General features: G+C 67.7%; 105 protein-coding genes and 2 riboswitches (2 of these 107 cut by a window edge). Of the genes, 61 read left to right on the top strand and 44 right to left on the bottom strand.

Going from position 1 to position 110,573, the window contains the following annotated elements; all coding sequences use genetic code 11:
- Positions 1-82, top strand: the final stretch of a protein-coding gene (locus QTI05_RS21960) for a hypothetical protein (protein ID WP_286620908.1). 422 nt of this gene lie to the left of the window's left edge; the window shows 82 of its 504 coding nt (coding positions 423-504); its start codon lies off the left edge, out of view; its stop codon occupies positions 80-82.
- 400 nt (positions 83-482) lie between these two features.
- Here QTI05_RS21960 and QTI05_RS21955 read toward each other — a convergent pair whose 3' ends face one another.
- Genes QTI05_RS21955 through QTI05_RS21935 form a run of 5 tightly spaced genes read right to left on the bottom strand, consistent with a single transcriptional unit; the run spans position 483 to position 6,130 of the window.
- Entirely contained in the window at positions 483-1,097 is a 615-nt protein-coding gene (locus QTI05_RS21955) for an HD domain-containing protein (RefSeq protein ID WP_286620906.1), read from the bottom strand.
- A 22-nt stretch (positions 1,098-1,119) separates the two neighbouring features.
- Positions 1,120-2,199: a lytic murein transglycosylase B gene (gene mltB, locus QTI05_RS21950; protein WP_286620905.1), complete on the bottom strand. Its 1,080-nt coding sequence runs from the start codon at positions 2,197-2,199 to the stop codon at positions 1,120-1,122.
- Positions 2,200-2,253: 54 nt separating this feature from the next.
- Positions 2,254-4,236 carry a transglutaminase TgpA family protein gene (locus QTI05_RS21945; RefSeq protein WP_286620903.1) on the bottom strand — a complete coding sequence of 661 codons (1,983 nt, stop codon included), beginning with the start codon at positions 4,234-4,236 and terminating at the stop codon, positions 2,254-2,256.
- Positions 4,230-5,207, bottom strand: a complete 978-nt coding sequence (locus tag QTI05_RS21940) for a DUF58 domain-containing protein (protein ID WP_286620901.1) — start codon at positions 5,205-5,207, stop codon at positions 4,230-4,232. The genes QTI05_RS21945 and QTI05_RS21940 overlap by 7 nt, the downstream gene beginning before the upstream one ends.
- Positions 5,208-5,209: 2 nt before the next feature.
- A complete protein-coding gene (locus tag QTI05_RS21935) occupies positions 5,210-6,130 on the bottom strand; it encodes an AAA family ATPase (protein WP_286620900.1) in 921 nt (306 codons plus the stop codon).
- 75 nt (positions 6,131-6,205) lie between these two features.
- Here QTI05_RS21935 and QTI05_RS21930 point away from each other — a divergent pair, with 75 nt between their 5' ends.
- The 7 genes from QTI05_RS21930 to QTI05_RS21900 all read left to right on the top strand — a co-directional run bounded on the left by QTI05_RS21930 (position 6,206) and on the right by QTI05_RS21900 (position 14,369).
- The gene (locus QTI05_RS21930) at positions 6,206-7,159 is read left to right on the top strand and encodes a histone deacetylase family protein (RefSeq protein ID WP_286620898.1); all 954 of its coding nucleotides are present in this window, start codon (positions 6,206-6,208) and stop codon (positions 7,157-7,159) included.
- The gene (locus QTI05_RS21925) at positions 7,160-8,440 is read left to right on the top strand and encodes a mechanosensitive ion channel family protein (RefSeq protein WP_286620896.1); all 1,281 of its coding nucleotides are present in this window, start codon (positions 7,160-7,162) and stop codon (positions 8,438-8,440) included.
- A gap of 109 nt (positions 8,441-8,549) precedes the next feature.
- Entirely contained in the window at positions 8,550-9,299 is a 750-nt protein-coding gene (locus tag QTI05_RS21920; protein WP_286545200.1) for an electron transfer flavoprotein subunit beta/FixA family protein, read from the top strand.
- An 11-nt stretch (positions 9,300-9,310) separates the two neighbouring features.
- On the top strand, positions 9,311-10,246 hold the full coding sequence (locus QTI05_RS21915; RefSeq protein ID WP_286545199.1) for an electron transfer flavoprotein subunit alpha/FixB family protein: 936 nt from the start codon (positions 9,311-9,313) through the stop codon (positions 10,244-10,246).
- An 82-nt stretch (positions 10,247-10,328) separates the two neighbouring features.
- Positions 10,329-12,149 carry an acyl-CoA dehydrogenase gene (locus tag QTI05_RS21910; protein WP_286620895.1) on the top strand — a complete coding sequence of 607 codons (1,821 nt, stop codon included), beginning with the start codon at positions 10,329-10,331 and terminating at the stop codon, positions 12,147-12,149.
- Positions 12,150-12,245: 96 nt separating this feature from the next.
- Positions 12,246-13,208 (top strand): NAD(P)H-dependent flavin oxidoreductase, encoded by a 963-nt coding sequence (locus tag QTI05_RS21905; RefSeq protein WP_286620894.1) that lies wholly within the window; start codon positions 12,246-12,248, stop codon positions 13,206-13,208.
- A 51-nt stretch (positions 13,209-13,259) separates the two neighbouring features.
- Positions 13,260-14,369 (top strand): acyltransferase family protein, encoded by a 1,110-nt coding sequence (locus tag QTI05_RS21900; protein ID WP_286621135.1) that lies wholly within the window; start codon positions 13,260-13,262, stop codon positions 14,367-14,369.
- Here the strand turns inward: QTI05_RS21900 and QTI05_RS21895 are convergent.
- The gene (locus tag QTI05_RS21895; protein WP_286620893.1) at positions 14,366-15,496 is read right to left on the bottom strand and encodes a glycosyltransferase family 4 protein; all 1,131 of its coding nucleotides are present in this window, start codon (positions 15,494-15,496) and stop codon (positions 14,366-14,368) included. The two genes, QTI05_RS21900 and QTI05_RS21895, sit on opposite strands and share 4 nt — an antisense overlap.
- Before the next feature lie 150 nt (positions 15,497-15,646).
- Here QTI05_RS21895 and cydD point away from each other — a divergent pair, with 150 nt between their 5' ends.
- Genes cydD through cydX form a run of 5 tightly spaced genes read left to right on the top strand, consistent with a single transcriptional unit; the run spans position 15,647 to position 22,002 of the window.
- On the top strand, positions 15,647-17,344 hold the full coding sequence (gene cydD, locus QTI05_RS21890) for a thiol reductant ABC exporter subunit CydD (protein WP_286620891.1): 1,698 nt from the start codon (positions 15,647-15,649) through the stop codon (positions 17,342-17,344).
- Positions 17,341-19,050: an amino acid ABC transporter ATP-binding/permease protein gene (locus tag QTI05_RS21885; RefSeq protein WP_286620890.1), complete on the top strand. Its 1,710-nt coding sequence runs from the start codon at positions 17,341-17,343 to the stop codon at positions 19,048-19,050. Before cydD ends, QTI05_RS21885 begins: the two co-directional genes overlap by 4 nt.
- A gap of 20 nt (positions 19,051-19,070) precedes the next feature.
- A complete protein-coding gene (locus tag QTI05_RS21880) occupies positions 19,071-20,672 on the top strand; it encodes a cytochrome ubiquinol oxidase subunit I (protein ID WP_286620889.1) in 1,602 nt (533 codons plus the stop codon).
- Positions 20,673-20,675: 3 nt separating this feature from the next.
- Positions 20,676-21,830, top strand: coding sequence for a cytochrome d ubiquinol oxidase subunit II (gene cydB, locus QTI05_RS21875; RefSeq protein ID WP_286620888.1), 1,155 nt, complete (start codon positions 20,676-20,678; stop codon positions 21,828-21,830).
- A 22-nt stretch (positions 21,831-21,852) separates the two neighbouring features.
- Positions 21,853-22,002, top strand: coding sequence for a cytochrome bd-I oxidase subunit CydX (gene cydX / locus QTI05_RS21870; RefSeq protein WP_286620887.1), 150 nt, complete (start codon positions 21,853-21,855; stop codon positions 22,000-22,002).
- 104 nt (positions 22,003-22,106) lie between these two features.
- On the opposite strand, the gene QTI05_RS21865 is transcribed toward cydX, so the two are convergent.
- The 3 genes from QTI05_RS21865 to QTI05_RS21855 form a co-directional block, all read right to left on the bottom strand.
- Positions 22,107-22,691 (bottom strand): GbsR/MarR family transcriptional regulator, encoded by a 585-nt coding sequence (locus tag QTI05_RS21865; RefSeq protein ID WP_286545187.1) that lies wholly within the window; start codon positions 22,689-22,691, stop codon positions 22,107-22,109.
- A 71-nt stretch (positions 22,692-22,762) separates the two neighbouring features.
- Positions 22,763-23,185, bottom strand: a complete 423-nt coding sequence (locus QTI05_RS21860; RefSeq protein ID WP_286545185.1) for a cupin domain-containing protein — start codon at positions 23,183-23,185, stop codon at positions 22,763-22,765.
- 88 nt (positions 23,186-23,273) lie between these two features.
- Positions 23,274-23,582, bottom strand: coding sequence for a hypothetical protein (locus tag QTI05_RS21855; protein WP_286620886.1), 309 nt, complete (start codon positions 23,580-23,582; stop codon positions 23,274-23,276).
- A gap of 131 nt (positions 23,583-23,713) precedes the next feature.
- On the opposite strand from QTI05_RS21855, the gene aroC reads away from it, so the two are divergent.
- The 3 genes from aroC (at position 23,714) to QTI05_RS21840 (ending at position 26,729) form a co-directional block, all read left to right on the top strand.
- The gene (aroC, locus tag QTI05_RS21850; RefSeq protein ID WP_286620885.1) at positions 23,714-24,862 is read left to right on the top strand and encodes a chorismate synthase; all 1,149 of its coding nucleotides are present in this window, start codon (positions 23,714-23,716) and stop codon (positions 24,860-24,862) included.
- Positions 24,859-26,070 carry an MFS transporter gene (locus tag QTI05_RS21845; protein WP_286545181.1) on the top strand — a complete coding sequence of 404 codons (1,212 nt, stop codon included), beginning with the start codon at positions 24,859-24,861 and terminating at the stop codon, positions 26,068-26,070. Before aroC ends, QTI05_RS21845 begins: the two co-directional genes overlap by 4 nt.
- Positions 26,071-26,147: 77 nt before the next feature.
- A complete protein-coding gene (locus QTI05_RS21840) occupies positions 26,148-26,729 on the top strand; it encodes a rhomboid family intramembrane serine protease (RefSeq protein WP_444812945.1) in 582 nt (193 codons plus the stop codon).
- An 18-nt stretch (positions 26,730-26,747) separates the two neighbouring features.
- Here the strand turns inward: QTI05_RS21840 and QTI05_RS21835 are convergent, their stop codons facing one another.
- Positions 26,748-27,677, bottom strand: coding sequence for a carbohydrate kinase family protein (locus QTI05_RS21835; RefSeq protein ID WP_286620883.1), 930 nt, complete (start codon positions 27,675-27,677; stop codon positions 26,748-26,750).
- A 159-nt stretch (positions 27,678-27,836) separates the two neighbouring features.
- Between QTI05_RS21835 and QTI05_RS21830 the strand changes: the two genes are divergently transcribed.
- From QTI05_RS21830 to QTI05_RS21810, 5 genes are all read left to right on the top strand, one after another.
- Entirely contained in the window at positions 27,837-28,850 is a 1,014-nt protein-coding gene (locus QTI05_RS21830; RefSeq protein WP_286545176.1) for a sugar ABC transporter substrate-binding protein, read from the top strand.
- A 24-nt stretch (positions 28,851-28,874) separates the two neighbouring features.
- The gene (locus QTI05_RS21825) at positions 28,875-29,834 is read left to right on the top strand and encodes an ABC transporter permease (RefSeq protein WP_286545174.1); all 960 of its coding nucleotides are present in this window, start codon (positions 28,875-28,877) and stop codon (positions 29,832-29,834) included.
- Positions 29,834-30,622 (top strand): ATP-binding cassette domain-containing protein, encoded by a 789-nt coding sequence (locus tag QTI05_RS21820; protein WP_286545172.1) that lies wholly within the window; start codon positions 29,834-29,836, stop codon positions 30,620-30,622. Before QTI05_RS21825 ends, QTI05_RS21820 begins: the two co-directional genes overlap by 1 nt.
- Positions 30,623-30,624: 2 nt before the next feature.
- On the top strand, positions 30,625-31,836 hold the full coding sequence (locus QTI05_RS21815) for an ROK family transcriptional regulator (protein ID WP_286620882.1): 1,212 nt from the start codon (positions 30,625-30,627) through the stop codon (positions 31,834-31,836).
- A 110-nt stretch (positions 31,837-31,946) separates the two neighbouring features.
- Positions 31,947-32,489 (top strand): murein hydrolase activator EnvC family protein, encoded by a 543-nt coding sequence (locus QTI05_RS21810; RefSeq protein ID WP_286657849.1) that lies wholly within the window; start codon positions 31,947-31,949, stop codon positions 32,487-32,489.
- A gap of 15 nt (positions 32,490-32,504) precedes the next feature.
- Here the strand turns inward: QTI05_RS21810 and QTI05_RS21805 are convergent, their stop codons facing one another.
- Complete coding sequence (locus QTI05_RS21805) at positions 32,505-33,290, bottom strand: IclR family transcriptional regulator domain-containing protein (protein WP_286545166.1); 786 nt, start codon at positions 33,288-33,290, stop codon at positions 32,505-32,507.
- A 165-nt stretch (positions 33,291-33,455) separates the two neighbouring features.
- Here QTI05_RS21805 and QTI05_RS21800 point away from each other — a divergent pair, with 165 nt between their 5' ends.
- The 7 genes from QTI05_RS21800 to QTI05_RS21770 all read left to right on the top strand — a co-directional run bounded on the left by QTI05_RS21800 (position 33,456) and on the right by QTI05_RS21770 (position 39,841).
- Complete coding sequence (locus tag QTI05_RS21800; RefSeq protein WP_286545164.1) at positions 33,456-34,376, top strand: shikimate dehydrogenase family protein; 921 nt, start codon at positions 33,456-33,458, stop codon at positions 34,374-34,376.
- A 45-nt stretch (positions 34,377-34,421) separates the two neighbouring features.
- Complete coding sequence (locus QTI05_RS21795) at positions 34,422-35,018, top strand: TRAP transporter small permease (protein WP_286620880.1); 597 nt, start codon at positions 34,422-34,424, stop codon at positions 35,016-35,018.
- Complete coding sequence (locus QTI05_RS21790; RefSeq protein WP_286545161.1) at positions 35,015-36,295, top strand: TRAP transporter large permease subunit; 1,281 nt, start codon at positions 35,015-35,017, stop codon at positions 36,293-36,295. The genes QTI05_RS21795 and QTI05_RS21790 overlap by 4 nt, the downstream gene beginning before the upstream one ends.
- Positions 36,296-36,421: 126 nt before the next feature.
- A complete protein-coding gene (locus tag QTI05_RS21785) occupies positions 36,422-37,432 on the top strand; it encodes a TRAP transporter substrate-binding protein (RefSeq protein ID WP_286545159.1) in 1,011 nt (336 codons plus the stop codon).
- Positions 37,433-37,443: 11 nt separating this feature from the next.
- Complete coding sequence (gene pcaB, locus QTI05_RS21780) at positions 37,444-38,646, top strand: 3-carboxy-cis,cis-muconate cycloisomerase (protein ID WP_286620878.1); 1,203 nt, start codon at positions 37,444-37,446, stop codon at positions 38,644-38,646.
- Entirely contained in the window at positions 38,643-39,077 is a 435-nt protein-coding gene (locus tag QTI05_RS21775) for a carboxymuconolactone decarboxylase family protein (RefSeq protein ID WP_286545157.1), read from the top strand. The genes pcaB and QTI05_RS21775 overlap by 4 nt, the downstream gene beginning before the upstream one ends.
- Entirely contained in the window at positions 39,074-39,841 is a 768-nt protein-coding gene (locus QTI05_RS21770) for an alpha/beta fold hydrolase (protein WP_286620877.1), read from the top strand. The genes QTI05_RS21775 and QTI05_RS21770 overlap by 4 nt, the downstream gene beginning before the upstream one ends.
- A 4-nt stretch (positions 39,842-39,845) precedes the next feature.
- On the opposite strand, the gene QTI05_RS21765 is transcribed toward QTI05_RS21770, so the two are convergent.
- Positions 39,846-41,597, bottom strand: coding sequence for an IlvD/Edd family dehydratase (locus tag QTI05_RS21765; RefSeq protein ID WP_286620875.1), 1,752 nt, complete (start codon positions 41,595-41,597; stop codon positions 39,846-39,848).
- A gap of 65 nt (positions 41,598-41,662) precedes the next feature.
- Between QTI05_RS21765 and QTI05_RS21760 the strand changes: the two genes are divergently transcribed.
- On the top strand, positions 41,663-43,093 hold the full coding sequence (locus tag QTI05_RS21760) for an MFS transporter (protein WP_286620874.1): 1,431 nt from the start codon (positions 41,663-41,665) through the stop codon (positions 43,091-43,093).
- Here QTI05_RS21760 and QTI05_RS21755 read toward each other — a convergent pair.
- Both QTI05_RS21755 and QTI05_RS21750 read right to left on the bottom strand, forming a co-directional pair.
- Positions 43,090-43,641 carry a hypothetical protein gene (locus QTI05_RS21755; RefSeq protein WP_286620873.1) on the bottom strand — a complete coding sequence of 184 codons (552 nt, stop codon included), beginning with the start codon at positions 43,639-43,641 and terminating at the stop codon, positions 43,090-43,092. The two genes, QTI05_RS21760 and QTI05_RS21755, sit on opposite strands and share 4 nt — an antisense overlap.
- 125 nt (positions 43,642-43,766) lie before the next feature.
- Positions 43,767-44,855: a tartrate dehydrogenase gene (locus QTI05_RS21750; RefSeq protein ID WP_286620872.1), complete on the bottom strand. Its 1,089-nt coding sequence runs from the start codon at positions 44,853-44,855 to the stop codon at positions 43,767-43,769.
- A gap of 113 nt (positions 44,856-44,968) precedes the next feature.
- Here QTI05_RS21750 and QTI05_RS21745 point away from each other — a divergent pair, with 113 nt between their 5' ends.
- Positions 44,969-45,898, top strand: a complete 930-nt coding sequence (locus tag QTI05_RS21745; protein ID WP_286545148.1) for a LysR family transcriptional regulator — start codon at positions 44,969-44,971, stop codon at positions 45,896-45,898.
- Positions 45,899-45,906: 8 nt separating this feature from the next.
- Here QTI05_RS21745 and QTI05_RS21740 read toward each other — a convergent pair whose 3' ends face one another.
- Complete coding sequence (locus tag QTI05_RS21740) at positions 45,907-46,884, bottom strand: Bug family tripartite tricarboxylate transporter substrate binding protein (protein WP_286620871.1); 978 nt, start codon at positions 46,882-46,884, stop codon at positions 45,907-45,909.
- Between the two features lie 354 nt (positions 46,885-47,238).
- Between QTI05_RS21740 and QTI05_RS21735 the strand changes: the two genes are divergently transcribed.
- The 5 genes from QTI05_RS21735 to QTI05_RS21715 all read left to right on the top strand — a co-directional run bounded on the left by QTI05_RS21735 (position 47,239) and on the right by QTI05_RS21715 (position 54,161).
- The gene (locus QTI05_RS21735; protein WP_286620869.1) at positions 47,239-49,134 is read left to right on the top strand and encodes a bifunctional sugar phosphate isomerase/epimerase/4-hydroxyphenylpyruvate dioxygenase family protein; all 1,896 of its coding nucleotides are present in this window, start codon (positions 47,239-47,241) and stop codon (positions 49,132-49,134) included.
- A 30-nt stretch (positions 49,135-49,164) separates the two neighbouring features.
- Positions 49,165-50,565 carry an MFS transporter gene (locus tag QTI05_RS21730; RefSeq protein ID WP_286545144.1) on the top strand — a complete coding sequence of 467 codons (1,401 nt, stop codon included), beginning with the start codon at positions 49,165-49,167 and terminating at the stop codon, positions 50,563-50,565.
- 122 nt (positions 50,566-50,687) lie between these two features.
- Complete coding sequence (locus tag QTI05_RS21725; RefSeq protein ID WP_286620868.1) at positions 50,688-51,362, top strand: DsbA family oxidoreductase; 675 nt, start codon at positions 50,688-50,690, stop codon at positions 51,360-51,362.
- 75 nt (positions 51,363-51,437) lie between these two features.
- A complete protein-coding gene (locus QTI05_RS21720; RefSeq protein ID WP_286620866.1) occupies positions 51,438-52,943 on the top strand; it encodes a DUF1800 domain-containing protein in 1,506 nt (501 codons plus the stop codon).
- Between the two features lie 12 nt (positions 52,944-52,955).
- A complete protein-coding gene (locus QTI05_RS21715; RefSeq protein ID WP_286620864.1) occupies positions 52,956-54,161 on the top strand; it encodes a DUF1501 domain-containing protein in 1,206 nt (401 codons plus the stop codon).
- 39 nt (positions 54,162-54,200) lie between these two features.
- On the opposite strand, the gene QTI05_RS21710 is transcribed toward QTI05_RS21715, so the two are convergent.
- Positions 54,201-55,064 carry a LysR family transcriptional regulator gene (locus QTI05_RS21710; protein ID WP_286620862.1) on the bottom strand — a complete coding sequence of 288 codons (864 nt, stop codon included), beginning with the start codon at positions 55,062-55,064 and terminating at the stop codon, positions 54,201-54,203.
- 66 nt (positions 55,065-55,130) lie between these two features.
- Between QTI05_RS21710 and QTI05_RS21705 the strand changes: the two genes are divergently transcribed.
- Both QTI05_RS21705 and QTI05_RS21700 read left to right on the top strand, forming a co-directional pair.
- Positions 55,131-56,339: a YbfB/YjiJ family MFS transporter gene (locus QTI05_RS21705; RefSeq protein WP_286620861.1), complete on the top strand. Its 1,209-nt coding sequence runs from the start codon at positions 55,131-55,133 to the stop codon at positions 56,337-56,339.
- Between the two features lie 13 nt (positions 56,340-56,352).
- A complete protein-coding gene (locus QTI05_RS21700; protein WP_286620859.1) occupies positions 56,353-56,946 on the top strand; it encodes a carboxymuconolactone decarboxylase family protein in 594 nt (197 codons plus the stop codon).
- Here the strand turns inward: QTI05_RS21700 and QTI05_RS21695 are convergent.
- Complete coding sequence (locus QTI05_RS21695; protein WP_286620857.1) at positions 56,943-57,584, bottom strand: TetR/AcrR family transcriptional regulator; 642 nt, start codon at positions 57,582-57,584, stop codon at positions 56,943-56,945. The genes QTI05_RS21700 and QTI05_RS21695 overlap by 4 nt on opposite strands.
- On the opposite strand from QTI05_RS21695, the gene QTI05_RS21690 reads away from it, so the two are divergent.
- Complete coding sequence (locus QTI05_RS21690) at positions 57,583-58,692, top strand: DUF2855 family protein (protein WP_286620855.1); 1,110 nt, start codon at positions 57,583-57,585, stop codon at positions 58,690-58,692. The two genes, QTI05_RS21695 and QTI05_RS21690, sit on opposite strands and share 2 nt — an antisense overlap.
- A gap of 3 nt (positions 58,693-58,695) precedes the next feature.
- Here QTI05_RS21690 and QTI05_RS21685 read toward each other — a convergent pair whose 3' ends face one another.
- The 3 genes from QTI05_RS21685 to ocd are packed head-to-tail and all read right to left on the bottom strand — an operon-like array spanning position 58,696 to position 61,370.
- Positions 58,696-59,325: a flavin reductase family protein gene (locus QTI05_RS21685; RefSeq protein WP_286620853.1), complete on the bottom strand. Its 630-nt coding sequence runs from the start codon at positions 59,323-59,325 to the stop codon at positions 58,696-58,698.
- Between the two features lie 34 nt (positions 59,326-59,359).
- The gene (ctlX, locus tag QTI05_RS21680) at positions 59,360-60,265 is read right to left on the bottom strand and encodes a citrulline utilization hydrolase CtlX (protein WP_286621134.1); all 906 of its coding nucleotides are present in this window, start codon (positions 60,263-60,265) and stop codon (positions 59,360-59,362) included.
- 55 nt (positions 60,266-60,320) lie between these two features.
- The gene (gene ocd / locus QTI05_RS21675; protein ID WP_286620851.1) at positions 60,321-61,370 is read right to left on the bottom strand and encodes an ornithine cyclodeaminase; all 1,050 of its coding nucleotides are present in this window, start codon (positions 61,368-61,370) and stop codon (positions 60,321-60,323) included.
- Positions 61,371-61,490: 120 nt separating this feature from the next.
- Here ocd and QTI05_RS21670 point away from each other — a divergent pair, with 120 nt between their 5' ends.
- The 4 genes from QTI05_RS21670 to QTI05_RS21655 all read left to right on the top strand — a co-directional run bounded on the left by QTI05_RS21670 (position 61,491) and on the right by QTI05_RS21655 (position 64,566).
- Positions 61,491-61,913, top strand: coding sequence for an Lrp/AsnC family transcriptional regulator (locus QTI05_RS21670; RefSeq protein ID WP_286545124.1), 423 nt, complete (start codon positions 61,491-61,493; stop codon positions 61,911-61,913).
- 105 nt (positions 61,914-62,018) lie between these two features.
- Positions 62,019-62,903: a DUF3014 domain-containing protein gene (locus tag QTI05_RS21665; RefSeq protein ID WP_286620849.1), complete on the top strand. Its 885-nt coding sequence runs from the start codon at positions 62,019-62,021 to the stop codon at positions 62,901-62,903.
- Positions 62,904-63,012: 109 nt separating this feature from the next.
- Positions 63,013-63,729 (top strand): Crp/Fnr family transcriptional regulator, encoded by a 717-nt coding sequence (locus tag QTI05_RS21660; protein ID WP_286545120.1) that lies wholly within the window; start codon positions 63,013-63,015, stop codon positions 63,727-63,729.
- Positions 63,730-63,924: 195 nt separating this feature from the next.
- Positions 63,925-64,566, top strand: coding sequence for a Crp/Fnr family transcriptional regulator (locus tag QTI05_RS21655; protein WP_353505964.1), 642 nt, complete (start codon positions 63,925-63,927; stop codon positions 64,564-64,566).
- Here the strand turns inward: QTI05_RS21655 and QTI05_RS21650 are convergent.
- From QTI05_RS21650 to QTI05_RS21625, 6 genes are all read right to left on the bottom strand, one after another.
- Positions 64,545-64,955: a hypothetical protein gene (locus tag QTI05_RS21650; RefSeq protein WP_286545117.1), complete on the bottom strand. Its 411-nt coding sequence runs from the start codon at positions 64,953-64,955 to the stop codon at positions 64,545-64,547. The two genes, QTI05_RS21655 and QTI05_RS21650, sit on opposite strands and share 22 nt — an antisense overlap.
- A 166-nt stretch (positions 64,956-65,121) precedes the next feature.
- A complete protein-coding gene (gcvP, locus tag QTI05_RS21645) occupies positions 65,122-68,019 on the bottom strand; it encodes an aminomethyl-transferring glycine dehydrogenase (RefSeq protein ID WP_286620848.1) in 2,898 nt (965 codons plus the stop codon).
- Between the two features lie 8 nt (positions 68,020-68,027).
- Positions 68,028-68,402 (bottom strand): glycine cleavage system protein GcvH, encoded by a 375-nt coding sequence (gene gcvH, locus QTI05_RS21640; protein WP_286620847.1) that lies wholly within the window; start codon positions 68,400-68,402, stop codon positions 68,028-68,030.
- Between the two features lie 48 nt (positions 68,403-68,450).
- On the bottom strand, positions 68,451-69,620 hold the full coding sequence (gene gcvT, locus QTI05_RS21635; protein WP_286620845.1) for a glycine cleavage system aminomethyltransferase GcvT: 1,170 nt from the start codon (positions 69,618-69,620) through the stop codon (positions 68,451-68,453).
- Positions 69,621-69,666: 46 nt separating this feature from the next.
- Positions 69,667-69,767: riboswitch (glycine riboswitch) on the bottom strand.
- Positions 69,768-69,783: 16 nt separating this feature from the next.
- A riboswitch (glycine riboswitch) is annotated at positions 69,784-69,870 on the bottom strand.
- A gap of 33 nt (positions 69,871-69,903) precedes the next feature.
- On the bottom strand, positions 69,904-70,419 hold the full coding sequence (locus QTI05_RS21630) for a hypothetical protein (protein WP_286620843.1): 516 nt from the start codon (positions 70,417-70,419) through the stop codon (positions 69,904-69,906).
- A 79-nt stretch (positions 70,420-70,498) separates the two neighbouring features.
- Positions 70,499-71,410 (bottom strand): LysR family transcriptional regulator, encoded by a 912-nt coding sequence (locus tag QTI05_RS21625; RefSeq protein WP_286545111.1) that lies wholly within the window; start codon positions 71,408-71,410, stop codon positions 70,499-70,501.
- A 116-nt stretch (positions 71,411-71,526) separates the two neighbouring features.
- Here QTI05_RS21625 and QTI05_RS21620 point away from each other — a divergent pair, with 116 nt between their 5' ends.
- Positions 71,527-73,002, top strand: coding sequence for an amidase (locus tag QTI05_RS21620; RefSeq protein WP_286620841.1), 1,476 nt, complete (start codon positions 71,527-71,529; stop codon positions 73,000-73,002).
- A gap of 57 nt (positions 73,003-73,059) precedes the next feature.
- Positions 73,060-74,043, top strand: coding sequence for a Bug family tripartite tricarboxylate transporter substrate binding protein (locus QTI05_RS21615; RefSeq protein ID WP_286620840.1), 984 nt, complete (start codon positions 73,060-73,062; stop codon positions 74,041-74,043).
- 28 nt (positions 74,044-74,071) lie between these two features.
- Here the strand turns inward: QTI05_RS21615 and QTI05_RS21610 are convergent, their stop codons facing one another.
- The 5 genes from QTI05_RS21610 to QTI05_RS21590 are packed head-to-tail and all read right to left on the bottom strand — an operon-like array spanning position 74,072 to position 79,678.
- Positions 74,072-75,364: a TRAP transporter large permease gene (locus tag QTI05_RS21610; protein WP_286620839.1), complete on the bottom strand. Its 1,293-nt coding sequence runs from the start codon at positions 75,362-75,364 to the stop codon at positions 74,072-74,074.
- 9 nt (positions 75,365-75,373) lie between these two features.
- The gene (locus tag QTI05_RS21605) at positions 75,374-75,886 is read right to left on the bottom strand and encodes a TRAP transporter small permease (protein ID WP_286545105.1); all 513 of its coding nucleotides are present in this window, start codon (positions 75,884-75,886) and stop codon (positions 75,374-75,376) included.
- A gap of 2 nt (positions 75,887-75,888) precedes the next feature.
- A complete protein-coding gene (locus QTI05_RS21600; protein WP_286620838.1) occupies positions 75,889-76,860 on the bottom strand; it encodes a TRAP transporter substrate-binding protein in 972 nt (323 codons plus the stop codon).
- A 55-nt stretch (positions 76,861-76,915) separates the two neighbouring features.
- Positions 76,916-77,926, bottom strand: coding sequence for a D-erythronate dehydrogenase (gene denD, locus QTI05_RS21595; protein ID WP_286620836.1), 1,011 nt, complete (start codon positions 77,924-77,926; stop codon positions 76,916-76,918).
- A 51-nt stretch (positions 77,927-77,977) separates the two neighbouring features.
- Positions 77,978-79,678: an electron transfer flavoprotein-ubiquinone oxidoreductase gene (locus tag QTI05_RS21590; protein ID WP_286620834.1), complete on the bottom strand. Its 1,701-nt coding sequence runs from the start codon at positions 79,676-79,678 to the stop codon at positions 77,978-77,980.
- 131 nt (positions 79,679-79,809) lie between these two features.
- Between QTI05_RS21590 and QTI05_RS21585 the strand changes: the two genes are divergently transcribed.
- On the top strand, positions 79,810-80,232 hold the full coding sequence (locus QTI05_RS21585) for an acyl-CoA thioesterase (RefSeq protein ID WP_286545098.1): 423 nt from the start codon (positions 79,810-79,812) through the stop codon (positions 80,230-80,232).
- On the opposite strand, the gene QTI05_RS21580 is transcribed toward QTI05_RS21585, so the two are convergent.
- Together QTI05_RS21580 and QTI05_RS21575 are read right to left on the bottom strand one after the other, a co-directional pair.
- Complete coding sequence (locus tag QTI05_RS21580) at positions 80,229-81,563, bottom strand: sensor histidine kinase (RefSeq protein WP_286620832.1); 1,335 nt, start codon at positions 81,561-81,563, stop codon at positions 80,229-80,231. The genes QTI05_RS21585 and QTI05_RS21580 overlap by 4 nt on opposite strands.
- Positions 81,560-82,231, bottom strand: coding sequence for a winged helix-turn-helix domain-containing protein (locus QTI05_RS21575; protein ID WP_286545095.1), 672 nt, complete (start codon positions 82,229-82,231; stop codon positions 81,560-81,562). The genes QTI05_RS21580 and QTI05_RS21575 overlap by 4 nt, the downstream gene beginning before the upstream one ends.
- 84 nt (positions 82,232-82,315) lie before the next feature.
- On the opposite strand from QTI05_RS21575, the gene QTI05_RS21570 reads away from it, so the two are divergent.
- Positions 82,316-83,023 (top strand): phosphatase PAP2 family protein, encoded by a 708-nt coding sequence (locus QTI05_RS21570; protein WP_286545093.1) that lies wholly within the window; start codon positions 82,316-82,318, stop codon positions 83,021-83,023.
- A gap of 46 nt (positions 83,024-83,069) precedes the next feature.
- Positions 83,070-84,830, top strand: a complete 1,761-nt coding sequence (locus QTI05_RS21565; RefSeq protein ID WP_286620830.1) for a phosphoethanolamine transferase — start codon at positions 83,070-83,072, stop codon at positions 84,828-84,830.
- Between the two features lie 22 nt (positions 84,831-84,852).
- Here QTI05_RS21565 and QTI05_RS21560 read toward each other — a convergent pair whose 3' ends face one another.
- The 5 genes from QTI05_RS21560 to eat all read right to left on the bottom strand — a co-directional run bounded on the left by QTI05_RS21560 (position 84,853) and on the right by eat (position 90,738).
- On the bottom strand, positions 84,853-85,452 hold the full coding sequence (locus QTI05_RS21560; RefSeq protein ID WP_286620828.1) for a peroxidase-related enzyme: 600 nt from the start codon (positions 85,450-85,452) through the stop codon (positions 84,853-84,855).
- A 52-nt stretch (positions 85,453-85,504) separates the two neighbouring features.
- Positions 85,505-86,785, bottom strand: a complete 1,281-nt coding sequence (locus QTI05_RS21555) for a haloacid dehalogenase-like hydrolase (RefSeq protein ID WP_286620827.1) — start codon at positions 86,783-86,785, stop codon at positions 85,505-85,507.
- A gap of 30 nt (positions 86,786-86,815) precedes the next feature.
- The gene (gene eutC, locus QTI05_RS21550; protein WP_286620825.1) at positions 86,816-87,619 is read right to left on the bottom strand and encodes an ethanolamine ammonia-lyase subunit EutC; all 804 of its coding nucleotides are present in this window, start codon (positions 87,617-87,619) and stop codon (positions 86,816-86,818) included.
- Positions 87,619-89,013 (bottom strand): ethanolamine ammonia-lyase subunit EutB, encoded by a 1,395-nt coding sequence (locus QTI05_RS21545; protein ID WP_286620823.1) that lies wholly within the window; start codon positions 89,011-89,013, stop codon positions 87,619-87,621. Before QTI05_RS21545 ends, eutC begins: the two co-directional genes overlap by 1 nt.
- Before the next feature lie 339 nt (positions 89,014-89,352).
- Positions 89,353-90,738, bottom strand: a complete 1,386-nt coding sequence (gene eat / locus QTI05_RS21540) for an ethanolamine permease (RefSeq protein ID WP_286620821.1) — start codon at positions 90,736-90,738, stop codon at positions 89,353-89,355.
- 153 nt (positions 90,739-90,891) lie between these two features.
- Here eat and QTI05_RS21535 point away from each other — a divergent pair, with 153 nt between their 5' ends.
- Both QTI05_RS21535 and QTI05_RS21530 read left to right on the top strand, forming a co-directional pair.
- Entirely contained in the window at positions 90,892-91,929 is a 1,038-nt protein-coding gene (locus QTI05_RS21535; RefSeq protein WP_286620819.1) for a helix-turn-helix domain-containing protein, read from the top strand.
- 56 nt (positions 91,930-91,985) lie between these two features.
- A complete protein-coding gene (locus tag QTI05_RS21530; RefSeq protein WP_286545079.1) occupies positions 91,986-92,405 on the top strand; it encodes an FKBP-type peptidyl-prolyl cis-trans isomerase in 420 nt (139 codons plus the stop codon).
- A gap of 12 nt (positions 92,406-92,417) precedes the next feature.
- Here the strand turns inward: QTI05_RS21530 and QTI05_RS21525 are convergent, their stop codons facing one another.
- Complete coding sequence (locus QTI05_RS21525; RefSeq protein ID WP_286620818.1) at positions 92,418-92,987, bottom strand: DUF1569 domain-containing protein; 570 nt, start codon at positions 92,985-92,987, stop codon at positions 92,418-92,420.
- A gap of 145 nt (positions 92,988-93,132) precedes the next feature.
- Between QTI05_RS21525 and ada the strand changes: the two genes are divergently transcribed.
- Genes ada through alkB form a run of 3 tightly spaced genes read left to right on the top strand, consistent with a single transcriptional unit; the run spans position 93,133 to position 95,554 of the window.
- Entirely contained in the window at positions 93,133-94,212 is a 1,080-nt protein-coding gene (ada, locus tag QTI05_RS21520) for a bifunctional DNA-binding transcriptional regulator/O6-methylguanine-DNA methyltransferase Ada (protein ID WP_286620816.1), read from the top strand.
- Complete coding sequence (locus QTI05_RS21515) at positions 94,209-94,907, top strand: 2OG-Fe(II) oxygenase (protein ID WP_286620814.1); 699 nt, start codon at positions 94,209-94,211, stop codon at positions 94,905-94,907. Before ada ends, QTI05_RS21515 begins: the two co-directional genes overlap by 4 nt.
- A 5-nt stretch (positions 94,908-94,912) precedes the next feature.
- On the top strand, positions 94,913-95,554 hold the full coding sequence (alkB, locus tag QTI05_RS21510) for a DNA oxidative demethylase AlkB (RefSeq protein WP_286621133.1): 642 nt from the start codon (positions 94,913-94,915) through the stop codon (positions 95,552-95,554).
- Between the two features lie 9 nt (positions 95,555-95,563).
- Here alkB and QTI05_RS21505 read toward each other — a convergent pair whose 3' ends face one another.
- The 3 genes from QTI05_RS21505 to QTI05_RS21495 all read right to left on the bottom strand — a co-directional run bounded on the left by QTI05_RS21505 (position 95,564) and on the right by QTI05_RS21495 (position 98,074).
- The gene (locus QTI05_RS21505) at positions 95,564-95,764 is read right to left on the bottom strand and encodes a hypothetical protein (RefSeq protein ID WP_286545073.1); all 201 of its coding nucleotides are present in this window, start codon (positions 95,762-95,764) and stop codon (positions 95,564-95,566) included.
- Between the two features lie 65 nt (positions 95,765-95,829).
- Complete coding sequence (locus QTI05_RS21500; protein ID WP_286620813.1) at positions 95,830-97,482, bottom strand: alpha/beta fold hydrolase; 1,653 nt, start codon at positions 97,480-97,482, stop codon at positions 95,830-95,832.
- A gap of 19 nt (positions 97,483-97,501) precedes the next feature.
- Positions 97,502-98,074, bottom strand: coding sequence for a LuxR C-terminal-related transcriptional regulator (locus QTI05_RS21495; RefSeq protein ID WP_286620811.1), 573 nt, complete (start codon positions 98,072-98,074; stop codon positions 97,502-97,504).
- Between the two features lie 83 nt (positions 98,075-98,157).
- Between QTI05_RS21495 and QTI05_RS21490 the strand changes: the two genes are divergently transcribed.
- The 3 genes from QTI05_RS21490 to QTI05_RS21480 are packed head-to-tail and all read left to right on the top strand — an operon-like array spanning position 98,158 to position 100,983.
- On the top strand, positions 98,158-98,970 hold the full coding sequence (locus tag QTI05_RS21490; RefSeq protein WP_286621132.1) for a CoA transferase subunit A: 813 nt from the start codon (positions 98,158-98,160) through the stop codon (positions 98,968-98,970).
- Between the two features lies 1 nt (position 98,971).
- The gene (locus QTI05_RS21485) at positions 98,972-99,610 is read left to right on the top strand and encodes a 3-oxoacid CoA-transferase subunit B (protein WP_286620809.1); all 639 of its coding nucleotides are present in this window, start codon (positions 98,972-98,974) and stop codon (positions 99,608-99,610) included.
- The gene (locus QTI05_RS21480) at positions 99,610-100,983 is read left to right on the top strand and encodes a CoA transferase (RefSeq protein ID WP_286620807.1); all 1,374 of its coding nucleotides are present in this window, start codon (positions 99,610-99,612) and stop codon (positions 100,981-100,983) included. The genes QTI05_RS21485 and QTI05_RS21480 overlap by 1 nt, the downstream gene beginning before the upstream one ends.
- Positions 100,984-100,998: 15 nt before the next feature.
- Here QTI05_RS21480 and QTI05_RS21475 read toward each other — a convergent pair whose 3' ends face one another.
- Positions 100,999-101,895 carry a LysR family transcriptional regulator gene (locus QTI05_RS21475; RefSeq protein WP_286545064.1) on the bottom strand — a complete coding sequence of 299 codons (897 nt, stop codon included), beginning with the start codon at positions 101,893-101,895 and terminating at the stop codon, positions 100,999-101,001.
- A 132-nt stretch (positions 101,896-102,027) separates the two neighbouring features.
- Here QTI05_RS21475 and QTI05_RS21470 point away from each other — a divergent pair, with 132 nt between their 5' ends.
- Genes QTI05_RS21470 through mmsB form a run of 4 tightly spaced genes read left to right on the top strand, consistent with a single transcriptional unit; the run spans position 102,028 to position 106,745 of the window.
- A complete protein-coding gene (locus QTI05_RS21470) occupies positions 102,028-103,551 on the top strand; it encodes a CoA-acylating methylmalonate-semialdehyde dehydrogenase (RefSeq protein ID WP_286545062.1) in 1,524 nt (507 codons plus the stop codon).
- A gap of 10 nt (positions 103,552-103,561) precedes the next feature.
- Positions 103,562-104,716, top strand: coding sequence for an acyl-CoA dehydrogenase family protein (locus QTI05_RS21465; RefSeq protein ID WP_286620806.1), 1,155 nt, complete (start codon positions 103,562-103,564; stop codon positions 104,714-104,716).
- Positions 104,713-105,828, top strand: a complete 1,116-nt coding sequence (locus QTI05_RS21460; protein ID WP_286620804.1) for an enoyl-CoA hydratase/isomerase family protein — start codon at positions 104,713-104,715, stop codon at positions 105,826-105,828. The genes QTI05_RS21465 and QTI05_RS21460 overlap by 4 nt, the downstream gene beginning before the upstream one ends.
- Before the next feature lie 32 nt (positions 105,829-105,860).
- Complete coding sequence (mmsB, locus tag QTI05_RS21455; RefSeq protein ID WP_286620802.1) at positions 105,861-106,745, top strand: 3-hydroxyisobutyrate dehydrogenase; 885 nt, start codon at positions 105,861-105,863, stop codon at positions 106,743-106,745.
- 286 nt (positions 106,746-107,031) lie between these two features.
- Here the strand turns inward: mmsB and QTI05_RS21450 are convergent, their stop codons facing one another.
- Positions 107,032-107,934 carry a LysR family transcriptional regulator gene (locus QTI05_RS21450; protein ID WP_286620800.1) on the bottom strand — a complete coding sequence of 301 codons (903 nt, stop codon included), beginning with the start codon at positions 107,932-107,934 and terminating at the stop codon, positions 107,032-107,034.
- Positions 107,935-108,045: 111 nt separating this feature from the next.
- Here QTI05_RS21450 and QTI05_RS21445 point away from each other — a divergent pair, with 111 nt between their 5' ends.
- On the top strand, positions 108,046-108,882 hold the full coding sequence (locus tag QTI05_RS21445) for an SDR family oxidoreductase (RefSeq protein ID WP_286620799.1): 837 nt from the start codon (positions 108,046-108,048) through the stop codon (positions 108,880-108,882).
- A 104-nt stretch (positions 108,883-108,986) separates the two neighbouring features.
- Positions 108,987-110,573, top strand: partial view of a C1 family peptidase gene (locus tag QTI05_RS21440; protein ID WP_286620798.1) — the 5' portion only. Its footprint extends 687 nt past the window's final position; the window shows 1,587 of its 2,274 coding nt (coding positions 1-1,587); its start codon is at positions 108,987-108,989; its stop codon lies off the right edge, out of view.

Raw genomic sequence — 110,573 nt, 5'->3', positions numbered from 1 at the left:
CTCCGACGGGCTGTTGCTCGGTTGGGTGGAAGAAGAGGGCGAGGCACTGCGCACCGGCTGGTGGCGTCTTGTGCCGGCTTGATACGGTCTTGCATTCACAGCGTTCGGCGTTTGATTTGAGCGGTGCGGGATCGGGGCGCTGAGGTTCCGGGGTGGGCTCAGGGCGGCGGGGCACGCTGCTCCGCGAATGTCCCCCGGCCTGCGGCCTCCTCCTTTATTTCGCTGCGCAGCGTGCCCCACCGCCCTGAGCCTGGAAGCGGCGTGACCAATTCGCGCTGAACACCACGAGCGTGCCCTGGCCGATGGTGGTGGGTGGCCCCTGCAGCGAAATAAAGGAGGAGGGCGAAGCCCGGGGGACATTCGCGGAAGGGGCCACCCGCCGCCAGCGGCCTACCCCGAAACGTCAACACGGAGCGCTAGCGCGAGAAGCGACTGCCGGCAAAGGCCAGAGCTCCTTGTCTGAGAGCGCGATCCCGTATGACTCAGCCGATCGCCGCGCGCAGGTTGACGCGGGCCTGGGCTTCGCACGCCGCGCGCAGCCCCGGGGTCAGGTAGAGCGGATCGCGCGCCAGGAAGCGGCCCAGAATCTCGCGCCGGCGCGGTTCGAAAGTCGCGGGTGGGACATGCGCGTACTCGGCGCGGATCTGGCGTTCGTACTCGGCAAAACGCTCGGGCGGCGCACCGAGGATCGACAGGTCGATGTCGACCAGCAACTGCGCGTCGGCATCGACCGGCCCGGCATCGTGGCAGGTCGCCATCACCAGCGCGTGCACCCGCTGCGCGACGACGTTGGATGCACCCGCCCGCTGCAACGCAGCGCGCGCCCAGTCGGCACTGCGGGCCTCGTTGTCGTGGCCCTGCACGTCGTAGATCGCGTCGTGGAACCAGAGCGCGATGGCGACCTCACCGGGCCGCACCGCATGCGCCTGCTCGCGCTCGAAACCGGCAAGGCATTCGCCCAGGTGCTGCAGCGTGTGGTAGTGGCGCTGCGGTTCGGCATAGCGTGCGAGCAACTCGTCCAGCAGCTCCGGCGGCGGATCCAGCTTCAGGGCCGCCCATGGGCCGCGCCAGCAAGTCTCGAAGTCAGAGGGCATCATCGCCGGCGATTCGGTGATTCGGCTATTGCTCCATGGCGGCCTTGACCTCGTGGCCGAGATCCAGCACCGACATGGCGTAGTAGCTGCTCCAGTTGTAGCGCGTGATGACGTAGAAGTTGCGCGTGCCGGCCACGTAGATCGGCGCGTCGGGCCCGTTCTGCAGCTCGATCAGCGCCAGCAGGCCGGGATACTTGAGCGCCTCGCCCTCGAGCACGGCACCGGCGGCTACAAAGCTGTCGGCGCTGAAGCTCGGCAGGATGTCGGGCGCCATCAGCACCGGCATGTTGAGCCGCGCCGTGTCGAAGCGCACCGGGAAGATCGAAGGCATGCCCGGCTGCCAGCCGAAACCCTTGAAGTAGTTGGCCACCGAGCCGATCACGTCGGCCGGGCTGTTCACCAGGTCGACCTTGCCGTCGCCGTCGTAGTCGATTGCGTACTTGGCGATGCTGCTCGGCATGAACTGCGGCATGCCCATCGCGCCGGCATAGCTGCCGAGCGGCACCATCGGGTCTTCGGCGGTGCGGCTCTCGGTGCTCAGAAAACTCTCGAGCTCGCCGCGAAAGAAAGCGCGCCGCTCGGCCGCGCGCGGGTGTTCCTGCGGGAAGTCGAACGAGAGCGTGGCCAGCGCGTCGATCACGCGGAAGCTGCCCATGTTGCGGCCGTAGATGGTCTCCACGCCGATGATGCCGACGACGATTTCGGCCGGCACGCCGAACTCGGCCTCGGCGCGGGCCAGCGTGTCGGCGTTGGCACGCCAGAAGCGCACTCCGGCTGCGATGCGCACCGGGTCGATGAAGCGGCTGCGGTAGACGTTCCAGTTTTTCGGCGATCCCTTCGGCCCTGGCAGCATGAGGCGCGGCACATTCGACAGCAGGCGCGCACCGCCGATAGTGGCGCGGACCCAGTCGCGGTCGAGGTTGCGGCGCGACGCCACGTCATCGGCGAAGCGCATCGCGTCGTCGCGCGTCGCATACGGCACGCCGCCACGCACCGCAGTCGCTCGCTTTTCAGAAGCTTTCTGGGCTGAAGCCCCTATGGGATAGGCGCAGAAAGCCATCAAGGCGACGGCGGCAGGGAGGGCGTGGGAGAGAAGACGTCGCATGGTGGAGGATTGTGCCGGCCCGCCGGCGGCCTTCGGACGCCGTCACCGTTGGTTTCAATGCGGCCAGGCCAGCCGGCGGAATTCGGTGCGCAGCCGCGACAACGCAGCGCCCGGCGTCCTGGCATAGCGTTGCGCTTCAAGCCGCAGCAGCCAGTCGTGTACCGGCTGGCCGGCCGCGCCGAAGCGCTCATTGACGTGCTGTGCCATCCGGCGTGGCGGCGCGGCGTCGGGCAGGTCGAGCCCTGCCTTGCGGAGGCGCCTGCGGGCCTGGCCCAGCAATCGCAGCCAGGGGTCGTGCTGGCTGCGCTCCCACAGCGTCCAGCCGGCGCCACCGATGCTCACGACCACCAGCAGCCAGATCAGCACGGTCGCCAGATCCTGCAGGCTTGGCGCGTCGAAGCCGAGGTTCTTCAGCAGGTTGAGCTGGCGGCTTTGGGTGTAGCTGAGCACCCACTGGTTCCAGCCGTTGTTCACGGCCTCCCACACGGCACGCATGTTCTGCGCGAGCGTCGGGCTCATGGTGCCGATCGCGCCGGCGAAAAAGCCGGGTTGCGGCGCCAGCCGGTTGAACGCACCGACGCGGCCCGGAGACACCGCACCGGTCGGGTCGACGCGCACCCAGCCCGTGCCTTCCTGCCAGATCTCGGCCCAGGCGTGCGCGTCGCTTTGGCGCAGCACCCAGAAGCCGTCGACTCCATTGATCTCGCCGCCCTGGTAGCCGGTGACGATGCGCGCGGGAATGTCGAGCGCGCGCATCAGCACCACGAACGACGAGGCGATGTGCTCGCAGAACCCTTCCTTGCGGTCGAACCAGAACTCGTCGGCCGTGTCGTTGCCGAAGACGCCGGGGTCGAGCGTGTAGGCATAGCCGCCGGTGCGCAGGCGCTGCAGCGCGGCCTGCACGAAGGCCGGCGTGTCGGCGCCGGGCAGGTCGTTGCGCATCTGCGCGGCAAGTGCGACGGTGCGGGGGTTGGAACCCGGCGGCAGGTTCAGGTAGGTCTGCAGGCCGGCCGTTCGGCGCTCCGGGCCGCTGCGGAACTGCGTGTAGCTCTCGGCGCTGTAGCGCAGCAGGTCGTTGATGGGCCGGTTCACGAACCACTGCAGATCCGGCGCGCTGAAGGTTTCGTAGCCGGGCACCTTCGGTGCGTCTTTCGCGGCATCGAGGGTGAGCAGCCACGGCTTGTTGCTCGCTTCGAGCGTGACCTGGTAGCGCAGCGGTGCGCCTTCGACGCGAAGGTTGGCCGGCACCGATCCGCGCGCCCAGGGCTCCAGCGCACTCCACTCGCGGCCATCGAAGCGGGCCAGCACCGGCCCCCGGAAATACAGTTCGCGCTGCGGTGGCGGCGGACCCTCGAACCGGATGCGGGCCGCAATGCTGTCGTCGAGCGCCAGCTGGGCGATGCTGCCGACCTTCATCGTGCCCGACAGTCCGCTGCGCCCGGCCATCGCATCGCCCGGCGTGCCCCACAGCGGCGCGAGCCGTGGGAACAGCATGAACAGCACCAGCATGATCGGCGCGCCCAGCAGCGCCATCCAGCCGGCCGTGCGTGCCGCCTGCAACAGCGGCGGCCGGCCCACCGGCATGTGGGCGTTGACCAGGGCGGTCAGCAGGCCCAGCAGCGCCAGCAGCATTGCCAACGCGGTCAGCAGCGACTGCGAGTAGAAAAAATTGGTGAGCATCGCGAAGAAGCCCAGAAAGAAGATCACGAACGCGTCGCGTCGCGCACGCAGTTCCAGCGTCTTGAGCGCGAGCAGCACCACCACCATGGTCACGCCGGCATCGCGGCCGAGCAGGGTGCGGTGCGTGGCGAAGGTGGCGGCCAGCGTCACGGCCAGCAGGGCGGCGCGCCACCACCGGCCCGGCAGCGGCTTGGCCTGCACCGCGAGGCTGCCGCGCCAGACCAGCACGATGGCGGTGAGGGCGCTGCACCAGAGCGGCAGGTTGCCGACCTGCGGCAGCACGATGAGTGCGATCACCACCAGCAGGAACAGCGTGTCTCTGGCGTCTCTGGGGAGCGAGGCGAGTTGCTTCAGCATGTCGCCAGCACCTCCAGGCAGCGCCTGCGATGTGCCTCGCCTTGCGCCGGTTTCACTTGCAGGGCACCGACACGCAAGCCGTAGTCCACGCCGAGCCGATCCGCCATCAGCACCCAGGCGCACAGCCGCGACAGCCGGGCTTCGAGTTCCGGCAAGCCCGCTGCCTGCGCATCGAGCCAGAGTTCCTGGCGCTGGGCCTGCTGCGTGTCGCGGCTCACCAGTTCGCTCGAGCCGGTCGCCTGTGCGCGCGCCGCCTTCTTCCAGACCACCAGCTTGAGCGGATCTCCGCGCCGGTAAGCCCGCACGCCGTCATACTCGCCCGCGATCTGCGATGCGGCCATGGCGGAAGAGGCTTGTCCGGCCAGCGGCTCGCCCGGTGGCAGCGGCGGCGGATGCGGTTCCGGCGAGGGGTACACCAGCACCCTGGCCGCGGGCCGCCAGACCGTCCACACGCGGAAGGTGCCGAGCGGAAAACGCGTCTCGGCCGTCAGCGCCGGCACGGCATGCAGGCCCCGGGTCGAAGGCTTGAAGGCAACCTCGACCGTTTCGCTGCCCTCGGCCGGCACGTCGGCCCAAGCCCATTGCCCGCTGCCGCGCACGCTGAGCCCGATGCCATAGCGCACGCCGCGCCGCGCGTTGTGCAGCACCACGCGAAAGACGGCTGCAGTGCCCGCGTACTGCGCATCGGGCGCTATCAGGTGCATGGCCAGTCCGCGCAGCGTGCCGTGGCACACGTGCATGCCGACGGCGACGCTGCCGGCCAAGAGGAAGGTCAGCAGATAGCCCAGGTTGAGCTGATAGTTGATGGAGGCGATCAGCAGCACCAGCAGCGTGGCGCCCAGCATCCAGCCGGCGCGCGTCGGCACGATGTAGACGTTGCGCTGCGTGAGTTCGATGGTGTCCGACGGCGGCCGGCGCGACAGGAACCAGCCGTCGATGCGACTGCGCAGGGCCGCAAGGGGGTGAGCCATTGCTACGGTAGCGGCACGGCTGCGATCATCGCGCGCACCTGCTCGACGGCGCCGCGGCCTGCATCGCCCACCGGCGTCATGCGGTGCGCCACGGTTTGCGGCAGCACTGCCTGCACATCGTCAGGCGCCACGTAGTCGCGATTGGCCAGCAGCGCCTGCGCCTTGGCAGCGCGCAGCACCGCGATGCCGGCGCGCGGCGACAAGCCCTGCAGGAACCAGCGGCCATTGCGTGTGGCAGCCACCAGATCCTGCACATAGTTGAGCAGCGGGTCGGCCGCATGCACCTGCTGCACGCGCTGCTGCAATGCGGTCAGTTCGCCGGCGGTCAGCAAGGCGGGCAGGGTGGCCAGCATCTCGCGCCGGTCGGCGCCGGCCAGCAGTTCGCGTTCGGCCGCGCGATCCGGGTAGCCGAGCGAAATGCGCATCAGGAAGCGATCCAGCTGCGATTCGGGCAGCGCGAAGGTGCCGAGCTGGTCGTGCGGGTTCTGCGTGGCAATCACGAAGAACGGCGTGGGCAGCGGCCGTGTTTCGCCTTCCACCGTGACCTGTTTTTCTTCCATCGCTTCGAGCAGCGCGCTCTGGGTCTTCGGGCTGGCGCGGTTGATTTCGTCGGCCAGCAGCACCTGCGCAAAGATCGGTCCGGGGTGGAACACGAAGGCCTGCTGGGCGCGGTCGTAGATGGCCACGCCCGAGAGGTCACCCGGCATCAGGTCGGCGGTGAACTGCACCCGGGAGAACTGCAGCCCGAAAGTATGCGAGAGCGCATGGGCGAGGGTGGTCTTGCCGACCCCCGGCACATCCTCGATCAGCAGGTGGCCGCCGGCCAGAAGACAGGCCACGCAGTCGCGCACCTGGGCCTCTTTGCCCACGATCACCGTGTTAAGCTGACCAAGCAAACTGGCGAGCTTCGCTGCGACGTCCATTTTTGTATCCATATGCAAACAATACCGTAAGGCCCACGGCCCTTGGCCGTATAAGGTCGGCGCGCGACAAGAGACATGGCCAAAACCGGGTATCTGACACACCGCGATTTCTGGAAGCATCACATGGGTGCAGGCCATCCGGAATGCCCGGAGCGGCTTGACGCGATCGAGGACAGATTGCTGATGACGGGCGTGAGCGATGCGCTCGAGCGCATCGATGTGCCGCTCGCCACGTTGCAGCAGATCACCCTGGCGCACAGCGTCGAACACCTCGAGCACCTTGAAGAACTGAACCAGCGTCTGGTGGCCGATGCGCCGGCCGGCGGCCCCGATCACGCCCAGATCGACCCCGACACAACGCTCACCAGATTCACGCTGCTGGCTGCCCGCCGCGCCGCCGGTGCCGCCATCGCAGCCACCGATGCCGTGATCCGCGGCGAAGTCGAAAACGCGTTCTGCGCCGTGCGCCCGCCCGGCCACCATGCCTGCCGCGACCAGGCGATGGGGTTCTGCTTTCTGAACAACATCGCGATCGCGGTGCGCCATGCGATCGAGGTTCATGGCCTGGAGCGCGTTGCCATCGTCGACTTCGACGTGCACCACGGCAACGGCACCGAGAACATTCTCTCGAACGATCCGCACGTGCTGATGGTCGGGTTTTTCCAGCATCCGTTCTACCCGTACAGCGGCACCGAGCACCCTGCGCCCAACATGCTCAACCTGCCGGTGCCGGCCTACACCAAGGGCATGGACGTGCGCGAACTGGTCGAGATGATGTGGATCCCGAGGCTCGAGGAATTCCAGCCCCAGATGATCTTTATCAGTGCCGGTTTCGACGCCCACCGCGACGACGACATGGGCCAGATGGGCCTCAACGAAAACGACTACACCTGGATCACCAGCCGCATCCGCGACGTGGCGCGCGCCTATTCGGACGGCCGCATCGTCTCGCTGCTCGAAGGTGGCTACAACCTCGATGCACTGGCCCGCAGCGTCGAAGCGCACGTGCGCGTGCTGGCCGATCTGTAGATGTTCATCAGCGACTTCAGCCAGCGCCTGGGCCAGGTCGAATTCCGCACGCTCTCGGTCGAGCTGGCGGCGCTGGTTGTCTGCGTGGGGCTGGCCTGGGCGGTCTGCAGGTGGTTCGGGCGCGACCAGCCCGGGGATTCGATCTGGTTCGGCCAACGCACCTTCGACGGGCTGCTGTTTCCGCTGCTCGCACTGCTGCTGACCGACCTGGCGCGGCGCGCGGTGCTCGGCTTTCAGCCAGTGCTGGTGCTGCGCATTGCGGTGCCGGTGTTTTTGTCGCTGGCAGCGATCCGGCTGTTCGCGCGGGTGTTGCAGCGGGTGTTTCCGCAATCGGCGCTGGCCAAGCTGATCGAGCGCACCATTTCCTGGCTGGCCTGGATCGCCGCCGTGCTCTGGATCATCGGGCTGCTGCCGCCGGTGCTGGCCGAACTCGACGAGATCACGCTGGCGTTCGGCAAATCGCGCGTGAGCCTGCGCACCATTTTCGAGGGCATCTTCTCGGCCGGCGTGGTGCTGGTGATCGCGCTCTGGATCGCGTCGACCATCGAGAAGCGCATCCTCCGCGAAGCCGTCACCGACCTGTCGATGCGCAAGGTCGCGTCGAATGCGATCCGCGCCTTTCTGCTGCTGATCGGATTGCTGTTCGCGTTGTCCGCGGTGGGGGTCGACCTGACCGCGCTGTCGGTGCTCGGCGGCGCACTGGGCGTGGGCCTGGGCTTCGGCCTGCAGAAACTCGCGGCCAACTATGTGAGCGGATTCGTGATCCTGCTGGAACGCTCGATCCGCATCGGCGACAACGTCAAGGTCGACGGCTTCGAAGGCCGCATCACCGACATCAAGACCCGCTACACGCTGGTGCGCGCCGGCAACGGGCGCGAGTCGATCGTGCCGAACGAGTCGCTCATCACGAGCCGGGTCGAAAACCTCTCGCTGGCCGATCGCAAATTCAACATCACGACCGGCATCGTGGTCGGCTACGACAGCGACGTGGCGCAGGTGCAGGCCATCCTGACGGAGGCCGCCGCCGCGCAGCCGCGCGTGATGGCCGATCCGGCGCCCGCGGCCTACCTCATGAACTTCGCGCCCGACGGGCTCGAATTCAGCCTGCATTTCTGGGTGGCCGACCCCGACAAGGGCAAGGACAACCTGCGTTCGGCGATCAACATCGCGATCCTCGATGGCCTGCGCAGTGCGGGCATCGACATTCCGTATCCTCAGCGCGTGGTGCGCGTCGAGTCTTTGCCGGCCACCGTTTCGCCACCGGCCGACACTCGCCTATAATCACGAAAAAGCACGATCGTTCTATTTTCTGTCTTGCAGAAGACCGGCGCCCTAGAATGGTCGGTTGCCCTGCATTCCCCCGGTTTCCCAATTCAATGGAGTCATACCAATGAAGGTTCTGGTACCTGTCAAACGGGTCGTCGATTACAACGTCAAGGTTCGCGTGAAGTCCGATGGATCGGGCGTGGACATCGCCAACGTCAAGATGAGCATGAACCCCTTCGACGAGATCGCCGTCGAAGAGGCGGTTCGGCTGCGCGAGAAGGGCGTGGTCACCGAAGTGATCGCCGTCTCCTGCGGCGACGCGAAATGCCAGGAAACCCTGCGCACCGCGATGGCCATCGGCGCCGACCGCGGCATCCTGGTCGAGACCACCGAAGAACTGCAGCCACTGGCCGTTGCCAAACTGCTCAAGGCGCTGATCGACAAGGAACAGCCCCAGCTCATCATCCTCGGCAAGCAGGCCATCGACGATGACGCCAACCAGACCGGCCAGATGCTGGCCGCGCTGGCCGACCTGCCGCAAGGCACCTTCGCTTCCAAGGTCGAAGTGTCCGGCGACAAGGTGCAGGTCACCCGCGAAGTCGACGGCGGCCTCGAAACCGTCTCGTTGAGCCTGCCGGCCGTCATCACGACCGACCTGCGCCTGAACGAGCCGCGCTACGTGACGCTGCCCAACATCATGAAGGCCAAGAAGAAGACGCTCGACGTCTTCAAGCCGGAAGACCTGGGCGTCGACGTCAAGCCGCGCCTGAAGACCCTCAAGGTCTCGGAACCCCCGAAGCGCGGCGCCGGCATCAAGGTGCCCGACGTCGCCACCCTGGTGGACAAGCTCAAGAACGAAGCCAAAGTGATCTGAGGAACAACGACATGACCGTACTTGTTATTGCCGAACACGACCACGCCACCGTCAAGCCGGCGACCCTCAACACCGTGACCGCGGCCATCGCCTGCCAAAGCGGCGACGTGCACGTGCTGGTGGCCGGCGCCAACGCCGCCGAAGCCGGCAAGTCCGCCGCCCAGATCGTCGGCGTCGCCAAGGTCATCGTGGCCGACAGCCCGAGCCTGGCCGAGAACCTGGCCGAGAACGTCGCCGCGCAGGTGCTGGCGATCGCCGCCGGCTACAGCCACATCCTGTTCCCCTCGACCGCCAACGGCAAGAACGTCGCACCGCGCGTGGCCGCCAAGCTCGACGTGGCGCAGATCTCGGACATCACCAAGGTCGACAGCCCTGACACCTTCGAGCGTCCGATCTATGCCGGCAACGCGATCGCCACGGTGCAGAGTGCCGATGCGACCAAGGTCATCACCGTGCGCACCACCGGCTTCGATGCCGCGGCCGCCACTGGTGGCTCGGCCGCGGTCGAAACCGCCGAAGGCGTGGCCGATTCGGGCAAGAGCAGCTTCGTCGGCCGCGAGGTCACCAAGAGCGAGCGCCCCGAGCTCACCGCCGCCAAGATCATCGTGTCGGGCGGCCGGGCGCTGGGCAGCGCCGAGAAGTTCACCGAGGTGATGGCGCCGTTGGCCGACAAACTTAACGCCGGCCTGGGCGCCAGCCGCGCCGCGGTCGACGCCGGCTACGCGCCGAACGACTGGCAGGTCGGCCAGACCGGCAAGATCGTCGCGCCGCAGCTGTACATCGCCGCCGGCATCTCGGGCGCGATCCAGCATCTGGCCGGCATGAAGGATTCCAAGGTGATCGTCGCGATCAACAAGGACGAAGAAGCGCCGATCTTCTCGGTCGCCGACTACGGCCTCGTGGCCGATCTGTTCACGGCCGTGCCGGAACTGGTCAAGGCGCTCTGACCCGCCTTTGCCGAACGCGAGAGGGCATCGTTCGCGATGCCCTTTTCGCATCCGCTGCCCATGCAGCGCCAGGAGACAAGACATGAGCTACACCGCCCCCATCAAGGACATGCTGTTCGACATCGAACACCTCGCGAACATCGCGCAGGTGGCGCAGATGCCGGGCCTCGAAGACGCGGGCCTTGAAACCGCACAAGCCGTGCTCGAAGAGTGCGCCCGTTTCAACCAGGACGTGATCGCGCCGCTCAACGTGGCCGGCGACCGCAACCCCTCGTCGTTCAAGGATGGCGCAGTCACGACCACGCCGGGCTTCAAGGAAGCGTTTGCGCAGTACGCGGCCGGCGGCTGGCAAGGCCTGCAGCACCCGCTCGAGTTCGGCGGCCAGGGGCTGCCCAAGACCATCGGCGCAGCCTGCACCGAGATGCTCAATTCCGCCAACATGAGTTTCGCCCTGTGCCCGTTGCTGAGCGACGGGGCGACCGAAGCGCTGCTCACTGCCGGCTCCGACGATCTCAAGGCCACCTACCTCGAAAAACTCATCAGCGGGCAGTGGACCGGCACGATGAACCTGACCGAGCCGCAAGCCGGCAGCGACCTCGCGATGGTGCGCAGCCGCGCCGAGCCGCAGCCCGATGGCACCTACAAGGTGTTCGGCACCAAGATCTTCATCACCTACGGTGAGCACGACATGGCCGAGAACATCGTGCACCTCGTGCTCGCGCGCGTGACCGGCGCGCCCGAGGGCGTGAAGGGCATCAGCCTGTTCGTGGTGCCGAAGTTCGTGGTCGGTGCGGACGGTGCGCTCGGCGCGCGCAACGACGTGCACTGCGTCAGCATCGAGCACAAGATGGGCATCAAGGCTTCGCCCACCGCGGTGCTGCAGTTCGGCGACGGCACGGCGGGGAGCGTTGCAGACAGCGCCGGCCCCGGCGCCGTGGGCTTGCTGGTGGGCCAGGAGAACCGCGGCCTCGAGTACATGTTCATCATGATGAACTCGGCCCGCTACGCGGTCGGCATGCAGGGCATCGCAGTGGCCGAGCGCGCCTACCAGCACGCCGTCGCCTACGCGAAAGACCGCGTGCAGAGCCGCCCGGTCGACGGCTCGATCAACGCCAGCGCGCCGATCATTCACCACCCCGACGTGAAGCGCATGCTCATGACCATGCGCGCCTACACCGAAGGCTGCCGCGCGATGGCGTCGGTGGCCGCGGCGGCATACGACGCGGCGCACCACCATCCGGATGCCGATGCGCGCAAGCAGAACGCGGCCTTCTACGAATTCATGGTGCCGCTGGTCAAGGGCTACAGCACCGAGATGAGCCAGGAAGTGACTTCGCTCGGCGTGCAGGTGCACGGTGGCATGGGTTTCATCGAGGAGACCGGCGCGGCGCAGTACATGCGCGACGCCAGGATCCTGACCATCTACGAAGGCACGACCGCGATCCAGGCCAACGACCTGGTCGGCCGCAAGACCGCGCGCGACGGCGGCCAGACCGCCAAGGCCATCGCCGCACAGATCGAGAAGACCGAGGCCGAACTCGCCAAGCGCGACAGCGCCGCATCGGCCGCGGTGCATCGGCGCCTGAAGGCCGCGCGCGAGGCCTTCGTCGAGGTGGTGGAGTTCGTCGCGGGGCAGACCAAGGCATCGCCCAACGCGGTGTTCGCAGGCAGCGTGCCCTACCTCATGCTGGCCGGCAACCTCGTGGCCGGCTGGCAACTCGCGCGCTCGCTGGTCATTGCCGAAGACCAGGCGTCGCGGAACGTCGACGTCGCCTTCATGCAGGCCAAGGTCGCGACCGCGCATTTCTATGCCGAGCACATCCTGAACAAGGTGCCGGGAGTGCGCGACAGCATCATCGGCGGCGCGGAGAGCGTCACGGCGCTGGCGCTCGACGCGTTCTGATTGATGCTATTGATTTGATAGCGCCTGTCGCCCATAGGACGGGCGCCGCAGGCACTTCTCTCTTATAAACCCGCATACCGAGAATCCGGAGACAACATGTCCAGACTGCCCCCCGTGCTCGCGAACCTGCCGCTGCCCATCATCGGGTCGCCGCTGTTCATCATCAGCAACCCCAAGCTCGTGATTGCCCAATGCAAGGCCGGCGTGATCGGTGCGATGCCGGCGCTCAACGCGCGGCCGGCGGCGCAGCTCGAGGAATGGCTGATCGAGATCACCGAAGAACTCGCGGCGTACAACAAGGCCAATCCCGACAAGCCGGCCGCGCCGTTCGCCATCAACCAGATCGTGCACAAGAGCAATGACCGCCTCGAGCACGACATGGAAATGGTCGTGAAGTACAAGGTGCCGGTCGTCATCACCTCGCTCGGCGCGCGCACCGACGTGAACGACGCGGTGCACAGCTACGGCGGCGTCACGCTGCACGACATCATCAGCAACACCTTCGCGAAGAAGGCGATCGAGAAGGGCGCCGACGGCATCATCGCCGTGGCGGCCGGCGCGGGCGGCCATGCGGGCGTGAAGAGCCCGTTCGCGCTGATCCAGGAGATCCGCCAGTGGTTCGACGGTCCGATCGCGCTGTCGGGCGCGATCTCTACCGGCGATGCGGTGCTCGCGGCGCAGGCCATGGGCGCCGACTTCGCCTACATCGGCACCGCGTTCATCGCGACCGAAGAAGCCCGCGCGAGCGAGGGCTACAAGCAGGCGATCGTCGACGGTACCTCCGACGACATCGTCTACTCCAACCTCTTTACCGGCGTTCATGGCAACTACCTCGCACCGTCGATCGTCGCGGCCGGCATGGATCCGAAAAACTTGCCCGAAGGCGATCTGAAAACCATGAACTTCGGCGGCGGCGAGGGCAGCAAGGCGAAGGCCTGGAAAGACATCTGGGGTTCGGGGCAGGGCATCGGCGCCATCACCGAAGTGGCGAGCGCTGCCGCCTACATCGAGAAGCTCAAGCGCGAATACCTGGCCGCGCGCCAACGCCTTTCCCTCTAACCGCCGGCCTGCAACGTGGCCACCTTGCCGCAGCAGTCCGCGGCTGGTCGCATGCCGCTGCTCGATGCCGTCAAAGGCATCGCGTGCCTGCTGATCGTCGGGCATCACCTGGTTCGCTACGGGCCGCTGGCCGAGGGCGCGGCGTCGCTCGCGCCGGCGGTGTTCGGCTGGCTGGCCGAAGACGGCCGGCTCGCGGTTCAGGTCTTCCTGGTGATTGCCGGTTTCCTCGCGGCCGTGAGCCTGGCGCCGGCCGGCGTGCTGCGCGGTGACCGCACGGCCACCCGCATGCTCATGCTGCGCTACGGGCGGCTCGTGATGCCCTACCTGGCGGCGCTGACCGTCAGCGTGCTGGTCGCGGCAGCCGTGCGGCCCTGGCTCGACGACGCTTCGGTGCCGGACGCGCCGAGCCTGCCGCAGCTCATCGCGCACGGACTCTTGCTGCAGGATTTGCTGGGGTACGAGGCGCTGTCGGCCGGCATCTGGTACGTGGCCATCGACTTCCAGCTGTTCGCGCTCACGCTCGCGGTGTTCGGGCTGGCGGGCTGGATGCAGCGACGTTGGCGTTTTTCGCCGGCGCGTGCTCGTTGGCTCGCCGTTGCGCTGGTGCTGGGGCTGGTCGCGATCTCGCTGGCAGTGTTCAACCGGCGCCCGGCACTCGATGCCACGGCGATCTATTTCTTCGGCGCTTACGGGCTCGGCATGTTGAGCTTCTGGATCGGCCGCGCCACGCGCGCGAGCAGCTGGCGCATCGCGGTGGCGCTGCTCGGCTTGCTCGGCGTTGCGGCCCTTGCGCTCGACTGGCGCAGCCGCATCGTGGTGGCGCTGGTCACGGCGCTCGCGATCGTGCTGGCCGACCACCGGCACTGGCTGGCGCCCGCCCGCTGGCCGACGCTGGCGCTGCCGCTGCTGCAGGTGGGGCGCATTTCATATGCACTGTTCCTGATCCACTTCCCGGTGATCCTGGCGGTCAATGCGGTCGTGGACTACTGGGCGCCGCAGTCGGCCTGGATCGATGCGCTGGGGCTGCTCGCGGCACTGGTGCTGTCTGTCGCCGCTGCGGTCGTGCTGTACCGTCAGGTCGAAACGCGCCCTGCGTCGTGGCGGCTCGTGCTGGGCCTCTTTGCCGGCTTGCTCGCCTGCGGCGCCATCGTGGCGAGTTAGCGCGGGCGCATGGCGGCGCTGGCGTCGGTGCCGGCCAATGCCTGCGCATAGTGCTCGGTGAATCGCCGCGCCACCGAGTCCCAGTCATGGCGCCGGGCCTTCAACTGCGCGGCAGCCGACATCGCCCGGCATCGTTCCGCGCTGAGGCCGGTGACCTCGCGCAACACGGCCAGATCCCGTTCGCCAGCCTCGAAGTCGAGGAAGAAGCCCGTGGCACCGCGGTCGACGAAGCCGTTGATCGGCGCCACGTCGCGGCAGAGCACGATCTTGCCGGCGGCCATGGCCTCGATGATGCCGATACCGAAGCCTTCGTATTCGCTGCCGGTGATGAACACGGTGCGCTGGCGCAGCTCCTGCAACAAGGCGGCATCGTCGATGTAGGGATGCATGCGGATCGATCCGCCCAGTCCGAGCCCGTCGATCTTCGCCTGCAGCCCGGCGCCCAGCTTGTCGAAGTCGGGCCCGGCGATGAGCAGGTCGATCGCGATGCCGCGATCCCGCGCCATCGCCACGGTGTCGATGACGGCGTCGATCCGCTTGTTGCGCGACCAGCGGCCCCAGTAGATCCAGCGGGTCGGATCGGGCGCGGCGGTGAGGATGCCGGCCTGGAATTTCGAACAGTTGACGCCGGGTTCGCACTTCTCGATGTTGTCCGAAAAGCCGCTGAAGTACGCCAGATCGGAGTCGCTGCCCGGAAGAACCTTGCGGTAGTGCGACAGCAGCCGGCGCAGCAGCAGGTGCTCGTGCAGCCACTTGAATGCGCCATGCTGCCGTGTGTGGCGAAACCCGCCGTGCGGGCTGACCAGCGCAGGAACGCGGCGGCACTGCAGCAGCACGTTGCCGGTGAGCATCATCAATTGCGGGTCGTGTACATGCAGCAGGTCGTATCCGGCGGCCAGGCGGCCCAGGCCCCGCGCGTACCCGACCAGGCGATTGCCGGCCACCGGCACCCGGTATACGCTGAGGCCGTCCTGTTCGCTCACGGAAAACGCCTCATGCTTTGCCGAGACGTGCGCAACGTCCATCCGGAAGCCGTGGCTTGCGGTTCGCATGGCCAGTTCCCGCACGAGCGACTCGATACCCCCGACTTCAGGAAAGTAGGTCGGCGTGATGGAAAGGATCTTCAACTTCTCTGCTCCGTCGGCTGGATCGCCGTGACGGCATAGCTTAGCGCCGGCGTCGCTCGCGTTGGAGCGGCGTGGCCTCAAGCCAAGCGCGGCGGTATCGGTTAAAATTCCGAAAAGTTCAGTAATTACTGAAAATACACGAATTCAAAAATGAAGCATCCGCCTTCGCCTGCCGCGTCCCTGCGTTCGCTTGCGCGGCCGGAGGCCGGCAGCGTGGTGCAGGGCGCTGCGGCGCTGCTCTGGCTGCCGCAGGCCGCGCTGCTGGCGTGGGCAGTTCAAGGACTGGCGTCTGGCGCCGGCTTCGCCGGCGTGCTGATGCCGGCCGGCGGCATCCTCCTGCTCGGCCTGTTGCGGGCCGCCTGCGAGGCCTGGGGTGCGCGGCGCGTGTTCACGCGTGCCCGTGCCCATTTGTCGTCGGTGCGCGCCCAGGTCGTCGGCGCGCTGTCGGCAGGCTCGCCGCTGGATCGCGGCCGGGCGCCCTCGGGGCTGGCGGCGAGCGTGCTGGCGGAGCAGGCCGAGGCCATCGTGCCGTACCTGGTGCGCTACCAGCCGGCGCGCTGGCGCGTCATGGTGGTGCCTTGCGTGATCCTGGCGGTGGTGGCGAGCCTGTCGTGGGTGGCGGCGCTGGTGCTGCTGCTGGCGGCGCCGCTGATTCCCGTGTTCATGGTCATCGTCGGCCTGCGCGCGCAGGCGGCGAGCAAGGCGCAGATGGTCGAGATGGGCAGCATGAATGCGTTCCTGCTCGACCGCTTGCGCGGCCTTGCCACCTTGCGTGCGCTCGACGCGGTCGACGCCACGGCCGACCGCCTGGGCGATGCAGCGCAGTCGCTGCGCCGGCGCACCATGGCCGTGTTGCGCATCGCGTTCCTGTCGTCTGCCGTGCTGGAGCTGTTCTCGGCGCTCGGCGTGGCGATGGTGGCGGTGTACATCGGCTTCCACCTACTGGGAACGCTGCATTTCGGCGCCTGGGGAGATTCGCTCAGCCTGGGGCAGGGTCTTTTCGTCCTGCTGCTGGCGCCGGCGTTCTTCGAGCCGCTGCGCGAGCTCGCTGCGGTATGGCACGACCGCGCGGCCGGCGAGGCAGCATTGCAGGCACTGGCACAGCTCGGGCACCCCGCGGTGCCGCTGCCCGGCGGGCATGCTGTCGTCGTGCGCACCGACCCCGCCCTCGGCACGCGCCACCCGCGTTCGGCGCCGTCGGTCGCCGTGCGCGACCTGCACTTCGCCCACCCGGGCGAAGCACCTTTGTTCGAAGGCTACGAGCTTCGCATCGCGGCCGGCGAGCATGTCGCGCTGATGGGCGCCAGCGGCTCGGGCAAGACGGCGCTGCTGTCATTGCTGGCCGGGCTGGTGCCGGCCGCGCGCGGCGAGATCGAGATCGGCGGCGTGCCGCTGACCGAACGCAGCGTCGCGGCGCTGCGCCAGCGCATCGGCTGGATGGGGCAACGGCCGCATGTGTTCAGCGGCCCGGTCGGGGCCAACGTCGCGCTCGGACGCACCGGCGTCGGCCCGGCGCAGGTCGAGGCGGCGATGCACTTCGCCCAGTTGCAGGCCGTGGCACAGGCCGAGCCGGGCGTGGCGCTGGGCGAGGGCGGCCATGGCCTGTCGGGCGGCGAGGCGGTGCGGCTGGCGCTGGCCCGCGTGGTCGTGCATCCCCAGGCCGACCTGCTGCTGGTCGACGAGCCCACCGCACACCTTGACACCGAAACCGCCGAGCGCGTGGCCGATGCGTTGATGGTGCTGGCGCGTGGCAAGACGCTGATCGCCGCGACCCACGACCCGGTGCTGGCCGCGCGCATGGGGCGCGTGATCGAACTCGATGCACTGCCCCTGAAGGAGGCCGCATGAGCGAAGGCACTCCAATGACCACGTGGCGTGAACTGCGGCCAGTGCTGCGCCCCTTCCTCGCCGCGCAGCCGCGCGCGCTGCTGTGGGGCGCCTTGCTCGCGGCGCTGACCGTGCTCATGGGTATGGCGCTGCTCGGCCTGTCGGGCTGGTTCATCACGGCAACCGCGCTGGCCGGCCTGAACCTCGCCACGGCCTTCATGTTCGACGTGTTCGCACCGTCTGCCGGGATCCGGTTGCTCGCGGTCGGCCGCACGCTGTCGCGCTATGCCGAGCGGCTGGTCACGCACGACGCGACCTTCGGCGTGCTGGCCGCGTTGCGCGTGCGGCTGTTCCGCGGCTGGGCCCGTGCCGAAGCGGCCCGCGCGCTGCTGATGCAGCCGGCCAAACTGCTGTTTCGGCTGACCTCGGACATCGATGCGCTCGAGACGCTTTACCTGCGGCTCATCGTGCCCGCCGTGGCCGCGCTCGGCGCCGCACTGCTGGCCGGCGTGATCCTCGGTGTCATGCACGCAGGCATGGGCATCGGGCTCGCGCTGTGGCTCGTCGCCAGCGGCTGGGGCATGGCGGTGCTGGTCGCGCGGCGCGCGCGCCGGCCAGCCATCCTGCGCGCGCATGCGATCGAAGCCTTGCGTGCCCGCGCGGTCGACCTGGTCGCAGGACAGACCGACCTGGTGATGGCCGGCCGCATCGACGCGCAGCGCGAAGCCCTGGCCCAGGCCGACCTTCGTCTGGCCCAGGCCGACTGCGCGCTGAACCGGCTGGAGACCGCGGCCGGCCTCGGCTACGGCAGTGCCGGCACGCTGACCCTGGTTGCCGTGCTGCTGGGCGTTGGTGTGCTGGCGGATGTGGGCACCATCGGCGCGCCGGCCGCGGCGCTGGCGTTGCTGGTCGCGCTCACCGCGGTCGAGCCCTTTGCAGCGCTGCGGCGCGGTGCACTCGATGCGGGTCGCACCTGGCTTGCGGTAAAGCGGTTGGCGCCGCGGATGGCTGCTTCCGAAGAGGGGGAGGTGCCATCGTTCAACGACGCAACGGCTTTCGCCCTGCGACTGGTCGACGTTACTGCCGCGCACCCCGGCAGCGCCGCGCCGGCGCTGCAGCAGCTCTCGCTGCACATGGCGGCCGGCGAGCGCGTGGCGCTGATCGGCCCGAGCGGCGCGGGCAAGTCGACACTGCTGGCCGTCATCACCGGCGAAATGGCGCCGCGCACCGGCTCGGTGGCGCGGCAGGTCGCTTGCCTGCTGACGCAGCGCACCGAACTCTTTCAGGACAGCTTGCGCGACAACCTGCGGCTGGCGGATCCTTCGGCCGACGATGCGCGCCTGTGGGCCGTGCTGCAGGCGGCGGGTTTCGCCGACGAAGTGCGCGCCATGGCCCGGGGCCTGGACACCGCGCTGGGCGAGGGCGGGCTCGGCCTGTCGGCCGGGCAATCGCGTCGGCTTGCGCTGGCCCGGCTCTTTCTGCGCGACACGCCCCTGTGGGTGATGGACGAGCCGACCGAGGCGCTCGATGCGGCAACAGCCAACGACGTGCTGGCGCGGCTGCGTGCGCGGGCGGGCGGGCGCAGCCTGCTGATCGCCACCCATCTGCGGCGCGAAGCCGAGGTGGCGGATCGGCTGGTCTGCATGCGGGAGGGCCGCATCGTGGCCGACCTGCAGCGCGGCAGCGACGCCTTCCAGGCCGCGCTGCTCGCGCTGCGACCCGATTGAACAAGGAATAAGGACTCCCCATGGATCTCGACATCGTTGCACTCTCGCGTTTGCAGTTCGCCGTCACGGCGCTGTACCACTTCCTGTTCGTGCCGCTCACGCTCGGGCTGTCGATCATCCTGGCCATCATGGAAACCGTCTATGTGATGACGGGCCGCGTGATCTGGCGCGACATGACCAAGTTCTGGGGCGTGCTGTTCGGCATCAACTTCGCGATGGGCGTAGCCACGGGCGTGGTGATGGAGTTCCAGTTCGGCATGAACTGGAGCTACTACAGCCACTATGTCGGCGACATCTTCGGTGCGCCGCTGGCCATCGAGGGGCTCATGGCCTTCTTCATGGAAGCCACCTTCGTCGGCCTGTTCTTCTTCGGCTGGGACAAGCTCTCAAAGCTCGGGCATCTGCTCACCACCTGGGCGGTGGCGATCGGCTCCAACTTCTCGGCGCTGTGGATCCTGATCGCCAATGGCTGGATGCAGAACCCGGTCGGCTCGGCCTTCAATCCGCAGACGATGCGCATGGAAGTGACGGACTTCTTCGCGGTGCTGACCAACCCGGTGGCCCAGGCCAAGTTCGTGCACACGGTGTCGGCCGGCTATGTGTGCGCCGCCGTGTTCGTGTTGGGCGTGTCGGCCTGGTACCTGCTCAAGGGCCGGCACATCGAGCTGGCCAAGCGCTCGATGACGGTGGCGGCTTCGTTCGGCCTGGCGGCCTCGCTCTCGGTGGTGGTGCTCGGCGATGAGAGCGGCTACCTTTCCACCGAGCACCAGAAGATGAAGCTCGCCGCGGTCGAGGGCATGTGGGAAACCAAGCCGGCGCCGGCCGCATTCACCGTGTTCGGTTTCCCGGACCAGACGGCGCGCGAGACGCACTATGCGGTTCACATTCCCGTCGTGATGGGCCTGATCGGCACGCGCTCGCTCGACACCGTGATTCCCGGCATCGATGAACTCGTGAAGCGCGCCGAAGTGCGCATCCGCCTCGGGGTCAAGGCCTACGACGCGCTGCAGCAGATTCGCGCGGCCGGCAGCACGCAGACCGTTTCGCAGGGCGTGCGCGACACCTTCGAGAACAACGGGCCCGACCTGGGCTATGCGCTGCTGCTCAAGCGCTATGTCGACGACCCACGCCAGGCCACCGACGAGCAGATCGCCAAGGCCGCGTGGGACACGGTGCCGCAGGTGGCGCCGCTGTTCTGGCTGTTCCGTGTCATGGTGGGCATCGGCATGCTGCTAATCCTGCTCACGGGCACCTTCTTCGTGCTGTCGGCGCGCCGCCGGCTCGACCGCTACCACTGGCTGCTGAAAGTCGCGGTGTTCGCGATTCCGCTGCCGTGGATTGCGATCGAGGCCGGCTGGCTGGTGGCCGAGTTCGGCCGGCAGCCTTGGGTCATCGAAGGGGTGCTTCCGACGGCGGTGGCGGTGTCGAACCTCGGCGTGAAGACGCTGCTGCTCACGCTCGGCGGCTTCATCGCGATCTACACCGTGCTGTTCTTCATCGAGATGAAGCTGCTGCTCAAGGCCATCCGCAAGGGGCCGCAGCAGGAGCACGCGCCGCATGTCGGTGCCCCTCACCCGCGCACTGCGGCGGCGGCGCGCCTGCCCATTTCCGCAACGGAGTAAGCCATGACCCTGCATGAACTTCTGGGCTACGACACATTGCGCCTGATCTGGTGGGCGCTCATCGGCGTGCTGCTGGTGGGCTTTGCCATCACCGACGGCTTCGATCTCGGCAGCGGCATCCTGCTGCCTTTTGCGGCACGCACGGATGTCGAGCGCCGCGTCGTCATCAACAGCGTCGGCCCGGTCTGGGAAGGCAACCAGGTGTGGTTGATCGTCGGTGGCGGCGCCATCTTTGCGGCCTGGCCGCAGCTGTATGCGGTGTCGTTCTCGGGCTTCTACCTCGCGATGTTCGTGATCCTCACGGCGCTCATCCTGCGGCCCGTGGCCTTCAAGTTCCGCAGCAAGCGCGAAGAGCCGGCCTGGCGTGCGCGCTGGGACTGGGTGCTGTTCTTCAGCGGCTTCGTGCCGGCGCTGATCTTCGGCGTGGCGATGGGCAACGTGCTGCAGGGCGTGCCGTTCCGCTTTTCGGGCGACATGCACATCTTCTATGACGGCAGCTTTTTCGGCTTGCTGAATCCGTTCGCCTTGCTGTGCGGGCTGGTGTCGGTGGCGATGATGGTGATGCACGGCGCGGCCTGGCTGGTGCTCAAGACCGAGGGGCCGGTCGCTGCACGCGCGCGCCAGTACGGCATGGTCGCCGCAGTGCTGACGGTCGCGCTCTATGCGCTGGCCGGTGTGATGCTGTGGGGGTATATCGGTGGCTATCGCATCACCAGCCCGGTCGATGCGATCGGCCCTTCCAACCCGATGCTCAAGACGGCGGAGCTGCATGCCGGTGCGTGGTTCCTCAACTACGCGGCGCACCCGTGGACGCTGGCGGCACCGGCGGCGGGCTTTGTCGGCGCGCTGGGTGCGCTGCTGGCCCTGGCACTGCGCCGCGGCGGGCTTGCGCTGCTGGCCGCCGCGCTCGGTATCGCCGGCATCATCCTGAGCGTGGGCGCCTCGATGTTCCCGTTCATCCTGCCCTCGTCGATCGACCCGCGCGCGAGCCTCACGGTGTGGGACTCGTCATCGAGCCATCTCACGCTGTTCATCATGCTGGTGGTCACGGGCATCTTCATTCCGCTCATCGTGGCCTACACCACCTGGGTCTACCACGTGCTGTGGGGCAAGGTGGACGAAGCTGCGATCCGCGAAGAGAGCGGACACGCCTACTGATCAGCGCAAACAGGACAACAACATGTGGTACTTCTCGTGGATCCTCGGCCTGCCGCTGGCAGCCGCTTTCGCCGTGCTCAACGCCATGTGGTACGAGCTCATGGACGACGACGCCATCCGTCGTGAAAAGCTCGGGACGCCCGAGTCGCCGCAGGGCCAGGAGCGGCTCTGAGGCTTGTTCGCGGTCTGTTCGGGGGTGTGCGCAGGCCACCGGGTGTCCCCCTCCGCGAATGTCCCCCATCGGCGTGATCGCGCCCCGAACAAAGCTCCCCAGCGCTACCCGCCCGCCGGTTTTTTCTTCTTGGCGGAACCGCCCGTGATGCGGTCCTTGAGCGTCAGCACCTTCGTCACCGTCGCACCCATGCCCATGAGCTGCATTGCGGTTTCGGGCGCGAGCCGCTGCACGTCATCGAACCACTTCATCAGCCGGTCGATCAGGTCGTGCATCTCGCGCATGCGTTCCTGCGCATGACGCTCGGCCTCGCTGGTCGGTGACTCGAGCAGCGCATTGCGCAGCATCGACAGTGTCGGCTCGATCTCGCGACGGCGCCGCTCCTCGGCCAGCACGCGAAAAATCTCCCACACGTCTGACGGCGCCTCGAAGTACTCGCGCCGGTCGCCCGGCAGGTGCCGCAGCCGCACCAGCCGCCAGGCCTGCAGTTCCTTCAGTCCCATGCTCACGTTGGAACGCGAGAACTCCAGCAACTCGGCGATCTCGTCGGCGTTGAGTGCACGCTCCGACAGGTAGATCAGCGCATAGATCTGCCCCACAGTGCGGTTGATGCCCCACTTGCTGCCCATCTCGCCGAAGTGGGCGACAAACTGGCGGTTGAGGGGAGGGAGGGCGGGTGCGGTGGCCATGCGGCCATTGTCGCTTGGCTTGCGGAGTTTTCAAGAAGTGCTGAAAACTCGCAACCCAGCGCGCACGCCGCTCACTTCCAGGGCGTGGGCGCCGGAACCTCGCAGACCGGGTCGACGTCGATGCTCTTGAAGTCGGCCGGCGAGACGATCTCCAGGTACTCCATGTCGGGCGAGTAGTCGAACAGGTAGTGGCGAATGCCGGGGCGCTGGTGCACCACGTCGCCGGCCTCGACCAGCGTGACCTGGTCTTCGTACATGAACTTGGCCCAGCCCTTGGTCATGATGACGATTTGGAAATTCGCCTCATGTCGGTGCCAGCCCGTGCCCTCTTCGGGGGGCATGTTCGCCTTGACGAGGTGCGCGATCACCTGGCCGTTGGTCGCTTCGGCCACGCCCAGGTCGCGGTAGAGAAAGAAATCGCGCAAACCGCCCGACACGAATTGCGTGTCGCCGGGTTTGACGTGGGAGAACTTGGTGGCGGTTCGATCCAGCATGGGGCGCTCCTTCGCGGGTGGGGGTGATGCTGCGCCGCAGCATGCATAAAGCATTCCCGATCGCGGAGCGCCGATGGCTCGACGCGGGCTACGGCAGCGGCAGTGCCGCGTCCTCCGGGCGCCTGTGTTCCCGGATGAGCTTCTCGCGCAACTGGCTCGCCACCGCCATCGCGTTGCGCTGCACCAGGCCGACCGCGAAGCTGCCGAGCAGCCGGCCTTCGATGCTGATCTGCACGCTGGCGAAATAGGCACCCAGGGAATCGCCCGCATCGCCGAGACAGCGTTCGAGGGATTCGAGCGTGGTTTCTTCGACAAGCTGTGTTGGCGCACCGCCGGCACTCAGGCTGTAGGCATAGAGCCGGGGAGCGATGCAACGAATCTGGAGATGGGGCTGCATGAAGACCTTTGTGCGGGCGGGCCGGGAATTCGACTGGGTGCAACGTTATTCAGCGTCGCGGCGACTGTCCATACGCCGTTCGGCCACGGCCGGTCGGATTCGGTACAAGCTCCGGGAGATAATTCCGCCCCATGAGCGGCAACACCTTCGGCACCCTTTTCGCAGTCACCAACTTTGGTGAATCCCATGGCCCTGCGATCGGTTGCGTGATCGACGGTTGTCCGCCCGGCATGGCGTTGACCGAAGCCGACATCCAGGGCGACCTGGACCGGCGCCGTCCCGGCACCAGCCGGCACGTGACGCAGCGCAACGAGCCGGATGCGGTGCAGATCCTCAGCGGCGTCTACGAAGGCAAGACCACCGGTACGCCGATTGCGCTGCTGATCCAGAACACCGACCAGCGCAGCAAGGACTACGGCCAGATTGCCCAGCAGTTTCGCCCCGGCCATGCCGACTTCACCTACTGGAAGAAATACGGCATTCGCGACCCGCGCGGCGGCGGGCGCTCGTCGGCGCGGCTCACGGCGCCCATGGTGGCGGCCGGCGCGGTCGCCAAGAAGTGGCTGTTCGAGAAGTACGGCACCGTGTTTCGCGGCTGCATGGCGCAGATCGGCGAGATCGTGATTCCGTTCGAGAGCTGGAAGCATGTGCCGAACAATCCGTTCTTCGCACCGATGGCCGACGTGGGCGCGCTCGAGGCCTACATGGACGCCTTGCGCAAGGCCGGCGACTCGTGCGGTGCGCGCATCCGCGTGACTGCATCGAAGGTGCCCATCGGTCTTGGCGAGCCGCTGTTCGACAAGATGGATTCCGACATCGCCTACGCGTTGATGGGCATCAACGCGGTGAAGGGCGTCGAGATCGGCGCCGGCTTTGCCAGCGTCACGCAGCGCGGCACCACGCACGGCGACTCGATCACGCCACAGGGCTTCACCACCAACAATTCGGGTGGCACGCTCGGCGGAATCACGTCGGGACAGGATCTCGAAGTGAGCATCGCGATCAAGCCGACCAGCTCGATCATCAGCCCGCGCCAGTCGATCGACGTTCACAACCAGCCGGTCGAAGTGGTCACCAAGGGTCGCCACGACCCGTGCGTCGGCATCCGCGCGACGCCCATTGCCGAGGCCATGCTCGCGCTGGTGGTGATGGAGCATGCACTGCGCAACCGCGCGCAGAACGGCGACGTGCATGCGCAGGAGCGTCGCCGTGCGTCGGCCGGCGGCGCGGATGCCGGCACTTCGAGCGAGGCCGAGGGCCCGCAGTCCTCGTTTCTGTGAGCGGGGGCGCGCCTGCGCCCGGTGGCCGCGGCCATCTGCTCGCCTTTGCGGCGCTCTCGGCCAGCTACTTCGCGCACATCGGGTTCTTCAACCCGTACCTGCCGCTCTGGCTCAAGGACCAGGGCCTGCCGATCTTCACGATCAGCCTGCTGGCGGCGGTGCAGTCGCTCACGCGCGTGTTCGCGCCGTACGCGTGGGGCGCGTTGTCCGACCACACCGGCGAGCGCGTGCGGCTGCTGCGCATCAGCGCGGCCATCGCGCTCGCGGCGTCGTTCGGGCTCTGGTTTCAGGGCGGCGCATGGTGGATCGCGCTTGTTCTGCTGGTGCTGTTCACCCACACCAGTTCGATGATGGGGCTCACCGAAGCCGCCATGGCCCACCTGGTGGCCGGCGACTGGGGCCGCTACGGCCGCATCCGCCTCTGGGGCTCGGCCGGCTTTCTGGTGACCGTGTTCGTCGCGGGCGAGTGGTTCGAGCGCTTCGGCATGCGCCACTTTCCGATGTGGGCCGGCGCCACGCTGGCGCTGGTGCTGTTCGCGGCGTGGCGTCTGCCCGACGTGCGCGAGCCACCGGCCGCTGCGCACCAGCAGCGGGTGCCGGTGGGCCCGGTGCTGCGGCAGCCGGCGGTGCGCTGGTTTCTGGCGGCGCTCTGCCTGCACGTCACGGCGCATTTCGCGGTCTATGGCTTCCTGTCGCTCTACCTCGACTCGCTCGGCTACAGCAAGGGCATGATCGGCTTTCTCTGGGCCGTCTCGGTGTTGGCCGAAGTGGTCTGGTTCTTCGGCCAGGGCCGCTTCATCGCGCGCTTGCCGATGGCACGCTGGCTGCTGGTGTGCGGTGCGGTCGGAGTGGCGCGCATGGCCATCACCGGTGCGGCCGGGCAGTGGCTTTGGGCGATCCTGCTGGCGCAGGCACTGCATGCACTGAGCTTTGCCGCGCACCACACCACCTGCATCGCACTGGTGACGCGCTACTTTCCGGGGCGCCTGCGCGGCCGCGGGCAGGCGCTGTTCACCGTGGTCGGCTACGGCATCGGCGGCGTCGTGGGCGTGCTGCTCGGCGGTGCGATCGCCAGCCGTTTCGGCTTTGGCATCATGTTCGGCGTGGCCGCACTGCTGTGCCTGCTGGCCACCGGCTGCGCGTGGCGGCTCGGGCGCATCGAGCGCGCGGAGCGCCTGGAGCGCATGCAGCCAGGCACGGAACCCTGAGACGCGACATGAGTCGCACGCTGGCGCCGCGACGGCGCCACACCCCCTGACCCGAGAACGGAATCCCGATGTTTCGCATGCCGCCTGCCACCCAGGCCCTGATCCTGTCCTGCGTGATCGTGTACTTTGCCCAGACCGCGGTCGGGCTCGATGCCTTCGCGCTCTGGCCGATCGGCTCCGGCGAGTTCCTGCCCTGGCAACTGCTGAGCTATTCGTTCCTGCATGGCGGGCTCTCGCACCTGGTGTTCAACATGTTCGGCCTTTACATGTTCGGTGCCGAACTCGAGCGCGTCTGGGGCGCGCGGCGTTTGCTGGTTTTCTACTTCGTGAGCGTGCTGTGCGCGGCGCTGGCGCAGCTTGGCGTGGCCGCCTTGAGCGGCAGCATGGTGCCGACCATCGGCGCCTCGGGCGGCCTGTTCGGCTTGCTGCTCGGCTTCGCGATGCTGTTTCCCCACCGCAAGATCGTGCCCCTCATTCCGCCGATCCCGATGCCGGCCTGGCTCTTCGTGCTGCTCTACGGCCTGGTCGAACTGGGGCTTGGTGTCACCGGCAGCCTGAACGGCGTCGCGCATTTCGCGCACCTGGGCGGCATCGCCGGCGGCTGGCTCACGCTGCGCTACTGGCGGGGACAACCGCCGTTCGGCTGGGGCCGGCGCTAGCGTTCGCGGGCGCGCAACTCAGCGCGGCAGTTCGGCGCGCCTGGGCATGTCGGCACCGCGGCGCGAGCAGGTGATGGCGGCGGCCTGGGTGGCGAAGCGCAGCAGCGCTTCCAGCTGTCGGACATCGAACGCGGCCAGGGCGGCGGGCGTCAGCGCATCGTGCTCGTCCAGCCAGGTCAGCAGGGCGGCCTGGAAGGTGTCGCCGGCGCCTACGGTGTCAATCACCTGCACCGGCTGCGCCGGCGCATCGGCCTGTGCGGCGGCGGTCCACGCGCTCGAGCCCTTGCTGCCGCGCGTGACCGCCACCAGCGCCGTGCCGCCGGCCAGCCAGCGGGCCGCAACCTGCTCGGGCGTTTCGGCGGGGTAGAGCAGGCCCAGATCCTCGTCGCTCACCTTCACCAGGTGCGCGAGCGAGGCCATCAACTCGACCACTTCGCGCCAGTGCGCGAGATCCGGCTCCACGTTCAGGCGAACGTTGGGGTCGTAGGCGATCAGGCAGCGTTCGCGCTCGCGCGCGGCGAGGGCGCGCAGCGTGGTGCCGACCGGCTCCACCGCCAGTGCATAGGAGCCGAACTGCAGCACGCGCGTCGCCGGCGGCAGTGCCGGCAGGTTGGCGGGCGTGAGCTGCCGGTCGGCCGCGCCGTTGCCGTGGAAGGCATAGCGCGGCACGCCGCCCGCATCGACGCTCACCACGCTGAGCGTGCTCGGCGCGTCGCTGCGCAACAGCAGCGAGGTGTCGACGCGCTCGGCCTGCAACGAGGCGACCAGTCGCTCGCCCAGTGCGTCGGTCGACAGGCCGCAGAGGAAGGCCACCGGCCTTTCCAGGCGGGCCAGCCCCTGCGCCACGTTCAGCGGCGAGCCGCCGATGCGCGCATCGAGCAGCATGCCGACGGGCGTGGACTCGCCCATGTAAACGTCCATCAAAGCCTCGCCACAGACCACGAACATCCTGCGTCTCCTTCGGGTTATTACTAACTATAACAACTTGATTTAGTTAGTCGACCGCAACTATAGTTGCCTCGCCCCCCGTTGCAAAGACCTCGCCGAGCGGCGCAGTTCTTTTTTTCAAGCATCGCAGGCGATCCGCCTGCCCACTGGAGACAAACAATGTTCAGCAAGCGTTCCACCCTGGCCCTGGCCACCCTGTCACTGGCCGCGTCGATGGCCGCACCGTCGGCCTTCGCGGCCGGCGAGCCGGTGATCGGCCTCATCACCAAAACCGAAACCAATCCGTTCTTCGTGAAGATGAAGGAGGGCGCGACGGCCGAGGCCAAGGCCAAGGGCGCGAAGCTGCTCAGCGGCGCCGGCAAGGCCGACGGCGACAACGCCGGCCAGGTGGCGGCGATGGAAAACATGATCGCTGCCGGTGCCAAGACCATCCTGATCACGCCGAGCGACTCCAAGGCCATCATTCCGGCGATCAAGAAGGCCCAGGAAAAGGGCGTGATGGTGATTGCGCTCGACAGCCCGACCGACCCGCAGGAAGCCACCGACGCGCTGTTCGCCACCGACAACTACAAGGCCGGCGTGCTGATCGGCGAGTACGCCAAGGCGGCGATGGCGGGCAAGCCCGTCAAGATCGCGACGCTGGACCTGTTCCCCGGCCACCCGGTCGGCGCTCAGCGCCACAACGGTTTTCTGAAGGGCTTCGGCCTTGCCAGCAACGACGCGAAGAACAACGAACTGGCCAAGCCGGCCGAAGTGGTCTGCATGGCCGACAGCTTCGGCGATCGCGCCAAGGGCCAGACCGCGATGGAAAACTGCCTGCAGAAGAATCCCGACATCAACCTCGTCTACACCATCAACGAACCGGCCGCTGCCGGCGCCTTCAACGCGCTGCAGAAGTCCGGCAAGGACAAGGGCGTGATGATCGTGTCGGTCGACGGCGGCTGCGACGGCATCAAGGACGTGGTCGGTGGCAAGATCGCCGCCACCTCGCAGCAGTACCCGCTGAAGATGGCCGCTATGGGCGTGGCCGCGGGCATCGAGTACGCCAAGACCGGCAAGAAGGTCAGCGGCTACACCGACACCGGCGTCACGCTGATCGCTGGCAAGTCGGTCACCGGCATCGACAGCAAGGACACCAAGGTCGGCACCGAGTTGTGCTGGGGCAAGAAGTAAGCGGCTGACCGGCACGCCATCACTGTGGAAAACTGGAAACAGAAACTCCCGCCGCTCGGTCAGCTCGGGCCCTTCATCGCGCTGCTCATCGCATGCGTGGTGTTCGGTGTGACGACCGACCGGTTCTTCAGCGCGGAGAACTTCTCGCTGATTCTTCAACAGGTGATGGTGGTGGGCGTGATCGCCATCGGCCAGACCCTGATCATCCTCACGGCCGGCATCGACCTGTCGTGCGGAATGATCATGGCGCTCGGCAGCATCGTCATGACCAAGCTGGCCGCGGACTCCGGCGTGCCGGCACCGCTGGCCATCCTGGCGGGCATCGCCGTCACGGCGCTGTTCGGGCTGGTCAACGGCCTGCTGGTCACGCGCATCAAGCTGCCGCCGTTCATCGTGACGCTGGGCACCTTCAACATCGCCTTCGCCATCACGCAGCTCTATTCGGGTGCGCAGACCGTGACCGAGGTGCCGCCGATGATGACCTGGCTGGGCAGTACGTTTCCGATCGGCGGCGCCAACATGGCCTATGGCACGGTGCTGATGATCCTGCTGTACCTGGGTGTCTGGTTCTGGCTGCGCGAGACCGGCGCCGGGCGCCACGTCTATGCCGTCGGCAACAACCCCGAAGCGACGCGCCTGGTCGGCATCCCGCCCGAGCGCGTGCTGCTCGGCGTCTACGTGCTGGCCGGCGTGTTCTACGGCATCGCCTCGCTGCTGTCGGTGGCGCGCACCGGTGTCGGTGACCCGAATGCCGGGCAAACCGAGAACCTGGACGCCATCACCGCGGTCGTGCTCGGCGGCACCAGCCTGTTCGGCGGCCGCGGCTTGATCCTGGGCACGCTGGTCGGTGCGGTCGTGGTCGGCGTGCTGCGCAACGGCCTGACGCTGATGGGCGTGTCGTCGGTCTACCAGGTGCTGATCACCGGCATCCTGGTGATCGTGGCGGTCACGGTCGACCAGCTTTCACGTCGGGGAGGCCGCTGATGTCCGCTCCTCGAATCGTGATGCAGGCCAAGGGCCTGGTGAAGCGCTACGGCCAGGTCACCGCACTCGACGGCGCCGACTTCGAACTGCGCGCCGGCGAGATCCTGGCGGTGATCGGCGACAACGGTGCCGGCAAGTCCTCGCTGATCAAGTGCCTGTCGGGGGCCACGGTGCCGGACGAAGGCCAGATCGTGCTGGATGGCCAGGTCATCCACTTCAAGGGCCCGATCGATGCCCGCCGCGTCGGCATCGAGACGGTCTACCAGGATCTCGCAGTGGCCCCGGCCATGACGATTGCCGAGAACCTGTTCCTCGGCCGCGAAATCCGGCGCGAAGGCTTCCTCGGCAATGTGCTGCGCATGCTCGACAAGAAAAGAATGCTGGAGCTGAGCGTCGCGCGCATGAACGACCTGAAAGTCGGCATCCGCTCGATGACGCAGGCAGTCGAAACGCTGTCGGGCGGCCAGCGCCAGTGCGTGGCGGTAGCGCGCGCCGCGGCCTTTGCCGAGCATGTGGTCATCCTAGACGAGCCGACCGCAGCGCTCGGCGTCAAGGAAGGCAACATGGTGCTGGAGCTGATCCGTCGGGTGCGCGACAAGGGGCTGCCTGTGGTGCTCATCAGCCACAACATGCCGCACGTGTTCGAAGTTGCCGACCGCATTCACGTGGCGCGGCTGGGCAAGCGTGCGGCGGTGCTCAACCCGCGCAACATCAGCATGAGCGACACGGTGGCGGTCATGACCGGCGCCATGCTGCCCGAGCAATTGCCGCCAGAGGCTCTTGCCTGAGCATGCCCGACACGGTAGGCGCGCCCGACCTGTTGCGGCCGCGCGGCTCCAACCAGGTCGGCATGCGCCAGTTCAACGAACGCGTGGTGCTGCAGGCGCTGCGCGTTCATGGCAGCCTGCCCAAGGCCGACCTCGCGCGGCTGACGGGGCTGAGCGCGCAAACCATCGGCCTCATCACGGCGCGGCTGGAGGAAGACCAGCTGGTCGTCAAGCAGAGCCGGGTTCGCGGGCGCATCGGCCAACCCTCGGTGCCGCTGGCGCTCAACCCCGACGGGGCCTTTGCCATCGGCATCAAGATCGGGCGGCGCGGCTGCGAGTGGCTGCTGATCGACTTCGCCGCGCGTGTGCGCGAGCAGCACGCGCTGAGCTACGCCTTTCCCGATGCCAGGAAGCTGTTGCCGGCCGTGGCGCGGCATATCCAGCAACTGCGCGACGGGCTGGGGCCGCTCGCGAGCCGCACCGCCGGCGTCGGCCTGGCGGCACCGTTCCAGTTGGGGGGGTGGCATCGCATGCTGGGCGTGTCGCAGGCGCAGTCCGAGCTGTGGAACAAGATGGACCTCGGCGCCGAGATCCAGGCGCGCACCGACCTGCCGGTGAGCTTTGCGCGTGACACCGCGGCCGCCTGCGTGGCCGAACTGGTGAGCGGCCGCGGGCACGACCTCAAGAGCTTTCTCTACATCTTCGTCGACACCTTCGTGGGCGGTGGCCTGGTGGTCAACTCGCACCTGCACACCGGCGTGCATGGCAATGCGGGCGCGTTGGCCTCGCTGCCCCTGCAGCCGGCGCGCGCAGGCGAGGCCGGCACCCAGCTGATCAGCGAGGCTTCGCTGTGGGAGCTGGAGCAGGGCTATCGCAGCGCGGGGCTGGATGCGACGGCAGCCTACGACGAGCGGGCCCTGCAGCCGCCTTTCGCGTCCGCCACGCAAGCCTGGCTGACCCGTGCCGCACCAGCCCTGGCGCACGCCATCGCCAGCGGCACCGCCGTGCTCGACCTGGGCCATGTGGTGATGGACGGGTCGATGTCGCGCGCGCTGCTCGATGCACTGCTGGCGCAGACCCGCGTGGCGCTCGAGCGCTGCAACTGGGAGGGCTTGTGGCGCCCCCAACTGCATGGCGGCAAGGCCGGCGCCCGGGCCAGCGCACTGGGCGGCGCCATGCTGCCGCTGCACGCCAGTTTCGCGCCCGACCACGACGTGTTCCTGAAGGCGGCCTGAGCCGCCGGCAGCGGGTCCGGTCGCGCCGCCCTCCCGGTGGCTCTCGGGGCCTATGATGCAAGCCGCAATGCAGTTCGAGCGCAGTGAGGTTTTCTTCGAGGAGTAGCTGGATGTTTTTTTCCGCCCGGATGTTGGGCTTGGCCGTCGTCGCGGGGTTGGCGGCTTGCAGCGCGTCCGTACCGCTGCCCCCGATTGCTCCCTTGCCGCCACCGCGTGCCGCGGCGGTCGAGCCGGCCATCGTCGTGCCGGCGCGCCCGTCGGGGCCGCCAGCCCGGGTGCCCGGCGCCAGTTTTGCGCGACCCGCGCAGGGCGCGCTGATCGCGCGGTTCGATGGCCGTCTCAATCCGGGCATCGACATCCGCGGCAATCTGGGCGACCCGGTGTTCGCATCGCGCGAAGGCCGCGTGGTGGTGGTGAGCAGCGCGCTGCCTGCCTACGGCACGATGGTCGTGCTCAAGCACGGCGACACGTTCATCACCGCCTATGCCCACCTCGACAAGGTGATCGTCAAGGAAAACGAGATGGTGCGCGAAGGCCAGCAGATCGCGGAGATGGGCCGCAGCGGCAGCGATCAGGTGAAGCTGCATTTCGAGATCCGCAAGATGGGCACAGCGGTCGACCCGGAGCCTTATCTCCAGGGGCTTGCGCAGTAGGGCGCAGCGCCGGCGTCAGATCAGGTTGCGCATCGCCTGCGCCGTTTCGCGCAGCACCGGCAACACCCGCTTGACAGCGTCCTCGCTGCTCTCGTGCCCCATCGGCATCGTGATGTTGAGCGCGCCGACCAGGTCGCCCCGGCGGTCTCGCAGTGGCACCGCGATGCCGCGCGAATTCAGGTCGAGCTGCTGCTCCGAAATCGACCAGCCCTGCGTCCGGATGCGCGCCAGTTCCAGTCGCATCCGATCCTTGCTTGCAATGGTGTGCGAGGTGAACACGCTCAGTTCGTGCGTTTCGAGCCAGGTGGCCAACTCGGCATCGCTGCGCAGGGCGAGCATCAGCATGCCGGCAGCCGTCACCTGCGCCGGCACGCGCGCGCCGAGCACGTAACCGGTGCTCATGCTCCGGTTCGGTCCGTTGCGTGCGATGTAGACCACCTCGTCGCCGTCCATCACGCTGAGGTAGACGATCTCGTGCGTGCCGGCGGCAACGCGTTGCAGGAAGGGCTGCACGATGCGCGGCAGGCGCGCTGATTCGAGGTACGACTGCCCGAGCCGCAGCACGCGCGGCGTGAGCCAGAACAGCTTGCCGTCGCTCGCCACATAGCCCATGTGCTGCAGCGTCAGCAGGTAGCGCCGGGCCGCGGTTCGCGTCATGCCGGTGCGCTGGCCGGCCTGGCTGGCGGTCAGGCGTGGATTGGCATCGTCGAACGCCTCGATCACGCCGATGCCGCGCTCCAGGCCCGCGATCCAGTCGCGCTTTTCGAGGCCGGGCGGCGGACTGCTGTCATCTCTCTCCATAAGCTCCTTCAGGTAAACCCCGAAAACGTTCGCTTATCATTTTGCATCGATCGATCATCGATCGAAATCAGGATTGACCCTCCACCGGCTTTCTGATTTGCCCACTACAGTCCGCGCACGCATCGCCGCGTCAGAAGCGCGATTGTCGAACCCCCGGAGCGAGACATGCAACCCATCGACGGCAACACCGACCTCTACCTGATCCCTGGCGATCCGGTGGCGAACGTGCGCGTGCCGCGCATGTTCAACGCGGTGTTCGAGCGCTACGGCATCAACGCGGTGCTGGCGCCGACGCGCGTGGCAGCGCGCGATCTGGCGGTGTTCTTCAAGGCGAGCTTTCTCGCCAGGAACCTCAAGGGCATGGTGATCGCGCCGCCGCACAAGCCGCTGGTCGTCGGCCTGCTCGACGGCTGCGGCCTGTTCGGCCGGGTGGCCGGGTCGGTCAACGTCGTGCGCCGAACTGCCGAAGGTGAACTCGAAGGCGATCTGTTCGATGGCGAAGGCTTTGCCGGTGCGCTCGACTACTTCAACATTCCGTTTCGCGGCAAGCGCGTGCTGCTCTTGGGCGCCGGGGTCACCGGCGCAGCCATCGGCGTGGCCCTGGCGGACGGCGGCACGGTCGACGGCGCCGAGCACATCGCCTTCTACGACCCGATGGCCGGCAAGGCGGCCGGACTCGCCGCGCAGCTCGACGCCTTCTTCGACGCCACCGTGGTGGCCGTCGGCTCGAACGATCCGGCCGGCTACGACGTGGTGATCAATGCCACCCAGCTGGGCCTGGCGCCCGGCGATGCGCTGGCCTGCGACGTGGGGCGCATGGCCAGCCATGCGGCCCTGTTCGACGTCCTGCTGCGCGGCCAGCCGACGCCGCTGGTACAGGCTGCGCGAGCGCGCGGGCTGTGCGCGCAGCCGGGCTTCGAGATGCTGATCCAGCAGATGCCCTATTACCTCGACTACTTCGGATATGCGGCGGCCGCTGCAGGCGTGCGCAAGGACGCGACCTTCCTGCGCGAGCTGATCTATCCCGAAGCCATGGCCGGCGAGATCCGCGCGCCGCTGCGTTACCACTCCGACAGCGTCGCCTGACGCGACAGCAACCGATTCATCAACGAAAGAACAAGGGAGACAGTCATGAACAAGCTGGTCGATGGCTACTGCAAGCTGCTCGATGGCCTGATCGCACTGGCGCTGGCCGCCATGGTGGTGCTGGTGTTCGGCAACGTGGTGTTGCGCTATGCCTTCAACACCGGCATCACCATGTCGGAGGAGGTCTCGCGCTGGCTGTTCGTGTGGCTGGTGTTCCTGGGCGCCATCGTGGCCCTGAAGGAACACGCCCACCTGGGCAGCGACATGCTGGTATCGCGCCTGCCCGTGATGGGCAAGAAGATCTGCCTGGTGCTGGGCCAGATCCTGATGCTCTACATCACCTGGTTGATCTTTTCCGGCAGCCTGGCGCAGGCCAGGATCAACTTCGACGTCGAGGCACCGGTCACGGGCGCGTCGGTGGCGATCTTCTATTCCGCCGGCGTGGTATTCGCCGTGTCGGCCGGCCTGCTGCTGCTGCGCGAGTTGTGGCGCAACCTCTCCGGCCAGTTGCGAGAGGACGAGCTGGTGATGGTCAAGGAATCCGAGGAAGCGGGCGAACTCGAGGAACTGCAGGCCCAGCTGGCGCGTGAGAACGCCCAGACGCCTCCCGGCATCGATACCCGCCCCGGGAGCAAGTCATGACCGTCGCCATCTTCCTCGGCGCCCTGATCGGCGCGATGGCGCTGGGCATTCCAATCGCCTATGCGTTGCTGGCCACCGGCGTCGCACTGATGTGGCATCTGGACATGTTCGACGCGCAGATCCTGGCGCAGAACGTGATCAACGGCGCCGACAGCTTTCCGCTGCTGGCCGTGCCCTTCTTCATGCTGGCCGGCGAGATCATGAACGTGGGCGGGCTGTCCAGGCGCATCGTCGATTTCGCGCTGGCGCTGGTCGGCCACGTCAAGGGCGGCCTGGGCTACGTGACCATCGTGGCGGCCATCCTGCTGTCGGCCCTGTCGGGCTCGGCGGTGGCCGATGCGGCGGCACTCACCGCGCTGCTGCTGCCGATGATGGTGGCCGCCGGCCATAACAAGGCGCAGGCAGGCGGGCTGATCGCCGCCTCGGGCGTGATCGGCCCGGTGATTCCGCCATCGATCGGCTTCGTGATCTTCGGCGTTGCCGCCAATGTGTCGATCTCCAAGCTGTTTCTGGCCGGCATCTTTCCCGGCATCCTGATCGGCGCCGCGTTGTGGCTGACCTGGATGTACCTGGTGCGCAAGGAAACGCTTGTTCCGCCGCCGCGCAAGTCTGCCGCCGAAATCCTGAAGGCGCTGCGCCAGGCGACCTGGGCGCTGATGCTGCCGGTGATCATCCTGGTGGGCCTGCGCTTCGGCGTGTTCACGCCGACCGAGGCGGCCGTGGTGGCCGCGGTGTATGCCTTCTTCGTGGCCACGGTGATCTACCGCGAACTCAAGCTCAGCCAGCTGTACGCGGTGTTCGTGAGTGCGGCCAAGACCACCGCGGTCATCATGTTCCTGGTGGCTGCGGCCCTGGTGTCGGCCTGGCTCATCACGGTGGCCGACCTGCCGAGCAAGGTGATCACGCTGCTCGAGCCCTTCATGGGCAACCAGACGCTGCTGCTGATCGCCATCATGGTGCTGTGCATGCTGGTGGGCACGGCGATGGACATGACGCCGACCATCCTCATCCTGACGCCTGTGCTGATGCCGGTGATCAAGCAGGCGGGCATTGACCCGGTGTACTTCGGCGTGCTGTTCATCATCAACAACTCGATCGGCCTGGTCACGCCACCGGTAGGCACCGTGCTCAACGTGGTGGCGGGCGTCGGGCGCATGAAGATGGACGAGGTCACGAAGGGTGTGCTGCCTTTCATGCTCGCCGAGTTCGCGATCATGTTCCTGATGGTGCTGTTCCCGCAGCTCGTCACGGTGCCGGCCAAATGGTTCGGCGGCTGAAATGACGCCCACCCCCAGTCTTCGCGCAACACCAGCGGCCCGGCAAAGCCGGTTCCGCGGTGTTTCCCGAAGGGGCTGCGTTTGCCGTTTGCTTTTTTTTCCCGTTTGACTTACTTGGAGACAACCATGCATTTTTCATTCGCTCGCCGCGCCCTCGTGGCTTCCCTGGTCGCCGCGCTGCCGTTTGGTGCTGCCCTGGCACAAGACATCAAGGAGCGCACTTTCAAGTACGCGCTGCAAAACCCGAAGGGCCATCCGCTGGCCACCGGGGCCGAGAAGTTCGCCGAACTCGTGGCCGCCAAATCCGGCGGCAAGATGAAGGTCAACGTTTTTCCCGGTGGCACGCTGGGTGGCGATGCGCCCAACGTGTCGGCGCTGCAGGGCGGCACCATCGAGCTCGTGGCGCTGAACTCGGGCATCCTGGCTTCGCAGGTCAAGGATTTCGAGGTCTATGACTTCCCCTTCATGTTCGCCAACGCGAAGGAAGCAGACGCCGTGGTCGACGGCCCGTTCGGCCAGAAGCTGCATGCCAAGCTGGCCGACAAGGGTATCGTCGGGCTGGCATACCTCGAGCTGGGCTTTCGCAACATCACCAACAGCAAGAAGCCGATCAACACCGTCGAGGACATCGCCGGGCTCAAGCTGCGCGTGATTCCCAATGCCATCAACGTCGACTGGGTCAAGGCGCTGGGCGCCAACCCCACGCCGCTGGCCTTCCCCGAGGTCTATGCAGCGCTGGAGCAGAAAGCCATCGACGGGCAGGAGAACCCGCTCAACGTGATCCTGTCTAACAAGTTTGCAGAGGTGCAAAAGCACCTGGCCATCACCAACCACCAGTACAACCCCCAGTCCCTGATCTTCAGCAAGAAGGTGTGGGATCAGCTTTCCGGCGCCGAGAAGAAGGTCCTGCAGGACGCCGCGGTTGAAGCAGCCAAGTTCCAGCGCCAGACCTCGCGCGACGCCGCAGCCAGCACGCTCGCCGAACTGAAGAAAGCCGGCATGCAGGTCACCGAATTCAGTGCCGCGGAGCAAGGCAAGCTGCGCGAAAAGCTCAAGCCGGTGATCGACAAGCACGGCGTGGCCATCGCCGCCACGGTGGCCGAGATGCAGGACGAACTGGCCAAGGTTCGCAAGTAAGCTTCGCTTCCATGAGCATCTTCGAAGGCTTTCTTTCCACCTCCGAAACCCTGGCCGCGTTCAGCGACGGCAACTTCGTCGCGGCCATGCTGCGCTTCGAGGCCGCGTTGGCGCGAGCGCAGGCGGCAGAAGGACTGATTCCGGAGGCCGCGGCGCAGTCGATCGTGGGCACCTGCAAGGTCGAACTGTTCGACGTGGCAAAGATCGTGCGCGAAAGCGGGCGTGCCGGCAGCGTGGCCATTCCGCTGATCAAGGCGCTGAAGGAGGCGGTCGGGCTTTTCAACGCCGACGCGGTGCCTTTCGTGCATTTCGGCAGCACCAGCCAGGACGTGATCGACAGCGCGATGGCGCTGGTCACGCGCGAGGCGCTCACCCTGATCGAGGCGGATCTTGATCGCTCCGTGCAGGCGTTGTTGCAGCACGCAACGCGGCACGCGGCCACGCCGATCCTGGCCCGCACGCTGATGCAGCCAGCCTCGGTCACCAGCTTCGGATTCAAGTGCGCTGGCTGGGCCGCGCCTCTGGTGCGATCGCGCATCCGCCTGCGCGCCGCGGCGGCTCGCGCACTCAACGTGCAATTGGGCGGCGCCGTCGGCACCCTGGCGCAAATGAAAGAGCAGGGCGCGGCCGTTCGGCGGCGCGTTGCCGAAGCGCTGGTGCTCGGCGATGCCGGTGCCACCTGGCATACGCAGCGCGACGAGTGGGTCGGCCTCGGCTGTGAATTCGGCCTCCTCGCCGGCAGCCTCGGCAAGATCGCGACCGATATCGCGCTGATGGGCCAGTACGAAGTGGGCGAGGTCGCGGAACCGAGCGAGCCGGGGCGCGGCGGTTCATCGGCGATGCCTCACAAGCGCAACCCGGTCGCCTCGATGGTGGCACTGGCGGCTGCGCACCGCGCGCCGCAGCGCGTGGCAGCCCTGCTGGCGGCGATGCCGCAGGAGCACGAGCGCGCGCTCGGCGCCTGGCAGGCCGAGTTGGCCGAATGGCCGCAACTGCTGATGTCGGCGCACGGCAGCGCGCGCGCGCTGGCCGGTGCCTTGCCCGGCCTTGCGATCGATGTGGCGCGCATGCGTGCCAACATCGACACCCTGCGCGCCGAATTGCCCAAGGCGGCGGCCGACGAGTGGTTCGACCCGGCGCTGGCGCAGCATGCAGCGGGCGCGACACTGGCGCAGGTCGACGCGCTGCGCGCGCAATTGAAGGGCATCCGATGAGCAACGAAGACACCACCTCCTACGAAAGCGGAATGGTCAACCGCCGCCGCGTGCTGGGCGATGCGTGGGTCGACAAGTCGCTGGCCAACCGCAATGACTTCAACGCCGAGTTCCAGGCGCTGATCACGCGCCACGCCTGGAACGACATCTGGGGCCGGCCCGCGCTGGGCGACAAGACGCGCCGCTACATGGTGCTGTCGATGATGCTCGGCATCCACGCGTACGAGGAGTTCGCGATGCACGTGCGCGCCGCGCTCGATGGGCCGCCCGAGTCGCGCCTGACGCCGGAGGACATCAAGGAAGTGATCATGATGGCCGCCATCTACTGCGGCGTGCCGGTGGCCAACCACGCCTTCGGCATCGCGACCGGTATCCTGCGCGAGAAGGGCTTGCTGGCCGCGCCGGCATCCCCCAACAAGGAAACCCGATGACCATCCAACTCAACGTCGTTCGCGAAGGACACGGCCCGATCGTCGTGCTGAGCCACGCGCTCGGCTGCGACCTGCACATGTGGGACGCGCTGGCGGCGCAGCTGGCGCGCGCCCACACGGTGCTGCGCTATGACCACCGCAACCACGGCGCCTCGGAGCGGGCCGCCGGCGCCCTGCACATGGTGACGCTGGCCGACGATGCCGCCGAGCTGATCGAGCGCGAGGCGGCCGGCGAGCCGGTGCACTTCGTCGGCCTGTCGATGGGCGGCATGACGGCGCAGGCGCTGGCGCTGCGCCGGCCCGAGCTGCTGCGCAGCGTGGTGATTGCCAATTCGTCGTCGCACTATCCCGACCAGGCCCCGTGGCGTGCGCGCGTGCAGACGGTCGCGTCGCAGGGCGTGGCCGCGATCGCGCAGGGCGCGGTCTCGCGCTGGCTCACGCCGGCCTGGGTGTCGACCTTCGAAGGCGAGGCTGCTGCCGAGGCGTTGCAACAGACGCTGGAGGCCACCGACGCGGACGGCTACATCGCGAGCTGCAACGCGGTGGCCGCGATCGATTTCCGCGAAAGCAACCGCCGCATCACCGTGCCGACGCTGGTGATCGGCGGCGTGCAGGACGAAGCCACGCCGATGGAGATGTCGCAGGCCATCGCCGATGCCATTCCGGGCGCGCGGCTGGTGACCATCGACGCCGCGCATCTGAGCGCGGTCGAGCAGCCGGCCGAGTTCGGTGAACTGCTGATCGACTTCTGGCGCAGCCTCTGAGCGCTCAGCGCGGTACCTTGCCGGCTGACTTCGGCGCGCGCAGAAAGTCGAAGTCCACTCCCTGGTCGGCCTGCGTCACGGTCTGCAAAAAGAGCTTCAGGTAGCCGCGCTCGGCGCTCGGCTCGACCACCGGCATCGCTTCAGCGCGGCGTGCCAGTTCTTCGTCGGACACCAGCAGCGCGATCTCGCGATTCGCCACGCTGAGCCGAATGCGGTCGCCGCTGCGCACGTACGCCAGCGGCCCGCCGATGGCGGACTCCGGCGTCACGTGCAGCACGATGGTGCCGAAGGCCGTGCCGCTCATGCGGCCATCCGAGATGCGCACGATGTCTTTCACGCCGGCGCGCGCCAGCTTGCGCGGGATCGGGATGTAGCCGGCCTCGGGCATGCCCGGTGCGCCCTTGGGGCCTATGTTCTTGAGCACCAGCACGTCTTGCGGCGTCACGTCGAGGTCGTCGCGGTCGATCCGGGTCACCAGATCTTCGATGTTCTCGAACACCACCGCGCGGCCCTCGTGCTCCATGAGCTTCGGGTCGGCGGCCGACTGCTTGATGATCGCGCCGCCCGGCGCCAGGTTGCCGCGCAGCACCGCAATGCCGCCTTGCGGGTAGATCGGATCGGCCATGCTGCGCACCACGTGCTGGCGGAAGCCGGGGCCTGCGCGCTCGAGTTCTTCGCCGAGCGTGCGGCCGGTCACGGTCATCGCGTCCAGATGCAGCAGCGGCTTGAGCTCGCGCAGCAGCGTCGCCATGCCGCCGGCATGGTGGAAGTCTTCCATGTAGTGCTGGCCGGAAGGCTTCAGGTCGAGCAGCACCGGCGTGTCGCGGCCCATGCGGTCGAGCGCGGCCAGATCGGTCTCGAGGCCCATGCGGCCCGCGATCGCGGTCAGGTGCACGATGCCATTGGTCGAGCCGCCGATGGCCAGCAGCACGCGCATCGCGTTCTCGAAGGCCGCGGGCGTCAGCACCTTGTCGATGGTCAGGCCGTCGCGCGCCATTTGCACGGCTTGCGCGCCGGTCTGCTCGGCGATGCGGATGCGGTCGGCCGTCACCGCTGGTGGCGAGGCGCCGCCGGGCATCGTCATGCCCAGTGCTTCGGCGATGCAGGCCATGGTGCTTGCCGTGCCCATCACCGAGCAGGTGCCGACACTGGCCACGAGCTGGTTGTTCACGTCGGCGGTTTCCTCGGCTTCGATCTCGCCGGCGCGGTATTTGCCCCAGTAGCGGCGGCAGTCGGTGCAGGCGCCGACGCGCTCGCCGCGGTGGCTGCCCGTCAGCATCGAGCCGGTGATGAGCTGGATCGACGGAAGGCCGGCCGAAGCGGCGCCCATCAATTGCGCCGGCACGGTCTTGTCGCAGCCGCCGATCAGCACCACCGCGTCCATCGGCTGCGCACGCACCATTTCCTCGGTGTCCATCGACATCAGGTTGCGCAGGTACATGCTGGTCGGTGCCGCGAAGCTTTCGTGCACCGAGATCGTCGGAAAGGCCATCGGCAGGCCGCCCGCCAGCATCACGCCGCGCTTGACCGCCTCGATCAGTTGCGGTGCATTGCCGTGGCACGGGTTGTAGGCGCTGCCGGTGTCGGCGATGCCGACCACCGGGCGGTCGAGGGCCGCGTCGGTGAAGCCCGCGCCCTTGATGAACGCCTTGCGCAGGAACAGCGAGAAGCCCTGGTCGCCGTAGCTGGTCAGCCCGCGGCGCATGCCGGAGGTGCCGGCCGAATCATCGGGTTCGAAAGGAGTCTTGTCGGCCATGGCGTATCTCGTCAATCTTGACCGGGGAGGTTAAGTCAGTTCCGCTGGCTATGCTCGGAGCCCTCATGACATCTGCTCCACCCGAGGCATCCGCCACCGACCCGCGCCGCGGCACCCTCATCGCATGGCTCGTGGCCGCCGCGTTCTTCATGGAGAACCTCGATGCCACGGTCATCACCACGGCGGTGCCGGCGATGGCGCAGAGCTTCGGGGTGGCGCCGGCGGCGCTGGCGATCGGCATCAGCGCGTACCTGCTGGCGCTCGCCGTCTTCATTCCCGTGAGTGGCTGGGTGGCCGACCGCTTCGGGCCGCGCCATGTGTTCGCCGGTGCGGTGCTGGTGTTCACGCTGGCCTCGGTGGCCTGCGGCCTTGCGCAAAGCCTGCCGACGTTCGTGATGGCGCGCATCGCGCAGGGCATCGGCGGCGCGCTGATGGTGCCGGTCGGGCGTCTCGTCGTGTTGCGCAGCACGCCCAAGAGCGGGCTGGTGAAGGCCATCGCCACCATCACCTGGCCCGGACTGGCCGCGCCGGTGCTGGGCCCGCCGCTGGGCGGCTGGATCGCCAGCACCTGGAGCTGGCACTGGATCTTTTTCCTGAACGTACCGCTCGGCGCGGTCGCGCTGCTGCTCGCGCTGCGCTGGATCGACGACGCGCCGGGGCGGCAACGCCCGTTCGACGCACGCGGCTTCGTCGCTAGTGGAGCCGGGCTGGCGGCGCTGATGTACGGGCTCGACCTGCTGAGCCACTCGCGCATCGACTGGCTGCAAGCGGGCGCTTTCATCGGTGCCGGCGCGGTGGCGCTCGGCTATGCGGTGTGGCACCTGCGACGCACGCCGCATCCGCTGGTCGATCTGTCGGTGCTCGGTGTGCAGACCTTTCGCGTGTCGGTACTGGGCGGCTCGCTCTTTCGCATCGCGATCAGCAGCGCACCGTTCCTGTTGCCGCTGATGTTCCAGCTGGCCTTCGGCTTCAGCATGGTCGCTTCGGGTTTCATGATGCTGGCGCTGTTCGCGGGCAACCTGGGCATGAAGCCGGCCACCAGCTGGGTGATGCGGCGCCTCGGCTTTCGCGGCACGCTGGTGGCCAACGGGTTGCTGGTGGCGTTGGGCTTTGCCGCCTGCGCCGCGCTCTCGGCCGACACGCCGCTGGCGCTCATGGCGGCGGTGATGGTGTTCTGCGGCATGTGCCGGTCGATGCAGTTCACCGCCTTCAACACGCTGGCCTTCTGCGACACCACGCCGGCGCAGACCAGCGGCGCGACCACCTTGTTCAGCATGTTCCAGCAACTGAGTGCCGGCATCGGCATCGCGTTCGGCGCGATCGCGCTCAGCGTGGCCGAGCGCTTCACCGGCCACGCCGGCCATCCCGGTGCCATCGACTTCCGCATCGCGCTGGGGCTGGTGACGCTGCTGGCCCTGGTGGCCTTGATCGACGCGGTTCGGCTGCCGCGCGATGCCGGCAGCCGCGTCAGCGGGCATCCGACCCGTGCCGCCTAGAACCGCAGCGATCGGCGCCAGTTGCGCAGTCGCGTTGACCAGTCGAGGGGCGTGTCCTGCTCGATGCCGTTGGCTTCGCGGGCGGCGTGGAGGGCCTGCGCCAGCGCTGCCTGGGCCGCGGCGCTGTTGCGCCACACGGCTTCGAGCGCGAAGTGGCCATCGCCGGCCTCGCCCAGCCTCGGGATGATCTTGATCTCCTCTGCGCCCATGCTCTTGAGCAGGCGCGATCGCAGGCTCGCCAGCGCCACGCCGTCGCGCTGCGTTTCGAGCCGGTGATCGAGGTCGAACCACACCTCTGTGATGCATGGGAAGCGGGTGACCAGAAAGGTCGTGACCTCGAACATCGCCAGCTTGCGAACGGTCACGCGCCGCGCCGCCGGCGTATCGGCGTATGCGAACTGGCCGAGCCGGATCCGGCTGGCATCGTCGTCGGCTTCGACGCGCTGCACCGTTCCCACATGCTCTTCTTCCTCCCAAATCCAGAGCGGCTGACCCAGGACATAGGGTGCGCGGCCGGCGCCGGCGAGGCTCAGACCCCTGGAAGTCATGCGCGCGCTGGGTGGTGCGAGGCGATCTCGACGAACGCCCGGCCGGGCGTGTCGACGTGCAAGGTCAGGGTGGTCTGGCGCAACATGCCGGCAGCATAGCCGAGCGGCGCCAGGCCGCAACCCGATCAGGCCGCCTTGCGCTGCGTGCCTGCCATCACCTGGCCGCACACCGCACGGGTGACCTCCGCCGTGGTGGCTGTGCCGCCGAGGTCGCGCGTATGCAACGACTTGTCGGCCGTGACCTGCTCGATCGCGGCCATTGCAATCCGGGCGGCTTCGGTCTCGCCGAGATGCTCCAGCAGCATCACGACGGACCAGAAGGTGCCGACCGGATTGGCCAGGCCCTTGCCCATGATGTCGAAGGCCGAGCCGTGGATCGGCTCGAACATCGACGGATAGCGGCGCTCGGGATCGATATTGCCGGTGGGCGCGATGCCCAGGCTGCCGGCCAGCGCCGCGGCCAGGTCGCTGAGGATGTCGGCATGCAGGTTGGTCGCGACGATGGTGTCGAGCGTGGCGGGGCGGTTCACCATGCGCGCCGTCGCGGCGTCGACCAGTTCCTTGTCCCAGGTCACGTTCGGGAATTCCTTGCTGATCTGCAGCGCGATCTCGTCCCACATCACCATGGCGTGGCGCTGGGCGTTGCTCTTGGTGATGACGGTCAGCAGCTTGCGCGGGCGCGCCTCGGCCAGCTTGAAGGCGAAACGCATGATGCGTTCGACACCGGCGCGGGTCATCATCGACACGTCGGTGGCGGCCTCGATCGGATGGCCCTGGTGCACGCGTCCGCCCACGCCGGCGTATTCGCCTTCGGAGTTCTCGCGCACGATGACCCAGTCGAGGTCGTCCGGGCCGCAGCGCTTGAGCGGACCGTCGATGCCGGGCAGGATGCGGGTCGGCCGCACGTTGGCGTACTGGTCGAAGCCCTGGCAGATCTTCAGGCGCAGGCCCCACAGGGTGATGTGGTCGGGGATGTGCGGATCGCCGGCCGAGCCGAACAGGATCGCGTCCTTGTCGCGCAGGGCGTCCAGGCCGTCGTCCGGCATCATGACCCCGTGTTCGCGGAACCAGTCGCCGCCCCATCCGAAGTTCTCGAACTCGAAGCGGAAGCCGTTGCCGGCCGAGGCCAGTGCCTCCAGCAACTGCTGGCCGGCGGGCACGACTTCCTTGCCGATGCCGTCGCCGGGGATGGTTGCAATCTTGTAGGTCTTCATGGGATGTCCAGCTCGGTTTGTTGAAGGGATGCAGTACTGTAAAAACCCTGGAGTGCTTCGGCACGCCGCCGAAGTGAATCCATCCTTAACCTCAACTCAACAATAGGAGCGCCATGAGCAGCGGAATCCAGCCGGCCGACCTGGGCTTCTTCTCGACGCTGGCGAGCGCCGGCAGCCTCAGCGCGGCGGCGCGCGAGCTCGGCGTGACCACGCCAGCCGTGAGCAAGCACCTGGCACTGATGGAGTCGAGGGTGGGCGTGGCGCTGGTCAACCGGACCACCCGACGCATGAGCCTCACCCCGGAGGGCGAGCTGTACCTGGAGCATGCGCGCCGCATCCTCGGAGAGATCGACGGCATGGAGGAACTGCTGGGCGTCTCGAAGGCCACGCCCAAGGGGCTGCTGCGCGTGAACGCGACGCTGGGCTTCGGGCGCAGCCATGTGGCGCCGGTGATCTCGCGCTTCGTGCGCAAGCACCCGCAGGTCGAGGTTCAGTTGCAGCTTTCGGTCAATCCGCCGCCCCTGACCGACGACGCCTTCGACATCTGCATCCGCTTCGGCGCGCCGCCGGACTCGCGGGTGATTGCGCGGCGCATCGCCGGCAATCGCAGACTGCTGTGCGCTGCGCCGGCCTACCTGGCGAAGCACGGCATGCCGAAGGTGCCGAACGACCTCACCAAACACAACTGCATCGGCATCCGGCAAGGCGAGGAGGCCTACGGCGTGTGGCGCCTCTCCAGCGGAAGAGGGCGCAATGCCAGCGTCGAGGCGGTCAAGACCCGGGGCAACCTGACCACCAACGACGGCGAGATCGCCGTCAACTGGGCGCTCGATGGCCATGGCATCCTGATGCGCGCCGAGTGGGACATCGAACGCTACCTGCGCAACGGCCGGCTGGTGCCGGTGCTGCCGCAGTACTTCACGCCCGATGCGGATATCTACGCGGTGTACCCGCAGCGGCATCAGCTGGCCGCGCGGGTTCGGGCGTTCGTGGACTTCATGGCGCTGTCGTTCGAGCAGCAGGCGGCCCCCGACAAGGCCTGAGGCGCCGGTCAGTCGATCGCGACCTTGGCGTCCTTCACCAGCTTTGCATACTTCGCCGTGTCGTCCCTGATCTGTGCGGCCATCTCGGCCGGCGTGTTGCCGACCGGCTCGGCGCCGGCTTCTTCCATGCGCTTCCTGAAGTCGGGCGACTGGATGATCCTGACCATCTCGGCATTGAGCTTTGCAACCACCTCCTTCGGCGTGCCCACGGGCGCGAGGATGCCGAACCAGGTGCCCTGATCGAAGTCCTTCAGGCCGGCCTCGGCCAGCGTCGGCACGTCGGGCAGGGTGCTCGAGCGCCTGGCGGTGGTCACGGCGAGCGCGCGCAGCTTGCCGCCCTTGATGTGCTGGACGACCGGCGGCAGCGTGTCGAACGACATGTCGACCTGGCCGCCGAGCAGGTCGGTGGTGAGGGGCGCGCTGCCCTTGTAGGGCACGTGCAGGATGTCGATGCCGGTCTGGCTCGAGAACTGCGTGCCGATCAGGTGCTGCACGGTGCCATTGCCGTTCGATCCGTAGGAGAGCTTGCCGGGCGACGCCTTGGCCAGCGCGATCAGGCTCTTGACGTCGGTCGCCGGCGACTTCGCGTTGATCACCAGCACGTTGGGCACCAGCGCGACGGTGGTGACCGGAGCGAAACTCTTCTCGAAGTCGTAGGGCAGCTTCTTGTAGACGCTGGTGGCGATGGTGTGGTGCACGGCACCCATCAGCAGCGTGTAGCCGTCCGGCTTGGCCTTGGCCACATAGTCCGCGCCCAGCGTGGCACCGGCGCCGGGCTTGCTCTCGACGATGACAGGCTGCCCGAGGCTCTGCGAAAGCGGCGTGGTCAGCGCGCGGGCCAGCACGTCGGAACTGCCGCCGGGCGGGAACGGCACCACCAGCGTGATCGGCTTGGCGGGCCAGCCTTGTGCGGCGGCAGCGCAGGTGGCGAGGGAGAGAGCGAGCGCGGTCAGTGCCGCGCGGGGATGGAACCCGGGTGTCTGCATGGTCTGTCTCCTTTGGAAGTGGGGCGACTGTAGGTTTCGCGGGAGACGTTGATTCGAGGTTGAAGTGAAACCGTCGTTAACCTGAACTCAACAATGCGCGCGGAGCGGCCTCCAGGCGCACTGGGCAGTGCGGCCTAGGTGAAACCCCAAGTACGTCCGAATAACGCGCGCAATTGATCGATGATCGATCGCACCCCATGTCGGCAGCGTTGTGAGAGGGATGGCGCGCTCCTAAAGTCGCATCGCGCTGTCGATCAGGACCGCGCGATCCAGGAGACAACGCACCATGAACAACCCGAAATCCCGCTGTGTGGCGGTGGTCACCGGCGGCATGCACGTCCACCCGTACTGACCATGCACCGCTCCATCGCTACGGTGTCGCTCAGCGGCACGCTGCGCCAGAAGCTCGAAGCCATCGCGGCCGCCGGCTTCAACGGCATCGAGTTGTTCGAGAACGACTTCATCAACTTCAACGGCACGGCCGCCGCGTTGGGGCGCATCACCGCCGACCTCGGCCTGTCGATCGACCTGTACCAGCCGTTCCGCGACTTCGAGGGCATGCCGGAGGAACAGTTCCAACGCAGCCTGGAGCGCGCCGAGCGCAAGTTCGATCTGATGCAGGCGATGGGCGCGTCGCTGATGCTGTGCTGTTCGAACACCTCGCCGCTGACCCTTGACGACCCGGCGCGCGCTGCCGCGCAACTGCACGAGCTGGCCGAGCGCGCCGCACGGCGCGGCATGCGCGTCGGCTTCGAGGCATTGGCCTGGGGCCGTGCGACCTCGTTGTACGGCCAGGCCTGGGACATCGTGCGCCGCGCCGACCATCCGCAGCTAGGCCTGATCCTCGACAGCTTCCACACGCTGTCGCTGAAAGACGATCCCGCGGGCATCGTCGACATCCCGGGCGACAAGATCTTCTTCCTGCAGATGGCCGATGCGCCGCTGCTGGCCATGGACGTGCTGCAGTGGGCGCGCCACCACCGCTCGTTTCCGGGGCAGGGCGACTTCGATGTCGTGACCTTCTTCGAGAAGACATTGCTGGCCGGCTACACCGGGCCGCTCTCGCTCGAGATTTTCAACGACGTGTTCCGCGAAACGCCGAACCGACGCACCGCGGTGGATGCGATGCGCTCGCTGCTGTACCTTGAAAGCGAAGCGCGAAACCGGTTGGCGGCCGCGCAGGCCGAACGCCCGCAGCGTGTGCTGGAGACGGTGGAGCTGTTCAGCCCGCCGCCGGTGCCGGCGCTGTCGGGCTTCTCGTTCCTGGAGTTCGCGGCCGACGAGGCGGCGGCCGAAACGCTCGGCGCGCTGCTGCGGCAGCTTGGCTTTCGCCGCGTCGGGCGCCATCGCTCGAAGGCCGTGGTCTTGTACCGGCAGGGCGACATCCACCTGATCGTCAATGCGCAGCCGGATTCGTTTGCACGCGGCCGTTTCGACGCGCACGGCGCATCGGTGTGCGCGCTCGGCCTGCGCGCGGCCGACCCGGTTGCGGCGGTGGAGCGCGCCACCGGCATGCGCTCGCAACGCCACGACAGCCCGCTCGGGCCTGGTGAACTGCCGGTGCCCGCCATGATCGCGCCGGGCGGCAACCTGGTTCACTTCGTCTCGGCGGCGCTGGGTACCACGGGCCTGTACGAGGCCGACTTCATTCTGGAAGACGGCGGCGCCGATGCCACCGACGCTGGCCTGCAGGCTATCGACCATGTGGCGCTCGGCCTGGCGCCGGACCAGCTCGACACCTGGGTGCTGTTCTCGCGTGCCGTGCTGGGCCTGGAGCCGGGCGAGAGCCTGGAGCTGGCCGACCCGTTCGGCCTGATCCGCAGCCGCGGGGTGGCCAATGCCGAGCGCAGCGTGCGGCTGGTGCTCAACGTGTCGCAAAGCCAGCGTACGCGCACCGCGCGCACGGTGAGCGTGACCGGCGGCGGCGCGGTGCACCACATCGCGCTGCGCTGCGAAGACATCTTCGCCACGGTCGCGCAGTTGCGCGCCAACGGCACGCGATTCGTGCCGATCTCCGACAACTACTACGACGACCTGCCGACGCGGCTGGACATCGACGCTGCACTGGTCGCGCGCATGCGTGCGGCCGGCGTGCTGTTCGACCGTTCGCCGGCCGGCGTCTATCTGCACAGCTACACCGAGAGTTTCGGGCAGGGACTGTTTTTTGAAATCGTGCAGCGTATCGACGCGTACGACGGCTATGGCGCCAGCAATGCACCGGCGCGCATGGCATCGCAGGCGCAGGAATGACTTTTCACCTCACCACCAACGGAGACAACAATGGCCAATACAGCCACGCATGAGCCTCACGGCAGGCACCAGTCGAAGAAAGCCACAGCCAGCGGCTGGATCGGCTCGGCGCTGGAGTACTACGACTTCTTCATCTACGCCACGGCAGCGGCGCTGATCTTTCCGCAGATCTTCTTTCCCAAGGGCGATCCGCAGATCGCCATCATCGCGTCGCTCGCGACCTATGGCGTCGGCTACGTCGCGCGGCCGATCGGCGCCTTCGTGCTGGGCCACTGGGGCGACACGCACGGCCGCAAGAACGTGCTGATCATGTGCATGTTCCTGATGGGCTTTTCGACCGTGGCCGTCGGCCTGCTGCCGACCTATGACCAGGTCGGCCTCTGGGCACCCGCGCTGCTGGTGCTGATGCGCCTGATCCAGGGCTTCGCAGTGGCCGGCGAGATCTCCGGTGCCAGCTCGATGATCCTCGAGCACGCACCGTTCGGCCGCCGCGGCTTCTTCGCCAGCTTCACGCTGCAGGGCGTGCAGGCCGGGCAGATCCTGGCTGCCGCGGTGTTCCTTCCGCTGGCGCACTACATGCCGGCCGAGCAGTTCAATTCGTGGGGCTGGCGCATTCCGTTCCTGCTCAGCTTCCTGGTCATCGTGGCGGGCTACATCATTCGCCGCGAGGTCGACGAGACCCCCGCGTTCGCCGAAGTCGACAAGGCCGGCAAGGTGCCGAAGGCACCCGTCGTCCAGGCCGTCATGGAAAGCTGGCGCGACATGCTGCGCGTGATGTGCTGCTCGCTGATGAACGTGATTCCGGTGGTCACCACGATCTTCGGCGCGGCGTACGCGGTGCAGCCGGGCTACGGCATCGGCTTCGAGAAGGACGTCTACCTCTGGATCCCGGTGATGGGCAACATCGTGGCCGTGATCGTGATTCCGTTCGTGGGCAACCTGTCGGACAAGATCGGCCGCCGGATCCCGATCATGGTGGGCGCCATCGGTGCCGGGCTGCTGTCGTTCGGCTACCTGTACGCCATCAGCATCCACAACGTACCCATGGCGATCATCATGTCGCTGCTGATGTGGGGCGTGGTCTACCAGGGCTACAACGCCGTGTTCCCGAGCTTCTACCCGGAAATGTTCCCGACCCGCACCCGCGTCTCCGGCATGGCGATCTCGCAGAACCTCGGCACGCTCGTCACGGCGCTGCTGCCGGCGCTGTTCGTGGCCGTGGCACCCCCCGGCGCGACCAACATCCCGATGCTGATCGGCTCCATCACGCTGGGCGTCTGTGTGGTTGCAGCCATTGCGGCCTTTACCGCCCGCGAGACCTATCGCGTGCACATGAACGACCTGGGCGATGCCGATGCGGTGCCCGTTCCCAAGCCGGAGTACGACCGGCTGCGCGAGCAGACACTCGCGGGCGCCGCCCACGCTGCCTGACGCAAACGCCCCGGCGGCAGCCGGGGAGGGCAATGCCTTGCAAGCCCTTGCAATGGCAAAGGTCGCCGCCACTGTGAAGAATCAGGGATTCCTGTTTCTTCACAGCCTGCGCGGCGACTGCCATGACCTCTTCACTCCAGATCGATTTTGTGTCCGACGTGTCCTGCCCCTGGTGCGCCATCGGGCTCGGCGCGCTCGAGGCCGCACTGGCGCGCGTGGCGCCCGATGTGAAGGCCGAGCTGCACTTTCAGCCCTTCGAACTCAATCCGGGGATGGCGCCCGAGGGCCAGGACATCTTCGAACACCTGAACCAGAAGTACGGCTCCTCGCGCGAGCAGCAGGCACAGGCGCGCGAAATGATCCGGCAGCGCGGCGAGGCGGTCGGCTTCGTGTTCGGCGAAGGCCAGCGCAAGCGCGTGTGGAACACCTTCGACGCGCACCGCCTGCTGCACTGGGCCGAGCTGGAAAGCGTGGAGCGCCAGCGCGCGCTGAAGAAAGCGCTGTTCAAGGCCTACTTCACCGATGGCGAGAACCCGTCGGATCACGACTTGCTGCTGCGCGTGGCGGGCGAAGCCGGCCTCGACGTGGCCCGTGCCCGCGAGATTCTGTCCGGCGACGAGTATGCCGATGCGGTGCGTGCGCGCGAAAAGCTCTACACCGACGCCGGCATCCACTCGGTGCCCGCGATCATCATCAACAACCAGCACCTGATCTCGGGCGGGCAGCCGGTCGAGGTGTTCGAGCGGGCGCTGCGGCAGATTGCAGGGGCGCAGCCGTCGGCGGTTGTCACCGCCTGATCGGCTTCAAACCGGCTTTACATGGCCGGAGTGAAATGTGTCAACCGCGCGCCCCGTGCGCGGGTTCAACACAACATGACTTCCGGCTTTCGTCGTCCTGGATTCATCCTTGCCGCCTGCCTGCTTTGGCTTGCAGGCTGCGCGCAGCCGCTCACCCGGCCGGAGCTGGCCGGTCTGCAGCAGCAGGCGGCGCGCGAGCCGGTCTTGCAGATCGCTTGGCTCGATCGTGTGAGCTGGGGCGCCACGGCGGCCAGCCAGGCTGAACTCGCGCGGCAAGGACTGGCCCCATGGCTGCAGGGCCAGCTCGATGCCCGGCCCGCGCCGTTGCCGGCGGCGGCCCAGGCGCAGATCGACGCCATGACGATCTCGCGCACGCCCGTGAGCCAGCTCGTTGCGGCGCTCGAAGCGCAGCGCAAGGCGGCCGATGCACTGCCCGACGTCGAGCAGAAACGCGTCGCGCGGCAGGCCTACCAGCAGGAGCTGACGCGGCTGGCGCGCGAGGCGCAGCAGCGTTTTCTGCTGCGCGCCCTCTACTCGCCGAACCAGCTGCAGGAGCAGATGACCTGGTTCTGGATCAACCACTTCAACGTGAACGCGCGCAAGGCCAACCTTCGGGCGCTGATCGGCGACTACGAAGAAACAGCCATCCGCCCGCATGCGCTTGGCAGGTTCCGGGATCTGCTAGGTGCCACGTTGCGGCACCCGGCCATGCTGCGCTACCTCGACAACGCGCAGAACGCCAACAACCGCCTGAACGAAAACTACGCACGCGAGCTGATGGAGCTGCACACGCTGGGCGTGGATGCCGGCTATTCGCAGGCCGACGTGCAGGAGCTGGCGCGCGTGCTCACCGGGCTGGGCGTGCGCGAAGGCCAGTTCGAGTTCAACCCGCGGCGGCACGACTTCAATGCCAAGACCCTGCTCGGCCAGCCGATCACGCAACGCGGGCTGGCCGAAGCCGACGAGGCGCTCGACCGGCTGGCGCGCGCGCCCCAGACCGCGCGCTTCATCTCGCGCAAGCTGGCCGTGTACTTCGTGGCCGACGAACCGCCGCCGGCGCTGGTCGACCGCATGGCCGCGAGCTTCACGCGCAGCGACGGCGACATTGCAGCCACGCTGGCCACGATGTTCGGCTCGCCCGAGTTCGCGGCGTCGCTGGGCCATCAGTTCCGCGACCCGCTGCACTACGTGGTGGCGGGCGTGCGGCTGGCTTACGAGGGCCGGGTGGTGACCAACGTCGGCCCGATGATCAACTGGCTCAACCGCATGGGCGAGCCGCTCTACGGCCACGAGACGCCGGACGGCTACCCGCTCACGCGCACGGCGTGGGCCAGCGCCGGCCAGATGACTACGCGCTTCGAGATTGCGCGCGCCATCGGCGCCAATGGCGCGGTGCTGTTCCGCACCGAAGACGGCGCCCCGCTGGAAAGACCCGCGTTTCCGCCACTGGCCGGGTCGCAGGTGGTGGCGGCACTGCAAACCCGGCTCGGTGCCCCGACCCGCGAAGCGCTCGCCGAAGCGAAGTCGCCGCAGGACTGGAACACCTACCTGCTGGCGTCCCCCGAGTTCATGAACCGGTAGTGGAGAACCACCATGCAACGCCGTGACCTTCTGAAGACCCTGGCCGCTGCGCCATTGGCCGGCGTGGCCGGCCGGTTGGTGGCGGCGCCTGCTGCGGGCGGTGCCAAGCTGCTCGTGGTGTTCCTGCGCGGCGGGTACGACAGCGTCAACCTGCTGGTGCCGTTCGCGAGCCCGTTCTACTACGAGGCGCGGCCCCGCATCGCGGTGGCACGGCCGGGCGAGGCCAACGGCGCGTTGCCGCTCGATGCGCGCTGGGGCCTGCACCCGGCGCTGGCGGCGACCGTGATGCCGCTCTATGCCAAGGGGCAGGCCGCGTTCCTGCCGTTTGCCGGCACCGACGACCTGAGCCGCAGCCATTTCGAAACGCAGGACTCGATCGAGCTTGGCCAGGCGCTCGACCACGGCCGCGACTACCGCTCGGGCTTTCTTAACCGTCTGACGGCGGTATTGAACGGCGGCGCGCACGCCGAAGCGATTGCCTTCACCGACCGGTTGCCGATCTCGCTGCGCGGTGACGCCCGGGCTGCCAACATGGCGCTCGGCGCCGTCGGCCGGCAGGCCATCGACGAGCGGCAGAGCAAGGTGATCCAGGCGATGTACCGCGACACGCCGCTCGGCCCCACAGTGGCTGAAGGCTTCGAGGTGCGCGACGAGGTGCTCCGAGCCGTCAAGTCCGAAATGGATGCCGCAAGCCGCAACGCGATGACGCCAAGAGGATTCGAGCTGGTCGCGCGCCGCATGGCACGGCTGATGCGCGACCGCTTCGACGTCGGCTTCGTCGATGTCGGCGGCTGGGACACGCATGTGGGGCAGGGCGCCGGCACCGGCTATCTCGCCAACCGGCTCGAGGAGCTGGGCCGCGGTGTTGCGGGCTTTGCGCAAGAGATGGGCGACGAGAGCTGGCACAACGCGGTGGTGGTGGTCATCAGCGAATTCGGCCGCACCTTCCGCGAGAACGGCAACGGTGGCACCGACCATGGCCATGGCACCGTCTACTGGGTGCTGGGCGGCGGCCTCGCGGCTCAGGCCGGTGGGCATGTGCTCGGCGAGCAGGCCGAGATCTCGCAGCCTGCGCTGTTCCAGAACCGCGATTGGCCGGTGCTCAACGAATACCGCGCGGTGTTCGGTGGCCTGTTCCGGCGCATGTACGGCCTCGCGCCAGCGCAGCTCGACCGCGTGTTTGCCGGCGTGGCGCCGAAGGATCTGCAACTCCTGTAGAAAAAGGGCCGGCAGCGCCTGTGGCGGGGGCGCCTGGCGCTATGGCTTTTGCAGCATCTCGGTCAGCCGCAGCAGCGCCACCGATGGCGTTCCGCGCCACACCAGGTGCGTGCGGCTGGTGCGGATGCGCTCGGGCAGCGCGTGCTGGCGCACATCGGCAGTGGCGCGCAGCGCCTTGAGCACCGAGACCGGCACGATCGAAAAACCGGTGCCGGCCGCAACGCAGGCGATCATGGCCTGGTACGACGAGAACTCGAGCGAGCGCGCCGGCGCCACGCCACCGCTGCCGAGCCATTGCTCGAGCAGGCGGCGGTACGAGCAACCATTGGCAAAGGCGATCAGCGTGGATTCGGCCAGGTCGGCCGGCCGCTTGACCGCCGCCACGCTGCGCGCCGTGATCAGTACCAGCTCTTCCTCGAACACCGGCTGCGTTTGCAGGCCCGGCGCCGAGAAGGGCTCCGACACGAAGGCGGCCTCCACCTCGAAGGCGTTGATGCGCTGCAGCAGCGCGCCGGTGGTGCCCGTGACCAGTTCGACCACCACGCCCGGGTAGCGCTGGTGAAAGCGCGAGAGCACCGGCGCCAGCCGGCTGCCGGCGGTGCTTTCGAGCGAGCCGAGCCGGAAAGTGCCCAGCGGCAGGCCGCTCTTGAACCCGCTCTCGGCTTCGTCCGCCAGGCGCAGCAGCCGGTCGGCATAGGGCAGCAGCGCCGCGCCGGCCGGCGACAGCGCCAGCGAACGCCCCTCGCGCCGAAACAGCTTGTGGCCCAGGCGCTCTTCCAGTTGCTTGATGCGCGTGGTGACGTTCGACTGCACCCGGTTGAGCTTGCCGGCCGCGCGGATCACGCCGCCCTCGCTCACCACGGTGCGGAAGATTTCGAGCGAGTCGAGGTCGATGATTCTCATAAACAGAATGATTGTTCTGGATTATTCATTTGTGCCGTATGACGATTGTGCGTCCAATGGGGCGCCATGTCGAACAGCTCCAACAACCCCGCTTCCTCCCGGCCGATGGTCGGGCACACCTCCTTTCTCGCGGTGTGCGCTGCCGGCGCGCTGGCGCTGGCCATCGCGATGGGCATCGGCCGCTTCGCCTTCACGCCCATGCTGCCGCTGATGGTTCGTGAGGGCAGCCTCGATCTCGCGAGCGGCGGCTGGCTTGCCGCGGCCAACTACGCGGGCTACCTGGTGGGCGCGGTCACGGCGGCGCGCATTGCGCTCACGCCGCAGCGGCTCGGGCTGGCTGCGCTGGGCGCCATCGCGCTCACCACGGCGGCCATGGGCTGGACCTCCTCGGTCGAGCTGTGGCTGCTGCTGCGCTTCGTGGCCGGCGTGGCGAGCGCCTGGGCGCTTGTCAGCACCAGCGTGTGGGGCCTGGCCTGGCTGGCGCGTTTCGAGCGCCCGGCCGGGGCCGGCATGCTGTACGCGGGGGTTGGTTCAGGCATCGCGCTGGCCGGCCTCTGGTGCTGGCAGGCCGGTGTCGCGGGCGTGCGTGCCGACACGCTGTGGCTGCAGCTCGGCGCACTGGCGCTGCTGCTGGGGGGCGCGGTGGCGGTCTGGATGCCGCGCACCACCCCTGTATCGCCTGCGGCCGCAAGTGCTCGGGCCGAAGCCGGCACCGGCCGCGCCGACTGGAGCCTGGTCATCTGCTACGGCGTGCTCGGCTTCGGCTACATCCTGCCGGCCACCTTCCTGCCGGTGCTGGCGCGCGCCGTGCTGGACGACCCTGCGGTGTTCGGCGCGGCCTGGCCGATGTTCGGCGCAGCCGCGGCGATTTCCACATGGCTCGCCAGCGTGTTGCTGCGCGGTGTCGGCCGGCTGCGCGTGCTGGCCCTGTGCCACCTGCTGATGGCTGTCGGCTGCCTGCTGCCGGTGCTGCACCTGTCGGCGGGTTCCGTGCTGGCGGCGGCCCTGCTGGTCGGTGGAACATTCATGGTGGCGACCATGGCCGGCATGCAGGAGGCGAGGGCGCGCGTGTCGGACAATCCCACCGCGGCGCTCGGGCGCATGACCGCGGCATTCGCGATCGGACAGATGGCGGGGCCGATGTTGTCGTCGCTGCTGAGCACCCGCAGCGCCAACGACTTCACCGGCCTGTTCATTGCGCTGGCCGTCGGCGCGCTGGCGTTGCTGGCCAGCGCAGCCTGGCTCTGGCGCGACCGGCCCACCCCCTCTTTTTAAAAGGAAAAATCCCATGCTCCAGCAAGGCCACACCCAACCCTGGGCCGAACGCATCCCGATGCCGGCGGCCGACGCGATGTCGGCCGAACAGCGCGCCGCCGCGCAGGCCCTGATCGACGGCCCGCGCAAGGCCGTGTTCGGCCCTTTCCTGCCGCTGCTGCAGAGCCCGGTGTTGATGGATCGCATCGGCAGCACCGGCGAATACCTGCGCTTCGACAGCCAGATCGATGCGCGCGTGCGCGAGCTCGTCACCTGCGTGGTCGCACGCCACACCGGCAACCAGTTCGAGTGGGCGATGCACGCACCGGCAGCGGTCAAGGCCGGCGTCAGCGCCGATGCGATCGAGGCGTTGCGCCTTGGCCGCCGCGCTGCGCCGCTGGCCGACGACGAGCAGCTCGCGGTCGACCTGGCACTCGAGCTGCTGCTGCAGCATGGCATCAGCGAGCCGACGTGGCGCGCGGCCGATGCGCGCTTCGGCACCCGCACGGTGGTCGAGCTGAGTGCGCTGATCGGCTACTTCACGATGGTGTGCTGGGTGATGAACGTGGCGCACACGCCGGTCAAGGCGGCCGAGGGGCAGACCGGGCTGGTGCCGTTTCCGCTCTAGCGTGCGCCAGCGTGCGCCAGCACCATCGCCTCGATCTCGCTCACCCAATCGTCGGCGCCGTCGGGTTGCACCAGCAGGTGGTAGCGCCGCGCGCCCCAGCAGGCCAGCAGCATTGCCTGCACGGCGGCCGGGGAGGGTGGCGGCAGAAGGTCAGGGCAGGCCGCGAACGTGCGCGCCCAGGCCGTGGCCAGTTCGTCGTACACGCGCCGGTGGTGCTTGGGCTCGGCGATGCGGTGCTCGAGCATCAGCATCTCGTGGTCAAACACCGGCAGGCCATCGAGCCGTGCGTTGCAGGTGATGCGCACGAGCCGCCCAATACGCTCGGCCGCGTCGAGCTCCTGCGGCGTGATCGCCTCGGCCTCGATGCGGGCCAGCAGTGCCTCCACGCAGTGGCGCACGTAGCCTGACAGCAGGGCTTCCTTGTCGGGAAAGAAGTCGTAGAACGTGCCGACGGAAATGCCGGTTTCGAGCGCCACCGCACGCGTGGTCACGCCGGCCCAGCCGTCGGCGCGCCAAATCCGAACAAAGGCGTCGTAGATCGCCTGCACGGTGAACTTGCTGCGCGCCTGCACGGGGCGTTTCAGCGGTTTGGGTTTCCCGAACCCGTCTTCGGCAGTGTCTCGGTAGAGTTTCGGCATGGACAACACCTTCACTCTAACCCGCCTTCAAACCCGCAAGAACGCCCTTGGCAGCACCCGCGTCGTGGCGGCAGCCGACGACGGTGCGCTGCAACCTGGCGAGGTGCTGATGCGCATCGACCGCTTTGCGCTCACCACCAACAACATCACCTATGCAGCCTTCGGCGATGCGCAGATGAAGTACTGGTCGTTCTTTCCGACCGGCGATGCCGACTGGGGCCACATGCCGGTCTGGGGCTTCGCCGATGTGGTGGCGTCCACGGTCGAGGGCGTCGAGGTCGGCGAGCGCTTCTACGGCTACTTTCCCATTGCGAGCCACTTCCGCATGCAGCCGGTGCGCGTGACGCCGCGCGGCTTCTACGACGGCGCGCCGCACCGGGCCGAACTGGTGTCGGCCTACAACCAGTACATGCGCTGCAGCACCGACGCCGGCTATGCGGCCGCGCTGGAGGACTACCAGATGCTGGTGCGGCCGCTGTTCATCACCTCGTTCATGCTGGCCGACTTTCTGCAGGACAACGCGTTCTTCGGCGCACGGCAGATCGTGGTGTCGAGCGCGTCGAGCAAGACGGCCTACGGCACGGCCTTCTGCCTCGGCCGGCAGGCGGGCATGACGCTGATCGCCGCCACGTCGCCCGGCAACCGCGCCTATGTCGAGGGGTTGGGCTGCTACGACCGGGTGATCGGCTACGACGAGTTGATGTCGCTCGACGCAAGCGTGCCGACGTTGTATGTCGACTTCGCAGGCAACGATGCGCTGCGCGCCACCATCCACCACCACTTCGGCGATGCGCTGGTGTACGACTGCTATGCGGGCTCGGCACAGAACACCGCGTTCCTGAGCCAGACCGGCTTACCCGGCCCGCAGCCGCAGCTTTACTTTGCGCCGGTGCAGATCAAGAAGCGCAATGCCGACTGGGGCCCGCAGGAGGTGAATCGCCGTTTCAACGAAGCGCAAGGCCGTTTCATTGCCGAGTTGAGCCGGCCCGGCAACCGCTGGATGGCGCTGGCGCAGCACCAGGGCTTTGCCGCAGCGCAGGGCGTGATCGAAAACCTGCACGCCGGCCGGCTCGACCCACAGGGTGCGCACATCGTTGTGTCGGGCTGAGCGCTACATCTCGTCGATCGAGGTGCTGCGCACTGCGCCATGATCCCCGAGCGAATAGCGCTCGCGTGTCTTCACGTAGAAGCTGGCACCGAAGCGCCCCACCGGAAAGTAATGCTGCAGCCGCACGCGCCAGGTGTCGGTGTCGATGAGTTCGTCGCGCGCGTGCATCCAGCGCACCTGGCCGATGAAGATCTGGCGGCTTGCGGTTTCGAGCGTTTCCCACAGCGTGCATTCGAAGGCCACGGGTGCTTCGGCAATGCGCGGCGGCTTCACCGCATTGCTCGGCAATGCCGTGAAGCCGACCACGTCGAGCTCGCTCACGTGCGGCGGATGCCGGTCGCCGCAGCGGTGCATCTGCTCGGCCGTGTCTTCGTCGGCCAAGTGCACCACGAACTCCTTGCTGCGCACGATGTTGGCCGCCGTGTCCTTGAGCACGCCGTCCTGCAGGCGATTGACGCTGATCATCACGATCGGCGGCTCCTCGCCCAGCATGTTGAACATGCTGAAAGGTGCGGCGTTGACCACGCCATCGGGCCCGAGCGTTGTCACCAGCGCAATCGGCCGCGGCACGATCAGGCTGGCCATGAGTTTGTAACGCTGGTGTTCGGTGAGGGTGGCGAAGTCGATGTCCATGGCTCCACGATACCGTGCCCGACGGCGCTTCAGGTCAGTGAACGCGGCCGTGCCTGGGCGACAGGTGGATGCCGGCGATCATGCAGCGCACCGAGCCGCCAGCCATCTCGATGGTCGGCACCGACAGCGGCACCAGGCGGGCGGTGCGCCCGATCGCCGCTTTCTGCGCGGGGCTCAGGCTGTCGGCGGCGCGCTGCGACAGCGCAAGAATGCGGCCTTCGCGGCCCGACAGCTCGATTGCGTTGCCGGCGAACTCGGCGATCTGCTGTGCGCTCAGCGCGATCACCTCGCGGCCCGACTCCTCCAGCCGGGCCCGTACTTCGGCGGCACGGCTGCGGTCGGGAATGAGGTCGAGGCCGACCATCGCGAACGCCGTGGCCACGCACATCAGCACGTTGGTGTGATAGATCGGCCGGCCGGCCTCGTCGGCCGTGTCGAACAGCATCGGCTCGAAGTTGAAGTGCGTGCTGAAGCGCTCCAGCGCCACCGGATCGGCGCGGTTCGAGCGCGCCGTGTAGGCGACGCGCGCCACGTGGTCGAGCACCATCGCGCCGGTGCCTTCGAGAAACAGGCCGTCGTGCTCCAGGCCGGAATAGTCGATCACGTCCTGCACGCGGTACTCGGCCTTGAGCATCTCGATCACCTCGCCGCGGCGCTCGCGGCGGCGGTTCGGCGAATACATCGGGTACAGCGCGACATGGCCGCCCGGATGGGTCGAGAACCAGTTGTTGGGGAACACCGAATCGGGCGTGTCGCGCTCGCCGCGGTCTTCGAACAGATGCACCCGAACGCCTTCGTGCTCGAGGCGCTGCGCGGCCGCGCCGACCTCGGCATGGGCCGCCTCGGCGACGGCTTGTGCAGATGCCAGGTCGGCCGCGTGCTGGAAGGCGTTGTCGGCGGCGGTTTGCGGGTTCGGCGTAAAGCGATGCGGACGGATCATCACCACCGCGCTGGGCGCCTGGATCGACGGAAGGCGGGACAACACGGTGCCGTCCTCAGGCGACACGGCGCATCACGGTGCGCGAGGCGCCGGCGCGGGTGTAGCGGAACAGGTCTTTCGGGTCATCGGCCCACGGCACCAGTTCGACCTCGACTCCCATGTTGCGCCGGGTGGCCTGGTCGAGCACGTAGCGCAGCGTGGAATAGTCCTCGAGCGCGAAACCGACCGAATCGAACACCGTGACCTGCCCGCCATGCTGGCGCCCGGCTTCGGTGCCGGCGAGCACGCGCCACAGGTCGACCACCGGAAAGTCTTTCGGCAGTTGCTGGATGTCGCCCTCGATGCGGGTTTGCGGCTCGTACTCCACGAACACCCGCGCGCCGCGCAGCACGTCGGCATGTAGTTCGGTTTTGCCGGGGCAATCGCCGCCAACGGCATTGATGTGCATGCCGGGCTCGATCATTCCGGGGGTGAGGATGGTGGCATAGGCCTTGTCGGCGGTGACGGTGGTCACGATGTCGGCTCCGCGCACCGCCTCCGCGGTGGATCTGGCGCGCACGACCTTGAGCGACGGCCAGGCCGACAGGTTGCGCACCAGCTTGTCGGTGGCGCGGGCGTCCACGTCGTACACCGCGATTTCCTCGATGCCCAGATGGCTGTGGAAGGCGAGCGCCTGGAACTCGCTTTGCGCGCCGTTGCCGATCAGCGCCATGCGGCGCGCATCGGGCCGCGCCAGTGCGCGTGCTGCCATCAACGACGTCGCGCAGGTGCGCAAGGCGGTTGCCACTGTCAGCTCCGACAACAGCACCGGGTAGCCGGTTTCCACATCCGCCAGCACACCGAAGGCCATCACGGTGTAGAGCCCTTGCGCAGTGTTGCCGGGGTGGCCGTTGACGTACTTGAACGCGTAGCTCTTCGCGTTCGACACCGGCATCAGCTCGATCACGCCGATGTCGGAATGGTTGGCGACGCGCGCCGACTTGTCGAAGTCGGCCCAGTGGACAAAGTCTTGCTCGATGGCGTGCGACAGCTCGCCGATGAAGGGTGCGACGCCTATGTCCTGAACAAGCCGGGACATGGTGGGAACGTCTACGAAACGAGTCATGGGATGCTCCTGATTTGCCTCCATTGTTCCTGCCCGTCATGCCAAAGTGAAGCATGCAACTTGCCAGATTTAACGGTGTTAATTACATTTAGCTCGATAAAACTGGCAAATTGATTAATCGTGGACGATACCGACCGGCAACTCCTCGCACTGCTACGCGACAACGCCCGCATGCCGGTGGTGGCGCTCGCGAAGAAGCTGCGCGTGGCGCGGGCCACCGTGCAAAACCGCATCGGCAAGCTGGAGGCCGACGGCACCATCGTCGGCTACACGGTGCGGTTGCGGCCTGAAGCGGAAGGGCACCGCATCCGCGCGATCACCAGCATCGCCATCGACGGCCCGCGCGGCGATGAGGTGCGGCGCGCGCTGCGCGGCAACCCGAACGTGGTGGCGCTGCACACGACCAACGGGCGCTGGGATCTGATGGCCGAGTTGCGCGCCGACACGCTGGAAGCGTTCGACCAGGTGCTCAATGCCGTCCGCGCGATTCCCGGTGTTTCGAACACCGAAACCAGCATCCTGCTGTCGACGCACAAGGTCTGACGCCTCGCCTGCGGCCGTCCGGTTCACACGAGGTTACGTGCCCCGTGCGGCGCGGGTTTCCAATGGACGCTTCGAAGCAAATGCGGCAGCAAGGAGCGAATGAAGATGTCAGAGCGAGATCCCGCAGAGTTCAGGCCCGTGCAGCGCGACGCCACCGCCTCGCGCACCATCATCGGCCTGCTGGTCGTTGTGGCTGTCGCTGCCGCCGCATGGTGGTGGTACAGCACGCAGCGGCAAGCGCCGGCCCCTGCCGTCGCCCCTCCGGCTGCCAGCGCTCCGCCCACCGACGGCACGCCGCCGCCCACGGCGCCCGTGGCGAGCGGCCCGCAGTTCCCGATCGACGCGCCGGCCGACACATCGCCGCCGGCCGATGCCGACGCGCAGGTGGCGCAGGCGCTCGCCGCGTTGCTGGGGCAGCCGGCCGTCGCATCGTTTCTGCAGATCGACGGCTTCGCGCGGCGCCTGGTCGCCACGGTCGACAGCCTGCCGCGCGAACAGGCCGCAGCCCGCATGTGGCCGGTGCAGCCGACGCCCAAGCGCTTTGCAACCACGGGCGAGGGCGCCGACCCGCAGCGCATCAGCCCCGACAACGCCAGCCGCTACGCGCCCTTCGTGGCGTTCGTGGACAAGGTCGATACGGCGAAGGCCGTGGCGGTCTATATCCAGCTCTATCCGCGCTTCCAGCAGGCCTATGAGGAGTTGGGCTACCCCAAGCGCTACTTCAACGACCGCCTCGTGGCTGTGATCGACCATCTGCTGCAGGCGCCGGAACCGGCCGGGCCGCTGCAGGTCAAACTGACCGAGGTGAAAGGCGAAATCCCCTCGGCGCAGCCTTGGACGCGCTACGAGTTTGCCGACCCGCAACTGGAGGCGCTTTCTGCCGGGCAGAAGATGCTGGTGCGCATGGGGCCGGCCAACGAGAAGCGGCTGAAGGCCAAATTGATCGAGTTCCGGGCCGGTGTGGTGGCCGGCGCGGTGGGCAAGAGGTAGTGTGTGCGGTACCGTACACAACGGGGGTGCCATCACTGCCATACTGGGCCGGCGTAGCGCAGGAGCCGGCCCGGCATCCTGCAAGCCCGCGCTGACTGGAAGTTGCTTGATGGCCGTTGCGCCCACCCCCCCAAAAAATCACCTGCTGGCGGCGCTGCCGGAGGCCGACTGGCAGCGTTGGCTGCCGCAGCTCGAGGAGGTCGAGATGCCGCTCGGGAAAGTGCTGTACGAATCGGGCAGCACGCTGAGCCACGTCTACTTTCCGACCACCGCCATCGTCTCGTTGCTCTACGTGATGGAGAACGGTGCATCCGCCGAGATCGCGGTGGTTGGCAATGAAGGAGTCGTCGGCATCTCGCTCTTCATGGGTGGGGAATCGACACCGAGCCGCGCCGTGGTCCAGAGCGCAGGCCACGGCTTGCGGCTCAAGGCGAAGACGATCAAGGAAGAGTTCGTCCGTGCGCCCGTGCTTCACCTGCTGCTGCGCTACACCCAGGCACTCATCACGCAGATGGCGCAAACGGCGGTGTGCAACCGCCACCACTCCCTGGACCAGCAACTGTGCCGCTGGCTGCTGCTGAGCCTGGACAGGCTGCAGGGCGACGAACTGGTGATGACGCAGGAACTGATCGCCAACATGCTCGGCGTTCGGCGCGAGGGCGTGACGGAAAGCGCACTCAAGCTGCAAAAGGCCGGGCTGATCAGCTATTCGCGCGGCCGCATCTCGGTGCTGGACCGCCCCGGCCTGGAAGAGCGCACCTGCGAGTGCTACGCGGTGGTGAAGAAGGAATACGACCGGCTGCTGCCCGAGAAGTGCGCAACCTAGTGAAATCCGCCATTTGTGCGCTGCCGGACGGTTTTTGCCCGGGATAGGGAACACACTGTCCGAACCGACCGGAACTGCGCACGCAGGCAGGGCGATCGGTGCGAGCCTCATCACCCGAGCGGCAGCAACCTGACGACTGCCCAATTGGCCAATGCCGAGAATCAACTGATCGCACGACTTCCCCGCAAGGATCGATTGAGCATCCTGTCGGTGTGCGAACCGATCGAGCTGGTCCTGGCGAAAGTGCTTTGCGAGCCCGGCGAGCCGACCCGCCATGTCTACTTTCCCAAAGACGGATTCATTTCGCTGGTGGCGCGCACCGACGGCGGTGCCGGCGTGGAGGTCGGCATGGTGGGGCGCGAAGGCATGCTGGGTGCGCAACTCGTGCTGGGTGTCACGACGGCGCCGTTGCATGGGTTGGTACAGGGTGCCGGCGCGGCGTGGCGCATCACCGCACGCGACTTCCGGAAAGAGCTGTTGCGAAGTGCTCCGCTGCAACGCAGTTTGCACCGCTACGTCTATGTGTTGATGGCCCAGCTGGCGTCGTCTGCCGCCTGCCTGCGCTTTCACCAGGTCGGCCCGCGTCTCGCACGCTGGCTCCTGATGAGCCAGGATCGCGCGCACGCCGACCATTTCCACGTCACCCACGAGTTCCTCGCCTACATGCTGGGTGTTCGGCGCGTGGGCATCACCACGGCCGCCAGCGCATTGCAGCGCGGCGGGCTGATCGAATACCACCGCGGAGAGGTGTCCGTGCTGGATCGTCATGGGCTCGAAGAGGCCGCGTGCAGTTGCTACGCCGCCGACAGCAAGGGCTACGCCGACATCTTGGGCTGATAGACGATGTCTGGTTGGGTCGCCGGAGCGCGGATTGTTGCGTCGGCCCGTTCGCACGCCAGCGCCGCATGCAGCTGTTCGAGCGCCTCCGCGCACTCGAGCATGACGGTTCGCATGTCGGCGACGGTCTTGTGCTCTGTCGACGTGCATAGGGTCAACTTCGGCTGCGCGGTGCTGCGTATCCTTGCTGCAACCGCGAGGAAGAGCGCGTCCCAGTCTTCGGGATCCATGGCCGGAGCGGTCGCACGCGTGGGGGCGAATGGCGATGTGGTGTCGTCGGGCTTGAGCAGGCGACCGAAGGGAAGGGCACCGATCCGCGCCAGGCTCAGAACCAACTTTGCCGTTCCGGCCCTGCCCGAAGCAGTGGGCAATGGAAACGTATGGATCATGGCGGCTTCCTCTCGCTCAGGTCGACAGGTTGCAGATGGGTTGTCTGCCGGTCGGCGCGGATCCGTTCGGGATCCTGCATCGGCCTACCTCCTTATACGAGGGCGAAGCCGGCCAGTCTGTGCGCCACCGCACGTTCGGTGATCCTGGAAGGGGCCTGCCCCGGTCTCAGACAGTCTCGTAATCGCTCACCGGTACGCAACTGCAGAACAGGTTGCGGTCGCCATAGACGTTGTCGACGCGGCCCACCGGCGACCAGTACTTGGCCTGCTTGAGCGAGGCCAGCGGGAACGCGCCGAGTTCGCGCGAATAGGGGTGCGCCCATTCGGTGCCGAGCAGGCTGGCCGCGGTGTGCGGCGCGTGCTTGAGCGGGTTGTCGTCCGCCGGCCAGACACCTTCCTCGATGCGGCGGATCTCGCCGCGGATCGCGATCATCGCGTCGATGAAGCGGTCGAGTTCGGCCAACGGCTCGCTCTCGGTCGGCTCCACCATCAGCGTGCCCGGCACCGGAAAGCTCAACGTCGGCGCATGGAAGCCGTAGTCGATCAGGCGCTTGGCCACGTCCTCGGCGGTGACGCCGCAGGCGTCCTTGATCGGGCGCAGATCCAGAATGCACTCGTGCGCCACATGGCCGTTGGCGCTGGCGTAGAGCGTGGGGTAGTGGTCTTTCAGCCGCGCGCTGATGTAGTTGGCGCTCAGGATTGCGGTTTCGGTGGCGGCCTGCAGGCCCTCCGCGCCCATCATGCGGCAGTACATCCAGCTGATCGGCAGCACCGCCGCGTTGCCAAGGGGCGCCGCCGACACGGCGCCGACGCCGTGCGATGCGACGCCAGCCGTGGCGTGGCCGGGCAGAAACGGCACGAGGTCTTCCACCACGCACACCGGGCCGACACCCGGGCCGCCGCCGCCGTGCGGAATGCAGAAGGTCTTGTGCAGGTTCAGGTGACTCACGTCGCCGCCGAACTCGCCCGGCGCCGCCACGCCGACCAGCGCGTTCATGTTGGCGCCGTCTACATACACGCGGCCACCGTGCGAATGCACGAGTTCGCAGAGCGCCTTGACGCCGGTCTCGAACACGCCGTGCGTGCTGGGGTAGGTGATCATCACCGCGGCCAGCTTGTCGCTGTGCTTTTCGCAGGCGCGCTTCAGGTCGTCGAGGTCGACGTTGCCCTGCGCGTCGCAGGCCGTCACCACCACCTGCATGCCAACCATCTGGGCGCTCGCCGGGTTGGTGCCGTGGGCCGACGAGGGGATCAGGCAGATGTCGCGTCGCTCTTCTCCGCGCGAGGCGTGGAAAGCCTTGATTGCGAGCAGGCCCGCGTACTCGCCCTGCGAGCCGGCGTTGGGTTGCAGGCTGATGCCGGCGTAACCGGTGGCTTCGCAGAGCCAGTCGCGCAGTTGCTGGTCGAGCTCGGCATAGCCCTTGAGTTGCTCGGCCGGTGCGAACGGATGGATGTTCGCGAACTCGGGCCAGGTGATCGGGATCATCTCGCTCGTGGCATTGAGCTTCATGGTGCAGCTGCCGAGCGGGATCATGCTGCGGTCGAGGGCCAGATCCTTGTCCGAGAGGCTGCGGATGTAGCGCAGCATCGCGGTTTCGCTCTTGTGCGTGTTGAACACCGGGTGCGTCAGGAACGCGCTGGTGCGGCGCAGGTCGGCCGGGATGCGCGGCACGGCCTTGTCGGCCAGTTGCTCGAAGCGTGGCATCGGCGTGCCATGCGGCACGAACAGGGCCCACAGCGTTTCGATGTCGCTGCGCGTGGTGGTTTCGTCGAGCGAGATGCCCAGGTGCGTCTGCAGCCGGTGCCGCAGGTTGACGCTGGCGGCCTGCGCGCGATCCAGGATGGTCTGCGTGTCGTCGCCGCTCTTCACGGTGAGCGAGTCGAAGGCGGTGCTGTTGACCAGCTCGCGGCCCATCTGCTCCAGCCCCTGCGCCAGGATCGCGGTGAGCGCCGCCACGCGCTGCGCGATGCGCGTGAGCCCCTGCGGCCCGTGGTAGACCGCATACATGCTGGCCACCACCGCGGGCAGCACCTGCGCCGTGCAGATGTTCGACGTGGCCTTTTCGCGGCGGATGTGCTGCTCGCGTGTCTGCAGCGCAAGGCGGTAGGCCGGCGCACCGTGCGCATCGACGCTCACCCCCACCAGTCGGCCCGGCAGCGAACGCTTGAACGCGTCGCGGCAGGCCAGGTAGGCGGCATGCGGGCCGCCATTGCACATCGGCATGCCGAAGCGCTGCGTGGTGCCGCAGACGATGTCGGCGTCCCATTCGCCCGGGGGCGCGAGCAGGGTCAGCGCGAGCAGGTCGGCCGCGACGCAAAGCGCTGCGCCGATCGCGTGGGCATGGCCGGCCAGCGGCCGCAGGTCGTGCACCTGGCCGGTGGTGCCGGGGTACTGCGCGAGGGCACCGAAGAATTCGCCGCTCGCCATCAGGTGCGGCAGGGTTTCGGTGGCGGTGCTGACCTTGATCTCGATGCCCAGCGGCGCGGCGCGCGTGCGCAGCACTTCGATGGTCTGCGGATGGCAGTCGCCCGCCACCAGGAACACGTTGCTCTTGTTCTTGACGCTGCGCTTGGCCAGCGTCATGGCCTCGGCCGCGGCGGTGGCCTCGTCGAGCATCGAAGCGTTGGCGATCGCCATGCCGGTCAGGTCGCACACCATGGTCTGGAAGTTCAGCAGCGCTTCCATGCGGCCCTGCGAAATCTCGGCCTGGTAGGGCGTGTAGGCGGTGTACCAGGCCGGGTTCTCGAGAATGTTGCGCAGGATCACGCCGGGCGTGTGGGTGCCGTAGTAGCCCTGGCCGATGAAGTTGCGCGCGACCTTGTTCTTCGCGGCCATGGCCTTGAGCTCGGCGAGCGCGCCGGCCTCGGAAACCGGTGCCGGCAGGTTCATCGGTTTCGCGCGCCGGATCGCTGCCGGCACGATGCCGTCGATCAGTTCCTTGCGCGTGGCCGAGCCGATGACGGGCAGCATGCGCGCCTCGTCCGCGGCCTCGATGCCGATGTGGCGCGCGATGAACTCATCGGCGTTTTCAAGTTCATGGAAGGAGGGCAGGGCGTTCGGCATGGGATCGATCAGGCTTCTTCGGCGAATTTGTCGTAGGTGGTTGCGTCCATCAGCGCATCGAGCTGCAGCGCGTCGCTGAGCTTGACCTTGAAGAACCAGCCGGCCGCGAGGGGGGCGCTGTTGGCGAGCGACGGGTCGGCGCGCAGCGCCTCGTTGACTTCGGTGATCTCGCCCGACACGGGCATGAACACATCGGCTGCAGCCTTGACCGACTCGACCACGCCGGCGACTTCGCCCTGTGCGAAGGTCTTGCCGACTTCGGGCAGGTCGACGAACACCACGTCGCCCAGCGCATCCTGCGCGTGCACGGTGATGCCGACGGTGGCGGTGTCGCCGCTGGTGGATTCGACCCACTCGTGGTCTTTGGTGAACTTGACGGTCATGGGGGCTCCTGAAGAAAGAAGAGAAGAAAGGAGGGAAGAAAAAAGAGATCAGCCGCGGAAGTATCGGGTGGGCACGAACGGCATCGTGGTCACCTCCATCGGCACGGGCTTGCCGCGCACGATGGCCTGGATGCGCGTGCCGGGCGCCGAGAACGCGGTGGCCACATAGCCCATCGCGACCGGCCGGTCTGCGGTCGGGCCGAGCAGGCCGCTCGTGACCTGCCCGATCGGGTGGCCTTCGAAGGATTCGAGCGGCGAGCCGTCGCGCACCGGCACGCGCTCCAGCGCGACCAGGCCGACCCGCTTGCGCGTCAGCGTCTTGTGATCGGTGGTACCGGCCGCGCCGGTGCTGGCCACCGCCAACTGCGCCAGCACTTTCTCGGCGCCCGGAAAATCGCCTGCGCGCGCGCCGCCGGCACGGCGCACCTTCTGCATCGCCCAGTTGAGCGAGGCCTCGACCGGCGTGGTGGTGGTGTCGATGTCGCTGCCATAGAGGCAGAGGCCGGCCTCGAGCCGCAGCGAATTGCGCGCGCCCAGGCCGATCGGCTTGACCGCCGGTTGCGCGAGCAGCAGCCGCGCCAGCGCCTCGGCGTCGGCGGCCGCGACGGAGATCTCGAAGCCATCCTCCCCCGTGTAGCCGCTGCGCGTGGCGAAGGCATCGATGCCGCCGATCTTCACGTTGCCGCCCGTCATGAACACGAAGCGCTCGATGCCCGGCGACAGGGCCGAAAGCAGGGCCGCCGCTTGCGGCCCCTGCAGCGCCAGCAGCGCATGGTCGGGCAGCGGCTGCACTGCGCAGCGCGCGCCGATCTTCGCCGTGATGTGGGCGATATCGTCGACCTTGCAGGCGCCGTTGACGATCACGAAGAGCGAATCGTCGCCCTCCCGGAAGAACATCAGGTCGTCGAGGATGCCGCCCGCGTCGTTCAGCAGCAGGCCGTAGCGCTGCTTGCCGACCGGCAGATCGATCACGTCGACCGGCATCAGGCTCTCGAACGCTGCGGCCGCGTCCGGACCGCTGAGGCGCAACTGGCCCATGTGCGAGATGTCGAACAGGCCGGCCGCCTCACGCGTGTGCCTGTGCTCGGCCATCAGGCCAGCCGGGTACTGCACCGGCATCGAATAGCCCGCAAAGGGCACCATGCGGGCGCCGAGCTCGACATGGAGGCCGTGGAGCGGGGTCTTCAGAAGCGTTGCGTTGTCGGACGGAGCGGCCATGGGGCTTTCCAGAGGGGCAGTCGAATTCCATGGCGCGACGCCATGGGCCACCCCTGCTGTCCCTGGTACCTGAGAGATTCGCCCCACGATCGGGGTTTGCTCCTTCGGTGGGCCGACGTGGATCGGCCTCTCTCCAGCAAGGAAACGCCCGATTGCGCGGGCGTCTTGTCAGTCCTTTTGCCTGAGCGTTCGGAGGGTTCCTGCGCCTTCGGCGGCCCCGGCTGGCGGGGCGCTCTCCTGACCCTGGCGAGTGTAGTGGATCGCGAAGCGAGGGGGTTTCGCGTCAGTGCACCAATTCGGCCGGCGGCAGCAGCCGGTCGATGCGCTCGCGCAGCGATTCGGCGCGCTCCGTGCCGGCGGCCTTCTCGATCTCGGTGAGCATCAGCGCAGCGATGGCCAGCATGGCCTCGCGGTCGCGGGCCTCGCGCAGGGCGTCGCGCATCTGCAGCGCGAACCCGGGGTCGCGCCGCACGAACATGCGCTCGCAGATGTCGAACAGGAACATGCGCGTGGTGGCCAGCGAGCGCTTGCCGTCGAATGTGTCGGTCGAGGTCGCGCGGTGGACGGGCTCGGGCTCGGCCGCGGGTTGCGGTGCGGCCGGCGGCTCGTGCAGGTAGCCGCGCTGCGCCAGGGCCCGGATCGCGTCCCTGGCCTCGCCCCGGTTGGGGAACAGGGGGCTGAAGTCGGTCAGCGAACGCCGGCCATCGGCCATCAGCAGCAGCGCGCGCTCGCGCTGGCTCAGGGTGCGCTGGCCGCCCTGCAGCTCGTTGCGAGCCTTGTCGGTCTTGGTGGGGAACATGGCAGGCGGCTCTTTCGGAAATGGAAGGCCGCAGCATGGCGCCCGCCGGTTACATCTTCGTGAACCGCCCGCGCCGCGATCACCCGGGCGGCGCCAGCTGCGCCCGCAAATACTCGAGGAAGGCGACGATGCCCTGCGGCAGGGTGCGCCCGGCCAGGGTCTGCACCTCGATCGCGCGGCCATTCATGCCGCGTTCGCGGATCGGCGCTGCATGCAGCTCGCCGCGCTGCACGCGGTCGCGCACCGTCACTTCGCCCGAGATCGACAGCCCGCCGCCATGCAGCACGAAGTTGGTGAGCGACTCGAAATGGTCGCTGACCAGCACCGGGTCGAACACCAGGCGGCGCTGGCTGCAGCCGATGTCGAACAGCTGGCGCACGGTGTTGTCGCGCTCGGGCAGGGCGATCGGGTACGGGTGCATCTGCGTCAGCGTGACCGTGGGAAAGCGCGCCAGTGCATGGTCGGGCCGCATGATGGCGTACACCGGCGCCACCTGCATGTGCTGCACCTGGATGTCGCGTTCGGCGGCGCGGCTGTAGGTGAGGCCGATGTCCACGTCGCCGTTGAGCACGGCGGTGGTCACCTGGGCCGGAGCGACCACCCGCAGGTGAAACAGGATGCCCGGGTAGTTCGCGCGAAACCCGGCCATCACCCGCGGCAGGAACTCGATCGCGAAGCCCGACGAACTGCCCAGGCGCACCAACCCGCGCCGCAGCCCCTGCAGCGCCTGGATGTCGGACACCACGCGGTCGGCCTCCATGGCACCACGGCGTGCATGCGCGGCCAGCAGCTCTCCGGCCGCGCTGGGCGCCATGCCGCGCGCGTGGCGCTCGAACAGCGGCACGCCCAGCAGCTCTTCCAGCGCCGCGACCTGTCGGCTCACCGCCGAGGGCGACACGTTGAGCCGCCCGGCCGCCTCGCTGACCGATCCGCTGCGCACCACCTCGAGAAAGTAGCGCAGGGCGGTGTCCTGAAGTCGGCTGGAACGCATCGAAGGCCCTCGGAGGTTTGCGTAAAACGCAAAGGCACGTGAAATAAACGGCGATTGTGGTCAGGCTGGCGGCAGCTTATTCTGACTTCCTCCCGTCATATTTCCCTTGGAGACGCATGCAGATTTCCCCTTCGGCCGCCGTTGCAGCCCCCGCATCGGACATCGTGGACCTCACGGCCACCGCTTTATCGCGCGCCATCCATGCCCGCGAGGTCTCGTGCGTCGAAGTGCTCGACGCGTTCCTGGTGCAGATCGACCGCTTCAATCCCGTGGTCAATGCCATCGTGGCCGGTGCCGACCGCACGGCGCTGCACGCCCAGGCCGTGCAGCGCGACGCGCAACTGGCGCAGGGTCGCAGCCTCGGCCCGCTGCACGGATTTCCGCAGGCGCCCAAGGACATCATGCCGGTGGCCGGCATGGTCACAACCCGGGGCTCGCCGATCTTTCGCGGCCAGGTCACGCGGGCCGATGCGGTGGTGTTCGAGCGTATGCGCGCGGGCGGCGCGTTGTTCGTCGGGCGCACCAACACGCCGGAGTTCGGCCTGGGCGGCCACACCTACAACCCGGTGTACGGCGCCACGCGCAACGCTTTCGATCCGGCGCGCTCGGCAGGCGGCAGCAGCGGCGGCGCAGGCGTGGCGGTGGCGCTGCGCATGCTGCCGGTGGCCGACGGCTCCGACATGATGGGCTCGCTGCGCACGCCGGCGGCCTTCAACAACGTGTATGGCCTGCGCACCTCCATCGGCTGCGTGCCGCACGGGCCGACCGAGGAGGTGTTCTTCCAGCAGTTCAGCGTGGCCGGGCCGATGGCGCGCAACATTCCCGACCTGGCGATGCTGCTGTCGGTGCAGGCCGGTTTCGACGCGCGCCTGCCGCTCACGCACCGGAACGCCGAGGTTGGCGGCTTCCTGAAGCAGCCGCTGGGGCGCGACTTCCGCGGCATGCGCATCGGCTGGCTCGGCGACCTGGGCGGCCACCTGCCGACCGAGCCCGGCGTGCTCGACACCTGCACGCATGCGCTGCGGCATTTCGAGACGGTGGGTTGCACGGTCGAGGCGGTGCTGCCGCCGTTCGACCTCGAGCAGATGTGGCGCGCCTGGATTGACCTGCGCAGCTTCGCGGTGGCGGGCGCCAACGGGGGGCTCTACCGCGACGCCGCGACACGCGGGCTGCTCAAGCCCGAGGCGGTGTGGGAGATCGAGCGCGGCCTGCAGCTAAGCGCCATGCAGGTGTACGACGCCGCACGCACTCGCTCGGCCTGGTACCAGGTGCTGCACGGCCTGTTCGCGCAGTACGACTTCCTGGTGATGCCCTCGGCGCAGGTGTTCCCCTTCGACGTGGCGCTCGACTGGCCGCACGAGGTGGGCGGCCGCACCATGGACACCTACCACCGCTGGATGCAGGCGGTGGTGCCCGCCACCATGGCCGGCCTGCCGGCGCTGGCCGCGCCCGCCGGCTTCGGCGCGGGCGGGCTGCCGGCCGGCCTGCAGATCATCGGCCCGGCGCAGGCCGACATGGCCGTGCTGCAGCTCGGCCATGCCTACGACCAGGCCAGCGGCCATGCGCGGGTGCGCAGCCCCTTGCTCGGCTGAACGCCCCGTTTCTTGCTTGTTTGTCTTGCACCGTTTGCCAACCTGGAGCTTCGCACCATGCCGCTGACCCGTTCCCGCTTTCTCTCCTGCCTGCTGGCAGCCGCTGCGGCATGTGCCGCGCCGTCCGCCGTGCTGGCGCAGGGCTACCCCGAGCGCCCCATCAAGCTGGTCGTGCCCTTCGCGCCGGGTGGCGCCACCGACATCCTGGGCCGGCTGCTGGCCAGTTCGATGGGCGAGAAGCTAGGCCAGCCCATGGTGGTCGAGAACCGGGCGGGCGCCGGCACGGTGGTGGCGGCCTCGCTGGTGGCCAAGGCGCCGGCCGACGGCTACACGCTGCTGCTGGGCTCCAGCACGACGCTCACGCTGAACCCCGCCATCCGCACGAACCTGCCCTATGACCCGATCCGCAGCTTCACGCCGCTGGGCCTGGTGGCCGACATGGGGCTGCTGCTGGTGGCCGGCAAGGACACGCCGGGCACCTCTCTCAAGGACCTCGTGGCCCAGGCCAAGGCCGCGCCCGACAAGTTCTCCTACGGCTCTTTCGGCACCGGCTCCTCGGTGCATTTCGGCGGCGAGATGCTCAAGTCCGCCGCCGGCATCCAGATGGTTCATGTGCCGTTCAACGGCAGCTCGCCCAGCCTCACGGCGCTGATGGGCGGGCAGGTGCAGGTGGCGGTGGACACCGTGGTCGCCTCGGCGCCGCTGATCAAGGCGGGCAAGATCCGGCCGATTGCCGCGCTCGGCGCGCAACGGCTGGCGCTGCTGCCCGCCGTGCCGACCGTGGCCGAGAGCGGCTACCCAGGCTTCGACATGGGCACCTGGTTCGCGTTGCTCGCACCGGCCGGGCTGCCCGCGCCGGTGCAGGCGAAGTTGGAGGCGGCGTTGGCCGATGCCGCGCGCGCCCCCGCGTTCAAGAAGAAACTGGTCGATTTGGGCCTGACACCGTTGTGGGGACCTGGCAGCGCACTGCGCGAGCGGGTCGAGCGCGAACTGCCGCAGATGCGCGCAGTGGCCGCGCGCGCCGACATCCGGGTCGATTGAGCCTGGCGCCGCGCGCGCGGCGCCAGCGCTACTTGAACCCGAGTGCGCGCGGCAGCCAGGTGCTCAGCGCGGGCACGAAGGTCAGGATGACCAGCACCGCGCCGTGCGCCCACAGAAAGGGCACCAGCTCGCGCACCAGTTGCGACATCGGCACCTTCGACACGTTGCAGGTGACGAACAGCAGCCCGCCGACCGGTGGCGTGATCATGCCGAGCGTGAGGTTGTAGATCACGATCATCGCGAAGTGCACCGGGTCGACACCCAGCTTCATGGCAACGGGTGCCAGGATCGGCGCCAGCACCATCACGCCGGGCAGCGGTTCGATGAAGATGCCGAACAGCAGCAGGAACACGTTGACGATGATCAGGAACATCCACGGCGACAGGTTCATGCCCACCAGCCATTCGGCCATCTGCTGCGGCACGCCCTCGATGGTCAGGATCCAGGCGAACGAGGCCGACAGGCCGATGATGATCAGCACCGAAGCGGAGAGCAGCGCCGACCGCTCCAGGATGTTGGGCAGCGCCTTCCATTCCAGCGTGCGGTAGACGAACTTGCCGCAGACCAGCGCGTAGAACACCGCAACCACCGACGCTTCGGTCGGCGTGAACCAGCCGGCGCGCATGCCGCCCAGGATGACTACCGGGAGCAGGATCGCGGGGATCGCCTTCCAGGTGGTTTCGAGAATCTCGCGCAACGGCGGCGTGCGGCCGTCGCCCTTGTAGTTGCGCTTTTTCGAGACGTGGAAGTTGACGATGCACATCGCCACCGCGATCAGCAGGCCGGGCAGCAGGCCGGCCACGAACAGCGTGCCGACCGAGACGGATTCGTCCTGCAGCGCGTAGATGATCATGATGATCGAAGGCGGGATGATCGGGCCCACGATCGCGGTGGAGGCGGTCAGCGCGGCGGCGTACGAGCGGTCGTAGCCGGCCTTGTCCATCATCTTGATCAGCATCGAGCCCGGACCGGCCGCGTCGGCCAGCGCCGAGCCGGAGATGCCCGAGAAGAAGGTCAGCGACACCACGTTGGTGTAACCCAGGCCACCCCGCCGGTGGCCGACGAACTGCCCGGCAAAGCGCAGCAGCACCTCGGTCAGCGAGCCGCCGCTCATGAGCTCGGCGGCCAGGATGAAGAAGGGCACCGCCATCAGCGGAAAGCTGTCGATGCCGGCGAAGGTTTCCTTCAGCAACACCATCAGCGGATAGCTCTCCGCAAGAATCAGCGTGGTGACGGTCGAGAGCCCGAGCGCGAACGCGACCGGCACGCCGATGGCGAGAAAGAAGCAGGCGGAAACGATGAGAACAACACTGGCGTCCATGACCGTTCCCTACAGCGACGCGCTGGCGTTGGCATCGAAGTGCGCGTCGGACGCGAACTCTCTTCGGAGCACATAGCCCTTGACCACCAGCAGGAAGTGCACGATCAGCAGCACGCCGCCGATCAGCATGGCGCTGTAGATGTAGGCAAACGGAATCTGCGTCACGGCCGTCAGCTGGAACATGGTGCGCTGCATGTAGAGCCAGCCGTACCAGACCATGAAGCCGAAGAACGCGAACAGCAATGCCGCCACCGCCGCACGCACGGCCAGCGCGGCTTTCGGCGGCAGGGCGTCCTGCAGGTTGTCGACGGCGATGTGGCCGCCATAGCGCAGCACCGGCCCGGCGCCCAGAAAGGTGAGCCAGATCATCATGTGGCGCGACACCTCTTCAGCCCACTCGAGCGACTGGTTGGTGAGGTAGCGCAGCGCCACGTTGGTGAAGATGATGACCGACATGGCGGCCAGCAAGAGGATCAGCGCCCAGCGGTTGGCGAAGAGGAAAGAGCGCTCGAAGGCTTGCACGTTTACTGGACGTCCGCGATTTTCTTGATGTTGTCGGCGCCGAACTCCTTGGCATAGCCCGCATAGGCCGGCTTGAGCGCTTCGCGGAAAGCCGCGCCGTCGACCGTGCGCGTGACCTTCATGCCGTCCTTCTCGAGCTGGGCGATGCCGTTGTTCTCGTCGTCGTTGACCTTCTTGCGCTGGGCCAGGGCAGCCTTCTTGGCCGCATCGACGAAGACCTTCTTGTCGGCATCCGAGAGCTTGTTCCAGACCTTGGGCGACAGCAGCAGCAACGCCGGCGAGTAGACATGGCCAGTGAGCGACAGGTGCTTTTGCACCTGCGAGAACTTGGAAGACAGGATCACCGGAATCGGGTTCTCCTGCCCGTCGACCGTGCCTTGCTGCAGCGCGCCGAACAGTTCCGGGAATGCCATCGGCGTCGGCAGGATGCCGAAGGTGCGGTAGCCGTCCATGTGCACCTTGTTTTCCATCGTGCGCATCTTCAGGCCGGCGGCGTCGCTCGGCTTGACGATGTCGCGCTTGCTGTTGGTCATGTGGCGGAAGCCGTTCTCGGTCCAGGCCAGCGCGATGATGCCCTTGCTCGGGAACTTGGTCAGGATGTCCTGGCCGATCGGGCCGTCCATCACCTTGCGCGCATGGTCGTAGTCGCGAAAGAGGAACGGGATGTCGACGATCTTGACCTCGGGCACGAAGTTGCCGACCGGGCCGGTCGAGGTGTTCACCAGGTCTTGCGTGCCGAGCTGGACAGCTTCGATCTGGTCGCGCTCGCCGCCGAGCGCCGAGTTGGCGAAGTGCTGGCACTTGAAGCGGCCCTGGGTGCCTTTTTCGACTTCGTCGCAGAACACCGTGGAGCCGACCCCATAGTGCGACTCCTTGGAGGTGGCATACCCGATCTTGAGCGTGGTGGTTTGCGCGCATGCGCCGGCGCTGAGGGCGAGCGAAAGGCAAGCGGCGGCAATGTGGCCGAGTTTCATGGTGTCTCCGGGAGTTTTGTGGCGCGCGCGGAATGCGCGGCGAACGACCCGACGACTATGCCGCAACGGGCAGCATCACAGCGTCGGGATTTTCACGGACATAGTCGCGCACGATCGCGTCGATGCTCTCGTCGGCGTAGAGGCCGAGTTCGCGCGCGCGTGCCCATTCGAAGTTGCCGGGCCAGCCCGCCACGATCTGCGTAATCGCCGGGTCGGGCGTGCAATCGAGCAGGCTCATGGCCGCACTGCCGGCCACGCGCTCCAGCGCATCGGCCATTTCGCCCACGCTGACGCACAGCGAGGGCAGGTTTACCGCGGTGCGCGGGCCCCAGTTGGCATGGGGCGTGGTGGCGGCGCAAATCAAGCCCTCGATGGTGCGTGCCGGTGACGAGAGCGCCACCAGCGTCTCGGGCGGTACCGGGCAGCGGCCGGGCAGTCCGGCCAGCGGCTCGCGGAACATGCCGCTGAAGAAGCCCGAGGCCGCGCCGTTCGGCTGGCCCGGCCGCACGCTCACCGTCATGAGCCGCACGCTGCGGCCGTGCACGAAACCCTTGCGGCAATAGTCGGCCACGAGCTGTTCGCAGATGAACTTCTGGATGCCGTAGCTGGTTTGCGGCGTCGGCAGCGTGTCGTCCTCGATCACGCGCGGCAGCGGCGGCCCGAACACGGCCAGCGAGCTCGAGAACACCACCATCGGGCGCGTGTGCTGGGCCCTGCAGGCCTCCAGCAGGGCCTGGGTGGCGGCCAGATTGCTGCGCATGCCGAGGTCGAAGTCGGCCTCGCATTCGGCGCTGACGGCGGCGGCGAGGTGGAACACCACCGCCGTCTCGGCCGGCAACGCACGCTGTGCGCTGTCGGGCTCGAGCAGTTCGCCCAGGTCACCAGTGACCACATCGACCTTGGGATGCAGCGCCAGGTCGTCCGGCGGCGGTACGCGATCGACCAGCGTGAGCATGGCGATGCGGCGCTCCTTGCCGCCAGCCACGCCCAGGCCGCCTTTTGCGAGCAGCGCGCGCGCGAGCCGCACGCCCAGAAATCCGGAGCCGCCGGTGATCACGATGTTCATGATTTGTCTCCTGTGCGACCGAAGGGTACGTGGACTTGCAGTCCCGTGGTGTTACATGCCCACGTAATTCGGCCCGCCGCCGCCTTCGGGCGTGACCCACACGATGTTCTGCGTCGGATCCTTGATGTCGCAGGTCTTGCAGTGCACGCAGTTCTGCGCATTGATCTGCAGCCGCTCCTTGCCGGTTTCGGCCGAGGGCACGAATTCGTAGACACCGGCCGGGCAGTAGCGCGCCTCGGGGCCGGCGTATTTGGCCAGGTTGATGTTGACCGGCACCGAGGCATCCTTCAGCGTCAGGTGCGCCGGCTGCTGCTCTTCGTGGTTGGTGTTGCTGATGAACACGCTGGAGAGCCGGTCGAAGGTGAGCTTGCCGTCGGGCTTGGGGTAGACGATCGGTTCGCACTCCGAGGCCGGCTTGAGCGCGGCATGGTCCGGCTTGGTGCGGTGCAGCGTCCAAGGGATGTGGCCCTTGAGCAGCCATTGCTCGATGCCGTTCATGAAGGTCGCGATGCCAAGGCCCTTCTTGAACCAGCTCTTGAAGTTGCGCGCCTTGTACAGCTCTTCATGCAGCCAGCTCTTCTCGAACGCGGCCGGATAGGCCGTGAGTTCATCGTGCTGGCGGCCGGCCTGCAGCGCATCGAATGCGGCGTCGGCAGCCAGCATGCCGGTCTTGATCGCGGCGTGGCTGCCCTTGATGCGGCTCACGTTGAGGTAGCCGGCCTCGCAGCCGACCAGCGCACCGCCCGGGAACACGGTCTTGGGCAGCGACATCAGGCCGCCCGCGGTGATCGCGCGCGCGCCGTAGCCGATGCGCTTGGCCGGCTCGATGCCATGCGCCTCGTCGCCTTCGAGGTACCAGCGGATGTTGGGATGCAGCTTCCAGCGCTGCATTTCCTCGAACGGGCTCAGGTACGGGTTGCTGTAGTCCAGGCCGGTGATGAAGCCGAGCGTGACCTTGTTGTCTTCCATGTGGTACAGGAACGCACCGCCATAGGTATCGCTCTTCATGGGCCAGCCGGCGGTGTGCAGGACGAAGCCGGGCTGGTGGCGCTTGGGGTCGATCTCCCACACTTCCTTCACGCCGAGGCCGTACGCCTGCGGATCCTTGCCGGCGTCGAGCTTGTACCGGGCGATGAGCTGGCGGCCCAGGTGGCCGCGCGCGCCCTCGGCGAACACGGTGTACTTGCCGTGCAACTCCATGCCGAGCTGGAAGTTCTCGGTCGGTTCGCCGTCCTTGCCTACGCCGAGGTTGCCGGTGGCGACGCCGCGCACCGAGCCGTCTTCGTTGTAGAGCACTTCGGCGGCAGGGAAGCCGGGGAAGATTTCGACGCCCAGGCCTTCGGCCTGCTGGGCCAGCCACTTGGTGACGTTGCCCAGGCTCACGATGTAGTTGCCGTGGTTCTGGAAGCAGGCCGGCAGGAACATGCTGGGGGTGCGCAGGCCGCTCTTGCGACCGAGGAACACCATCGCGTCGTCGGTCACCGGCTGGTTCAGCGGGGCGCCGAGTTCACGCCAGTCGGGGAGGAGTTCGGTCAGTGCGCGCGGATCCATGATCGCGCCCGAGAGAATGTGCGCGCCCGGCTCGGAGCCTTTCTCGAGCACCACGACCGAGACTTCCTTGTCGTTGCGCGCGGCCAGTTGCTTCAGCCGGATCGCGGTGGCCAGCCCGGCCGGCCCGCCGCCGACGACGACCACGTCGTACTCCATGGCTTCTCGGGGGCCGAACTGGGCGAGGATTTCGTCGTGCGTCATGGGGGTCTCGTCGATAATGATTTGAACTGCAGGGCAGCGCGGGGTGCGGGGCATTTTATGCGGCGCCTCGACCGGCTCCTGTCACCCTTGTCATCATCTTGTACCGTCAAGCACGGCACCAGGGCCGCCGCATGAAGATTGAGATTCCCGAGAAGAAGAAGCTGGTCTACGAAATGTCGATCCCGATCCGCTGGGGCGACATGGACGCGATGGGCCACCTCAACAACGGCACCTACTTCCGCTACATGGAAACGGCGCGCATCGACTGGATGCATTCGATCGGTTTCGAGCCCGACCCGAAGGGCGAAGGCATGGTGATCGTCAACGCGTTCTGCAACTTCTACCGCCAGATCGAATACCCGGGCAACGTGCTGCTGCGCATGTACGTGAGCGACCCCGGCCGCACGACCTTCGAGAGCTGGGCCACCATGGCGCGCGCCGAGGCACCCGAGGTGATCTGCGCGGCCGGCGGCGCGACAACTATCTGGGTCGACTTTCCGAAGCAGAAGGCCGCGACGCTTCCGGACTGGCTGCGCGCCCTGGTCGGCGGCTAGGCCGGCCGAAGAACGATCCGCGCCTCGAAGCCCGAGGGCGCGCCCGGCGGCGGCGACGCCAGTTCGAGCCGCGCGCCGTGCTTTGTGACGATGGTCGAGACGATCGACAGCCCCAGCCCGTAGCCAGTGCGCCCGTCGGTGTGGCGCACGTGGCGCAGTTGCAGCGTGCGCAGTTCCGCCTCGGTGACGCCCGGGCCGAAGTCGCGCACGACGAGGCGGCAGTCGGCGGTGACCTCCAACTCCACCCGGCTGTCGCGCGCGTAGCGCAGGCCGTTCTCCACCAGGTTGCGCAGCGCGATGGCCAGCGCATCGAAGTCCCCCATGGCGACCGGAGCGGGCTCGGTCTCGGGCACCTTCAGGTCGAGCCGGTCGATCGCGCGCGCTTCCTGCCAGAACTCCTCGGCCACCGTGGCGGCAAGCTGCACCAGGTCGACGCGGGTGCGCGCGAGCGACGCACCCGATTCGGCGCGTGACAGCTGCAGCAGCTTTTCGGCGCGGTGGCTCAAGGTTTGCAGCGCGGTCAGCGCGGCTTCCACGTCGCTGCGGCGCAGGTCATGGTCGAGTGCGGTTTGCAGGCGCAACCGGGCCGCCGCCAGCGGCGTGCGCAACTCGTGCGCTGCATTGGCGGCCAGCGCGCGTTCCACGTCGAGCGACTGGGCCAGGCGTTCGAGTAGGCGGTTCACATGGTCGCCGACCAAGGCCAGTTCGCGCGGCAGGCCGGGGAGCTGGATGGGGCGCAGGTCGGTGCCGCTGCGCCGGCCGATCTCGCTCGCCAGCTCCCGCAGCACATGCAGTTCGCCGCGGGCGATGCGGCGCAGCAGAAACGCGAGGAGCGGCAGCACCGCCACCAGCGGCAGCAGCAGCCCGAACAGCGTGCGGTTGAGCGTATTGCGCCGCTCGCTGAGCGGGTCGGCTACCTGCAGGAACAGCGGCCTGCTGGGATGGCGCACCGTGTAGATGCGCCAGGCCTCAAGGTTGGCGAAACCGGGCGAGACCGGCACGTCGAAGGTGTTGGGGGGTGTTTCGGCCGATCGCAGCAGCACGCGTTCATTGCCGTCCACCACCTGGTAGATCACCGCGGCATCGTTGAACAGCGGCGTTGGCGCAATCAGGGGGCGGCCTGCCGGCAATTCGCTCTGCCGCCGGTCGACCTCGTCGACCGCGATGTCGAACATGCGGTGCGACACCTCGACCAGTTCATTGTCGAAGTTGAAGTTGATCTCGCGATCCACATACCAGACGACGGCGAGCACGCACAACAGCCAGACACCGCCGATCCACAGTACCAGCGTGCGGGTAAGCCGCCCGGCCAGGGTCTCAGAGGGCCTCATTCCTCGTCCAGCGAAAACGCGAGCCGGTAGCCCAGGCCGCGCAGCGTCTGGATGTGCGCGCGGCCGAGCTTGCGCCGCAGCCGACTGATGAACACCTCGAGCGTGTTGCTGTCGGTGCCGTCGTCGAAGCCGTAGAGCGCGTCCTGCAGCAGCTCGCGTGTGTGGATGCGCTCCGGGCGCGTGGCCATCACGCGCAGCAGGGCCCATTCCTTTTGCGTGAGCGCGACCGGCGCGCCCTTCTTGCGCACCAGCTCGCGCGCCAGGTCGATCTCGATGGTGCCCAGCTGCAGCACCGGCGTGTTGCCGGCGCTGCGGCGCCGTTCCACAGCGCGCAGCCGCGCGAGCAGCTCGCCGGGGTCGTAGGGCTTGATCAGGTAATCGTCGGCGCCGGCATCGAGCCCGCGGATGCGGTCGGTGACCTGGTCGCGCGCCGTCAGCACGATCACGATCGGCCGCTCTTTCAGCGCGCGGATCGTCGGCAGCAGCGACAGGCCGTCGCCGTCGCCCAGATGCAGGTCGAGCAGCACCGCCGCGTACTGCGCAGAGAGCAGGGCGCCGCGCGCGCCGGCCAGGCTCGGCACCGGATCGACCACGAAGGCCTTGGCGCGCAGGTAGCCGCACACCGCTTCGGACAGGCCAATGTCGTCCTCCACCAGCAATACGCGCACGCAGACCCCTTGTAAGTGAAACCGCGAGTCTATCGAGTCGGCTTCAGGCTGCGTTCAGTCCGCGCCGCTAGGCTTGCGACCCGCATGATCAGATCCTCCTTGCGCGGCCCGCTGGCCGCCACCTTCATCGCGCTGGTTCTGGTACTGGCCTGGGATGCTTCCGGGCTCGACTTCGCGGCAGCGCGGCTGTTCGGGCTGCCATACGGCTTTCCCTGGCGCAGCAGCCATCCCTTGATTCTGTGGATGCACGAAGTGCCGCGTTTCACCAGCTGGGTGCTCGTCATCGGCCTGTTCGCCGCGATCCGCTGGCCGGTGTGGGTGCTGCGCCGCCTCGATCGGGGCGAGCGCGTGCAGCTGGCCGTGACGGTGCTGGCCTCGGTGCTGGCCGTCTCGATGATCAAGACCTACAGCCGCACCAGTTGCCCCTGGGATCTGCAGGCCTTCGGCGGCATGGCGCGCTACGTGTCGCATTGGCAGTGGGGCGTGGACGATGGCGGGCCGGGCAAGTGCTTTCCGGCCGGGCATGCCTCTGCGGCGTTCGCCTGGGTTGGTGGCTGGTTCGTGTTCCGCCGCAACGCGCCCGCTATCGCCCGGCGTTGGCTTGCCGTGGCCATGCTGGCCGGCTTGGCGCTCGGCCTCGGCCAGCAACTGCGCGGTGCCCACTACATGAGCCACACGCTCTGGACGGCCTGGGTTTGCTGGAGCGTGGGTTTCGCGATCGACGCGATGGCGCAGCGATGGCGCGCGATGCGAGCACCTGCACGGCTGGATCTCAACCTGAACCGTTCCTGAGGAGCGTGTTCAGGGAGGTTTCAGTCCCGGCGCCTAACTTCGCCAGATGCCCCGCTCCCTTGCCCATCCTGCGCCCTCTCCCATCGGCGCGGCGCCCGGCCATGCCCTCCCGATCCCCGCTTCTGCCGTACCGACCTGGCTGGCGGCCATCGATGAATGGATGGCGCAGCCGCGCACGGCACGCGCCGTCATCCTCTGGCTGAGCGTCTATCTGGCGGTTGCGGCCAACTGGCCGCTGTGGCTGGAGCTCGCCCGCATCGGCGGTGCGCCGAGCGTCTACATGCGCTCGATCGGTGCCATGTCGCTGTTGTTGGTGGCCGGCACGGTGGCCTTGCTGTCGTTGACGGCCTGGTCCCGCTGGTTCAAGCCGCTCTGGTTCGCGGTGGTGCTGCTGGCGGCCGTGGTGCAGCACTACATGCTGGCCTACCGCATCGTGATGGATCCCAGCATGCTGGCGAATGCCGCGCAGACCGATCCCAACGAGGTGCGCGACCTGCTGAGCGGGCGCATGCTGCTGAACGTGCTGCTGGTGGCGGTGCTGCCGGCCTGGTGGCTCTGGCGCGTGCGCATCGTGCGTGCGGGTTTATGGACACACGCCTGGCGCAACCTCGCGCTGTTCGCGGCGGCGATGGCCGCGGCGGCCGGTGGCGGCATGGCCATGAACCGCGAACTGGCGCCGCTGATGCGCAACAACGTGCACCTGCGCTACATGCTGAACCCGCTGGCCACCGTCTACTCGGCCGGAGCCGTGGCGTTGCGGCCGTTGTTCAAGCACAGCCGCAAACTCATTCCCATGACCGGCGGCGCGGCACTGGGCGCAAGCTATGCAGGCCAGGCCAGGCCGCCGCTGTTCGTGATCGTGGTGGGCGAAACGGCGAGATCCGATCACTTCGCATTGAACGGCTATGCGCGCGACACCAATCCGGAGCTGTCCCAACGCGAGGTGTTGAGCTACCGGAACGTGCATTCGTGCGGCACCAACACGCTGGCTTCGGTGCCCTGCATGTTCTCGCCGATCGGCAAGGTGGCGTTCGAGGCGCGCAAGGACGACTACGAAAACCTGCTCGACGTGATGCAGGCCGCTGGGCTGGCCGTGTTCTGGATCGAGAACCAATCGGGCTGCAAGGACGTGTGCAACCGCGTGCCCCACGCCGCGGCCGTCGACAGCCTGCCGCCCGCCGTGAAGGCTGCGCTTTGCGACGGCGACGAATGCCTGGACGATGCGCTGCTGAACGGCCTCGATGCGCGTCTGGCGGCACTCTCGCCCGAGCGGCGCGCCAAGGGCGTGGTGCTGGTGATGCACCAGATGGGCAGCCACGGCCCGGCCTACTACAAGCGCTCTTCGCCCGAGGTGAAAGAGTTCAAGCCCGAATGCCAGACCAACGCGCTGGCCGAATGCGGCCACGCCGAACTGCTGAACGGCTACGACAACTCGATCCGCTACACCGACCGCTTTCTGGCGCGCACGATCGACTGGCTGAAGAGCCAGTCGAAGGACTACGACACCGCCATGCTCTACCAGAGCGACCACGGCGAATCACTCGGCGAATATGGCCTGTTCCTGCATGGCGTGCCGTACAGCTTTGCGCCGGAAGTGCAAAAGCACATTCCGCTGGTGGCCTGGTTCAGCGACGGGATGCGCCAGCGCGAGAAGCTGTCGAACCACTGCCTGCAGGGTGACCTGGACAAGCCGTACACCCACGACAACCTGTACCACACGGCGCTTGGCGTGATGGATGTGAAGTCGCCGAGCTACAAGCCGGCGCTGGACATGTTCGCGGCCTGTCGCAACGGCGGCGCGGCCTGATTTCCTTGCACAGGGGCGCCGCCTATTTTTTCTCGCGCGGCAGCCGTCCCATCAGGAAGAACTCGTTGTTCGGCTGCATCCCGCTGAAGCTCGCCATGCGGTTGGAGAGGCCGAAGAACGACGTTATTGCCGCGATGTCCCAGATGTCCTCGTCGTCGAAGCCGTGCGCGTGCAGCGGCGGAAAGTCGGCCTCGTCGATCTCGTGCGAGCGGCCTGCGACCTTCATCGCAAAGTCGAGCATGGCGCGCTGGCGTGGCGTGATGTCGGCCTTGCGGTAGTTCACGGCCACCTGGTCGGCAACCAGCGGCTTCTTCTCGTAGATGCGCAGCAGCGCACCGTGCGCCACCACGCAATAGAGGCACTGGTTGGCCGCGCTGGTTGTGGTGACGATCATCTCGCGGTCGCCCTTGGTGAGCGAGCCTTCTTCCTTCAGCATCAGTGCGTCGTGGTACGCGAAGAAGGCGCGCCACTCGGCCGGGCGGCGCGCCAGGCCGAGGAACACGTTCGGCACGAAGCCGGCTTTCTCCTGCACCGCGAGGATGGTGGCGCGGATGTCTTCGGGCAGGTCGGCCAGTTCGGCCAGCGGGTAGCGCGTCGGGGTCTGCGTCGGGGTCTCGCTCATGGCATGTCTCCGTCAGGAAAGACGGCCATTCTGGCGCACGACGCGCGCCGGCCTACTTGAGCGCCTTGCCGGTCTTGGCGCCCAGCGGCGTGTGCAGTTGCGATGGCACAAACAGGCCGGTGTTGTCGTCGCGGCCCTGCAGCAGGTAGCGCGTGTCGGGCTTGCCGTAGTTCTGCACGGCGATGGCCGAAAACTTGCCGATGTCGGTCTTGGGGTCGCGCAGCCGGTTCACGATCAGCACCTTCTGCGTGTCGGCAAAGTCGGCCATCATGTTCTGGTCGCCCTCGCTGTCGCCCGCGACAAAGCTGGGGCCGTAGCCATACTTGCTGACGAGGAAGCGCTTGATGTTCGCGGTCTTGCCCTTACCCTGGGTCTGGTCGTAGCCACGCCGGAACTCCGGCTGGATCACGCCGGCGGCATCGCGCTCCAGCTCCATCGCCAGTACCCGATCGGCCGGGTTGTTGTAGCCAAAGGCGGGATTCGACGAGATCTCCTTGATCACATCGACAAACGAAGCCGAGCAGACCCACACGTCGAAACCGGCGCTGCGGAACCGGGCGTACAGCTCCTGCATTTCAGGCACCAGGCGCAGGCCGTTCTTCCAGCTGACCGACACCACGCCGGCCTGCCCAGGCAATGCGGGCGGCGAAGTCCATTTCACCTTTTCGACCGGCTGCTTTTGCTGCCACGCGACCGTGTCGACGGTGAGCTTGCGCACCTGCGATTCCGTCATACCGACGAACAGATAGGTGACCCACGGGTACGCGGTGTCGTGGTCGAAGGTGTCGCCGATGGCCTCGTAGAGGTAACGCACCTTGGTGATGAAGGCCTGGTAGTTCGGGTTCTGCTTGATGGCGGCGAGCGGCTGGCTGCCTTTCAGGCCACTGTAGTTCTGGTAGAGCCAGGTGTAGCTGGCCACGATGTCCGGCGCGACCTTGTCGATGTTGACCGGCTCGCCGGCGCCGTTGTTGTGATCCTTCAGGAAGTTCGTCTTCGGGATGTTCTTGCGCAGCGCAATGTCGAGCTGGGCCGGCGTGGCGCCGACCACGAGGTTCTCGAGCTGGTAGATCAGCGAAGCTTCCTCGATGTCGAGAAAGACGCTCGTGTTGTCCCAGTCGAACACCACATAGGGCGGCCGGGCCGCGTTGTAGCCGGGGCTGCCCTTGCCGAGGCGGGCGATCAGCGCGTCGATCTGCTGGCGGTTGAAGGTGTCCCAGTTGCTGGTCGAGAGCGGCTGCACGCCGCCGCCGAACATCGTGCTGCTGCCGGCACAACCGGTGACGGCCAGTGCGGCGGTGGCGGCCGAAGACAAAAGAACCAGTCTGCGTTTCATGTTTTCCTTGGATTGCGATTGAAGAAGTGATCAGGGTGGCAGCGGCCGTGTCTGGCGCGACTCCAGCACCGACAGGTCGCTCTCGTCCTTGAGATCGACCCCGCTCAGGCCGCGGCGCAGCGCTTCGCGCATGAGCCAGGCCAGCTTGAACGCGGCTGCGCCGTACGAAAGGCCTTCCGGCCGCACGTTCGAGATGCAGTTGCGCTCGGCGTCGTGGCGGCCTCGGCGCGGCGCGTGGGTGAGGTAGATGCCCAGGCTGTCGGGCGAGCTCAGGCCGGGGCGTTCGCCGATCAGCATCACCGAGAGCCGGGCATCGAAACACTCGGCAATCTCGTCGGCCAGTGCCACGCGCGCCTGCGTGGCGACCACCACCGGCGCGAAGCGCGTGTCTGGCGGCAACTGCGGGCGCAGCGCTCCGAGCAGGGGGGCGGCATGGCGCGCCACGGCCAGCGAAGACAGGCCATCGCCGACGACGATGCAAACGTCGATGTCGCGCGCTGCGCCGCCCCGCTCGTGGTTGCGCAGCCGCGCCGCATCGTCGGCATCGAGCTGGCGGCCCAGGTCGGGGCGGCGCAGGTAGGTGACGCGGTCGTCGGCGCGGCTGCGCGCGTGCATCGTTTCCCAACCCTGCTCGTGCAGCGCATTGGCGAGGGCGTCGGCGTCGAGCGCCGCATGGATGGCATCGCGCGCCATCGCATGGGCCCAGCCGAAACGCAGCGTTTCGTCGGTCGGCATGCCGGCACCGGCGCGGCCGAGGGCCAGCCGCGCCGGCGTTGCCGCGCGCCAGGCGCCCCAGGGGCTGGCAGTGACGGGGGAGGGCGGCTCGCCGGCCATCAGCGCCCCAGCGCGGCCAGGCCGCCCATGCCGCTCAGCAGCCGGTTCGCGCCCGGCGGCAACAGGTGCGCACCGGCGTCGGTGATCTGCATGCGCTGCAGCCAGGCCTCGAATTCAGGCGCGCGTTTCAGGCCGAGCGTTTCGCGCAGGAACAGCGCGTCGTGGAACGAGGTGCTCTGGTAGTTGAGCATCACGTCGTCGGCGCCGGGCACGCCGATCAGGAAGGTAAGGCCGGCGGTGCCGAGCAGCACCAGCAGCGTGTCCATGTCGTCCTGGTCGGCCTCGGCATGGTTGGTGTAGCAGACGTCGCAACCGATCGGCAGGCCCAGCAGCTTGCCGCAGCAATGGTCTTCCAGGCCGGCGCGGATGATCTGCTTGCCGTCGTAGAGGTATTCGGGCCCGATGAATCCGACCACCGTGTTGATGAGCAGCGGCTTGTAGCGCCGTGCGAGCGCATAGGCGCGCACCTCGCAGGTCTGCTGGTCGACGCCGAAGCTGGCATTGGCCGACAGCGCGCTGCCCTGGCCGGTTTCGAAGTACATGACGTTGTCGCCGACCGTGCCGCGCTTCAGCGCGAGCGCCGCGGCATAGGCCTCGTCGAGCAGCGCGGGCGTCACGCCGAACGAGAGGTTCGCCTTCTCGGTGCCCGCGATCGACTGGAACACCAGGTCCACCGGCGCGCCGGCTTCGGCCAGCTTGAGCGTGTTGGTCACGTGCGTCAGCACGCAGCTCTGCGTCGGGATCTCGAAGCGCTGGATCACCTCGTCGAGCATGTGCAGCAGCGAGTCCAGCACCGGCATGCTGTCGGAGACCGGGTTGAGCCCGATCACCGCGTCGCCCGCGCCCATCATGAGGCCGTCGAGCGTGGAGGCAGCCACGCCGCGCAGGTCGTCGGTCGGGTGGTTGGGCTGCAGCCGCACCGCGAGGTGGCCCGGCAGCCCGATGGTGTTGCGAAAGCGCGTGACCACGCTGCATTTGCGGGCCACCGCGATCAGGTCCTGGTTGCGCATGAGCTTGGACACGGCGGCCACCATCTCGGGCATGAGGCCCGGTGCGAGCGCGGTCAGCGCCTCGGTGGTGGCCTGTTCCGACAGCAGCCAGTTGCGGAAGTCGCCAACCGTCAGGTGCGCAACCGGCGCGAAGGCCGCGGCATCGTGGGTGTCGATGATGAGGCGCGTGATGTTGTCGTCTTCATAGGGCACCAGCGCCTCGGTGAGGAATTGCCTGAGCTGCGTTTCTGCCAGCACGTGGCGCGCGGCCATACGTTGCTGCGCGGTGGCAGCGCCGACGCCGGCCAGGTAGTCGCCCGAGCGCGCCGGGCTGGCGACCGCCATCACCTGCTTGAGGTCGTCGAACGAGAAAACCTGGTTGTCGATCGTGGTGCGGTAACGCATCTCAGCGGCTCCACGAGGGGGTCTTTTGCGGCTTGCGTTGGGGGCGCGTGCACAGGGCACCGGGTACTCCCCTCCGCGAATGTCCCCCGGCTTCGCCTCCTCCTTTATTTCGCTGCGGGGAGTACCCGGTGCCCTGTGCACGAGGGCACGCTGCTGGTGTGCGGCCGATCAACCACTGCTCTGACGGATCACGTCGATGGTGTGCTCTGCGCAGCGAAATAAAGGAGGAGGCCGCAGGCCGGGGGACATTCGCGGAGCAGAGTACGCCGTCGGCGTGATCCCGCCCCCGTTGACCCAAGTCACGCATCAGACACGAAGCGGCCAAGCCAAGGGCGTAGTTCATGCCGAGAGCATCGCGTCAGGAGCCGCCGCCTTGCGTTGCGCGCCGGTGGCCAGGAAGTAGCCATAGGCCAATGCCATCAGAACGAGAAACAGCAGCGTCAACATGGCGTTGAACCAGACCATCGCACCCAGGCACACCACGCCGAGCACCAGGGCGATGGCCGGGAACACCGGATAGAAGGGCGCGCGGTAGGTGCGCTCCAGGCCGGGCTCCGTGCGGCGCAGCTTGAACAGCGCGGCCATCGAAATCAGGTACATCACGATCGCTCCGAGCACCGCCATCGTCACGATGTTGGCCGTGAGCGTCTGCCCGCCGAACTGCACCCACTCGTCGCTGAAGATCGCGGCCACGCCGATCACGCCGCCGGCCAGCAAGGCACGGTGCGGCGTATCGAAGCGCGGGCTCAGGCCCGCGAAATAGCGGGGCAGGTAGCCAGCGCGGGCCAGCGCGAAGATCTGGCGCGAGTAGCCCATGATGATGCCGTGGAACGAGGCCACCAGGCCGAACAGCCCGATCCACACCAGCATGTGCAGCCAGCCGCTGTTGTCGCCGACCACGGCCTTCATGGCCTGCGGCAGCGGGTCGTTGATGTTGGCCAGCTTGCGCCAGTCGCCGACGCCGCCGGCCATGATCATCACGCCGAAGGCCAGCACCACCAGCGTGACGATGCCGGTGGTGTAGGCGATCGGGATCGTGCGGTGCGGGTCGCGCGCCTCTTCGGCCGCCATGGCGGCGCCCTCGATGGCCAGGAAGAACCAGATCGCGAACGGAATCGACGCGAAGATGCCCGAGATCGCCGCGCCATTGAGCACCGCGCCGCCGGCCCAGCCGTTGGCCGTGAAATTGGCCCACGACCAGCCCGGCGTGACCACCCCCATGAACACCAGCAGCTCGAAGATCGCAAGCACGGTCACGAACAACTCGAAGGCCGCTGCGATGCCGACGCCGATCCAGTTGAGCGCAATGAAGATCACGTAGGCACCGAGCGCGAACCACTTCGGATTGATGCCCGGAAACTGCACGTTGAGGTAGGCGCCGATGGCCAGCGCAATGGCCGGCGGCGCGAACACGAACTCCACCAGCGTGGCAAATCCGGCCACGAAGCCGCCGGTCGGCCCGAAGGCGCGCCGCGCGTAGGCAAAGGGCCCGCCGGCGTGCGGAATGGCGGTCGACAACTCGGTGAAGCTGAAGATGAAGGTGGTGTACATCGTGGCCACCAGCACCGTCGCGACCAGAAAGCCGAGCGTGCCGGCCGTGTTCCAGCCGTAGCTCCAGCCGAAATACTCGCCCGAGATCACGAGGCCGACGGCAATGCCCCAGAGCTGCACCGGGCCCAGTACCTTCTTGAGATGGCCCGACGGGGCGGCGTCCGATGAATTCATTGTGTTTACCTTGGCGGATGGCGATGCGCGAATTCGACCAAATCGAGGGCAACGGCACTATCCGGATTCGGAAAAACAACGCAGCATGGCGGCTGGTCTGGCACTTGTCTTGCTTGTGCAATGGCTCCAACCCCTCGTTCACCGGAACTGGTCTTGCCCATCGAAGCATCCGCGCTCCTTCGCCATCCGCCGGTTCTGCCGGCGGGCGGGCAGCACCTGCGCTATGCCGAGCGCCAGAGTTGCGATGTCGACGAGCACGCGACCCACATCTCGGCCTGGCGCCAGGAGTACGACCAGCTTTCGTGCGGGCGCTTCGAGGGCGCGGTGCGCGAGCTCTGGATCGACGGGCCGCGGCTGCAGTTGTTCCATGAGCACACAGGTCAGCAAACCAGCCAGCAATGCCTGCCCTGGCGCGGGTCGGTCTGGTTCGGCGTGCCCGATGGCCACAGCCTGGCGCCGGTGCACTTCTCGGGGCGGCTGCAGCCGGCCGACCGCACGCGGCTCGTGATGTCGGCGCGCGCGGACGACGGCTTCGTGCTGCGCACGCCGCGCAACTTCGGCATCTATGGCGTGGTGGTCGACGAGGAGTGGCTGGGCCGGCGCATGGAGCAGCTCGGTTTACGCAGCCCGCCGATCGGGCAGGGCACGATGGTGCACGTGGCCGAACTCGCACCCCATCTGCATGTGGCGCTGTGCCAGACCATCGAGTCGCTGCTGGGGCTGGGCGCGAGCGGCGAAAGCGAGCACGGCTGGGGCCGCGCGGCGCTGCAGGCGCTGCTCGACCAGTTGCTGGGCCTGCTGGCCGGCGCGACGCAGGGCGACGTGCATGGCGCCCCGTTGCAGGCGAGCCGGCGCCGGCTCGCCGCCGTGATGGCAGCGCGCGCACTGGTCACGCATCCGCTCAACCACGCGATGACGGTGGAAGACCTGTGCCTGCAGCTGCACATCACGCCGCGCACCCTGCGCAACCATTTCCGCAGCGTGATGGGCGAGTCGCCGGTCGAGTTTCTGCGAGCGGTGCGGCTCAATGCCTGCCGGCGCAGGCTGCGGCGCCAGCAGACGGCTTGCACCGTGCAGGAAGTCGCCGCGCAATGGGGCTTCTTCCACATGGGCCGCTTCTCGCAGGAGTACAAGGCCATGTTCGGCGAACTGCCGTCGGAGACGCTGCGGCAGGCGCGGATCGCGCACTGAAGGGGCACTGCCGGCATGGCACTATTCGGTGGTTGTCCATTCACCGAAGGTCTCCCATGCGATTTTTCTTCTGCGCCGCGCTCGCTGCTTCTGTTTCCGTGTTGGCGCTGCCGACGGCCTGGGCCCAGGGCAAGCCCGTCACCACCGCCAGCGGCCTGGTCTATGAGTCGCTGAAAGAAGGCACGGGGGCGTCGCCGGCCGCCACCGACGTTGTCAAGGTGCACTACCGCGGCACCTTCCCCGACACTGGCAAGGAGTTCGACAGCTCCTACAAGCGCGGCGAGCCGACCGAGTTTCCGCTCAATGCCGTGATCCCCTGCTGGACCGAAGGCGTGCAGAAGATGAAGCCGGGCGGCAAGGCCAAGCTGACCTGCCCGCCGGCCATTGCCTACGGCGCACGCGGCGCCGGCGGCGTGATTCCGCCCAACGCCACGCTCAACTTCGAAGTCGAGCTGGTGTCGATCAAGGGCAAGTGAGCTCCTGACGCGTCAAGCCTGCCGCACCAGCTGCCAATGGTTGGCGAAGTGCATCAGGTGGGCGCGTTCAAAGTCCGGCTTCGACAGCGCGCCGTAGGCGAAGTGCGGCGCCAGCGGCCCGCTGTGCCGGTCGAAGCGCTGCAGGGCTTCGATGGCGTGCTCCACCGCCGGTAGCAGGGCCTGGCCGGCGGCGATCGCAGGCGCGCCGGGAATCGGCTCGTGCAGGTCGTGGTTCATCCGGCCGCGCGCCGAGAACACCGCGAACGCCGCTGGCCCGACCGTGGCGCGAAACCACGCGGGTTTCGGCGCCGGGAAACCGTCCATCGAGTACTCGATGCTCTGCGCCGCATGGTGCAGCACCTGGGCCATGTCCCAGCCCGAGGCGGTCTGCAGCGGCTGGGCGCGCAGCGCTTCGAGCGTGCGCAATGCGTTCGACAGCCCGGCGAACGATTCCGGGGCGATGGCGGGGCGGCTGGTGCCGACCCAGTAGCCGCCGGCGGCCACTGCAGCGGCAGCCAGGCTGCCTCCGATCAGCAGCGCGCGGCGTGAGCCGTGGGTGGGCGGGGTTGGAGATGAGTTCATGGGGCGAGAGAGATCGTGTTTCCAGCCTCCATTCTCGGATGAAGCGACCCGGCTGAATTCAAAAGCAAGCACCGGAGTGCCGATCCGGCGGTCGATCCCTAAAGTCAAACCCATCGATCCACACAAAGACCAAAGGATGGGCAAGATGAACATGATGAGCCACACAGAACTGCTGGCAGCCGCCACCGTCAGCGACCCGCGCTGGGCCGCCGTGGCGGCGCGCGACGCACGTTTCGACGGGCAGTTTTTCTATTCCGTGAAGACCACCGGCGTCTACTGCCGGCCCTCCTGCGGCGCACGCCCGGCGCGGCCGGAGAACGTGACCTTTCACGCAAGCGCTGCAGAAGCGGAGCGTGCGGGTTTCCGGCCCTGCAAGCGCTGCAAGCCCGACCAGGCACCGCTGGCCGAGCAGCAGGCCGCGCTGGTTGCCGGACTTTGCCGCTTCATCGAAACGGCGGAGCAGGCACCGACGCTCGACGCGCTGGCACAGCGCGCCGGCATGAGCACCTGGCACCTGCACCGCGTGTTCAAGGAGGTCACGGGCCTCACGCCCAGGGCCTATGGCGCGGCGCACCGTGCCCAGCGCGTGCGTGCTGCGCTCGGCCGTAGCGACACGGTGACCGATGCGATCTACGACGCGGGCTACAACTCCAACGGCCGCTTCTACGAAGAGTCCGACGGCGTGCTCGGCATGACGCCCACCGCGTTCCGCGCGGGCGGCGTCGACACCGACATCCGCTTTGCCATTGGCCAGTGCGCGCTCGGCGCGATCCTGGTGGCGCGCAGCGAACGTGGCGTGTGTGCGATCGCGCTGGGCGACGACCCCGATGCGCTCGCGCGTGAGTTGCAGGACCGCTTTCCGCAGGCGCGGCTGACCGGCGACGACCCGGCGTTCGACCGGCTCGTGGCGCAGGTGGTCGGATTCGTCGAAGCGCCCGCGCGCGGGCTGGACTTGCCGCTCGACGTGCGCGGCACCGCGTTTCAGCAGCGCGTATGGCAGGCGCTGCGCGCGGTGCCCTCCGGCGAAACGGTGAGCTATTCCGACATCGCCGCGCGCATCGGCGCACCGAACGCGCAGCGCGCCGTGGCGCAGGCCTGCGGCGCCAACCCGATCGCGGTGGTGATCCCGTGCCACCGCGTGGTGCGCAACGACGGCGCGCTGTCGGGCTACCGCTGGGGCGTGGAACGCAAGCGCGAACTGCTGCAGCGCGAGGCCGCGGCATGACGATGAAGGCGAACGTCGATTGGGACGATGTGGCCAACGCGCTCGACGCCGAGGGCCACGCCATCATCGAGCGCCTTCTGACGCCGGCCGAGTGCGAGGCACTGGCCGCACTCTATGCCGACGAGGCCCTGTTCCGCAGCCGTGTGGTGATGGCGCGGCATGGCTTCGGTCGCGGCGAGTACAAGTATTTGGCCTATCCGTTGCCGGCGCTGGTGGCAGGGTTGCGCGAGGCGTTGTATGCCGCGCTGGTGCCGACCGCCAACCGCTGGCAGCAGGCCATGGGCATCGAGGTGCGCTTTCCGCCCACGCATGCCGAGTTCATCGCGCGCTGCCATGCAGCAGGGCAACTGCGCCCGACGCCGCTGCTGCTGAAGTACGGCGAGGACGACTACAACTGCCTGCACCAGGACTTGTATGGCGAGCACGTGTTTCCGCTGCAGGTGGTGGTGCTGCTGTCGGAGCCGGGCCGCGACTTCACCGGCGGCGAGTTCGTCATGACCGAGCAACGTCCGCGCATGCAGTCGCGTCCGATGGTGCTGCCGCTGCGGCAGGGCGATGCGGCCGTCATTGCAGTGCACCACCGTCCGGTGCAGGGCACGCGCGGCACCTACCGCGTGAACCTGCGGCACGGCGTGAGCCGTGTGCGCTCGGGGCACCGGCAAACGGCCGGCGTCATCTTTCACGATGCGGCTTGAGCACGATGCGTGACCTGTTCGAAGCCGAGGAGGGCGCGCAGATGCCGCTGCAGCCGGGTGCCGTGCTGTTGCGCGGCTTTGCAACCGGTGCAGCGCCGCAGCTGCTGGGCGACCTGGACGCCGTGCTCGCGGTATCGCCGTGGCGTCACCTGGTCACGCCCGGCGGTTTCCGGATGTCCGTGGCCATGACCAACTGCGGTACGTTGGGCTGGCTGTCCGATCGACGCGGCTACCGCTATGACCCGATCGACCCCGACACCGGCCGGCCGTGGCCGGCGCTGCCGGCGTCCTTTCGCGAACTTGCAGCAACGGCTGCAGCGCAGGCAGGCTTCCAGGGTTTCGAGCCCGACGCCTGCCTGGTCAACCGCTATGACCCCGGCGCGCGCCTGTCGCTGCACCAGGATCGCGACGAGCGCGACTTCCGCCAGCCGATCGTGTCGGTGTCGCTGGGCCTGCCCGCGGTGTTCTTGTTCGGCGGCATCGAGCGCGCCGAAAAAGCGATGCGGGTGCCGCTGGCGCATGGCGACGTGGTCGTGTGGGGCGGCCCCGCACGGCTCAGCCATCACGGCATCCTGCCGCTCAAGGACGGCGAGCATCCGCTGACCGGACACTGCCGCGTCAACCTGACCTTTCGCAAGGCCGGCTGAACAACCGCCTCAATGCGGGGTGGCTTCGCGCTCTTTCATGCGCCGCAGCGCGCGCGTGCCGGCAGCCAGTGCGGCCTCGTAGGAGTCGGATTCCATGTCGGCGGATTCGAGCTCGCGTTTGAGCACGGCGCCGCGTTCGTCGGACTCCATCAAGGCCCAGAAAAACGAACCCGGTGCAGGTTCGCGCACGATGAGTTTGGTGTGTGTCATGCAAACCATATTGGTCCGACGCCGGGCGCATTTCTGTAGGTGATCACCCCATGCTGGCCATACGGTCATCGGCCCGTCGGCCGGGGTGCGGAAGAGGGCTCCCACGAGTCCGGCGTGGTTGCAATCAGTTGCTTCAGATCGGCCCAGGGTTTGGCGCCGGGCACACTGTCGGCGCCGGTGACCGCGGCCCGGGCGAACACCACCATGCGCTCCCGCAGGTGGCGCAGGTCCGGCTCCGGCCAGGTCTCGATCGAGTGCGGCCCGCGCGCCACCACGATCTCCTTCGGGCCGCGGATGCGGTCGTAGGCGGCAATGGTGCCTTCCACCGTTTCTGCGCGATCCCAGAGGCCTTTGCCGAAGAACGCCGCCGGCCACTTGTCCATGCCGGCGAGCGTCGCGGAGTTGGGATAGAACACGATGTGGTGGTCCGCCGCCATGCCGCCGAGGAACAGGTTGCGGTCGCCGAGGTCGGGCGACACGCCGATGTAGCCCGCACCGCTCGCGAACGACGACAGCAGAATCGCGCCCTTGATGTTCTTCAGCCCTTTCGCAGGCGTGCACGTGGCAGTCGGCATGTCGTAGCTGCACGAGGCCGAGAAGTTCTTCGTCATGGCCCAGGCAGTGGACATCGAGCCGCGCGAGTAGCCGCCGAGCACGATCGGGATCTGGTTCGCCTTCATGCCCGCCAGCAGCCGGCCGCCCGCGGCCGGGCCTTCGAGCAGTTGGCCGGTGGGCGTGAGCAGGCGCAGGCCGTTGCCGCTTTCGAGCTGCTCAAGCACGCGGAACACGTCTTCGCCTTGTTCCAGCGTGTTGGTGTCGCTGAAGCCGCCCGACAAGCCCTCGCCGCGCCGGTCGTAGGCCAGCACGTCGAAGCCGGCCTGGTTCAGCGCCTGCAGGTTCTCGCGGTACCAGCGCTGGCCCATGGTTTCGGTGGTTGCGTTCGGGAAGCGGATGCCGACGGTCTTGCCGGTGGCCGCATCGATGCGGTAGCTCTTCTCGTCCGGATGCTGGATGGCCGTGAGCTGCCCGCCGCCGCCCGGCGCGAACAGCACCAGTGCGCGCACCTTGCCGCCCTTGCCGTCGTCCACACCTGCGCCTTCGATGTACCAGCCGCGCAGCTTGATCAGGTCGCGCATGTTCAGGTCGATGCGTTCGAAGGCATCGCGCGGCGCGGTGAACTCGACGATCGAGGTGCGCGCATCGGCCTGCGCGATGGCCTCGTTGTAAGGCGCCTTGGCAAAGAAGGCCGGCCGCCGGATCTGCTTCAGGTCGACCAGGCCATCCGGGTCGATCTTGCCCGACGGGTCGACCACCCCGGTCGAGCGCGTCGCGCGCTCCTTGTTGGGCGGCAGCCAGCGCTGCATCTGCGCATCGATGCGCTTGAAGCAGGCTGCGTCGGCCTTGCAGGCGGCCCAGCGTGCCTTGAGCTTGGCGTCGGTGAACTCGTCGACGTAAAAGTCGCTGCCGGCGTAGCCAGCCGGCGCCTGGTTGGCGGTCTGCAGGAACGGCACGCACACGGTGCCACCGCCGCTCTTCGCCAGCAGGTAGCCTGGGATCTCGGCATCGCGGTCCGTGCCGACCCAGGCCGTGCAGTCGGTAGGCGGTGGTGCGGCGCGCGCCACGCGGGGCGGAGCGGTGCCGGGCAGCGAGCAGGCGGTGAGGGCGAGCGCCGCGAATGCAGCGGCCGTGCCGCGCAATGCGGCAGGGAAGTTCGGCATCGATGTCTCCTTGGTGCGGTCAACCGGTCAGCAGCTTCTGCACGAGTTCGGCCGTGGTGTTCGCACTGTACTTGCGCATGAGCTTGGCGCGGTGCAGTTCGACGGTGCGGTGGCTGATCGCGAGCGCGCGGCCGATCTGCTTGGAGGTGAGGCCCTGCATCACCTGCGCGGCAACTTCGCGCTCGCGCGGCGTGAGCTCGGCCTTGACCGAGCGGCGCGAACCCAGGTCTTCGAATGTCCAGATGCCGGCCTCGTGCGGCGCGGCGCGGTTCAGCGCGTGGCCCGTCACGTGGCACCAGAAGGTTTCGCCCGCGAAGGCACCGTGCAGGCCGCCGAGCCGCCTCATCATGCGGTTGTCCGCATAACGTCCGCTCGCGTTCAGAATCGGCTCCATCCGCTTGCCGATGCGTTCGAATTCGGCGACGCTCGGGTACAGCACGCGAAACGACTGGCCGACCAATGCATCGCGCGCCGCACCGAACATCTCGCACAGCCTTGCATTGCAGTCGACCATCGTGCGGTTGCGCGACAGCACCATGCCGACGGGTGCATGCTCGAAGGCCAGGCGGTAATCGATGTCGGGTGTGTCCATTACGAAATACTACGTATATGACTACGTAGTATCGTCTCTGTCTCTTTCCATCAACCATCACCGAGCGAGGATCACAAGCCATGGTGAACAAGATTTATCCCTCCGCCGACGCGGCACTGAAGGGTGTCGTGGCCGACGGCCAGACGCTTGCGGTCGGCGGCTTCGGCCTGTGCGGCATTCCCGAGGCGCTGATCGATGCGCTGCACGATTCGGGCGTCAAGAACCTCACCTGCATTTCGAACAACGCGGGCGTCGACGGCTTCGGCCTCGGCAAGCTGCTCGAAACGCGCCAGATCAAGAAGATGGTCGCGAGCTATGTCGGCGAGAACAAGGAGTTCGAGCGCCAGTACCTCGCAGGCGAACTCGAGCTCGAGTTCACGCCGCAGGGCACGCTGGCAGAAAAGCTGCGCGCCGGTGGCGCCGGCATTCCGGCCTTCTTCACGAAGACCGGTGTCGGCACGCAAGTGGCCGAAGGCAAGGAGCTGCGCGAGTTCGATGGCGAAACCTACGTGATGGAACGCTCGCTGGTGCCCGACGTGGCGCTGGTCAAGGCCGATGTGGCCGACAAGTCCGGCAACCTGCGCTTTCGCCTGACGGCGCGCAACTTCAACCCGGCCGCTGCAATGGCCGGCAAGGTTTGCATCGTCGAGGTCGAGAAGATCGTCGAAGTCGGCGAGCTGGCGCCCGATGACATCCACCTGCCCGGCATCTACGTGCACCGCATCGTGCTGAACGCCACCCCCGAAAAGCGCATCGAGAAGCGCACCGTGAGCGCGGCTGCGCCGGTGGATGCCGCCGCAGCGAAGGTCGAGGCGCAGGCCGTAATCGCGCAGGCTGCGGTCATCGACGAAGTGCCTGTTCCCAAAGTGCCCGCGGGCAAGAAAGAAGGAGTCTGAGATGCCCTGGACGCAAGACCAAATGGCCGCCCGCGCGGCGCAAGAGCTCGAAGACGGCTTCTACGTGAACCTCGGCATCGGCATCCCGACGCTGGTGGCCAACCACACCGGCGACAAGGAAGTGTGGCTGCAGAGCGAGAACGGCATGCTCGGCATCGGCCCGTTTCCGACCGAAGACATGGTCGACGCCGACCTGATCAACGCCGGCAAGCAAACCGTGACCACGTTGCCCGGCAGCGCGATCTTCGGCAGCCACGACAGCTTCGCCATGATCCGCGGCGGCAAGATCAACCTCAGCATCCTCGGTGCGATGCAGGTCAGCAGCAAGGGCGACCTGGCCAACTGGATGATCCCCGGCAAGATGGTCAAGGGCATGGGCGGCGCGATGGACCTCGTGGCGGGCGTCAAGCGCGTGATCATCCTGATGGAACACGTCGCCAAGAAGAAGGACGGCACCGAAGACATGAAGATCCTCGAGGCCTGTACCCTGCCGCTGACGGGCGTGGGCGTGGTCGACCGCATCATCACCGACCTGGCCGTGATGGACGTGACGCCGCAAGGGCTCAAGGTGATCGAGCTCGCCCCGGGCGTGAGCTTCGATGCGCTGCAGGCCAAGACAGGTGCAAAGCTGATCCAGTGATGGAAGCGCTGGCCGGGTTGTGGCAACGGGGTGGCATGCCCTCCGAGGCACTTGCCTTCGCACAACTCGCCGGCGCCGATCCTGTTTTTCCTTCGTCCTTCGCGGTCGGCACTGCCGCCCAAAGCACCATCGCCGCCGCGGCGCTGGCGGCCTGCGAACTGGGCCATGTGCGCGGCATGCCGCGCCAGCAGGTGGCGGTCGACATGCTGCACGCCGCCGTCGAATGCACCGGCTGGTTCAGCCTCGATGGCCGCGTGCCTGATCCGTGGGATGCGTTCTCGGGCCTGTACCGCTGCGCCGACGGCCATGTGCGCATCCATGCCAACTTTGCGCACCACCGCGAGGGTGCGTTGCGGCTGTTGGGGCTCGACGCCGCCACTGCGAAGCGCAGCGATGCCGAAGCCGCGTTGCTGAACTGGCGTGCGCTCGACTTCGAGGAAGCCGCGGCGCAACGCCAACTGGTGACCACCGCATTGCGCCGGTTCGACCAATGGGACGCCACGCCGCAGGGCCAGGCCATAGCCGCGCAGCCCTTGTTCACCATCGACCGCATCGGCGATGCACCGCCGCTGGCGCTGCCGCCGTTGCGCGAGGACGCGCGCCCGCTGACCGGCGTGCGCGTGCTCGATCTCACGCGCATCCTGGCCGGCCCGGTGGGCGGCAAGGCGCTCGCCGCCCATGGCGCCGATGTGATGCTGGTCAATTCACCGGTGTTGCCGAACATCGAGGCGATTGCCGATACCAGCCGCGGCAAGCTGTCGGCGCACGTCGACCTGAAGACCGACGCCGGGCGCGCGACGCTCCGGCACCTGGTCGGCGATGCGCACGTGTTCACCCAGGGCTACCGGCCGGGCGGCCTTTCCGAGCTGGGCTTCGGGCCCGCAGCGTTGGCACAGGCGCGGCCGGGCATCGTGTACGTCTCGCTCACCGCCTACGGCACGCAGGGCCCCTGGGCCACGCGCCGCGGCTTCGATTCACTGGTGCAGACCGCGATGGGTTTCAACCATGCCGAAGGCGAGGCAGCCGGCGATGCGGCCAAGCCGCGCCCGATGCCGATGCAGATCCTCGATGAAGCGACCGGCTACCTGATGGCCTTCGGCGCGGCAGCGGCGCTCTGCCGCCAGCAGCGCGAGGGCGGCAGCTGGCATGTGCAGGTGTCGCTGGCACAAACCGGCCAATGGCTGCGCGGGCTCGGGCGTGTGGCCGATGGGCTGACGCAGGCCCGCCCGCCGGTGGAGCCCTGGCTGGAGCCGTCCGACTCGGGCTTCGGGCGCCTGCTGGCCGTGCGCCACAGTGCGCTGCTCGCGCGCACGCCTGCTGGCTGGCCGCGGCCGTCGATGCCGCCCGGCAGCAGTGCGCCGGTCTGGCCCTGAGCGGGCAGGCCGCCCCTAGGCCTGGTCCCGGATCAGCACATCGCGTTGCGCTGCCGCCGTTTCCCGCAAGAACTCCCACACCGCCCGCATGCGCGCCAGGTGCTTGGTCTCGGCCGGCATCGACATCCAGAAGGTGCGCGTGAAATTGGCTTGCGTCGGCAGCAGTGGCTTCAATGACTTGTCGCGGTCGGCAATGAAGGCCGGCAGCACCGCGATGCCGGCCCCTGCTGCTGTTGCCTGGTACTGCGCCAGCACGCTGGTGCTGCGCAGCGCAAAGGCGTCGGGGCGGTACAGCTCGTCGAGGTACTGCAGCTCCTTGCTGAACAGCAGGTCGTCCACGTAGCTGATGAAGGTGTGGCCGCGCAGGTCTTCGCGCGTCCTGATGGCGCTGTGCTGCGCCAGGTATTGCTTCGACGCATAGAGGCGCAGCGTGTAGTCGGTGAGCTTGGTCACCACCACCGGGCCGCGCGCCGGGCGCTCCAGCGAGATCACGATGTCGGCCTCGCGGCGCGACAGGTGCACCAGCCGCGGCATCGCGAGCAGGTCGATCACGAGCTTGGGGTGCTGTCCCGCGAACAGCGCGAGCCGCGGTGCCAGCACGATGGTGCCGAAGCCCTCGGTCGCGCCGATGCGCACCAGGCCCGACAGGCCTTGCTCCGACGCAGGCGTGGTGCTTTCGACGGTGAGAGACGCCGCTTCCATCGCTTCGACCTGCGGCTGCAGGCGGCGGCCCGCCTCGGTCAGCCGGTGCCCGTCGGCTTCGCGCGAGAACAGCGGCGTGCCGACCTGCTTTTCGAGCGCCTGGATGCGCCGCGCGACCGTGGTGTGGTCGACCTCCAGCCGGCGCGCGGCGCTCTGCAGCGTGCCGGAGCGCGCGAGCTCGAGAAAGAAGCGCAGGTTGTCCCAATCCATGGTTTGCAATTATGCAGATTGACGGTGCGTATTTGTCTATTGCTAATGCAAATCTGCAAAGCTAGGATGCCCGGCTGCATTGCCATTTCGACATACGCGACATACGCGACCCACCCCCCAGGAGACAAATTCATGGACGCCACCACCACCCCCGCGACAACCGTCGCCACCGTCAAGCTGCTGATCGACGGCAAGTTCGTCGAATCCAAGACCACCGAATGGCGCGATGTCGTCAACCCGGCCACGCAGCAGGTGCTGGCCAGGGTGCCGTTCGCGACGCCGGCCGAAGTCGATGCGGCCGTGGCCTCGGGCAAGGAAGCCTTCAAGACCTGGCGCAAGACGCCGATCGGCGCGCGTGCGCGCATCTTCCTGAAGTACCAGCAACTGATCCGCGAGAACATGGCCGAGCTGGCCGCGATCCTCACGGCCGAGCAGGGCAAGACCCTGCCCGATGCCGAAGGCGACGTGTTCCGCGGGCTCGAAGTGGTGGAGCATGCATCGGCCATTGGCAACCTGCAGCTGGGCGAGCTGGCCAACAACGTGGCCAACGGAGTCGACACCTACACGCTGCTGCAGCCGCTCGGCGTGTGCGCCGGCATCACGCCATTCAACTTCCCCGCGATGATTCCGCTGTGGATGTTCCCGATGGCGATCGTCACCGGCAACACCTTCGTGCTGAAGCCGTCCGAGCAGGATCCGATGGTCACCATGCGCCTGTGCGAGCTCGCGCTCGAAGCCGGCATCCCGCCCGGCGTGCTCAACGTCGTCCACGGCGGCGAAGCCGTGGTCAATGCGATCTGCGACCACAAGGACATCAAGGCGATCAGCTTCGTGGGCTCGACCAAGGTCGGCACGCACGTCTACAACCGCGCCATCCCGACCGGCAAGCGCGTGCAATGCATGATGGGCGCGAAGAACCACGCCATCGTCATGCCCGATGCCAACAAGGAGCAGACCCTCAACGCATTGGCCGGCGCAAGCTTCGGTGCCGCGGGCCAGCGCTGCATGGCGGTGTCGGTTGCGGTGTTGGTGGGCGACGCGCAAAAGTGGGTGCCCGAACTGGTCGCCAAGGCGCAGACGCTGAAGATCGGCGCCGGCACCGAGAAGGGTGTGGACGTGGGGCCGCTGGTGTCGTGCGCCGCCTACGACCGCGTCAACAGCCTGATCGAACGCGGCGTGGCCGATGGCGCGACGCTCGCGCTCGACGGCCGCAAGCCGACCGTGCCCGGCTACGAGAAGGGCAACTTCATCGGCCCGACCGTGTTCGCCGACGTGAAGCCCGGCATGACGATCTACGACCAGGAAATCTTCGGCCCGGTGCTGTGCCTGTCGAATGCCGAAACCATCGACGAGGCGATCGAGATGATCAACGCCAACCCGAACGGCAACGGCACCGCGATCTTCACGCAGTCGGGTGCGGCGGCACGCCGCTTCCAGGAAGACATCGACGTCGGTCAGGTCGGCATCAACGTGCCGATCCCGGTGCCGGTACCGATGTTCTCGTTCACCGGTTCGCGCGCTTCCAAGCTCGGCGACCTTGGGCCCTACGGCAAGCAGGTGATCATGTTCTACACGCAGACCAAGACCATCACGGCGCGCTGGTTCGACGACAGCACGGTGTCGCACGGCGTCAACACCACCATCAGCCTCAAGTAACCTCGGCTGAATGGACTTCGAACTTTCTGAAGAGCAGCGCGCCTTTGCACAAACCGCCCGGGACTTCGCTTTAGCCGAGTTCGCGCCGCATGCAGCGCGCTGGGATGCCGAGGCGATCTTTCCGAGAGAGGCGATCGCCAAGGCCGGCGAACTGGGGTTCTGCGGCCTCTACGCGCCCGAAAGCATCGACGGCCTCGCGCTGCCGCGCCTCGATGCCACGCTGGTGTTCGAGGAGCTGGCGGCGGTCGACCCGTCGACCACCGCCTTCATCACGATCCACAACATGGCGACCTGGATGCTTGGCACCTGGGGCAGCGAAGCCGTGCGAGCGAAGTGGGGCGCAGAGCTGACGAGCGGGCGCAAGCTCGCCTCCTATTGCCTCACCGAACCGGGCGCAGGCTCCGACGCGGGCTCGCTCAAGACGCGGGCTGAACTGCAGGGTGGCGAGTACGTCATCAACGGCGGCAAGGCCTTCATCTCGGGCGCGGGTGCGACCGATGTGCTGGTGCTCATGGCGCGCACCGGCGGTGGCGGCGCGGGCGGCATCTCGGCACTCGCGGTGCCGGCCGATGCGCCGGGCGTGAGCTATGGCAAGAAGGAACACAAGATGGGCTGGAACAGCCAGCCCACGCGCACCGTCAACTTCGACAACGTGCACGTTCCGGCCGACCACCTGCTCGGCAGCGAAGGCGAGGGCTTCCGCATCGCGATGAAGGGGCTCGACGGCGGCCGAATCAACATCGCGACCTGCTCGGTCGGCGCGGCGCAGGGCGCGCTCGATGCCGCGCGTCGTTACCTGCACGAGCGCCAGCAGTTCGGCAAGCCGCTCGCGAGCAACCAGGCGCTGCAGTTCAAGCTGGCCGACATGGCGACCGAACTCGTGGCGGCGCGCCAGATGGTGCGGCTGGCGGCGAGCAAGCTCGACGCCGGCCATGCCGATGCGAGCACCTATTGCGCGATGGCCAAGCGTTTTGCCACCGACGCCGGCTTCACCGTCTGTAACGACGCGCTGCAACTGCACGGCGGCTATGGCTACCTGAGCGAATTCCCGCTGGAGCGGCTGGTGCGCGACACGCGCGTGCACCAGATCCTCGAAGGCACCAATGAAATCATGCGTGTGATCGTTGCGCGCAAGCTGCTAGAAGGCGAGAGTGACATTCGATGAGCGATGACGTGGTTGTGTTTTCCGAGATCAAGACGGCGGGCGGCCAGCGCTTCGGCGTCGCGACGCTCAATGTGCCGGCTTCTCTCAACTCGCTGTCGGTGGCGATGGTGCGGCTGCTCACGCCGAAGCTGCGCGAATGGGCTGCCGATGCGGGCATCGTCGGCGTGCTGTTGCACGCGGCCGGCGACAAGGCTTTCTGCGCGGGCGGCGATCTGCGCCAGCTCTACCGGACGCTGCTCGATTGCGGCCCCGAACGCAACGAGTACGCCGAGCGCTTCTTCGGCGAAGAGTACGAGCTGGACCACCTGATCCACACCTTTCCGAAACCGTTCCTTTGCTGGGGCCACGGCATCGTGATGGGCGGTGGAATCGGTTTGATGGCCGGCGCTTCGCACCGCGTGGTGACGGGGCAGAGCCGACTCGCCATGCCCGAGATCAACATCGGCCTGTACCCCGACGTGGGCGGTAGTTGGTTCCTGCGCCGCATGCCAGGCCGCGTCGGCCTGTTCCTCGCGCTCACCGCCGCCAACTTCAACGCGGCCGATGCGATCTTCTGCGGCCTGGCCGACGTTCTGGTGCCGCAGGAGCGCAAGGCGCAGGTGCTCGACGCGATCGGCGCCGCGACGTGGACGGGCGAGGCCAAGGCCGACCGCGCGGCGCTGTCGCGCATCCTCGCGCAGGCGGGCGAGGGCGCCCCGGCACCGGCATCGAAGGTGCGTGAGCATTTCGATGCGATCAATGCGCTGATGGCCGGCGACGACCTGCTTGACATCGCAAACCGCCTGCGCACGCTGCAAAGCGACGACGCCTGGCTGCAGACGGCTGCCAAGACCTTCGTGAAGGGCGCCCCGAGCTCGGCAGCCTTGAGCTTCGAGCTCTGGCAGCGCGTGCACCGCATGTCGCTGGCCGAAGTGTTTCGCCTGGAGTACTGGGCCTCGCTCGGCTTCTGCGCCCACAAGGACTTCGCCGAAGGCATCCGCGCGGTGCTGGTCGACAAGGATCGCAACCCGAAGTGGAGCCCGGCCACGATCGAGGAGATCACGCCGGCCTTCATCGAAGACCACCTGCGCCCTCGCGGCGCGATGGCGCCCGAACTCGTATCGCTGGTCTGAACAACATCCAAGACAACGGAGACAAACACATCATGAAGATCGCATTCATCGGCCTCGGCAACATGGGCGGCCCGATGGCCCTGAACCTGCTCAAGGCCGGCCATACGCTCAGCGCGTTCGACCTCTCGGCCGAGGCCTGCAAGAAGTTCGCGGCCGAAGGCCTGCCGATCGCAGCTTCCGCCGCTGCCACCGTGGCGGGCGCCGAGGTCGTGATCAGCATGCTGCCGGCCAGCGCGCATGTCGAAGGGCTCTACCTCGGTAGCGATGGCTTGCTTGAGAAGATCACGCCCGGCACGCTGGTGATCGACAGCAGCACCATTGCCGCCGCGACCTCGCGCAAGGTGGCGGAGGCGGCTGCCAAGCGCGGCATTGCCGCGATCGATGCGCCCGTCTCGGGCGGTACCGGTGGCGCCGTCGCCGGCACGCTGACCTTCATGGTCGGCGGCAGCGAGGCGGATCTGGCGCGCGCCCGTCCGGTGCTCGAAAAGATGGGCGCCAACATCTTTCACGCGGGCGCGGCCGGTGCCGGCCAGACGGCCAAGATCTGCAACAACATGCTGCTCGGCATCCTGATGATCGGCACTTCCGAAGCGCTCGCGCTTGGCGTGGCCAACGGGCTCGATGCGAAGGTGTTGTCCGAGATCATGCGGCGCAGTTCGGGCGGCAATTGGGCGCTCGAGAAGTACAACCCGATGCCAGGCGTGATGGAGACCTCGCCCGCGTCGAAGAACTACGCCGGCGGCTTTGGCACTGATCTGATGCTGAAGGATCTTGGGCTTGCGCAGGAGAACGCCGCGGCCGTGCGCGCGTCGACGCCGTTAGGTGGCATGGCGCGCAATCTGTATGCGGCGCACAGCCTTGCGGGGCATGGCGGGCTGGACTTCTCCAGTGTGTTGAAGCTGTTTCAGAAGCCTTGAAGCCTTGAAGCCCTGAAGCCTTGAAGCGGTGGGTAGGCCGCTGGCGGCGGGTGGCCCCTTCCGCGAATGTCCCCCGGCCTGCGGCCTCCTCCTTTATTTCGCTGCAGGGGCCACCCACCGCCATCGGCCAGGGCACGCTCTGAATGTTCAGCGCGAACAGTCACGCCGCGTCCAGGATCAGGGCGGTGGGGCACGCTGCGCAGCGAAATAAAGGAGGAGGGCGAAGCCCGGGGGACATTCGCGGAGCAGCGTGCCCCGCCGCCCTGATCCCGCCAGAGCGCAACTCCTAAGCCGTCGCACCCGGCAGCGTGAGCAGATAGTTCTGCAGCGCCGCGATCACGTGGCGCACCTTGGCCGGCTGCGCATCACGCTGCGGCGTTACGGCCCACAGCGGCATCGGCGGCACGTGCCATTCGGGCAGCACCCGCACCAGGCGCCCGGCCCGCAGATCGTCTTCCGCATCCGTGCTCACGGCAAAGGCCAGCCCGAGGCCCGATGCACACATCTGCTGCAGCGAAATCTGGCTGTTGCTCGTGATGCGCGGTGCGATCTCCACGGATTCGCGCACGCCGTCGGGGCCGGTCATCTGCAATGGCAAGGCCCTGCCGCCACGTGACGGAGTGAGCCACTCGTGCTCGGGCAGATCGCGCGGCGACCGCGGCGCGCCGGCACGCACCAGATAGGCCGGTGCGGCGCACAGCAGGTAATCGATGTTGCACAGTCGGCGCGCACTCCAGCTGGAGTCGGCCAGCTGGCCGGCGCGGATCGCCAGGTCGATGCGCGCGTCGATCAGGTCGATCATCTGGTCGTCGATCTCCAGATGCAGCTTGAGGGCCGCATGGTCGGCGAGCAGCGGCGCCAGCGCCGGCGCGACACAGCGCGCAAAGCCCACCGGCGCCGACATGCGCAGCTCGCCCTCAGGCGCATCGCGCGCCAGCATCAGTTGCTGACGGGCCCGTGCCGCCGACGCGACCAGGGCCTCGCAATGGTCGGCCAGGTTGCGGCCCGACTCGGTCAGCGTGAGCTTGCGCGAGGAGCGGTGTAGCAGAGTCACGCCGTGGCGCTGCTCGAGCGCGCGCAGTTGCTGGCTCACCGCCGAAGTGCTGATGCCGAGATGCCGTGCCGCCGCGCTCAGCGAACCGGTGCGCACGACCTCGGCAAACAGGGCAAAGCGTTTCAGGTCGTCCATGGTGAAGTGCAGCTTAACAAAGCTTTCGCGATCTGCAGACTTACAAGAGGGATGCGTTCTTCGTATCGTTGCGACCTCGTTCAGTCCTGCTTCAATCCTGAAAGGTTTGTCATGAAGAAAATTCTCGTGTTGGGTGCCACCGGCACCGCCGGCATTCCACTGGTGGCCGATCTGGTGGCGCGCGGCGAAAGCGTCAAGGCAGCCTCGCGCGGCGCGCGCGAATTCGAAGGGGCCGAGGCGGTGCGGTTCGACTACACCGATCCGGCCACTTTCGCGCCGGCCTTCGAGGGCGTGAACCGCATCTACATGGTGATGCCCTCCGACAGCCTCGAGGTCGAGGCCTACCTGCTGCCGGTCATCGCCTTCGCGGCGGCGCGTGGCGTCAAGGTGGTGATGCAGTCGGTCATGGGGGTGGCGGCCGACGAGCACAACCCTTATCGCAAGGTCGAGCGCGCGCTCGAAGCCTCGGGCACGCCCTGGGTGATCCTGGGGCCCAACTGGTTCTCGGACAACTTCCACATGCTCTGGGGGGCGGCGGTCGCGCAGGGCGAACTTGCCCTGCCGGCAGGCGAGGGCGCGTCGAGCTTCATCGATGCGCGCGACATCGCCGCCAGCGCTGCGGCCGCGTTGACCACCGATCGCTTCGACGGCCAGGCCTTCACACTGACCGGGCCACAGGCGCTCGGCTACCGCGAGGCGGCCGCAGTCTTGTCGCGCGCGGCAGGGCGGCCCATCCGCTACACGCCGATCAGCGACGACGCGTTCGTCGCGATGCTGCAGGGTGTCGGGCTGCCCGAGGTCTACGGGCGCATGCTGGCGGGACTGTTCTCGGCGGTGCGGGAAGGGGCCACTGCGCCGGTGAGCGACGGCGTCGAGGTGCTGACCGGCCGGCCGCCGCGCTCGCTCGAGCGTTACGCGTCGGATCACGCCAGCGCGCTGGCCGGCTGATTGCCCGGCGCCGGCCTGTCTCCTATGGCGTCCGTCGTATAGGCACGGCGGCACCGTGCCGCCATCATGGCGGCCCGCCGCCGCTTGGCGTGGGAGGAGGAAAGATGGCCACATCGAATCGATCCCGTTCCGGGCCACGCGCCCGCACTGCCAAGGCACCCGCAGCGGCCGGCACATCCGCAACCGTGGTGGCCTCCAACGTTCCGGCCGTGCCCGGCCGTCTGCTCGATGCGCGGCCCGACCGGCTTGACTTTCGCGACCTGCCGTATCGCCCACCCCTGCGTTCGCTGCCGGCCTGCTTCCCCGCACAAGCCGATGTGACGCGGTTCATTTCGAGCTATGTCCAGGAGGGGCTGGTGCTGGACCAGGGCCGGGAAGGCGCCTGCACCGGCTTTGGCCTGGCCTGTGTCGCCAACTACCTGTTGTGGGTCGGGCACCACGCCAGCGGGAGCAAAAAACCCTTCCTGCCCGTGAGCCCGCGCATGTTCTATGAGCTGGCCAAGCGCTATGACGAATGGCCGGGCGACGACTACGAAGGCTCTAGCTGCCGTGGCGCGCTCAAGGGCTGGCACAAGCACGGGGTGTGCAGCGCAGAGAACTGGCCGTATTCCGGAGCCGGTTTCGTGCGTCCGCTGGCCGGCTGGGATGTCGATGCGGCGCGGCGGCCGCTGGGCGTTTACTACCGGGTCGCCAGTGCATCGGTGGTGGATCTGCAGGCCGCCATCGTCAACATCGGTGCAGTCTATGTCTCGGCCGGCGTGCACGATGGGTGGACCACGCTGGCGCGGAGCCGCGCAACGGCGCCGCCCACGAAGCACGACGATCTGCCCGGGATTCCTGCGCCGGCCGATCCGCGCAAGCTCGGCGGGCACGCCTTTGCGCTGGTCGGCTACAACGAGCGCGGCTTCGTGGTCCAGAACTCGTGGGGCGGGCGCTGGGGCGCAGCGGGATTCGCGGTGCTGCCCTACGAAGACTGGGTGGCGCACGGCACCGATGCCTGGGCCTGCGCGCTCGGCGTGCCGCTGGCGTTGACGCGCGACAAGGGACGGCGGCTGCGTCCCCTGCATGCCTCGGCCTTTCGCGTGGCTTCGGGCCAGTCGCTCAATGCGCTCGACCGGTTCACGCGCGCGCCGAATAATCCGGCCGACGATCCCTGGCCGGTGGATCACAGCTTCCTGCAGCCGGCCTACGAGCCGCTGACCACGGCGCAGGCCTACGAGCTCACATTGGTCACCGGCAATGATGGCGAACTGGTGCCGACCGACTTCACGCGTGCCGCCAGCGACCGCGATGGCCTTGCGCAGGAGATCGTGTGCGAGCGGCCGCTGGCCTGGCTGGCCGGGCAGCAACCGGCGATGCGCAAACTCAAGCTGGCGGTCTATGCCCACGGCGGCCTCAATAACGAAGAGGAGTCGATCCGCCGCATCCGCGTGCTGGCGCCGTACTTTCTGGCCAACGGCGTCTATCCGCTGTTTCTGACATGGAAGACCGGTGCCGGCGAAACCCTGGCCGGCATGGCGCAGGACTGGATGCGCAAGCTCTTCGGCGTCGAGGCCGAGCGCGCCGCGGGCCTGCTCGATGCACTCGGCGATGCCAAGGATCGCGCCATCGAGGCCCTGGCCTTCGTGCTCGGCAAGGGCGTCTGGAGCCAGATGCGGGACAACGCGGCCGCCAGCGCATCGGCCGGCCAC

The sequence above is a fragment of the Variovorax fucosicus genome (assembly GCF_030316825.1).
Classification (GTDB): Bacteria; Pseudomonadota; Gammaproteobacteria; order Burkholderiales; family Burkholderiaceae_C; genus Variovorax; species Variovorax fucosicus.
The sequence above is the reverse complement of the archived record's forward strand: the minus strand, read 5'-3'. Positions and strand labels throughout refer to the sequence as shown.

Bases quoted from the DNA above. Each gene is read 5' to 3' on its own strand.
- QTI05_RS21955 (WP_286620906.1), bottom strand. From the start codon at position 1,097: ATGATGCCCTCTGACTTCGAGACTTGCTGGCGCGGCCCATGGGCGGCC.
- mltB (WP_286620905.1), bottom strand. From the start codon at position 2,199: ATGCGACGTCTTCTCTCCCACGCCCTCCCTGCCGCCGTCGCCTTGATG.
- QTI05_RS21945 (WP_286620903.1), bottom strand. From the start codon at position 4,236: ATGCTGAAGCAACTCGCCTCGCTCCCCAGAGACGCCAGAGACACGCTG.
- QTI05_RS21940 (WP_286620901.1), bottom strand. From the start codon at position 5,207: ATGGCTCACCCCCTTGCGGCCCTGCGCAGTCGCATCGACGGCTGGTTC.
- QTI05_RS21935 (WP_286620900.1), bottom strand. From the start codon at position 6,130: ATGGACGTCGCAGCGAAGCTCGCCAGTTTGCTTGGTCAGCTTAACACG.
- QTI05_RS21930 (WP_286620898.1), top strand. From the start codon at position 6,206: ATGGCCAAAACCGGGTATCTGACACACCGCGATTTCTGGAAGCATCAC.
- QTI05_RS21925 (WP_286620896.1), top strand. From the start codon at position 7,160: ATGTTCATCAGCGACTTCAGCCAGCGCCTGGGCCAGGTCGAATTCCGC.
- QTI05_RS21920 (WP_286545200.1), top strand. From the start codon at position 8,550: ATGAAGGTTCTGGTACCTGTCAAACGGGTCGTCGATTACAACGTCAAG.
- QTI05_RS21915 (WP_286545199.1), top strand. From the start codon at position 9,311: ATGACCGTACTTGTTATTGCCGAACACGACCACGCCACCGTCAAGCCG.
- QTI05_RS21910 (WP_286620895.1), top strand. From the start codon at position 10,329: ATGAGCTACACCGCCCCCATCAAGGACATGCTGTTCGACATCGAACAC.
- QTI05_RS21905 (WP_286620894.1), top strand. From the start codon at position 12,246: ATGTCCAGACTGCCCCCCGTGCTCGCGAACCTGCCGCTGCCCATCATC.
- QTI05_RS21900 (WP_286621135.1), top strand. From the start codon at position 13,260: ATGCCGCTGCTCGATGCCGTCAAAGGCATCGCGTGCCTGCTGATCGTC.
- cydD (WP_286620891.1), top strand. From the start codon at position 15,647: ATGAAGCATCCGCCTTCGCCTGCCGCGTCCCTGCGTTCGCTTGCGCGG.
- QTI05_RS21885 (WP_286620890.1), top strand. From the start codon at position 17,341: ATGAGCGAAGGCACTCCAATGACCACGTGGCGTGAACTGCGGCCAGTG.
- QTI05_RS21880 (WP_286620889.1), top strand. From the start codon at position 19,071: ATGGATCTCGACATCGTTGCACTCTCGCGTTTGCAGTTCGCCGTCACG.
- cydB (WP_286620888.1), top strand. From the start codon at position 20,676: ATGACCCTGCATGAACTTCTGGGCTACGACACATTGCGCCTGATCTGG.
- cydX (WP_286620887.1), top strand. From the start codon at position 21,853: ATGTGGTACTTCTCGTGGATCCTCGGCCTGCCGCTGGCAGCCGCTTTC.
- QTI05_RS21865 (WP_286545187.1), bottom strand. From the start codon at position 22,691: ATGGCCACCGCACCCGCCCTCCCTCCCCTCAACCGCCAGTTTGTCGCC.
- QTI05_RS21860 (WP_286545185.1), bottom strand. From the start codon at position 23,185: ATGCTGGATCGAACCGCCACCAAGTTCTCCCACGTCAAACCCGGCGAC.
- QTI05_RS21855 (WP_286620886.1), bottom strand. From the start codon at position 23,582: ATGCAGCCCCATCTCCAGATTCGTTGCATCGCTCCCCGGCTCTATGCC.
- aroC (WP_286620885.1), top strand. From the start codon at position 23,714: ATGAGCGGCAACACCTTCGGCACCCTTTTCGCAGTCACCAACTTTGGT.
- QTI05_RS21840 (WP_444812945.1), top strand. From the start codon at position 26,148: ATGCCGCCTGCCACCCAGGCCCTGATCCTGTCCTGCGTGATCGTGTAC.
- QTI05_RS21835 (WP_286620883.1), bottom strand. From the start codon at position 27,677: ATGTTCGTGGTCTGTGGCGAGGCTTTGATGGACGTTTACATGGGCGAG.
- QTI05_RS21830 (WP_286545176.1), top strand. From the start codon at position 27,837: ATGTTCAGCAAGCGTTCCACCCTGGCCCTGGCCACCCTGTCACTGGCC.
- QTI05_RS21820 (WP_286545172.1), top strand. From the start codon at position 29,834: ATGTCCGCTCCTCGAATCGTGATGCAGGCCAAGGGCCTGGTGAAGCGC.
- QTI05_RS21815 (WP_286620882.1), top strand. From the start codon at position 30,625: ATGCCCGACACGGTAGGCGCGCCCGACCTGTTGCGGCCGCGCGGCTCC.
- QTI05_RS21810 (WP_286657849.1), top strand. From the start codon at position 31,947: ATGTTTTTTTCCGCCCGGATGTTGGGCTTGGCCGTCGTCGCGGGGTTG.
- QTI05_RS21805 (WP_286545166.1), bottom strand. From the start codon at position 33,290: ATGGAGAGAGATGACAGCAGTCCGCCGCCCGGCCTCGAAAAGCGCGAC.
- QTI05_RS21800 (WP_286545164.1), top strand. From the start codon at position 33,456: ATGCAACCCATCGACGGCAACACCGACCTCTACCTGATCCCTGGCGAT.
- QTI05_RS21795 (WP_286620880.1), top strand. From the start codon at position 34,422: ATGAACAAGCTGGTCGATGGCTACTGCAAGCTGCTCGATGGCCTGATC.
- QTI05_RS21790 (WP_286545161.1), top strand. From the start codon at position 35,015: ATGACCGTCGCCATCTTCCTCGGCGCCCTGATCGGCGCGATGGCGCTG.
- QTI05_RS21785 (WP_286545159.1), top strand. From the start codon at position 36,422: ATGCATTTTTCATTCGCTCGCCGCGCCCTCGTGGCTTCCCTGGTCGCC.
- pcaB (WP_286620878.1), top strand. From the start codon at position 37,444: ATGAGCATCTTCGAAGGCTTTCTTTCCACCTCCGAAACCCTGGCCGCG.
- QTI05_RS21775 (WP_286545157.1), top strand. From the start codon at position 38,643: ATGAGCAACGAAGACACCACCTCCTACGAAAGCGGAATGGTCAACCGC.
- QTI05_RS21770 (WP_286620877.1), top strand. From the start codon at position 39,074: ATGACCATCCAACTCAACGTCGTTCGCGAAGGACACGGCCCGATCGTC.
- QTI05_RS21765 (WP_286620875.1), bottom strand. From the start codon at position 41,597: ATGGCCGACAAGACTCCTTTCGAACCCGATGATTCGGCCGGCACCTCC.
- QTI05_RS21760 (WP_286620874.1), top strand. From the start codon at position 41,663: ATGACATCTGCTCCACCCGAGGCATCCGCCACCGACCCGCGCCGCGGC.
- QTI05_RS21755 (WP_286620873.1), bottom strand. From the start codon at position 43,641: ATGACTTCCAGGGGTCTGAGCCTCGCCGGCGCCGGCCGCGCACCCTAT.
- QTI05_RS21750 (WP_286620872.1), bottom strand. From the start codon at position 44,855: ATGAAGACCTACAAGATTGCAACCATCCCCGGCGACGGCATCGGCAAG.
- QTI05_RS21745 (WP_286545148.1), top strand. From the start codon at position 44,969: ATGAGCAGCGGAATCCAGCCGGCCGACCTGGGCTTCTTCTCGACGCTG.
- QTI05_RS21740 (WP_286620871.1), bottom strand. From the start codon at position 46,884: ATGCAGACACCCGGGTTCCATCCCCGCGCGGCACTGACCGCGCTCGCT.
- QTI05_RS21735 (WP_286620869.1), top strand. From the start codon at position 47,239: ATGCACCGCTCCATCGCTACGGTGTCGCTCAGCGGCACGCTGCGCCAG.
- QTI05_RS21730 (WP_286545144.1), top strand. From the start codon at position 49,165: ATGGCCAATACAGCCACGCATGAGCCTCACGGCAGGCACCAGTCGAAG.
- QTI05_RS21725 (WP_286620868.1), top strand. From the start codon at position 50,688: ATGACCTCTTCACTCCAGATCGATTTTGTGTCCGACGTGTCCTGCCCC.
- QTI05_RS21720 (WP_286620866.1), top strand. From the start codon at position 51,438: ATGACTTCCGGCTTTCGTCGTCCTGGATTCATCCTTGCCGCCTGCCTG.
- QTI05_RS21715 (WP_286620864.1), top strand. From the start codon at position 52,956: ATGCAACGCCGTGACCTTCTGAAGACCCTGGCCGCTGCGCCATTGGCC.
- QTI05_RS21710 (WP_286620862.1), bottom strand. From the start codon at position 55,064: ATGAGAATCATCGACCTCGACTCGCTCGAAATCTTCCGCACCGTGGTG.
- QTI05_RS21705 (WP_286620861.1), top strand. From the start codon at position 55,131: ATGTCGAACAGCTCCAACAACCCCGCTTCCTCCCGGCCGATGGTCGGG.
- QTI05_RS21700 (WP_286620859.1), top strand. From the start codon at position 56,353: ATGCTCCAGCAAGGCCACACCCAACCCTGGGCCGAACGCATCCCGATG.
- QTI05_RS21690 (WP_286620855.1), top strand. From the start codon at position 57,583: ATGGACAACACCTTCACTCTAACCCGCCTTCAAACCCGCAAGAACGCC.
- QTI05_RS21695 (WP_286620857.1), bottom strand. From the start codon at position 57,584: ATGCCGAAACTCTACCGAGACACTGCCGAAGACGGGTTCGGGAAACCC.
- QTI05_RS21685 (WP_286620853.1), bottom strand. From the start codon at position 59,325: ATGGACATCGACTTCGCCACCCTCACCGAACACCAGCGTTACAAACTC.
- ctlX (WP_286621134.1), bottom strand. From the start codon at position 60,265: ATGATCCGTCCGCATCGCTTTACGCCGAACCCGCAAACCGCCGCCGAC.
- ocd (WP_286620851.1), bottom strand. From the start codon at position 61,370: ATGACTCGTTTCGTAGACGTTCCCACCATGTCCCGGCTTGTTCAGGAC.
- QTI05_RS21665 (WP_286620849.1), top strand. From the start codon at position 62,019: ATGTCAGAGCGAGATCCCGCAGAGTTCAGGCCCGTGCAGCGCGACGCC.
- QTI05_RS21660 (WP_286545120.1), top strand. From the start codon at position 63,013: ATGGCCGTTGCGCCCACCCCCCCAAAAAATCACCTGCTGGCGGCGCTG.
- QTI05_RS21650 (WP_286545117.1), bottom strand. From the start codon at position 64,955: ATGATCCATACGTTTCCATTGCCCACTGCTTCGGGCAGGGCCGGAACG.
- gcvP (WP_286620848.1), bottom strand. From the start codon at position 68,019: ATGCCGAACGCCCTGCCCTCCTTCCATGAACTTGAAAACGCCGATGAG.
- gcvH (WP_286620847.1), bottom strand. From the start codon at position 68,402: ATGACCGTCAAGTTCACCAAAGACCACGAGTGGGTCGAATCCACCAGC.
- gcvT (WP_286620845.1), bottom strand. From the start codon at position 69,620: ATGGCCGCTCCGTCCGACAACGCAACGCTTCTGAAGACCCCGCTCCAC.
- QTI05_RS21630 (WP_286620843.1), bottom strand. From the start codon at position 70,419: ATGTTCCCCACCAAGACCGACAAGGCTCGCAACGAGCTGCAGGGCGGC.
- QTI05_RS21625 (WP_286545111.1), bottom strand. From the start codon at position 71,410: ATGCGTTCCAGCCGACTTCAGGACACCGCCCTGCGCTACTTTCTCGAG.
- QTI05_RS21620 (WP_286620841.1), top strand. From the start codon at position 71,527: ATGCAGATTTCCCCTTCGGCCGCCGTTGCAGCCCCCGCATCGGACATC.
- QTI05_RS21615 (WP_286620840.1), top strand. From the start codon at position 73,060: ATGCCGCTGACCCGTTCCCGCTTTCTCTCCTGCCTGCTGGCAGCCGCT.
- QTI05_RS21610 (WP_286620839.1), bottom strand. From the start codon at position 75,364: ATGGACGCCAGTGTTGTTCTCATCGTTTCCGCCTGCTTCTTTCTCGCC.
- QTI05_RS21600 (WP_286620838.1), bottom strand. From the start codon at position 76,860: ATGAAACTCGGCCACATTGCCGCCGCTTGCCTTTCGCTCGCCCTCAGC.
- denD (WP_286620836.1), bottom strand. From the start codon at position 77,926: ATGAACATCGTGATCACCGGCGGCTCCGGATTTCTGGGCGTGCGGCTC.
- QTI05_RS21590 (WP_286620834.1), bottom strand. From the start codon at position 79,678: ATGACGCACGACGAAATCCTCGCCCAGTTCGGCCCCCGAGAAGCCATG.
- QTI05_RS21585 (WP_286545098.1), top strand. From the start codon at position 79,810: ATGAAGATTGAGATTCCCGAGAAGAAGAAGCTGGTCTACGAAATGTCG.
- QTI05_RS21580 (WP_286620832.1), bottom strand. From the start codon at position 81,563: ATGAGGCCCTCTGAGACCCTGGCCGGGCGGCTTACCCGCACGCTGGTA.
- QTI05_RS21570 (WP_286545093.1), top strand. From the start codon at position 82,316: ATGATCAGATCCTCCTTGCGCGGCCCGCTGGCCGCCACCTTCATCGCG.
- QTI05_RS21565 (WP_286620830.1), top strand. From the start codon at position 83,070: ATGCCCCGCTCCCTTGCCCATCCTGCGCCCTCTCCCATCGGCGCGGCG.
- QTI05_RS21560 (WP_286620828.1), bottom strand. From the start codon at position 85,452: ATGAGCGAGACCCCGACGCAGACCCCGACGCGCTACCCGCTGGCCGAA.
- QTI05_RS21555 (WP_286620827.1), bottom strand. From the start codon at position 86,785: ATGAAACGCAGACTGGTTCTTTTGTCTTCGGCCGCCACCGCCGCACTG.
- eutC (WP_286620825.1), bottom strand. From the start codon at position 87,619: ATGGCCGGCGAGCCGCCCTCCCCCGTCACTGCCAGCCCCTGGGGCGCC.
- QTI05_RS21545 (WP_286620823.1), bottom strand. From the start codon at position 89,013: ATGCGTTACCGCACCACGATCGACAACCAGGTTTTCTCGTTCGACGAC.
- eat (WP_286620821.1), bottom strand. From the start codon at position 90,738: ATGAATTCATCGGACGCCGCCCCGTCGGGCCATCTCAAGAAGGTACTG.
- QTI05_RS21530 (WP_286545079.1), top strand. From the start codon at position 91,986: ATGCGATTTTTCTTCTGCGCCGCGCTCGCTGCTTCTGTTTCCGTGTTG.
- QTI05_RS21525 (WP_286620818.1), bottom strand. From the start codon at position 92,987: ATGAACTCATCTCCAACCCCGCCCACCCACGGCTCACGCCGCGCGCTG.
- ada (WP_286620816.1), top strand. From the start codon at position 93,133: ATGAACATGATGAGCCACACAGAACTGCTGGCAGCCGCCACCGTCAGC.
- QTI05_RS21515 (WP_286620814.1), top strand. From the start codon at position 94,209: ATGACGATGAAGGCGAACGTCGATTGGGACGATGTGGCCAACGCGCTC.
- alkB (WP_286621133.1), top strand. From the start codon at position 94,913: ATGCGTGACCTGTTCGAAGCCGAGGAGGGCGCGCAGATGCCGCTGCAG.
- QTI05_RS21505 (WP_286545073.1), bottom strand. From the start codon at position 95,764: ATGACACACACCAAACTCATCGTGCGCGAACCTGCACCGGGTTCGTTT.
- QTI05_RS21500 (WP_286620813.1), bottom strand. From the start codon at position 97,482: ATGCCGAACTTCCCTGCCGCATTGCGCGGCACGGCCGCTGCATTCGCG.
- QTI05_RS21495 (WP_286620811.1), bottom strand. From the start codon at position 98,074: ATGGACACACCCGACATCGATTACCGCCTGGCCTTCGAGCATGCACCC.
- QTI05_RS21485 (WP_286620809.1), top strand. From the start codon at position 98,972: ATGCCCTGGACGCAAGACCAAATGGCCGCCCGCGCGGCGCAAGAGCTC.
- QTI05_RS21480 (WP_286620807.1), top strand. From the start codon at position 99,610: ATGGAAGCGCTGGCCGGGTTGTGGCAACGGGGTGGCATGCCCTCCGAG.
- QTI05_RS21475 (WP_286545064.1), bottom strand. From the start codon at position 101,895: ATGGATTGGGACAACCTGCGCTTCTTTCTCGAGCTCGCGCGCTCCGGC.
- QTI05_RS21470 (WP_286545062.1), top strand. From the start codon at position 102,028: ATGGACGCCACCACCACCCCCGCGACAACCGTCGCCACCGTCAAGCTG.
- QTI05_RS21465 (WP_286620806.1), top strand. From the start codon at position 103,562: ATGGACTTCGAACTTTCTGAAGAGCAGCGCGCCTTTGCACAAACCGCC.
- QTI05_RS21460 (WP_286620804.1), top strand. From the start codon at position 104,713: ATGAGCGATGACGTGGTTGTGTTTTCCGAGATCAAGACGGCGGGCGGC.
- mmsB (WP_286620802.1), top strand. From the start codon at position 105,861: ATGAAGATCGCATTCATCGGCCTCGGCAACATGGGCGGCCCGATGGCC.
- QTI05_RS21450 (WP_286620800.1), bottom strand. From the start codon at position 107,934: ATGGACGACCTGAAACGCTTTGCCCTGTTTGCCGAGGTCGTGCGCACC.
- QTI05_RS21445 (WP_286620799.1), top strand. From the start codon at position 108,046: ATGAAGAAAATTCTCGTGTTGGGTGCCACCGGCACCGCCGGCATTCCA.